Source organism: Pseudomonas sp. RT4P38, assembly GCF_054897765.1.
This window is the reverse complement of record NZ_CM142703.1, coordinates 1,488,334-1,602,278: the sequence shown is the minus strand read 5'-3', so window position 1 is coordinate 1,602,278 and position 113,945 is coordinate 1,488,334. Positions and strand designations below refer to the sequence as shown.

General features: G+C 58.9%; 102 protein-coding genes and 2 pseudogenes (2 of these 104 only partly in view). 60 read left to right on the top strand and 44 right to left on the bottom strand.

Translation table 11 applies throughout. The features are described 5' to 3' along the window. The 5 genes from ACYZT7_RS07340 to ACYZT7_RS07320 all read left to right on the top strand — a co-directional run. Positions 1-1,765, top strand: partial view of an RHS repeat domain-containing protein gene (locus ACYZT7_RS07340; RefSeq protein ID WP_462040508.1) — the 3' portion only. It extends 1,040 nt beyond the left edge of the window; only the last 1,765 of its 2,805 coding nucleotides appear in the window; the start codon falls outside the window, past its left edge; the stop codon is at positions 1,763-1,765. Positions 1,766-1,881: 116 nt separating this feature from the next. Next, positions 1,882-3,648: a sensor histidine kinase gene (locus ACYZT7_RS07335; RefSeq protein ID WP_462041758.1), complete on the top strand. Its 1,767-nt coding sequence runs from the start codon at positions 1,882-1,884 to the stop codon at positions 3,646-3,648. Next, positions 3,642-4,976: a sigma-54-dependent transcriptional regulator gene (locus ACYZT7_RS07330; RefSeq protein WP_462040507.1), complete on the top strand. Its 1,335-nt coding sequence runs from the start codon at positions 3,642-3,644 to the stop codon at positions 4,974-4,976. The genes ACYZT7_RS07335 and ACYZT7_RS07330 overlap by 7 nt, the downstream gene beginning before the upstream one ends. Before the next feature lie 298 nt (positions 4,977-5,274). Beyond that, complete coding sequence (locus ACYZT7_RS07325) at positions 5,275-6,594, top strand: MFS transporter (protein ID WP_462040506.1); 1,320 nt, start codon at positions 5,275-5,277, stop codon at positions 6,592-6,594. Positions 6,595-6,747: 153 nt separating this feature from the next. Next, the gene (locus ACYZT7_RS07320) at positions 6,748-7,377 is read left to right on the top strand and encodes a flavin reductase family protein (RefSeq protein WP_462040505.1); all 630 of its coding nucleotides are present in this window, start codon (positions 6,748-6,750) and stop codon (positions 7,375-7,377) included. Here ACYZT7_RS07320 and ACYZT7_RS07315 read toward each other — a convergent pair whose 3' ends face one another. Beyond that, positions 7,378-7,608: a hypothetical protein gene (locus ACYZT7_RS07315; protein ID WP_449644878.1), complete on the bottom strand. Its 231-nt coding sequence runs from the start codon at positions 7,606-7,608 to the stop codon at positions 7,378-7,380. 41 nt (positions 7,609-7,649) lie between these two features. Further along, positions 7,650-8,003 (bottom strand): antibiotic biosynthesis monooxygenase family protein, encoded by a 354-nt coding sequence (locus ACYZT7_RS07310; protein WP_462040504.1) that lies wholly within the window; start codon positions 8,001-8,003, stop codon positions 7,650-7,652. 335 nt (positions 8,004-8,338) lie between these two features. Between ACYZT7_RS07310 and ACYZT7_RS07305 the strand changes: the two genes are divergently transcribed. Then, positions 8,339-9,268 carry an AraC family transcriptional regulator gene (locus ACYZT7_RS07305; protein WP_462040503.1) on the top strand — a complete coding sequence of 310 codons (930 nt, stop codon included), beginning with the start codon at positions 8,339-8,341 and terminating at the stop codon, positions 9,266-9,268. A gap of 76 nt (positions 9,269-9,344) precedes the next feature. Here ACYZT7_RS07305 and ACYZT7_RS07300 read toward each other — a convergent pair whose 3' ends face one another. From ACYZT7_RS07300 to ACYZT7_RS07275, 6 genes are all read right to left on the bottom strand, one after another. Next, positions 9,345-10,400, bottom strand: coding sequence for an ABC transporter ATP-binding protein (locus ACYZT7_RS07300; RefSeq protein WP_462040502.1), 1,056 nt, complete (start codon positions 10,398-10,400; stop codon positions 9,345-9,347). 15 nt (positions 10,401-10,415) lie between these two features. Beyond that, complete coding sequence (locus ACYZT7_RS07295; RefSeq protein ID WP_462040501.1) at positions 10,416-11,264, bottom strand: ABC transporter permease; 849 nt, start codon at positions 11,262-11,264, stop codon at positions 10,416-10,418. Continuing rightward, positions 11,261-12,169, bottom strand: a complete 909-nt coding sequence (locus tag ACYZT7_RS07290; RefSeq protein WP_462040500.1) for an ABC transporter permease — start codon at positions 12,167-12,169, stop codon at positions 11,261-11,263. The genes ACYZT7_RS07295 and ACYZT7_RS07290 overlap by 4 nt, the downstream gene beginning before the upstream one ends. Positions 12,170-12,362: 193 nt before the next feature. After that, positions 12,363-13,466: an ABC transporter substrate-binding protein gene (locus tag ACYZT7_RS07285; protein ID WP_462040499.1), complete on the bottom strand. Its 1,104-nt coding sequence runs from the start codon at positions 13,464-13,466 to the stop codon at positions 12,363-12,365. 217 nt (positions 13,467-13,683) lie between these two features. After that, on the bottom strand, positions 13,684-15,132 hold the full coding sequence (locus tag ACYZT7_RS07280) for an aldehyde dehydrogenase family protein (RefSeq protein ID WP_462040498.1): 1,449 nt from the start codon (positions 15,130-15,132) through the stop codon (positions 13,684-13,686). Between the two features lie 8 nt (positions 15,133-15,140). Continuing rightward, positions 15,141-16,778 (bottom strand): 5-guanidino-2-oxopentanoate decarboxylase, encoded by a 1,638-nt coding sequence (locus ACYZT7_RS07275; protein WP_462040497.1) that lies wholly within the window; start codon positions 16,776-16,778, stop codon positions 15,141-15,143. A gap of 159 nt (positions 16,779-16,937) precedes the next feature. Between ACYZT7_RS07275 and ACYZT7_RS07270 the strand changes: the two genes are divergently transcribed. Beyond that, a complete protein-coding gene (locus ACYZT7_RS07270; RefSeq protein ID WP_415757681.1) occupies positions 16,938-17,819 on the top strand; it encodes a LysR substrate-binding domain-containing protein in 882 nt (293 codons plus the stop codon). Between the two features lie 201 nt (positions 17,820-18,020). Here the strand turns inward: ACYZT7_RS07270 and ACYZT7_RS07265 are convergent, their stop codons facing one another. Next, a complete protein-coding gene (locus tag ACYZT7_RS07265) occupies positions 18,021-18,635 on the bottom strand; it encodes an NAD(P)-dependent oxidoreductase (protein WP_462040496.1) in 615 nt (204 codons plus the stop codon). Between the two features lie 71 nt (positions 18,636-18,706). After that, a complete protein-coding gene (locus tag ACYZT7_RS07260; protein ID WP_462040495.1) occupies positions 18,707-19,588 on the bottom strand; it encodes an MBL fold metallo-hydrolase in 882 nt (293 codons plus the stop codon). Positions 19,589-19,702: 114 nt separating this feature from the next. Here ACYZT7_RS07260 and ACYZT7_RS07255 point away from each other — a divergent pair, with 114 nt between their 5' ends. Both ACYZT7_RS07255 and ACYZT7_RS07250 read left to right on the top strand, forming a co-directional pair. Further along, positions 19,703-20,608, top strand: a complete 906-nt coding sequence (locus tag ACYZT7_RS07255; RefSeq protein ID WP_462040494.1) for a LysR family transcriptional regulator — start codon at positions 19,703-19,705, stop codon at positions 20,606-20,608. A 127-nt stretch (positions 20,609-20,735) separates the two neighbouring features. Next, on the top strand, positions 20,736-20,912 hold the full coding sequence (locus ACYZT7_RS07250; protein ID WP_283189005.1) for a hypothetical protein: 177 nt from the start codon (positions 20,736-20,738) through the stop codon (positions 20,910-20,912). A gap of 9 nt (positions 20,913-20,921) precedes the next feature. On the opposite strand, the gene ACYZT7_RS07245 is transcribed toward ACYZT7_RS07250, so the two are convergent. Next, complete coding sequence (locus ACYZT7_RS07245) at positions 20,922-21,818, bottom strand: helix-turn-helix domain-containing protein (RefSeq protein ID WP_462040493.1); 897 nt, start codon at positions 21,816-21,818, stop codon at positions 20,922-20,924. A gap of 188 nt (positions 21,819-22,006) precedes the next feature. On the opposite strand from ACYZT7_RS07245, the gene pobA reads away from it, so the two are divergent. Together pobA and ACYZT7_RS07235 are read left to right on the top strand one after the other, a co-directional pair. After that, positions 22,007-23,191 (top strand): 4-hydroxybenzoate 3-monooxygenase, encoded by a 1,185-nt coding sequence (pobA, locus tag ACYZT7_RS07240; RefSeq protein WP_462041757.1) that lies wholly within the window; start codon positions 22,007-22,009, stop codon positions 23,189-23,191. Between the two features lie 79 nt (positions 23,192-23,270). After that, positions 23,271-24,788 (top strand): MDR family MFS transporter, encoded by a 1,518-nt coding sequence (locus ACYZT7_RS07235; RefSeq protein ID WP_462040492.1) that lies wholly within the window; start codon positions 23,271-23,273, stop codon positions 24,786-24,788. A gap of 145 nt (positions 24,789-24,933) precedes the next feature. Here the strand turns inward: ACYZT7_RS07235 and ACYZT7_RS07230 are convergent, their stop codons facing one another. The 3 genes from ACYZT7_RS07230 to ACYZT7_RS07220 form a co-directional block, all read right to left on the bottom strand. Next, complete coding sequence (locus ACYZT7_RS07230; RefSeq protein ID WP_462040491.1) at positions 24,934-25,809, bottom strand: ATPase; 876 nt, start codon at positions 25,807-25,809, stop codon at positions 24,934-24,936. A gap of 118 nt (positions 25,810-25,927) precedes the next feature. Continuing rightward, a complete protein-coding gene (locus ACYZT7_RS07225; RefSeq protein ID WP_462040490.1) occupies positions 25,928-26,920 on the bottom strand; it encodes an NAD-dependent epimerase/dehydratase family protein in 993 nt (330 codons plus the stop codon). A gap of 54 nt (positions 26,921-26,974) precedes the next feature. After that, complete coding sequence (locus ACYZT7_RS07220; RefSeq protein ID WP_462040489.1) at positions 26,975-27,868, bottom strand: LysR family transcriptional regulator ArgP; 894 nt, start codon at positions 27,866-27,868, stop codon at positions 26,975-26,977. Positions 27,869-27,964: 96 nt separating this feature from the next. Between ACYZT7_RS07220 and ACYZT7_RS07215 the strand changes: the two genes are divergently transcribed. The 3 genes from ACYZT7_RS07215 (at position 27,965) to ACYZT7_RS07205 (ending at position 29,745) form a co-directional block, all read left to right on the top strand. Next, entirely contained in the window at positions 27,965-28,366 is a 402-nt protein-coding gene (locus ACYZT7_RS07215) for an ACT domain-containing protein (protein WP_462040488.1), read from the top strand. Between the two features lie 7 nt (positions 28,367-28,373). Then, on the top strand, positions 28,374-28,973 hold the full coding sequence (locus ACYZT7_RS07210; RefSeq protein ID WP_461969062.1) for a LysE/ArgO family amino acid transporter: 600 nt from the start codon (positions 28,374-28,376) through the stop codon (positions 28,971-28,973). Between the two features lie 175 nt (positions 28,974-29,148). Further along, positions 29,149-29,745, top strand: coding sequence for a superoxide dismutase (locus tag ACYZT7_RS07205; RefSeq protein WP_462036200.1), 597 nt, complete (start codon positions 29,149-29,151; stop codon positions 29,743-29,745). 90 nt (positions 29,746-29,835) lie between these two features. On the opposite strand, the gene ACYZT7_RS07200 is transcribed toward ACYZT7_RS07205, so the two are convergent. Then, positions 29,836-30,102, bottom strand: coding sequence for a DUF6124 family protein (locus tag ACYZT7_RS07200; RefSeq protein ID WP_449646041.1), 267 nt, complete (start codon positions 30,100-30,102; stop codon positions 29,836-29,838). Between the two features lie 1,095 nt (positions 30,103-31,197). Between ACYZT7_RS07200 and ACYZT7_RS07195 the strand changes: the two genes are divergently transcribed. The 7 genes from ACYZT7_RS07195 to ACYZT7_RS07165 all read left to right on the top strand — a co-directional run bounded on the left by ACYZT7_RS07195 (position 31,198) and on the right by ACYZT7_RS07165 (position 42,979). Then, a complete protein-coding gene (locus tag ACYZT7_RS07195) occupies positions 31,198-33,249 on the top strand; it encodes a putative bifunctional diguanylate cyclase/phosphodiesterase (protein WP_462040487.1) in 2,052 nt (683 codons plus the stop codon). A 162-nt stretch (positions 33,250-33,411) separates the two neighbouring features. Beyond that, on the top strand, positions 33,412-34,758 hold the full coding sequence (locus ACYZT7_RS07190) for an imelysin family protein (RefSeq protein ID WP_462040486.1): 1,347 nt from the start codon (positions 33,412-33,414) through the stop codon (positions 34,756-34,758). 282 nt (positions 34,759-35,040) lie between these two features. Continuing rightward, positions 35,041-36,468 (top strand): di-heme oxidoreductase family protein, encoded by a 1,428-nt coding sequence (locus tag ACYZT7_RS07185; protein ID WP_462040485.1) that lies wholly within the window; start codon positions 35,041-35,043, stop codon positions 36,466-36,468. 26 nt (positions 36,469-36,494) lie between these two features. Continuing rightward, entirely contained in the window at positions 36,495-37,559 is a 1,065-nt protein-coding gene (locus ACYZT7_RS07180; protein ID WP_462040484.1) for an imelysin family protein, read from the top strand. Positions 37,560-37,573: 14 nt separating this feature from the next. Beyond that, positions 37,574-38,671 carry a DUF1513 domain-containing protein gene (locus tag ACYZT7_RS07175; protein WP_462040483.1) on the top strand — a complete coding sequence of 366 codons (1,098 nt, stop codon included), beginning with the start codon at positions 37,574-37,576 and terminating at the stop codon, positions 38,669-38,671. A gap of 119 nt (positions 38,672-38,790) precedes the next feature. Beyond that, positions 38,791-39,939: an efflux RND transporter periplasmic adaptor subunit gene (locus ACYZT7_RS07170; protein ID WP_462040482.1), complete on the top strand. Its 1,149-nt coding sequence runs from the start codon at positions 38,791-38,793 to the stop codon at positions 39,937-39,939. Between the two features lie 13 nt (positions 39,940-39,952). Beyond that, the gene (locus ACYZT7_RS07165) at positions 39,953-42,979 is read left to right on the top strand and encodes a multidrug efflux RND transporter permease subunit (RefSeq protein ID WP_462040481.1); all 3,027 of its coding nucleotides are present in this window, start codon (positions 39,953-39,955) and stop codon (positions 42,977-42,979) included. 89 nt (positions 42,980-43,068) lie between these two features. Here ACYZT7_RS07165 and ACYZT7_RS07160 read toward each other — a convergent pair whose 3' ends face one another. The 5 genes from ACYZT7_RS07160 to colR form a co-directional block, all read right to left on the bottom strand. Further along, positions 43,069-43,296 (bottom strand): hypothetical protein, encoded by a 228-nt coding sequence (locus ACYZT7_RS07160; RefSeq protein ID WP_282375393.1) that lies wholly within the window; start codon positions 43,294-43,296, stop codon positions 43,069-43,071. Between the two features lie 2 nt (positions 43,297-43,298). Next, positions 43,299-44,012, bottom strand: a complete 714-nt coding sequence (locus ACYZT7_RS07155) for a lipopolysaccharide kinase InaA family protein (protein ID WP_462040480.1) — start codon at positions 44,010-44,012, stop codon at positions 43,299-43,301. A gap of 4 nt (positions 44,013-44,016) precedes the next feature. Then, positions 44,017-44,685 carry a class I SAM-dependent methyltransferase gene (locus tag ACYZT7_RS07150; RefSeq protein ID WP_462040479.1) on the bottom strand — a complete coding sequence of 223 codons (669 nt, stop codon included), beginning with the start codon at positions 44,683-44,685 and terminating at the stop codon, positions 44,017-44,019. A gap of 161 nt (positions 44,686-44,846) precedes the next feature. Further along, positions 44,847-46,130 (bottom strand): sensor histidine kinase, encoded by a 1,284-nt coding sequence (locus tag ACYZT7_RS07145; RefSeq protein WP_462040478.1) that lies wholly within the window; start codon positions 46,128-46,130, stop codon positions 44,847-44,849. After that, on the bottom strand, positions 46,120-46,803 hold the full coding sequence (gene colR, locus ACYZT7_RS07140; protein ID WP_461969038.1) for a two-component system response regulator ColR: 684 nt from the start codon (positions 46,801-46,803) through the stop codon (positions 46,120-46,122). The genes ACYZT7_RS07145 and colR overlap by 11 nt, the downstream gene beginning before the upstream one ends. A 219-nt stretch (positions 46,804-47,022) precedes the next feature. On the opposite strand from colR, the gene ACYZT7_RS07135 reads away from it, so the two are divergent. Beyond that, complete coding sequence (locus ACYZT7_RS07135; protein ID WP_462040477.1) at positions 47,023-47,766, top strand: phosphatase PAP2 family protein; 744 nt, start codon at positions 47,023-47,025, stop codon at positions 47,764-47,766. Positions 47,767-47,859: 93 nt separating this feature from the next. Here ACYZT7_RS07135 and groL read toward each other — a convergent pair whose 3' ends face one another. The 4 genes from groL to ACYZT7_RS07115 form a co-directional block, all read right to left on the bottom strand. After that, positions 47,860-49,503, bottom strand: coding sequence for a chaperonin GroEL (gene groL / locus ACYZT7_RS07130; RefSeq protein WP_129438004.1), 1,644 nt, complete (start codon positions 49,501-49,503; stop codon positions 47,860-47,862). A gap of 49 nt (positions 49,504-49,552) precedes the next feature. Next, positions 49,553-49,846, bottom strand: a complete 294-nt coding sequence (locus tag ACYZT7_RS07125) for a co-chaperone GroES (protein WP_007948593.1) — start codon at positions 49,844-49,846, stop codon at positions 49,553-49,555. 248 nt (positions 49,847-50,094) lie between these two features. Then, positions 50,095-50,571 (bottom strand): FxsA family protein, encoded by a 477-nt coding sequence (locus ACYZT7_RS07120; protein WP_282375384.1) that lies wholly within the window; start codon positions 50,569-50,571, stop codon positions 50,095-50,097. Positions 50,572-50,637: 66 nt separating this feature from the next. Further along, positions 50,638-51,369, bottom strand: a complete 732-nt coding sequence (locus tag ACYZT7_RS07115) for a HugZ family pyridoxamine 5'-phosphate oxidase (RefSeq protein WP_462040476.1) — start codon at positions 51,367-51,369, stop codon at positions 50,638-50,640. A 167-nt stretch (positions 51,370-51,536) separates the two neighbouring features. Here ACYZT7_RS07115 and ACYZT7_RS07110 point away from each other — a divergent pair, with 167 nt between their 5' ends. Next, on the top strand, positions 51,537-52,295 hold the full coding sequence (locus ACYZT7_RS07110; protein ID WP_462040475.1) for an SDR family oxidoreductase: 759 nt from the start codon (positions 51,537-51,539) through the stop codon (positions 52,293-52,295). 157 nt (positions 52,296-52,452) lie between these two features. Here ACYZT7_RS07110 and apbC read toward each other — a convergent pair whose 3' ends face one another. After that, positions 52,453-53,547 carry an iron-sulfur cluster carrier protein ApbC gene (apbC, locus tag ACYZT7_RS07105; RefSeq protein WP_046047101.1) on the bottom strand — a complete coding sequence of 365 codons (1,095 nt, stop codon included), beginning with the start codon at positions 53,545-53,547 and terminating at the stop codon, positions 52,453-52,455. A 181-nt stretch (positions 53,548-53,728) separates the two neighbouring features. Between apbC and metG the strand changes: the two genes are divergently transcribed. From metG to ACYZT7_RS07065, 8 genes are all read left to right on the top strand, one after another. Next, positions 53,729-55,780: a methionine--tRNA ligase gene (metG, locus tag ACYZT7_RS07100; RefSeq protein WP_462040474.1), complete on the top strand. Its 2,052-nt coding sequence runs from the start codon at positions 53,729-53,731 to the stop codon at positions 55,778-55,780. 143 nt (positions 55,781-55,923) lie between these two features. Continuing rightward, entirely contained in the window at positions 55,924-56,493 is a 570-nt protein-coding gene (locus ACYZT7_RS07095; RefSeq protein WP_462040473.1) for an electron transport complex protein RnfA, read from the top strand. After that, on the top strand, positions 56,490-57,500 hold the full coding sequence (gene rsxB, locus ACYZT7_RS07090; RefSeq protein ID WP_462040472.1) for an electron transport complex subunit RsxB: 1,011 nt from the start codon (positions 56,490-56,492) through the stop codon (positions 57,498-57,500). The genes ACYZT7_RS07095 and rsxB overlap by 4 nt, the downstream gene beginning before the upstream one ends. Continuing rightward, the gene (locus ACYZT7_RS07085) at positions 57,487-58,479 is read left to right on the top strand and encodes an RnfABCDGE type electron transport complex subunit D (RefSeq protein ID WP_462040471.1); all 993 of its coding nucleotides are present in this window, start codon (positions 57,487-57,489) and stop codon (positions 58,477-58,479) included. The genes rsxB and ACYZT7_RS07085 overlap by 14 nt, the downstream gene beginning before the upstream one ends. Continuing rightward, positions 58,476-59,087, top strand: a complete 612-nt coding sequence (locus ACYZT7_RS07080; RefSeq protein ID WP_462040470.1) for an RnfABCDGE type electron transport complex subunit G — start codon at positions 58,476-58,478, stop codon at positions 59,085-59,087. Before ACYZT7_RS07085 ends, ACYZT7_RS07080 begins: the two co-directional genes overlap by 4 nt. After that, a complete protein-coding gene (locus ACYZT7_RS07075; RefSeq protein WP_462040469.1) occupies positions 59,080-59,667 on the top strand; it encodes an Rnf-Nqr domain containing protein in 588 nt (195 codons plus the stop codon). Before ACYZT7_RS07080 ends, ACYZT7_RS07075 begins: the two co-directional genes overlap by 8 nt. Positions 59,668-59,692: 25 nt before the next feature. Further along, the gene (gene nth, locus ACYZT7_RS07070) at positions 59,693-60,331 is read left to right on the top strand and encodes an endonuclease III (RefSeq protein WP_462040468.1); all 639 of its coding nucleotides are present in this window, start codon (positions 59,693-59,695) and stop codon (positions 60,329-60,331) included. 106 nt (positions 60,332-60,437) lie between these two features. Further along, positions 60,438-60,617 (top strand): PA3496 family putative envelope integrity protein, encoded by a 180-nt coding sequence (locus ACYZT7_RS07065; RefSeq protein ID WP_449646064.1) that lies wholly within the window; start codon positions 60,438-60,440, stop codon positions 60,615-60,617. A gap of 89 nt (positions 60,618-60,706) precedes the next feature. Here the strand turns inward: ACYZT7_RS07065 and ACYZT7_RS07060 are convergent, their stop codons facing one another. Further along, the gene (locus ACYZT7_RS07060; protein WP_008155570.1) at positions 60,707-61,333 is read right to left on the bottom strand and encodes a response regulator transcription factor; all 627 of its coding nucleotides are present in this window, start codon (positions 61,331-61,333) and stop codon (positions 60,707-60,709) included. 575 nt (positions 61,334-61,908) lie between these two features. Between ACYZT7_RS07060 and ACYZT7_RS07055 the strand changes: the two genes are divergently transcribed. Further along, a complete protein-coding gene (locus tag ACYZT7_RS07055; protein WP_462040467.1) occupies positions 61,909-62,541 on the top strand; it encodes a hypothetical protein in 633 nt (210 codons plus the stop codon). Positions 62,542-62,722: 181 nt separating this feature from the next. On the opposite strand, the gene ACYZT7_RS07050 is transcribed toward ACYZT7_RS07055, so the two are convergent. Next, a complete protein-coding gene (locus ACYZT7_RS07050) occupies positions 62,723-63,940 on the bottom strand; it encodes an argininosuccinate synthase (RefSeq protein ID WP_088422930.1) in 1,218 nt (405 codons plus the stop codon). A 129-nt stretch (positions 63,941-64,069) separates the two neighbouring features. Next, a complete protein-coding gene (locus tag ACYZT7_RS07045; protein ID WP_462040466.1) occupies positions 64,070-64,978 on the bottom strand; it encodes a flagellar protein MotY in 909 nt (302 codons plus the stop codon). 159 nt (positions 64,979-65,137) lie between these two features. Here ACYZT7_RS07045 and pyrC point away from each other — a divergent pair, with 159 nt between their 5' ends. Continuing rightward, the gene (gene pyrC / locus ACYZT7_RS07040) at positions 65,138-66,184 is read left to right on the top strand and encodes a dihydroorotase (protein ID WP_462040465.1); all 1,047 of its coding nucleotides are present in this window, start codon (positions 65,138-65,140) and stop codon (positions 66,182-66,184) included. Further along, positions 66,181-66,858 (top strand): ribonuclease T, encoded by a 678-nt coding sequence (gene rnt, locus ACYZT7_RS07035; protein WP_462040464.1) that lies wholly within the window; start codon positions 66,181-66,183, stop codon positions 66,856-66,858. The genes pyrC and rnt overlap by 4 nt, the downstream gene beginning before the upstream one ends. A gap of 73 nt (positions 66,859-66,931) precedes the next feature. Here the strand turns inward: rnt and ACYZT7_RS07030 are convergent, their stop codons facing one another. Then, entirely contained in the window at positions 66,932-67,534 is a 603-nt protein-coding gene (locus ACYZT7_RS07030; protein WP_008155583.1) for a peroxiredoxin, read from the bottom strand. 302 nt (positions 67,535-67,836) lie between these two features. Here ACYZT7_RS07030 and ACYZT7_RS07025 point away from each other — a divergent pair, with 302 nt between their 5' ends. Both ACYZT7_RS07025 and bfr read left to right on the top strand, forming a co-directional pair. After that, positions 67,837-68,055 (top strand): bacterioferritin-associated ferredoxin, encoded by a 219-nt coding sequence (locus tag ACYZT7_RS07025; protein WP_008155585.1) that lies wholly within the window; start codon positions 67,837-67,839, stop codon positions 68,053-68,055. Positions 68,056-68,254: 199 nt separating this feature from the next. Next, positions 68,255-68,728, top strand: coding sequence for a bacterioferritin (bfr, locus tag ACYZT7_RS07020; RefSeq protein ID WP_017340571.1), 474 nt, complete (start codon positions 68,255-68,257; stop codon positions 68,726-68,728). Positions 68,729-68,905: 177 nt separating this feature from the next. On the opposite strand, the gene grxD is transcribed toward bfr, so the two are convergent. From grxD to ACYZT7_RS07005, 3 genes are all read right to left on the bottom strand, one after another. Further along, positions 68,906-69,247, bottom strand: coding sequence for a Grx4 family monothiol glutaredoxin (gene grxD, locus ACYZT7_RS07015; RefSeq protein ID WP_149631462.1), 342 nt, complete (start codon positions 69,245-69,247; stop codon positions 68,906-68,908). Between the two features lie 97 nt (positions 69,248-69,344). Beyond that, positions 69,345-71,450: a molybdopterin oxidoreductase family protein gene (locus ACYZT7_RS07010; protein ID WP_462040463.1), complete on the bottom strand. Its 2,106-nt coding sequence runs from the start codon at positions 71,448-71,450 to the stop codon at positions 69,345-69,347. A 135-nt stretch (positions 71,451-71,585) separates the two neighbouring features. After that, positions 71,586-71,876 carry a hypothetical protein gene (locus tag ACYZT7_RS07005; protein ID WP_462040462.1) on the bottom strand — a complete coding sequence of 97 codons (291 nt, stop codon included), beginning with the start codon at positions 71,874-71,876 and terminating at the stop codon, positions 71,586-71,588. Positions 71,877-72,293: 417 nt separating this feature from the next. On the opposite strand from ACYZT7_RS07005, the gene argF reads away from it, so the two are divergent. Both argF and ACYZT7_RS06995 read left to right on the top strand, forming a co-directional pair. Then, the gene (argF, locus tag ACYZT7_RS07000) at positions 72,294-73,214 is read left to right on the top strand and encodes an ornithine carbamoyltransferase (protein WP_449644274.1); all 921 of its coding nucleotides are present in this window, start codon (positions 72,294-72,296) and stop codon (positions 73,212-73,214) included. After that, positions 73,211-74,320 (top strand): ABC transporter ATP-binding protein, encoded by a 1,110-nt coding sequence (locus tag ACYZT7_RS06995; protein WP_462040461.1) that lies wholly within the window; start codon positions 73,211-73,213, stop codon positions 74,318-74,320. The genes argF and ACYZT7_RS06995 overlap by 4 nt, the downstream gene beginning before the upstream one ends. Positions 74,321-74,434: 114 nt before the next feature. On the opposite strand, the gene ACYZT7_RS06990 is transcribed toward ACYZT7_RS06995, so the two are convergent. Both ACYZT7_RS06990 and ybaK read right to left on the bottom strand, forming a co-directional pair. After that, positions 74,435-75,217, bottom strand: a complete 783-nt coding sequence (locus tag ACYZT7_RS06990) for a PhzF family phenazine biosynthesis protein (protein WP_462040460.1) — start codon at positions 75,215-75,217, stop codon at positions 74,435-74,437. Between the two features lie 106 nt (positions 75,218-75,323). After that, positions 75,324-75,794, bottom strand: a complete 471-nt coding sequence (gene ybaK / locus ACYZT7_RS06985) for a Cys-tRNA(Pro) deacylase (protein WP_007971306.1) — start codon at positions 75,792-75,794, stop codon at positions 75,324-75,326. Between the two features lie 370 nt (positions 75,795-76,164). Here ybaK and ACYZT7_RS06980 point away from each other — a divergent pair, with 370 nt between their 5' ends. From ACYZT7_RS06980 to glpD, 4 genes are all read left to right on the top strand, one after another. Further along, positions 76,165-77,016 carry an MIP/aquaporin family protein gene (locus ACYZT7_RS06980; protein ID WP_462041756.1) on the top strand — a complete coding sequence of 284 codons (852 nt, stop codon included), beginning with the start codon at positions 76,165-76,167 and terminating at the stop codon, positions 77,014-77,016. A 75-nt stretch (positions 77,017-77,091) separates the two neighbouring features. Then, on the top strand, positions 77,092-78,597 hold the full coding sequence (glpK, locus tag ACYZT7_RS06975; protein WP_462040459.1) for a glycerol kinase GlpK: 1,506 nt from the start codon (positions 77,092-77,094) through the stop codon (positions 78,595-78,597). Positions 78,598-78,692: 95 nt separating this feature from the next. After that, on the top strand, positions 78,693-79,448 hold the full coding sequence (locus tag ACYZT7_RS06970) for a DeoR/GlpR family transcriptional regulator (RefSeq protein WP_007916700.1): 756 nt from the start codon (positions 78,693-78,695) through the stop codon (positions 79,446-79,448). Positions 79,449-79,770: 322 nt separating this feature from the next. Next, a complete protein-coding gene (glpD, locus tag ACYZT7_RS06965) occupies positions 79,771-81,309 on the top strand; it encodes a glycerol-3-phosphate dehydrogenase (RefSeq protein WP_462040458.1) in 1,539 nt (512 codons plus the stop codon). Between the two features lie 64 nt (positions 81,310-81,373). On the opposite strand, the gene ACYZT7_RS06960 is transcribed toward glpD, so the two are convergent. Continuing rightward, the gene (locus ACYZT7_RS06960; protein WP_462041755.1) at positions 81,374-82,261 is read right to left on the bottom strand and encodes a LysR family transcriptional regulator; all 888 of its coding nucleotides are present in this window, start codon (positions 82,259-82,261) and stop codon (positions 81,374-81,376) included. 105 nt (positions 82,262-82,366) lie between these two features. On the opposite strand from ACYZT7_RS06960, the gene ACYZT7_RS06955 reads away from it, so the two are divergent. The 14 genes and pseudogenes from ACYZT7_RS06955 (at position 82,367) to ACYZT7_RS06890 (ending at position 98,329) form a co-directional block, all read left to right on the top strand. Next, positions 82,367-83,734 carry an MFS transporter gene (locus tag ACYZT7_RS06955; protein ID WP_462040457.1) on the top strand — a complete coding sequence of 456 codons (1,368 nt, stop codon included), beginning with the start codon at positions 82,367-82,369 and terminating at the stop codon, positions 83,732-83,734. After that, positions 83,715-84,125 carry a DUF4440 domain-containing protein gene (locus ACYZT7_RS06950; RefSeq protein WP_462040456.1) on the top strand — a complete coding sequence of 137 codons (411 nt, stop codon included), beginning with the start codon at positions 83,715-83,717 and terminating at the stop codon, positions 84,123-84,125. The genes ACYZT7_RS06955 and ACYZT7_RS06950 overlap by 20 nt, the downstream gene beginning before the upstream one ends. Positions 84,126-84,444: 319 nt before the next feature. Further along, on the top strand, positions 84,445-85,359 hold the full coding sequence (locus ACYZT7_RS06945) for a glutamate/aspartate ABC transporter substrate-binding protein (protein ID WP_462040455.1): 915 nt from the start codon (positions 84,445-84,447) through the stop codon (positions 85,357-85,359). A gap of 191 nt (positions 85,360-85,550) precedes the next feature. Then, positions 85,551-86,297, top strand: a complete 747-nt coding sequence (locus tag ACYZT7_RS06940) for an amino acid ABC transporter permease (protein ID WP_462040454.1) — start codon at positions 85,551-85,553, stop codon at positions 86,295-86,297. Further along, positions 86,297-86,968 (top strand): amino acid ABC transporter permease, encoded by a 672-nt coding sequence (locus ACYZT7_RS06935; protein ID WP_347804494.1) that lies wholly within the window; start codon positions 86,297-86,299, stop codon positions 86,966-86,968. Before ACYZT7_RS06940 ends, ACYZT7_RS06935 begins: the two co-directional genes overlap by 1 nt. Further along, positions 86,965-87,699 (top strand): amino acid ABC transporter ATP-binding protein, encoded by a 735-nt coding sequence (locus ACYZT7_RS06930; RefSeq protein ID WP_462040453.1) that lies wholly within the window; start codon positions 86,965-86,967, stop codon positions 87,697-87,699. Before ACYZT7_RS06935 ends, ACYZT7_RS06930 begins: the two co-directional genes overlap by 4 nt. Positions 87,700-87,866: 167 nt before the next feature. Further along, complete coding sequence (aauS, locus tag ACYZT7_RS06925; RefSeq protein WP_462040452.1) at positions 87,867-89,768, top strand: two-component sensor histidine kinase AauS; 1,902 nt, start codon at positions 87,867-87,869, stop codon at positions 89,766-89,768. Next, positions 89,765-91,093, top strand: a complete 1,329-nt coding sequence (gene aauR, locus ACYZT7_RS06920) for a two-component response regulator AauR (RefSeq protein ID WP_462040451.1) — start codon at positions 89,765-89,767, stop codon at positions 91,091-91,093. The genes aauS and aauR overlap by 4 nt, the downstream gene beginning before the upstream one ends. A gap of 51 nt (positions 91,094-91,144) precedes the next feature. Further along, a pseudogene (locus ACYZT7_RS06915) lies at positions 91,145-91,228 on the top strand (GlpM family protein); the annotation flags it as partial. A 16-nt stretch (positions 91,229-91,244) separates the two neighbouring features. Beyond that, positions 91,245-92,200: pseudogene (locus ACYZT7_RS06910) on the top strand (sigma-54 interaction domain-containing protein); the annotation flags it as partial. 239 nt (positions 92,201-92,439) lie between these two features. After that, positions 92,440-94,512, top strand: coding sequence for a type VI secretion system Vgr family protein (locus tag ACYZT7_RS06905; protein WP_462040450.1), 2,073 nt, complete (start codon positions 92,440-92,442; stop codon positions 94,510-94,512). Beyond that, positions 94,509-95,363, top strand: coding sequence for a DUF4123 domain-containing protein (locus ACYZT7_RS06900; protein ID WP_462040449.1), 855 nt, complete (start codon positions 94,509-94,511; stop codon positions 95,361-95,363). The genes ACYZT7_RS06905 and ACYZT7_RS06900 overlap by 4 nt, the downstream gene beginning before the upstream one ends. After that, on the top strand, positions 95,360-96,133 hold the full coding sequence (locus ACYZT7_RS06895) for a hypothetical protein (RefSeq protein WP_462040448.1): 774 nt from the start codon (positions 95,360-95,362) through the stop codon (positions 96,131-96,133). The genes ACYZT7_RS06900 and ACYZT7_RS06895 overlap by 4 nt, the downstream gene beginning before the upstream one ends. A 12-nt stretch (positions 96,134-96,145) precedes the next feature. Further along, on the top strand, positions 96,146-98,329 hold the full coding sequence (locus ACYZT7_RS06890) for a lipase family protein (RefSeq protein ID WP_462040447.1): 2,184 nt from the start codon (positions 96,146-96,148) through the stop codon (positions 98,327-98,329). Positions 98,330-98,366: 37 nt separating this feature from the next. Here the strand turns inward: ACYZT7_RS06890 and ACYZT7_RS06885 are convergent, their stop codons facing one another. From ACYZT7_RS06885 to ACYZT7_RS06870, 4 genes are all read right to left on the bottom strand, one after another. Next, a complete protein-coding gene (locus ACYZT7_RS06885) occupies positions 98,367-99,272 on the bottom strand; it encodes a hypothetical protein (protein WP_462040446.1) in 906 nt (301 codons plus the stop codon). Then, on the bottom strand, positions 99,269-99,964 hold the full coding sequence (locus ACYZT7_RS06880) for a hypothetical protein (protein ID WP_282375343.1): 696 nt from the start codon (positions 99,962-99,964) through the stop codon (positions 99,269-99,271). The genes ACYZT7_RS06885 and ACYZT7_RS06880 overlap by 4 nt, the downstream gene beginning before the upstream one ends. A gap of 99 nt (positions 99,965-100,063) precedes the next feature. After that, positions 100,064-100,729: a DsbA family oxidoreductase gene (locus ACYZT7_RS06875; RefSeq protein WP_462040445.1), complete on the bottom strand. Its 666-nt coding sequence runs from the start codon at positions 100,727-100,729 to the stop codon at positions 100,064-100,066. An 88-nt stretch (positions 100,730-100,817) separates the two neighbouring features. Then, the gene (locus tag ACYZT7_RS06870) at positions 100,818-101,852 is read right to left on the bottom strand and encodes an alpha/beta fold hydrolase (RefSeq protein ID WP_462040444.1); all 1,035 of its coding nucleotides are present in this window, start codon (positions 101,850-101,852) and stop codon (positions 100,818-100,820) included. A 276-nt stretch (positions 101,853-102,128) separates the two neighbouring features. Between ACYZT7_RS06870 and ACYZT7_RS06865 the strand changes: the two genes are divergently transcribed. Continuing rightward, positions 102,129-104,438: an Ig-like domain-containing protein gene (locus ACYZT7_RS06865; protein WP_462040443.1), complete on the top strand. Its 2,310-nt coding sequence runs from the start codon at positions 102,129-102,131 to the stop codon at positions 104,436-104,438. A 127-nt stretch (positions 104,439-104,565) separates the two neighbouring features. Here the strand turns inward: ACYZT7_RS06865 and metE are convergent, their stop codons facing one another. Beyond that, complete coding sequence (gene metE / locus ACYZT7_RS06860; protein ID WP_462040442.1) at positions 104,566-106,878, bottom strand: 5-methyltetrahydropteroyltriglutamate--homocysteine S-methyltransferase; 2,313 nt, start codon at positions 106,876-106,878, stop codon at positions 104,566-104,568. 119 nt (positions 106,879-106,997) lie between these two features. Between metE and metR the strand changes: the two genes are divergently transcribed. Next, a complete protein-coding gene (metR, locus tag ACYZT7_RS06855) occupies positions 106,998-107,915 on the top strand; it encodes a transcriptional regulator MetR (RefSeq protein WP_462040441.1) in 918 nt (305 codons plus the stop codon). 121 nt (positions 107,916-108,036) lie between these two features. On the opposite strand, the gene ACYZT7_RS06850 is transcribed toward metR, so the two are convergent. The 4 genes from ACYZT7_RS06850 to ACYZT7_RS06835 form a co-directional block, all read right to left on the bottom strand. Beyond that, positions 108,037-108,534, bottom strand: a complete 498-nt coding sequence (locus tag ACYZT7_RS06850; protein WP_462041754.1) for a GNAT family N-acetyltransferase — start codon at positions 108,532-108,534, stop codon at positions 108,037-108,039. Between the two features lie 2 nt (positions 108,535-108,536). Further along, the gene (locus tag ACYZT7_RS06845) at positions 108,537-109,175 is read right to left on the bottom strand and encodes a LysE family translocator (protein WP_462040440.1); all 639 of its coding nucleotides are present in this window, start codon (positions 109,173-109,175) and stop codon (positions 108,537-108,539) included. Positions 109,176-109,216: 41 nt separating this feature from the next. Next, entirely contained in the window at positions 109,217-109,648 is a 432-nt protein-coding gene (locus tag ACYZT7_RS06840) for an NUDIX hydrolase (protein WP_462040439.1), read from the bottom strand. 113 nt (positions 109,649-109,761) lie between these two features. Then, entirely contained in the window at positions 109,762-111,114 is a 1,353-nt protein-coding gene (locus ACYZT7_RS06835) for an HD domain-containing phosphohydrolase (protein ID WP_462040438.1), read from the bottom strand. A 259-nt stretch (positions 111,115-111,373) separates the two neighbouring features. Here ACYZT7_RS06835 and ACYZT7_RS06830 point away from each other — a divergent pair, with 259 nt between their 5' ends. Beyond that, positions 111,374-113,680: an EAL domain-containing protein gene (locus ACYZT7_RS06830; protein WP_462040437.1), complete on the top strand. Its 2,307-nt coding sequence runs from the start codon at positions 111,374-111,376 to the stop codon at positions 113,678-113,680. Beyond that, on the top strand, positions 113,677-113,945 hold the start of the coding sequence (locus tag ACYZT7_RS06825) for a putative bifunctional diguanylate cyclase/phosphodiesterase (protein ID WP_462040436.1). Its footprint extends 1,606 nt past the window's final position; the window shows 269 of its 1,875 coding nt (coding positions 1-269); its start codon is at positions 113,677-113,679; the stop codon falls past the right edge of the window. Before ACYZT7_RS06830 ends, ACYZT7_RS06825 begins: the two co-directional genes overlap by 4 nt.

Here is a 113,945-nt window from a genome sequence, read left to right as displayed (position 1 = left end):
CGCCAGTGGCCGTGAAGCCATTGGCGCAAGCATTCAGCCAGGCCTACCCGAGCTGATCAGCCCCATCGATCCGAGCCTGCTGCTCAACTACACCCAGGAATACGAATACGACGAGGGTGGCAATCTCACCGTGCTGCGCCACCAGCGCTCAGGCAACCACTACACCCGGACGATGCGCGTCGCCGACGACAGCAACCGCGCGGTGCCCTGGCAGGAAGGCGACCCGGATCCGGACTTCAGGACCCGCTTCGACCGTAACGGTAACCTGCAAACCCTGATGCCCGGCACGCAGCCCATGACCTGGGACGGGCGCAATCAGTTACAGGAACTGATCACCGTCTACCGCGCCAACGCCGCCAACGATGGTGAGTACTACCGCTACGACAGCCAGGGCGCGCGAGTGCGCAAAGTCCACCTCGCGCAGGCCAAAACCGTGGCCCATCGCCGGGAAGCGCGTTACTTGCCCAACGTGGAAATCCGCACCCTGGACAGCAGCGAAGAACTTCACGTCATCAGCGTGCCCCTCGGCTACGGCAACGTACGTTGCCTGCACTGGGTCAAGGGCAAACCCGACCTTATCGAGGCCGATCAACTGCGCTACAGCCTTAACGATCATTTGGGCTCCAGTACCCTGGAACTGGACAAAAATGCCGCCATCATCAGCCACGAAGGTTATTACCCTTACGGCGGGACGGCCTGGTGGGCGGCTCGTTCGACAGTGGAGGCCGACTATAAAACCATTCGTTACTCGGGCAAGGAAATGGATGTCAGTGGGCTTTACTACTACGGGCTGCGCTATTACGCGCCGTGGCTACAACGCTGGATCAGCGCCGATCCGGCGGGGGATGTGGATGGCCTCAATCTGTATGCATTTGTGGGGAATAACCCGCTGTTTTACGTGGACAGCAACGGAACACAAAAAGAAAAACACGAAATCTACAGTTATGCGCTTTTCATTTCGAGCCTCGCCTCAAACGTCATTCCAACCCTTGGGCAAATCGAAAAAATCGCCGATAGAAGCGGTATTCCAAATAGCCTGCTGAAAAATACACTTAGCGAAGGCTTAAGCGCCACGGCTGCGTTCTTTGGTGGGTTCTACGCTAGCGAGGCAATCGGCAGTCTATTATCTGGAGTCGACATCAATCTTGATCCCTTTGTCGTCGGTTTTATCGGAGGAAACGCCGGTGGCGATCTGGTCGGCGAATCAGAAGCAGCGATCAGTGCGCCCTTCAAGCGGGTGCGTCCACTCATACCGCAAACATCAACAATGACCATCGCCGAGATTGATCGCCAGGCGGGGCTCGATGTGAGCAGCAACGACGGCAGTGTCCTCGACCAGGGAATACTCACGTTCCTTGGCAGATTCGTTGGATCGGTGGTCCCTGGTGTCAACGCGCTAATGGCCTTGGGTGCTCGGGCTCAGGAGGCGGAGGACATCAAGAACGGGCTCACTCCTTCAAAAATCGATAAAATCGAAAAAATGCTCGGTAACTGGAAAACGACCACCGAACAACGCTGGGCTGAAGCTAAAGCCAACTTTGAACAGTTGGGCACTGACGTCATTTATCCCGCCGACATAATACCCAACGTGAATAACATGACGCCTAAAAGTATGCTCCAGCCCATTCATCTCGCCGGTCTGGAGAAACTAACCAAGGTCACTCTAGCCAAAATAGGCCGGAGCGAGGAACGTATGCGCCTCTACAAAGAGGCTGGCACCACGGATAACAGGTTTCTGGAAAGGAACCGAAGAAGAGCAACCTAGCCCCGCTACACCTATCGACTGGCGTTTAATCAAGGTGCGGTGGAGGGTCGTGCATCGGCAACAAACCCGGACGGCATGCTATCGTGCGTGCCCGTATTCCCAGTGTTTTCTACAGCATGATTCCAACTGCTCGTGCCGTGCGTTTGTCGTTGTATACCCTGTTGATCCTCGCCGGCGCGGCCCTCGCGGCCGGTTTGGCCATTCGTCACGCCGAGCGTCAGGCCATGGTCGAAGACGCCGCCCGCGCCAATCAGCAATTGGCGCTCTACGCCAATTCCCTGCACACCCTGATCGATCGCTACCGCGCCCTGCCCGCCGTATTGGCGCTGGACCCGGAATTGCGCGCCGCCCTTAATGGTTCGGTATCGGCTGAACAGCAGGACGCACTGAACCGAAAACTGGAAAAAATCAACGGCGCGGCGCAGTCCTCGACCCTGGAACTGCTCGATCACACCGGCCTTGCCGTGGCGGCGAGCAACTGGCGTTTGCCCAGCAGTTATGTCGGCCACAATTATGGCTTTCGCCCCTACTTCAGCCAGACCCGCACTCAGGGCACCGGGCGTTTTTACGCAGTGGGGGTGACGAGCGGGATTCCCGGCTACTTCCTGTCCAGCGCGGTCACCGATGACAACGGCCAGTTCCTCGGCGCGATGGTGGTGAAACTCGAGTTTCCGGAATTGGAGCGCGAGTGGCGTCAGGGCAGCGACACCCTGCTGGTCAGTGATGCGCGCGGGATTATCTTCATCGCCAACCAGCCGGGCTGGCGCTATCGCTTGTTGAAACCGCTGAGTGACAGCGATCAAGCCGAGCTCAAGGCTACCCGCCAATACGACAAACAACCGCTAACACCGCTGGAATACCAATCGGTTCGGCGCTTCGACGACAACAGTGATCTGTCGCGGGTCGTGGGGCCTGACGGGACCGCGAATTACCTGTGGGAATCGCTGCCGCTGAGCACTGAAGGCTGGACCTTGCATCTGCTGCGCCGCCCGCAAGTCGCGTTCGAAGACAGTCGCAACGCCGGGCTCGCCGCTGCCGGGCTGTGGCTGGCGGTGGTGTTTCTGTTGCTGTTTCTCAATCAGCGCTGGCGTTTGGCCAAGCTGCGCCAGCGCAGTCGCGAAGAGCTCGAACAACTGGTGGAAGAACGCACTCGCGACCTGCGCACTGCTCAGGACGGTCTGGTGCAATCGGCCAAACTCGCCGCACTCGGCCAGATGTCTGCCGCGCTGGCCCATGAAATCAACCAGCCGTTGACCGCCCAGCGTATGCAGCTTGCTACTCTGAGGCTGCTGCTCGATCACGGTCGGGTCGACGACGCCTACAAGGCGCTCAGGCCGGTGGATGACATGCTGACGCGCATGGCCGCCCTCACCGGCCACCTGAAAACCTTCGCCCGCAAAAGTCCCAGCGGTTTACGCGAACGCCTGGACCTGGCGGCGGTGGTGGACCAATCGTTGCAGCTGCTCGACACAAGGTTGCGCGATGAACAGGTCAGCACGGTGCTGCACCTGACGCGCCCGGCCTGGGTGCGCGGCGATGCGATTCGTCTGGAACAGGTGCTGATCAATTTGCTGCGCAATGCCCTGGACGCCATGCAGGACAAACCCTGCAAACGCCTGGAAATCCGTCTCGAAGCCGACGAACAACTCTGGCGCCTGACGGTTACCGACAACGGTGGCGGCATTGCCGAAGAGCACTTGGCGAACGTGTTTGATCCGTTCTTCACCACCAAACCGGTGGGCGATGGCCTGGGCCTCGGGCTGGCCGTATCCTTTGCCATCGTTCATGAATCGGGCGGACGCCTGAGCGCCGACAATCATGCAAACGGCGCGGTGTTTACCGTGACGTTGCCTATCGACCTGGAGACGCCTGGCTCATGCTGAATTCCGTGATGGTGGTCGACGACGAAAGCAGTATTCGCAGCGCCGTCGAACAATGGCTGAGCCTGTCGGGGTTCGAGGTGCAGTTGTTCAGCCGCGCCGATGAATGCCTGGCGCAGCTGCCCAAGCATTTCCCCGGCGTGATTCTCAGCGACGTGCGCATGCCTGGCATGACCGGCCTGGAACTGCTGGCCGAGGTTCAGCGCCGCGATGCCGACTTGCCGGTGATTCTGCTGACCGGTCACGGCGATGTGCCGATGGCGGTCGACGCCATGCGCGATGGCGCCTACGACTTCCTCGAAAAACCCTTCAGCCCCGAAACCCTGCTTGGCAGTCTGCGCCGCGCGCTGGACAAGCGGCGGCTGGTGCTGGAAAACCGCGCCTTGCACGAGCAGGCGGACAACCGCGCCAAACTCGATGCGACGCTGCTGGGCGTGTCCCGTGGTTTGCAGACGCTGCGCCGGCAAGTGCTGGACCTGGCGACGCTGCCGGTCAATGTGTTGATTCGCGGTGAAACCGGCAGCGGCAAGGAGTTGGTTGCCCGTTGCCTGCATGACTTCGGGCCACGCGCCGACAAACCGTTTGTGGCACTCAATTGCGCGGCAATTCCCGAGCAGCTGTTCGAGGCCGAGTTGTTCGGCCACGAGAGCGGCGCGTTCACCGGCGCGTCGGGCAAACGCATCGGCAAGCTCGAATACGCCGATGGCGGCACGCTGTTTCTCGATGAGATCGAAAGCATGCCGCTGGCCCAGCAGGTGAAATTGCTCCGGGTGTTGCAGGAACAGAAACTGGAGCGGTTGGGCTCGAATCAAAGCATCCGCGTGGATTTGCGAATCATCGCCGCAACCAAACCCGACTTGCTGGACGAAGCCCGGGCCGGACGTTTTCGCGAGGATCTGGCCTATCGGTTGAACGTGGCCGAGTTGCGGCTGCCGCCGTTGCGTGAACGGCGAGAAGACATTCCGTTGTTGTTCGAGTCGTTTGCGCAGAACGCAGCCGAGCGTTTGGGGCGCAGCTTTCCACCGCTGAGTGGTCCGCAGTTGAGCCATCTGCTGAGCCACGACTGGCCTGGAAATGTGCGCGAACTGGCGAACGTGGCCGAACGTCAGGTATTGGGACTTGGCGAGCCGGAACCGGTGGGGATCGATCCCGGGCAGTCGCTGGCGGCGCAGCAGGAAGCGTTTGAAGCGCATTGTCTACGCGCGGCGTTGACCCGGCATAAAGGCGATGTGAAAGCGGTGTTGGAAGAGCTGCAGCTGCCGCGCCGGACCTTTAATGAAAAGATGCAGCGGCATGGACTGACCCGCGAGTTGTTTTTGCGGGACAGCTGATTTTTTGTGGCGCTTGATCTGGCCTCATCGCGAGCAAGCTCGCTCCCACATTTGAATTGTGTACACCTGCCCTGTGGGAGCGAGCTTGCTCGCGATGGGGCCAGTACTGGCGAAACAAATTCATGCCTTAGTAAGCGATTTTTCGCCCACTCATAACTCTTAATAAGCGGATTCCCGCTCACTACATCTCGTCACCCCCTCTAAACCGGTCCTCCTCCCGTTGGCACACCTCCTGCTATAGCCCAAGCAGGCTGCGTTTCAACGCGCTCCACAAAAACAATTAAATGAAGGATCCGTCATGGATAACTCACAAACCCTGCCTCTTGGGTCGACCGCTTCGCCTGCCAAAGAAAGAACCACTGCCAGTCGCATCAAATCGATCTTCAGCGGCTCTGTCGGCAACATGGTCGAGTGGTACGACTGGTACGTCTACGCCGCGTTCTCCCTGTACTTCGCCAAAGCCTTTTTCCCCAAAGGCGACACCACCGCGCAACTGCTGAACACTGCTGCGATCTTCGCCGTGGGCTTCCTGATGCGCCCGATCGGTGGCTGGCTGATGGGCCTCTACGCGGACCGCGCCGGTCGCAAGAAAGCGCTGATGGCTTCGGTGTACCTGATGTGTTTCGGCTCGCTGCTGATCGCCCTGAGCCCGGGTTATGAAACCATTGGCATCGGCGCACCGATCCTGCTGATTTTCGCCCGTTTGCTGCAAGGCCTGTCGGTCGGTGGCGAGTACGGCACCTCGGCGACGTACCTCAGCGAGATGGCGACCAAGGAACGTCGCGGCTTCTACTCCAGCTTCCAGTACGTGACCCTCATCTCCGGTCAGCTCATCGCCCTGGCGGTGCTGATCGTTCTGCAAAACGTGCTGACCACCGAAGAGTTGTATGCCTGGGGCTGGCGCATTCCGTTCGCCATCGGCGCGCTGTGTGCCGTGGTCGCGCTCTACCTGCGTCGTGGCATGGAAGAAACCGAGTCGTTCACCAAAAAAGAGAAGGCCAAGGAAAGCGCGATGCGCACCTTGATGCGTCACCCGAAGGAACTGATGACCGTGGTCGGCCTGACCATGGGCGGCACCCTGGCGTTCTATACCTACACCACCTACATGCAGAAATACCTGGTGAACACCGTCGGCATGAGCATCACCGACTCCACCAGCATCTCTGCGGCTACGCTGTTTCTGTTCATGTGCCTGCAACCGATCATTGGCGGGCTCTCGGATAAAGTCGGTCGCCGGCCAATCCTGATTGCCTTCGGTGTTCTCGGAACGCTGTTCACCGTGCCGATCCTGACCACCCTGCACACCATCCAGACGTGGTGGGGCGCGTTCTTCCTGATCATGGCGGCGCTGATCATCGTCAGCGGCTACACCTCGATCAACGCGGTGGTCAAAGCCGAACTGTTCCCGACCGAGATTCGTGCACTGGGCGTTGGTTTGCCGTATGCGCTGACCGTGTCGATCTTCGGCGGCACCGCCGAATACATCGCGCTGTGGTTCAAGAGCATCGGCATGGAAACCGGGTACTACTGGTATGTGACTGCGTGTATTGCCGTGTCGTTGCTGGTGTACATCACCATGAAAGACACCCGCAAGCATTCGCGGATCGAGACGGACTGAGTCAGTCCGCGCAATAAAAAAAGGGGCAGACCTTAACGGGTCTGCCCCTTTTCATTGCCCCTACACAAAACCTGTGGGAGCGCGTCGACTGGAAATAAAATGTTGGTCCTTGCACTATTGACGCATCCAGAATGCAGCCCAGGAATTCACCTCATGCCCGACGACATCCATTTCTACGAACCCGCCAACGGCCACGGTCTGCCGCATGACCCGTTCAATGCCATCGTCGGCCCGCGTCCCATTGGCTGGATTTCCTCTCAGGATGCCGATGGCCGCCTGAACCTGGCGCCTTACAGTTTCTTCAACGCCTTCAACTACATTCCGCCGATCATTGGTTTTTCCAGTGTCGGGCGCAAAGACAGCCTGAATAACATCGAACAGAACGGCGAGTTCGCGTGGAACCTGGCGACCCGTCCGCTGGCCGAGCAGATGAACCAGTGCTCTGCCATGGCCCCGCCTGAGGTCAACGAGTTCGAGCTGTCCGGGCTAACCCCGGCAGCGTCGAAAATCATTCAGGTGCCGCGCGTCGCCGAAAGCCCGGTGTCCTTCGAGTGCAAGGTCACGCAGATCATTCAGTTGCAGCGGGCCGATGGCGAAGTGGTGCCGAGCTGGCTGATTCTCGGCGAAGTGGTCGCCGTGCATATCGCCAAGTGGCTATTGAAGGATGGCGTGTACGACACCGCCGCGGCAGAACCGATTCTGCGCGGCGGTGGGCCAGCGGATTACTTTCAGCTGGGGCCAGAGGCGTTGTTCAAAATGTATCGCCCGGGGGCGAAAAGGTAATTACCAGATCAGGTCGCCGTCTTCGCCGACGCCTTTGAGGTGTGTCAGCTCCAGCGCGGCGGCTTCATCGGCATCTCGGGCAGTTTTGAAGGTTTGCTCTTCGAGCAGCTTATGAAAGCGCGGCGCACCCGACCCACCGATGGCTTTGGTGGCGATTGCGGCGTAATAACCGCCTTCACGAGGTACTACGGCAGATACGGCTTCGAAGGTTTCAAAGGCTTTGCGTGCCATGTCGCGGATCCTGGCTAATTGAGAGTTGAGCCATTAAACCCTCAACCGGCCAGTTTGTGTACCGGTGCCTGCGGGTGACCGAGCGCCTGCCCCATCGAGACATCCTTGAAGGTATGGAAATCCAGGCTGTTGACCACCAGTTCCTGGACCAGCTCGGCAAAAATATCCATGGCAGGGCTGTTGAAATACGCCGTCATGGCCTGCTGATTGATCCAGAAACCGCACAGCAGCCACAACTCGGGATCGCATTGCGAATGCTGCAGGGCAAAGCTCAAGCAACCCGGTGCGCTGCGAGACGGTTCGATCAAAGCGCTGAGGCGCGTACCGAGCTCCGCTGAACGCCCGGCGCGGGCACGGACAAAGGCCATATGACTGACGGGGATCTGCGTAGACATGTTTAACCCTCCCAGGTACTCGAGTGGCAGCCGTGGGACGGGCTGCAACAGGATCCAAGGTTAAGCGCCCGGACGCCGCGCCGTTAGTCGATTCCTGCCGGCTTGTTGCACAATCCTGCGAGGCTGCATCCCGTACCTGTAACAACGTGCAAAATCCTGTCATAGGACTGAAACACGACTTTCAAGCAAGTTTCCCCGACCATGAGCTGCCATGGCAGCGCAACGCTTCAACCCCGTGCAGAATCAGGCAAGCTTCTGGCAGGATGTGTCTACCGCGTTGTCTTGCACAAACTTAAGCTCGGCTCATTATCAACGCCTCACCGAGGATGCCCAGCATGTCGTCGCTCGATCATTTTCAAGCCCCGCTGGACGCCGACATGGAGAAACAGCGCACGGAGCTGGCCGCCATCATCCGCCGCAACACACTGGAGGATGGCACTTATGCCACTGCGGTCGGCTCGCTGTTCATGTCGCGACATAGCCAATCCCATAACTTCGCTCCCGTACTTGCCCAACCCGCCTTGTGCATCATGGCTCAGGGGCGCAAAGAGGTCAGGCTGGCGGATGAATACTTCAATTACGACCCGCTGAATTACCTGGTGGTGTCGGTCTCGATGCCCCTGAGCGGGCGTGTGGTGAACGTCTCGCCCGAGGAACCGATCCTCGCCGTGCGGCTGGACATCGACCCGGCGGAAATCACCGCGCTGATTGCCGACGCCGGTCCCTTGGGCGTCCCGACCCGCCCCACCGGCCGCGGCCTGTATGTCGAACAAATCGACACCGCAATGCTCGACGCCGTGCTGCGTCTGGCCCGGTTGCTCCAGACCCCGAAAGACATCGCCATGCTCGCGCCGCTGATTCGTCGGGAGATCCTCTATCGGTTGTTGCGCAGCAAACAGGGGCATCGGCTGTATGAAATCGCCATCGCCAACAGCCAGAGCCACCGCATCAGCCAGGCGATCAAATGGCTCAACGGCAACTATGAACAGCCGCTGCGCATCGATGATCTGGCGAAGGAAGTGAACTTGAGCGTGTCGACGCTGCATCACCGGTTCAAGGCGATGACGGCGATGAGTCCGTTGCAGTATCAGAAACAACTGCGCCTGCAAGAAGCGCGGCGGTTGATGCTGGCGGAAGGGTTGGAGGCTTCGGCGGCGGGGTATCGGGTGGGGTATGAAAGTCCGTCGCAATTCAGCAGGGAGTACAGTCGGTTGTTTGGGGCGCCGCCGCTCCGGGATCTGGCGCGGTTGCGGTTGAGCGTCTAGTCGAGATTTGTGTTGGATGGGCCGGCCTCTTCGCGAGCAAGTCGAAGAGGCCAGTCAGTCCAACATCAAATCTGGATCAGGCGCTGAGTACGCGGCACGCCTCAGCCGGCAACGTCACTGACACCGGATTGCCAATGCTCAACCCAATCCCCTGACACGGCGTGCTCAACGCCGTAAACGAAACCCCGGAACACTCAACCGTGGTTTCAATCGTCGCGCCAATATCGCGCACGAACGTCACCTTGCCGAGCAACCGATTCCCCGCCGTCGCCTGCGGAAGCGACAGTTGCAGGTCTTCAGGGCGGATCAGCATTTTCACCTTCTCGCCGACCACAATGCTGCTGCAGATCGGCACTTGCAGCGCATCGCCACCCGGCAACCCAATCTTCCCGTTGCCCAGCGCCGTGGCCGGAAAGATGTTCCCCGAGCCAATGAAGTCCGCGACGAATTCGTTGGCCGGGTGCCGATAGATTTCAATTGGCGTGCCCACTTGCTGCACCCGATGCTCACCCAATACCACGACGATATCCGCCATGGTCATGGCTTCACGCTGATCGTGGGTCACCATGATGGTGGTGATGTTCAAGCGTTGTTGCAGCTGACGGATTTCCACCTGCATCGATTCACGCAGCTTGGCGTCCAGCGCCGACAGCGGTTCGTCGAGCAGGAGGATTTTCGGGTGATTGGCAATCGCACGGGCAATCGCCACGCGCTGACGTTGGCCACCAGAGAGTTTCGACACCGGACGGTCGATCATTTCCTGCAACTGAATCAGTTGCAGCAACTCCACCACTCGCGCCTGCTGATCGGCCTTGCTGACGCCGCGCAGTTTCAGCGGATAGGCGATGTTCTCCCCCACCGTCATGTGCGGAAACAGCGCCAGCGATTGAAACACCATGCCGAAATTGCGTTGATGCGCCGGCGTGTGGCCGATGTCTTCACCGTCCAGGCGAATCTCGCCGCCGCTCAGGGTTTCGAGCCCTGCGATCATACGCAGCAAAGTGGTTTTGCCGCAGCCCGAAGGGCCGAGAAAACACACCAGTTTGCCCTCGGGCAAATGCAGGTTTACATCTCTTACCGCGCAGGCCGAGCCGTAATGTTTCTCGACGTTTTCCAGAATCAGACCAGTCATGTTGCACCTCAAGAATCAGAACGAAACGCCACCTTCACCGACCAGCTTCTCCAACGCCCAAATGAGGACGAAGTCGATCAGCACGATCAGCACGGCAAACGAGAAAACGGTGGGGTCGAGCGAAGACACGGTGCGGCTGTACATCCAGATCGGCACGGTCATGACGTCGATGGTGTAAAGGAAGTAGGTCACAGTGAATTCGTTGAACGAGACGATGAACGCCAGCAGCATGCCCGCCAGAATCCCCGACTTCATCAGCGGCACCACCACATCGATAATCGCCCGGGTCGGCGAAGCACCGAGCATCTGCGCGGCCTCTTCGACTTCACTGCCGATGGAGAGCATCGCCGCCGTGCAGTTTTTCACCACGAACGGTAACGCCAGGATCACGTGAGCAATCACCAGCCGCGAAGTGGTCATCTGGAAGGGCAGGCTGTCGAACACCAGCAGCAACGCCAGCCCCAACACCACCATCGGAAACACCAACGGCAACGACATCAGTTGCAGCGCCACGGCCTTGCCGCGGAACTCGCAACGGGTCAGGGCATAAGCCGCCGGCACCGCAATGATCGTGGCGAACACCATGGTCAGGCACGCCACCATCAGGCTGGTGGTCATGGCTTTGCCGAGGCTCAGCACATCACTTGAGTCCGGCGACACAAAGGCATTCCAGGCAGCCTTGTACCACTGCAAGCTGTAGCTGCTCGGCGGGAAATCGAGGTTCGACGCACCGCTGAACGACATCACGATCATGGTCAGGATCGGCAACACTGCCAACAGCAGGATGAAGCCCGACAGGATGCCGGCAAACTTGCCGGTCTCGCCCGGCAGCAGCCCATAACGTTTCTTGATCACAGAGCTCATTGCGAAGCCTCCAGCATGCGCCGACGACGGCCAGTGATGTATTCGGACAAGGTCATGATCGCGAGCGTGGTGACAATCAACACCACACCGGCAGCGGACGCGGCGGGCCAGTTCATCAGCGGAGCGATCTGGTCGTGGACCATCACCGCCAGCATCGGCACGCGTCGGCCACCGAGCAGCAAAGGCACCACGAAGCTGCTGGCGTTGTAGGCGAACACCAACGTCGCGCCAGTGATGATCCCCGGCATACTCATCGGCAGCACCACCTGGCGGAACACCTGCAAGCGACTCGCGCCCAAGGTGGCGGCAGCTTCTTCGTAGGTACGGGGGACGCCGCGCATGGCGCTGGCAATCGGCAGCACGGCCAACGGGAACGCGGTTTGCACCAGGCCCATCAGTACGCCGTTCTGGTTGTACAGAAACATGATCGGTCGCTTGATCAGGCCCAGGCCCATCAGCGCCTGGTTGAGCATCCCGCCCGGGCCGAGAATTACCAGCCAGCCGTAGCTTTGCAGCAGCAGGTTGACCAGCAATGGCAGCAGCACCGCCGCGAGGAAGATCCGTCGCACGAAGGGTGAGGTCAGCCGCGACATGGTGTAGGCCACCGGGATCGCCAGCACCACCGCGATCACCGCGCTGATCAGCGCCAGGCGCAGAGTCAGTAGCAAGGATTTGAGGTAATACGGTTCCAGCAATTGGGCGTAACTGGCCAGGCTGAACCCGGTCCATTCCGCGCCCTTGGTACCCACGCTCATGCGCAGGACCAAGAGGCTGGCGGCGATCAATACGCCCAGAAACAGCATCGACGGCGAGAGGAAAAACCAGGCACGCGTCGTCGGCGAAACACCCCGATTGGCGCGCGATGGAGCCACGCTTACCGGATGGGTCAGAGGTTGGTGTTCCATAGCAAGGGTCTCGTCAATGGAAAGCAGCTGACAAACACAAGACTTGAAATCACTTCGGCCCCTGTGGGAGCGAGCTTGCTCGCGATAGCGGTGTATCAGTCGACATCAATGTTGAATGACAGTCAGCAATCGCGAGCAAGCTCGCTCCCACAGGGGATCTTCAGTGGCTGAAGGCCCTGTGTTCGTCACTCGATCAGGAAGAAAAGATTTCCGTGTAACGACGAATCCATTGGTCATGCACGGAGGCCAGGAAGGCGTTGTCGTGCATGATCGCCTTCTCGGCAATCTGCTCCGGCGTGAGGATGTACGGGCTCTTGCGCGCTTCGGCGGAGATGATCGCCTTGGCGTTGACCGGACCGTTGTAGATGTCCTCAGCCATCTTGCCCTGCACCAGTGGGTCCAGAGAGTGGTTGATGAAGGCGTAGACCAGGTCGGTGTCACCCGGACGATTCTTCGGCATGACCGAGAGCATCAAGTCGGTGTAGAAACCTTCCTTCATGCCGAAGGTGGCGCCGAGACCGTAGGCCGGATCGCGGATCTGTTTCGGGAAGAACGCCGGTGCGTACAAGCCGCCCATGTCCAGGGAACCGGTGCGGAACAGTTCGGCAATCTGGTTCGGGTTTTCACCCAGGGTCACCACGCGATCTTTCAGCTCGGCGAGTTTCTTGAAGCCTGGCTCGATGTTGTGTTCGTCACCACCGGCCAGTTTGGCGGCGATGATGATCAGGTCCATCGCTTCGGTCCAGTTCGGCGGCGGCAGGAAGATGTTCGGCGACAGGTCGGCGTCCCACAGGGCGGCGTAGCTCTGCGGCGCTTCTTTCACGGTGCGGGTGCTGTAGATCAGGCTGTTGCACCAGAGCAGGTAACCGATGCCGTGGCCATTAGCGCCGGTGCGGTATTTCTCTGGTACATCGACCAGGTTGGGGATGCGGTTGAGGTCGGGTTTTTCCAGCAGGCCGGCAGCAGCCAGCCCTTCGGCGCCAACGCCAGCCAGGGTGATGATGTCGTACTGCGGACGATCACCGGCTGCCTTGAGTTTGGCAACCATCTCAGAGGTGCTACCGGTACGGTCAGCGATGACCTTGCAACCGTACTTGTCTTCGAAGGTTGCCGCGATGTTGCGCAGTGCGGCCAGACCCGTGTCATCGGACCAGGTCAGCAGGCGCAGGGTTTTGCCCTGGAAGCGTGTGTCGCTGGCATTGGCCTTGACGAAGGGCAAACTCAAGGCCGCCGCGGCTACGGACGCCACGCCCACGGTTTTAATGAATTGACGTCTGTTTAAATCATGCTCGCCCATGAAGGACTCCCTTTTTTTTGTAAGTATGAGGTTGGTCGCAACCGTTGCATCCACGCGCCCAGATCAGCACCAAACCCCCGGTTTCAAAGGGCTTGAGTTGAGCCGACCGCTTCATCCTGAGGTCGTGCAAAACACCTGACTATCGATAAAAATTCATTGAAGCCATGACGTCAGTGCATGCCTCATCAAGAGGCATGCACTGACCGTTTTCGAGCCGTCAGACCGCCCGAATCACATGTTTGATTTCCTGGAAAGCCTGCAAACCCCACGGCCCCAACTCGCGGCCGATGCTGCTCTGTTTGTAACCACCCCACGCGGTCTGCGGGAAGATCACCTGCGGCGCGTTGATCCACACAAGCCCCGCCTGCAAAGCGTTGGCGACCCGATCTGCCGCCTCAGCGTCGCGAGTGACGACGCTGGCCACCAGACCGAACTGGCTGTCGTTGGCCAGGGCAATCGCCTCGGTTTCGGAGGCAAAACTGCGCACGCAGATCACTGGCCCGAAGATCTCTTCACACCACAGCGCACTGTCGAGGGGCACGTCGATGAAAATCGTCGGCTGCAAAAAATAGCCGCGCGGCAGGTCTGCCGGACGATTGCCGCCGCACATCAGCTTGGCGCCAGCACTCAAACCGCGATCGATGTGGCCGAGCACACGCTGGTATTGCGCCTGATTGACCAGTGCGCCCATTTCCACGTTCGGGTCGAACGGGTCGGCCACGCGAATGGCTTCGGCGCGGGTCTTCAAACGAACAAGAAATTCGTCCGCCAGTTCATCAGCGACCAGCACACGGCTGGTGGCCGAACACATCTGCCCGGCGTTGAAGAAACCACCGCCACAGGCCACTTCCACGGCCAGCTCAATGTCGGCGTCTTTGAGCACCAGCAGCGAGGATTTGCCGCCCAGTTCCAGGCTCACGCCTTTGACGGTTTCCGCCGCGCGTTGCATGACCTGCACGCCGACGGCGTTGCTGCCAGTGAAGGAAATCTTGGCGATACGCGGGTCGGCCGACAACGGCGCGCCGACGGCCAGGCCGGTGCCGCAAACCAGGTTGAACACGCCCTTGGGCAGACCGGCCTCGGCGATGATCGCTGCCAGTTCCAGTTCCGGCAGCGGTGTCACTTCGGAAGGCTTGAGCACCACGCAGCAACCCGCGGCCAGGGCCGGGGCGAGTTTCCAGGCGGTGGTGACCATCGGGAAGTTCCACGGCACGATCAGGGCCACTACGCCGCAAGGTTCGCGACGCACACGTGCGCTGAAATCGTCGGTTGGCAGCTCGACATTGCTGTCCTGCCTGGCGTCCAGACCTTCGGCCAGACCTGCGTAATAGTCGAACGTGGCGACCACGTCATCGACGTCGATGGCTGCTTCGAACAGCGGTTTGCCGTTGTTGCTCGACTGCAAGTGCATCAACTGTTCGCGACCGGCCTGCACACCCGCAGCGATTCGGCGCAGGATCGCGCCGCGCTCGGCGCCGGTGGTTTTCGACCAATCCTTGAAGGCGTCGGTCGCCGCAGTGACGGCTTGATCGACAGCACGTTCATCGCCGCCATTCACGGTGGTCAACAGGGCTTCGGTCGCCGGGTTGATCACGCGCAAATGTTCGTTGCCGGCCGACCATTGGCCATCGATGAACAGACCGTCGAGCGCCGTTGGGAAAGTCATGCGGAAAGTCATTTCGACACCGCCTTCATCCACGAAGTCTGATCGACTTCAATTAGAGTCGGACCCTGGCGATCGGCGGCGGCACGCAGTGCGCTGCGCAGTTGTTCGACACCGTTGATGGCTTCGGCTGCACAGCCCAGCGCCTTGGCGACACCGATGAAGTCCGGGGTGTAGATGTCCACGCCAACCGGCTCGATGGCACGGTTGACCATGTATTTCTTGATCTCTTCGTAGCCCTGGTTGTTCCACAGCAGGACGATCACCGGGGTGCGTGCTTCAACGGCGCTGGCCAGTTCCGGCAGGGTAAATTGCAAGCCGCCGTCGCCGATCAGGCACACCACTGGAGGCCGCGCCCCCCCTTCGACGCTACCGCCGAGCCAGGCGCCGATCGCTGCCGGCAAGGCATAACCGAGGGTGCCGTAACCGGTGGACGAGTTGAACCAGCGACGCGGACGTTCCGGGTTGAACGTCAAGTTGCCGGTGTACACCGGTTGGGTCGAATCGCCGACGAATACCGCGTCCGGCAATTCGTGCAGAACGGTTTCCAGGAAGCGGGTCTGGGCCAGGGTCGGAGCATCCCAGGTGGCGGCCAGTTCGTCGCGCAAGCGTGCGGCACGGACTTGGCCCCAATCGTTACGGCGCTCGGCCAGCGAGTGATGGGACAGTTCGCTCAGCAAGGCTTGAGCCGCGTTGCGCGAGTCGGCCACCAACGCGACCTTCGGCGGGTAACTACGCACGGTCTGGTCGGGGTCGATATCGACACGTAGCAGCACGCCGGGAATCTCGAAACCGCCGGCGAAGGTGACGTCGTAATCGGTCTCGGCCAGCTCGGTGCCGATCGCCAATACCACGTCGGCCTCGGCCACCAGAGCGCGAGTGGCGACCAGGCTCTGGGTCGAGCCGATCAGCAACGGATGGTTGGACTCGAGCATACCTTTGGCGTTGATGGTCAGGGCCACCGGGGCGTCCAGCAGTTCGGCCAGCTCAGTCAACTCGGCGGCGGCATCGATGGCGCCGCCACCGGCGAGAATCAACGGGCGCTTGGCACCGGCCAGCAGCGCGGTCATGCGGCTGATTGCGCTCGGAGAGGCACCGGCGCGGTCGATGTTCACCGGGACGCTGGCGAGCAGGTCATCAGCCTCTTCGACCAGCACGTCCAACGGAATTTCGATATGCACAGGACGCGGACGGCCGGCCTGGAACAGTGCAAAAGCGCGAGCCAGGACGCCCGGCAATTCAGCCGCCGACATCAAGGTGTGGGAGAACGCCGCAACGCCACCGACCAATGCGCTCTGGTTTGGCAGCTCGTGCAGCTTGCCGCGACCGCCGCCCAACTGGCTGCGCGATTGCACGCTGGAGATCACCAGCATCGGGATCGAGTCGGCGTAAGCCTGGCCCATGGCGGTGGTGATGTTGGTCATGCCCGGGCCGGTGATGATGAAGCACACACCCGGCTTGCCACTGGTGCGAGCGTAGCCGTCGGCCATGAAACCGGCGCCCTGTTCGTGACGCGGAGTGACGTGGTTGATGCTCGAACGGGCCAGCCCGCGGTACAGCTCCACGGTGTGAACCCCGGGAATGCCGAACACCTGCTCGACCCCGTAATCTTCGAGTAACTTGACCAATACTTCGCCGCACGTCGCCATGTCTTTGCCCTTCTTGTTCGTTTGAGACGCCGGGCCTGCGCAGTGTTTATGATGCGTGGGCAGGTCCAGGGATGGCCTCATTGGAACGGGCGACACGTAGCCGCAACAATGGATAAAAAGTCATACTAGCCATGTCCTCACGTCATACCTTGGATCCCAATGAAACGACTGCCTCCCCTGCCGGCGCTGCACACTTTTCTGATCACCGCGCAGTGCTGCAACTTCACCCGGGCTGCCGAACAGCTGTACATCACCCAAGGTGCGGTGAGTCGGCAGATCGCCGGGCTGGAAGAACATCTGGGTTATGAACTGTTCATCCGCCAGGCTCGCGGCCTCGACTTGACCGCCGAAGGACGGGAGTGGCTGCCACGGGTGCAACAGATTTTCGGCTTGATCGACGAGGCGGTGGAGCAGATCGGCGAGAAGCGCGAAACCCTGCAACTCAAGGCCCCGACGTGTGTCATGCGCTGGCTGTTGCCGCGGCTGTTGCAGTGGCAAAGGGAGCGCCCGGATGTGCCGGTGGAATTGACCACCACGGTCAAACACGGCGTGGACTTTCATCGCGAGCAGTTCGATGCAGCGGTGGTGTATGGCGTGCCACCGGACACCTCACTGGCGTCCCATCGGCTGTTTGACGAACAACTGACGCCGGTCTGTTCCAAACCCCTGCTCGAAGGTCCGGTGCCGCTGCTGACGCCGGAAGATCTGGAGCAGCACATGCTGCTGCACCCGACCCGGGATGAACGAGACTGGAAGGCCTGGCTGGCAACGGCTGATATTCGCCTGAGCAATGTCGGCAAGGGTCAGCATTTCGAAACACTGGATCTGGCGATGTCGATGGCGTCCCAAGGGACCGGCGTGGCGATCGGGGACTGGTCGTTGATTGGTGATGATTTGAGTGCCGGGCGGCTGGTCATGCCGTTTGAATTGAAGGTGAAGACAGGGCTGGCATATTACCTGGTTTTCCCCGAGAAACCCGGACCTTCGCCGAAGTTAAGGGAATTGATGGGGTGGTTGGTGGAGCAGGCTCAGGCGCGGTGAAAGTGGTGTGTCAGTTAGACCCACCCCTCACCCCAGCCCTCCCGAAACGTCGGACCGCCCCAGAGGGGAGAGGGGGCCGATCTGCATGCTTTTCAGAACCTGAACTCGACTCGGAATTTCAGGTCGATGTAACTCGAAAGAACACCTCGGTCAGTCCCCTCTCCCTCCGGGAGAGGGTTAGGGTGAGGGGTGGTTTTCAGCTCAATAACCGACGGTGAACCGCTGCCGTGAATGCTTCGGCGCTTCCACTTCATCCAACATCGCAATCGCATAATCAGCAAAGGTGATCCAGCTCCGCCCTTCGCTACTCACCAGCAAATCATCTTTGCCGATCTGAAACGTCCCCGTACGCTCACCCTCAACAAACTCCGCCGACGGCGACAGGAAGGTCCAGTCCAGCTCCTTTTCCTGACGCAGGTTTTCAAGAAACAAAGCGCCTGCACCCGCCTCAGCCTTGTACGCCTGCGGAAATCCTTCGCTGTCGATGACGCGGGTTCCGTCCGGCAGCAACAGCGAACCGGCACCGCCCACCACCAGCAGACGTTTCACGCCGGCCTTTTTCACCGGACCGACAACGGCGCTGGCAGGAAGCGTCGTGAAGTGCGCAGCGCTGATCACCACGTCATGGCCAGCGACTGCCGCTTGCAAGGCTTCGGCGTCGAGCGCATCGACATTTTTGCTGACCACACCGGCACGCTGGCCGATCTTCGAGGTGTCGCGGGCGATGGCCGTAACGTTGTGACCACGACGCAGGGCTTCTTCCAGCAGTTGGCTGCCGGCACGACCGGTGGCACCAATGATTGCGATCTTGCTCATGACGTTCTCCAGTTGGCTTGGGTGTATTGATCGTTCCCACGCTCTGCGTGGGAACGATCAGTTACAGCGGGTTACCACTTCATCTCGCCCTTGGCGACTTTGGCGCTCAGTTCAAGCGAGCTTTCTTCACCCACCTTCGGGTAGCGTTTTTTCATCGCGGCGATCAGCGCGGCGGCGTCTTTGGCCTTGGCGGTTTCTTCGTCGAAAGCCTTGATGTAATCGGCGGTGAACTGCACAGTGGCCACCGAACGGGCACTCTCACCCAGGTAATGACCCGGCACGATGGTTGTCGGCTTCAAGGTTTCGATGGCGTGCAGCGTCGTCAGCCAATCGGCATGGGACTGCGGCGTCTGGGTGTCGGCCATCCACACGTGAATGTTTTCTGCGACGACGACGCCACCGACCACGGCCTTGATCGACGGAATCCAGACAAAGGTGCGATCCGGTTGCTTGCCGTCAAGACCCATCACCTGCAGCTTCTGCCCTTCGAGCATCAGGCTGTCGCCCTTGAGTACATCCGGCACGATGGTTTTGGCCGGTACGTCGGTGCCCATTTTCGGGCCCCAGAACGCCAGTTTGCCGTCGACGGTTTTTTTGATGTGATCGACGGTCGGCTGCGAGGCGAGCACTTTGGCTTTGGGGAATGCGGCGGTCAGGGTGTCGAGGCCGAAGTAGTAATCCGGGTCGCCGTGGCTGATGTAGATGGTGGTCAGTTGCTTGCCGCTGGCGCGGATTTTTTCGACCACGTGCTCGGCCTGGGATTTGCCGAATTGTGCATCCACCAAAATCGCGTCTTTCTCGCCGCTGACCAACACCGAGGTCACCGGGAAGATCGCCTTGTCGCCCGGATTGTAGACATCCAGGGTCAGGGTCGATGCAGCCGCTACGTGGGCGGCGAAACCGAGGGTGGCGGTGGCCAGCAAAATACGTTTAAGCGAGGTGAAGCCGATCATCTGTTGCTCCGTTGTCCGAATGCCATGCTTGGCGATGGGACAGAGCTTAGTTGCATGACTCAGTACAAAAAATGCGATGCTGGAACATAGTTTGTTTCTGAAAGTGGGCAAATGATGGATCGTCTACAAGCAATGCGGGTGTTCGTCACGGTGGTTGACCTCGGCAGCCAGTCGGCCGCCGCCGATCATCTGGACCTGTCACGGCCAGTGGTTTCGCGCTATCTGGCGGAGCTGGAGGATTGGGTCGGCGCACGCCTGATGCACCGCACTACGCGCAAGTTGAGCCTGACCGCCGCTGGCAGTGAAATCCTGCCCCGCTGTCGGCAGATGCTCGACCTGTCCACGGACATGCAAGCCGCCGTCAGCGAGCCGGACGATGCGCCGCGCGGCCTGCTGCGGATCAGCGTCAGCACGTCGTTCGGTCAGGCACAACTGGCGGATGCCATGACCGCTTACGTCAAACGTTACCCCGGCGTCAGCATCGACCTGCAGATGCTCGACCGCACGGTGAACCTGGTGGATGAGCGCATTGATCTGGCGATTCGCACCAGCAACGACCTGGACCCGAACCTGATTGCGCGGCGGCTGACGGTCTGCCGCTCGGTGATCTGCGCCTCCCCCGCTTATCTGCTCGAGCACCCGACGCCACTGCGGGTCGAGGACTTGAGCCAGCACAATTGCCTGACCCACTCCTACTTCGGCAAAAGCCTCTGGCATTTCGAGGAGGACGGTGAGCCGGTGTCAGTGCCGGTGCAGGGCAACATCAGCGCCAACGAAGCCAGCACACTATTGCGCGCGGCGATGGCCGGCGCCGGGGTGGCGATGCTCCCCAGTTATCAGGCCGGCGTGCATATCCACAGCGGCGAACTGATCCGCCTGCTACCCCACGCCGAACCTCGGCAAATGAATGTCTACGCGGTGTATGCCTCACGCAAACACATGCCGGCGACGCTGCGCAGCATGCTGGATTTTCTGGTGCTCAGATTTCCGGAAGAGCCGGCGTGGGATGTGGGGCTTTAAGGGGATCACAGGAGATATCAGTGTTCTGAATACCGGGTTACATGCGAAAGCCGCTTCACTGGCAACTCACTGGCGCTGACCTATGCTGAGAGGAGTACCGAAGGGTATTCGTTCAGAGGTCAACGCCATGAACATCAAAACAAGAAGATATCTCGCCATTTTCATCACCTGCGCGGCCACGCTCGCGCTGTATGGCACCGCAGCCTGGCGCGTCGAGCAGTTGCGGCAAATGCCCCGTGAATACGCGAGCTGCAACTTCGAGCGCTGCATTCCCCACAACGCGACCCTCAACGCCCTCAAGTGACGAAGGGGATCAGGCCTCGTTATCCTGATCGGCCTTCAAACGGTCACGAAATGCCTTGGGCGAGATCCCCACTCGACGTCGGAACAGGCGTGTGAAGTTGGTCGGATCAGAGAACCCCAACACGTCGGACATCTCATAAATGGTCATGCTGGTGTAGGTCAGCAAGCGCTTGGCCTCCAGCAACTGACGCTCGTGCATGATCTGCAACGCCGGTTGTCCCGCCAGCTCACGGCAGGTGCCGTTGAGGTGGGACACCGAAATCCCCAGCCGATGCGCCAGGTCTTCGACCTTGACGTGCTGGCGATAGGTCTCTTCCACCAGTTGGATAAAACCGTTGAGGTATTCCCGGGCACGATGCGGACGCTGGCTGGCGTTGCGACGGGAAATCACCTGGCGGCTGACCCACACCATGATCACGCTGACCAGCGAATGCATGAGCATTTCGCGAGCCGGTTGGTGACCGGTGTATTCGTCTTGCAGCGCTGAAAACAGGCTGTTGAGGTAGTCGCCTTCCTTGCCCGCCGGATAACTTTCGGCCTGGGCCAGGGCGTTCACCGTGTTGCCCAGTTGTGCCTGAAGATGGGCGACCAGCGGCGCAGCGAGGGTCACGACAAAGCCTTCGACGTCCTCGGAAAACCGGAAGCCGTGAACGGACAGCGGTGGCAGGATCTGGATCGCCGGCTCGGTCAGCTGCGTACGTTTGCCTTCGATTTCAAGCTCTGCCTGACCTTTGAATACGAAGAGCAACTGGCACAAATCGGCGTGGCGATGGGGTTTGATTTCCCATTGGTGTTCGCGGCTGCGTTTGGAAATGGTTTCACAGTGCAGCAAGTCCGGGGTCGGCCAATCCAGGCTTTCACCGTAGAGCTTGAACACTGGAATCGAAGGTAGGTCAGGCTTGTTCATCACTTCAATCCAGGCCTCGGGGGTAAGCGGGCGATAATCGCACCGATTGGCAGAATGTACAGGTATCGGCTCAGTTTTCCCCTTCAATTGACAGACTCGCGAGAGAAAAATGCAAGCACTCGATCCATAAAAATTACTCACCGGCCTTGGTCGCGTGAAGCTTGCGAGTCATAAAAACAATGAAAACGCTGAAAACCCAAATCGCCATCATCGGCGCCGGTCCGTCCGGTTTACTGCTCGGCCAATTGCTGCACAACGCCGGCATCGACACCCTCATTCTCGAACGCCAGACCCCGGACTATGTGCTCGGGCGAATCCGTGCCGGCGTCCTCGAACAAGGCATGGTAGAGCTGTTGCGCCAGGCCGGGGTGGGTCAGCGGATGGACGCCGAAGGGCTGGTCCATGGAGGCTTCGAACTGGCCCTCGACGCACGCCGCGTACACATTGATCTGCAAGCCCTGACCGGTGGCAAAACGGTGATGATTTATGGTCAGACCGAGGTCACCCGCGACCTCATGGCCGCTCGTCGGGAGGCCGGTGCGCAGACGATTTACGAGGCAAGCAACGTCATTCCTCACGGGATGAAAACCGAAGAGCCGTTCGTGACTTTTGAGAAGGACGGCGAGCTGTATCGACTCGATTGCGACTACATCGCCGGGTGCGACGGTTTCCATGGCGTGGCTCGGCAGTCGATTCCTGCCGAGTGCCTGAAAGTGTTTGAGCGGGTCTATCCGTTTGGCTGGCTCGGCATCCTCGCTGACACACCGCCTGTTCACGAAGAGCTGGTCTACGCCCGGCATGAGCGCGGTTTTGCCCTGTGCAGCATGCGTTCGGCCACCCGCACTCGCTATTACCTTCAGGTACCGGCCGACGAGCACGTCGAGAACTGGTCTGATCAGCGCTTCTGGGATGAACTCAAATCCCGTCTGCCTTGCGCGTTGGCAGCGTCGTTGGTCACTGGACCTTCCATCGAAAAAAGCATCGCGCCGTTACGCAGTTTTGTCGTCGAACCGATGCAGTACGGGCGGATGTTTTTGGTAGGCGACGCCGCGCACATCGTCCCGCCCACTGGCGCCAAGGGCCTGAACCTGGCGGCGAGCGACGTCAGTACGCTGTTCACTATTCTGCTGAAGGTTTACCGAGAGGGTCGGTTGGATTTGCTGGAGAAATACTCCGAGGTCTGTTTGCGCCGGGTGTGGAAAGCCGAACGGTTTTCCTGGTGGATGACCTCGATGCTGCACCGCTTCGATGATCACGACGCCTTCAGCCAGCGCATCGCCGAGTCAGAACTGGCGTACTTCGTCGACTCCGAGGCCGGCAGAAAAACCATTGCAGAAAATTACGTCGGTCTTCCTTACGAGGCTATCGAATAGCCTGCTACCGACCTACACTGGCGAGCATCCCCGCTCGCCTTGCGCTTGCGGGTCAATCATTGCCCGCAGGTTTTAAGTCGTGACCAATCTCAACCAGCCTGAAGCGACCAAACCGGCCATTCGCAGCGTGTTGATCGCCCTGATGCTGGCGATCTTTCTGGGCGCGCTGGACCAGACCATCGTCGCCGTGTCGATGCCGGCCATTTCCGCACAATTCAAGGACGTCAGCCTGCTGGCCTGGGTGATTTCCGGCTACATGGTGGCGATGACGGTGGCCGTGCCGATCTACGGCAAACTGGGCGATCTGTACGGTCGTCGCACGTTGATGCTGTTTGGCATGGGGTTGTTCACGGTCGCTTCGTTTTTCTGCGGCATGGCCCAGAGCATGGAGCAACTGGTGCTGGCGCGGATTCTTCAAGGCATTGGTGCTGGCGGAATGATTTCGGTCAGCCAGGCGATCATCGGCGACATCGTGCCGCCCCGGGAACGCGGCCGCTATCAAGGCTATTTCAGCAGCATGTATGCAGTGGCCAGCGTGGCCGGCCCGGTACTCGGCGGTTACATGACTGAGTACCTGTCGTGGCGTTGGGTGTTCTTGATCAATCTTCCGTTGGGCCTCGGTGCCTGGCTGGTGGCCAATCGCACGTTGGTGGGTTTGCCAGTGCCACAACGCAAACCGATCATCGATTACCTCGGCACGTTGCTGATGATCATCGGCTTGACCGCCTTGTTGCTGGGCATCACCCAGGTCGGCCAGGGCCATTCGTGGCGCAGCGTCGAAGTGCTGGGCCTGCTCGGTTGTGCAGTGTTGGTATTGGCGCTGTTCGTCTGGCATGAACGCCGGGCGCGGGAGCCGCTGCTACCGATGCATCTGTTCGCCAATCGCAATGCAATCCTGTGCTGGTGCACGATTTTCTTCACCAGTTTCCAGGCGATCTCGCTGATTGTGCTGATGCCGCTGCGCTTCCAGAGCGTTACCGGCGCCGGGGCCGACAGCGCCGCGTTGCACCTGTTGCCGCTGGCGATAGGTTTGCCGATCGGCGCCTATTTCGCCGGCCGCCGTACCTCAGTGACCGGGCGCTACAAACCAATGATCCTGACCGGCGCGCTGCTTATGCCGATCGCGATTCTTGGTATGGCGTTCAGTCCTCCCCAGGCAATTGTGCTCAGTAGTCTGTTTATGTTGCTCAGCGGGATCGCCAGCGGCATGCAATTCCCGACTTCCCTGGTCGGAACGCAGAACTCGGTGGAACAGCGGGATATCGGCGTCGCCACCAGCACCACCAACCTGTTCCGTTCCTTGGGCGGCGCGGTGGGTGTGGCGTTGATGTCAGCACTGCTGTTGGCGTTGTTGCAGGACTCAAGTTTCGCCCACCTGGCAGGCTCTTCGATGATTGCCGAGGGCAGCTCGGGGAATGTGCTGCTCGACGGCTTGAACGCCGCGCCGGGGGATGCGCAGAACGCCTTGCGCGCCGAACTGCTGCTGACCTTTCAACATTTGCTGATGGTTAGCGCGGCGGTGTCGCTGCTGGGGCTGGCGGCGGCGATTGCCATGCCGAATAGGGTGTTGCGTGGGCGGGAAGACAAAGTCCAATAACCCCTCCGCCCGATCGTTCCCACGCTCTGCGTGGGAATGCAGCCCGGGACGCTCCGCGTCCCTGCCGAAGCGGACGCAGAGCGTCCATTGAGGCATTCCCACGCAGAGCGTGGGAACGATCATGAATCCGGCAATGATTCATGGCTCAAGGCCGGGCGCGGAGCTGCTGCTGCAAATTCTGGATCTGCGCCTGAAGGGTGTTGATGTTGCGGGTGACCTGGCCACGGAAGGCGTCGAATTCGGCGGTGTTGGTCGCCCCTTGGGCAGGGGGCGGGCGATTGTCCTGTTCGCTTTTGAGCACAATGACTTCCTGCTCCAGACGCTCGATGGCAGCGCTCGGGTTGCCTTGCTTCTTCAGCGCGACGATGTCGGCGCCGAGGCTTTTCAGCTGTGCGTCGAATTTGTCTGTGTCCGCCGGCGCGCTTTTCAGCACGGCCACATCGCTGTTCAAGACTTTGACCTGAGCCTGCAATTGAATGGTGGCGGTCTGTTGCTCAGTGGTCTGAGCGGTCATCTGCGCCAAGCGTTTGTCCAGCTCGGTGGTCTGAGCGGTCATCTGCGCCAGGCGCTTGTCCAGCTCCGAAGTCTGGCCGGCAACGCCTTGCTGTTGTTTGCTCTGATCCTGGAGTTTGCTTTCCAGCTGCTTGATTTGCAGCTTCAAGGCTTCGCTGTCGCTGCTGACGTTGGTCTGGCTGGCTACAACCTTGCCGGAAATGTCCTGCAAGCGCCCCGCCGCATCCTCACTGATACGCGCGAAACTTTCCTGGGTCGCCACCAATTGCTGTTCCATCAGCGAGAGCTGCTGAAAGCTCCACCAGGCAAGACCTGCAAAAGCAAAGAACAAGGCCCCCACCAATGCCCACAGCGGGCCGGTGCTCGCGCTTTTGACTTTGACTACTGGCGCGGTCCGCGAATGTACGGAGGTGCGAGCGGTGGTCGGAAAATCATCGTCGTCGAGGCTTTTGGCACGCAGGCTCGGTACATCGTCGAAGTCGTCGTTGGCATCGTTACGCATGGACATTGAGTCAACCTTTGTGGAACGCGGTGATGGCTTGATGCGGCGCAGTATAACCCCCACTGCCGCATCGATTGACCGTCATCTGCGAACTCGGTTCAGTGTTGCGGTGGGTGCTTGAGTGTCAGCGGATGTCCTGAGCCTTCCACCAGCCGCAGAATTCATCAAGGGCGGTCCAGAGACTGACTTTGGGATCGTAGTCCAGATAATGCTGGGCGCGGCTGATGTCCAGGGTGAAATTTTTGTTCATCACCTGCATGCCCAGGCGCGACAGGGTCGGTTCGGGACGACCCGGCCACACCTTGCACACCCCCTCGTTGAGCGCCGCTACGGTGTAGGCCAAGCCGTAGGAACGGTAGCGCGTGACCTGTGGGACATCCATCTTGCGCATCACGTAATTGACCACGTCCCACAACGGCACCGGCGTGCCGTTGCTGATGTTGTAGGCCTTGCCCAAGGCCGAACCACTGGCCAGCAAACTGCTGAGCAACGCTTCATTGAGGTTTTGCACGCTGGTGAAATCAACCTTGTTCAGACCGTTGCCGATAATGGCAAGCCGTCCCTTGCGCTGCATTTTCAGCAATCTCGGGAAGATGCTCATGTCGCCGGCCCCCGTCACAAAACGCGGGCGCAGGGCCAGGGTTTCGAGGCCGAACTCCTGAGCGCCGAAAACTTTTTGCTCGGCCAGGTATTTGGTCGCGGCATAGGGATGCTTGAAGCGCTTGGGCACCTGTTCTTCGGTCAGTCCCAGGTGATCGCGGCCATCAAAGTAGATCGACGGCGACGACAAGTGCACCAGTCGCCGAACCCGCTGTTTCAGACAGGCCTCGACCACGTTTTCGGTGACCTGCACGTTGCCTTGATGGAAGTCCTGATAACGCCCCCACAAACCGACCGCACCGGCGCAATGCACCACGGCTTCGACGTCTGAGCAGAGGTCGCGCGCCAGTTCCGGGTCGCTCAAGTCTCCCTGGATGAACTCGGCGCCGCGGCGTACCAGATGCTCCACACTTTCGGCCCGGCGGCCGTTGACCCGCACGTCCAGGCCTTGCTCCAGGGCGAAACGCGCAAAGCGCCCGCCAATGAAGCCGCTTGCGCCGGTAACCAGAATCTTCATGAATTGCTCCGAATATTTCGTTTTGCGTATTGCGGGAGGTCTTGACGCTGCCCGTCAGTCCAACGGCACCAGCCATTGCTTCGACGAACGCACCAACTGATCGGTGAGTAACCCGAGCAACTGACCGCCATTGCGCCAATGATGCCAGTACAGCGGCACATCGATCGGCTTATCTGGCAGAAGCTCCACCAATACGCCGCGCTCCAGTTGCTCGCGCACTTGCAGTTCAGGTACCAGGCCCCAACCGAGTCCCGCTTCCGTGAGGCGGATGAAGCCTTCGGACGAGGGGCATAGATGGTGTTCGAATCCTCCCTCTACGCCGAGGGACGCGAGGTAGCGATGCTGTAGGAAATCGTCCGGGCCAAACACCAGTGCGGGCGTTTTCGACAACAGATCGGCACGTACACCTTCAGGAAAATGCCGGGCGATAAATGCCGGGCTGGCCAACGCACGGTAGCGCATGGCCCCCAGCAAAACGCTTCGCGCGCCGGCCACCGGTCGCTCACTGGCGCAGACACACGCCGCGACTTCACCGGCGCGCATGCGTTTGAGGCCGACGGTCTGGTCTTCGACCACCAGATCAAGCAGCAGATGCTGTTGCGCGCAAAAATCCCCGACCGCCACGGCCCACCACGTGGCGAGGCTGTCGGCATTCAAAGCGATGCGCAGGCGTTCGGGCAGGCCTTCTTCGTCGAGTGCCGGCACCAGTGTTTGCAAGTCCCGCTCAAGTAAACGCACCTGCTGCACATGGTTGAGCAGTCGTCGGCCGATTTCGGTGGGCGCCGGCGGTGTAACCCGCACCAGCACCGGTTGACCGACCCGCGCCTCGAGCAATTTGATGCGTTGAGAGATCGCCGACTGGGACAAACCCAACACCTGCGCAGCACGTTCGAAACCGGCCTGCTCAACCACCGCAGCCAAGGCAGAAAGCAATTTATAGTCGAACATCAGTTTTCCTAATGAGCGATCAGCATGATTGGTTTTTCTTATACAGCTTTGCACCGGAGAATGGCCAGCAAGAACTCTTCAACAAGGATCATCGACATGGCTGGCGAAACTTCATTGGCAACCCTGCTGCGCAGCATGAGCCCGCACCTTAACGTCGGCGAATACGTGTTCTGCACACTGCGCGACGGCAATTTGCCAGCGGGCCTTGAAATTGTCGGCAGCTTTCGCGAGCAGGAAGGTCTGACCGTGATTCTGGAACGTTCCCACGCCGAGAAGGCCGGCTTCAGTTTCGACTACGTCGCGGCCTGGATCACCTTGAACGTGCACTCGGCCCTCGAAGCCGTCGGCCTGACCGCCGCGTTCGCCACGGCATTAGGCCAGGCCGGCATCAGTTGCAACGTGATTGCCGGCTATTACCACGACCACCTATTCGTCGGCCAGGCCGATGCCGAACACGCCCTGCACGTGCTGCGGGACCTGGCGGCCAACGCGGAGTAAACATCTTATGTGGCAAAGTTATGTGAACGGCCTGTTGGTGGCCGCGGGGCTGATCATGGCGATCGGCACTCAGAATGCGTTTGTGTTGGCTCAGAGCCTTAGGCGCGAACATCACCTGCCCGTGGCGGCACTCTGCGTGACCTGCGATGCCTTGCTGGTGGCCGCCGGGGTATTCGGCCTGGCGACGGTGCTGGCGCAGAACCCGACGTTGCTGGCATTCGCCCGTTGGGGTGGCGCGGCGTTTCTGATTTGGTATGGCAGCCTGGCGTTGCGTCGGGCCTGCTCGAAACAGAGCCTGCAACAAGGTGAAAACCAGACCGTGCGTTCGCTGCGAGCGGTAATGCTCAGCGCGCTGGCCGTGACCTTGCTCAACCCGCACGTTTATTTGGATACGGTGCTGCTGATCGGCTCCCTCGGCGCACAACAGACAGAGCCCGGCGCTTATGTCGTTGGGGCGGCCAGTGCGTCGTTGTTGTGGTTTTTCACCCTGGCGCTGGGCGCGGCGTGGCTGGCGCCATGGTTGGCCCGGCCAAGCACCTGGCGGATTCTCGATCTGTTGGTAGCGGTGATGATGTTTGCAGTGGCCTTTCAATTAATCGCTGGCTGATTATTCCAAAAGGCTCTGGAACCTCTATTCCACACAGTTGTTGCGTGGTTATGCCGCACCCCCGGTGCTATGATCCGATCCCTGCGCCGCAAAGAGTACAAACTCCCCGGCGCATGTCTGGCCGCCCGTGATCGGCCTTGCGCTCACCGCAACTGACCTGATTAGGAGAATCATCATGGCTTTCGAATTGCCGCCGCTGCCTTACGCACACGATGCCCTGCAGCCGCACATTTCCAAGGAAACTCTGGAATTTCACCACGACAAGCACCACAACACCTATGTCGTGAACCTGAACAACCTGGTGCCAGGCACCGAGTTCGAAGGCAAGACCCTGGAAGAAATCGTTAAATCTTCTTCGGGCGGTATCTTCAACAACGCCGCTCAGGTCTGGAACCACACTTTCTACTGGAACTGCCTGGCGCCAAACGCCGGCGGTCAACCAACCGGCGCGCTTGGCGACGCCATCAACGCAGCCTTCGGTTCGTTCGACAAGTTCAAGGAAGAATTCAGCAAGACTTCCATCGGCACCTTCGGTTCCGGTTGGGGCTGGCTGGTGAAAAAGGCTGACGGTTCCCTGGCCCTGGCCAGCACCATCGGCGCCGGCAACCCGCTGACCAGCGGCGACACCCCGCTGCTGACCTGCGACGTCTGGGAACACGCCTACTACATCGACTACCGCAACCTTCGTCCAAAATACGTCGAAGCGTTCTGGAACCTGGTCAACTGGAAATTCGTGGCTGAGCAGTTCGAAGGCAAAACCTTCACCGCTTAAGATCGACGCCCGTTAAGAAACCCGGCTTTTGCCGGGTTTTTTTTGGGCGCTGGAAATGTGTGGCCTGTCAGGCCGTCTTCATCGGAACGCCTATTGCTGCGGGTCGACGATATCCAACGCCCGATTCACGGCCAAGTCCGCCAACATGACGATCTGCGCGATGGCCAGCGCCGTACTGCGCTGGGAGCCGGTCAGGTAGGTGGCGAGATCACTGGCCATGACACTCGCCGAGGCCAATGACTCACAGGCGTGGGCCAGGAGGGATTCGGTATCCATGTCCGGGACGATCATGAACATAGTGTTGGGACTGTAGGGTTTGGTGGTGTTGAAGGGGGGATCGGGGATTAACTTATCCACTTACATTTCCTTTTGAGTTTGGAGCCATCGATTCCCGATCTCACTCGAAGAAGAGGTGGCAGCTATGTGCAGGGTGAGATCACCGGCAAAAGGAACCCGGCCGGACTGAAGTCCGCCCGCACACAGCCGCCATAAAACAATTGCGGACAGCCTGGAGCTGGCGGCAATTATGGAGGGCCTAGCGCTGGTTTCCAATTGCTTAGTCGGGGATCTCACTCCCGATCGCTGATTTTCAGCGACAGCCAAAAGGTTATTGACCCCGCGTCCAACAGGCAACCTGAAAACTGTGTGGGAAAGGTCTGGCGTTTTTACAGTTCAATAAACACAAAAGCGGAACCTGTGGGAGCGAGCTTGCTCGCGATAGCGGTTTGTCAGTCACAAAGATGTTGAATGTGCTGCCGTCATCGCGAGCAAGCTCGCTCCCACAGGGGATGGATGTTTGGCAGAAAGAGATTGGTCGGCTGTCAGCGCTTCTCACCACTCGACAGGCCGAGCGTTAGCTCGCCTGCAGCTCTTGATCGTGATCCACCCGCCCCTTCGGGAGGCTGAGTGGAGGTGTTCGCAGCGCCGTTCGACGCCGTCGAACACGCTGCATGTAGGTCGTCGCGAAGCAGACCGGAGGGCAGTGTCCCCGGATGAATACCGGAGCGAGGGAACGCCGAGCCCTAGCGAGGGGCCGGACGCTCGGGGCGAGACCTTTGCTTCCTTTGGGCTGGGCCGGCACTCCGGCGTTTGCCAAAGGGAGTTGCCGTAAGGGCGAAACCATTAGTGGCCGTTACCGCAGGAATGGATATGTACACCGGGTGCATCCGCAGAAACCAGGGCAATTTCCCACGATGAAACCAGCCTTCAGCCCCTTGCCCCAACGCCACAGCCGTCTAACATCAACCAAACGGAAAATATGTCCACATCCCCCTCAAGTTGAAGGACTCAACAACCGACACAGTACAAATAGCGCAAATACTCCAAACGACAGCATTTCGGCCAAGCTACAGGCAAAACCCTAAGTGATTGATTGTCCCTTTGACTGCCATCACCGGATTGCCAATACTCATGGCAACTTGACGCTACCCGCACGGAACAAGGAATGACTCTTTGAAGCTGGAACTCAAGAACAGCTTGTCGGTGAAGTTGCTCCGGGTCGTGCTCCTGTCGGCATTGATCGTCGGCGTGGTCTTGAGCTGCGCGCAGATCGTTTTCGATGCCTATAAAACACGCCAGGCCGTGGCCAGTGATGCTCAACGCATCCTCGACATGTTCCGCGACCCCTCGACACAGGCCGTCTACAGCCTGGACCGCGAAATGGGCATGCAGGTGATCGAAGGCCTGTTTCAAGACGACGCTGTCCGCAAGGCTTCCATTGGCCATCCCAACGAAACCATGCTCGCGCAAAAGTCTCGCGAGTTGCAGCATTCCGGCAGTCGCTGGCTGACCGACCTGATCCTCGGCAAGGAACGCACCTTCACCACCCAACTGGTGGGTCGCGGCCCTTACAGCGAGTATTACGGAGACCTGAGCATCACGCTCGACACCGCCACCTATGGCCAGGGTTTCATCGTCAGTTCGGTGATCATCTTCATCTCCGGCGTGTTGCGTGCCATGGCCATGGGGCTGGTGCTGTACCTGGTCTATCACTGGCTGTTGACCAAGCCGCTGTCGCGGATCATCGAACATCTCACGGAAATCAATCCGGATCGCCCCAGCGCACACAAAATCCCGCTGCTCAAGGGGCATGAAAAGAACGAACTGGGGATCTGGATCAACACCGCCAACCAGTTGCTCGAGTCCATCGAGCGCAACACCCATTTGCGCCACGAAGCGGAAAACAGCCTGCTACGCATGGCCCAGTACGACTTCCTCACCGGTCTGCCGAACCGCCAGCAATTGCAACAGCAACTGGACAAAATCCTGGTAGACGCCGGCAAGTTGCAACGTCGGGTCGCGGTATTGGTGGTCGGCCTGGACGACTTCAAGGGCATCAACGAACAATTCAGCTACCAGACCGGTGACCAACTGCTGCTGGCCCTCGCTGATCGCCTGCGAGCTCACAGCGGACGCCTCGGCACCCTCGCCCGCCTTGGCGGCGACCAGTTCGCCCTGGTTCAGGCCGATATCGAACAACCCTACGAAGCGGCCGAACTGGCCCAAAGCATTCTCGATGACCTGGAAGCGACGTTCGCCCTCGATCATCAAGAGATTCGCCTGCGCGCCACCATCGGCATCACCCTGTTCCCCGAGGACGGTGACAGCACCGAAAAACTGCTGCAAAAAGCCGAGCAGACCATGACCCTGGCCAAGACTCGCTCACGCAACCGTTATCAGTTCTATATCGCCAGCGTCGACACCGAAATGCGTCGCCGTCGCGAGCTGGAAAAAGACCTGCGCGACGCCTTGGCCCGTGACCAGTTCTACCTCGTCTACCAGCCGCAGATCAGCTATCGCGATCACCGTGTGGTGGGTGTCGAGGCGCTGATTCGCTGGCAACATCCCGAGCACGGGCTGGTTCCGCCAGACTTGTTCATCCCCCTGGCCGAGCAGAACGGCACCATCATCGCCATCGGTGAGTGGGTGCTGGATCAGGCGTGCAAGCAATTGCGCGACTGGCATGACCAGGGTTTCGTCGACCTGCGCATGGCGGTGAACCTGTCTACGGTGCAACTGCACCACGCGGAGTTGCCACGGGTGGTCAACAATCTGCTGCAGATGTACCGCCTGCCGCCCCGCAGCCTGGAGCTTGAAGTCACCGAAACCGGGCTGATGGAAGACATCAGCACGGCCGCCCAGCACCTGCTGAGCCTGCGCCGCTCCGGTGCGCTGATCGCGATCGACGACTTCGGCACCGGTTACTCGTCTTTGAGCTATCTGAAAAGCCTGCCGCTGGACAAGATCAAGATCGACAAGAGCTTCGTTCAGGACCTGCTCGATGACGACGACGATGCGACCATCGTTCGGGCCATCATCCAATTGGGCAAGAGCCTGGGCATGCAGGTGATTGCCGAAGGCGTGGAAACCGCCGAGCAAGAGGCCTACATCATCTCCGAAGGCTGTCACGAAGGTCAGGGCTATTTCTACAGCAAGCCGCTGCAAGCGCGGGAATTGAGCGCGTATCTGAAACAGGCTCAGCGCAGTAACGCGGCCATCCTCTGAAAGATCGGTTGCGTGTGGACCGTTGATCCAGCGCAACCGTTTCGTGAATAAGAAATATTTCCAGGCACAACCCTTTACACATAATGCGAAAGATTTGCATTATGTCGCAGCTTTGCGCGCTTGCTGCGCCATTCCACCCCCTCTCGAAGCAGGATGTTCGCCATGATTCGTATGCCTCTGGCTACCGCCAGTCTGTTGGCCATCGCTATTTCCCTCGCCGGTTGTGGCGAAGGCAAAGACAAAGCTGTCGCTGCGCAGGCACCGACTCCGGCCGCCAGCACCACGGCCCCGGCTGCTGCACCTGCCGCTGCCAGTAAAGTCGACGAAGCCGCTGCCAAAGCCGTTGTCGCGCATTACGCCGACATCGTCTTCGCCGTTTACAGCGATGCCGAATCTACCGCGAAGACCCTGCAAACCGCCGTCGACGCCTTCCTCGCCAAGCCGAACGCCGACACCCTGAAAGCTGCCAAGGCTGCCTGGATCGCTGCCCGCGTTCCTTACCTGCAGAGCGAAGTGTTCCGCTTCGGCAACACCATCATCGACGACTGGGAAGGTCAGGTGAATGCCTGGCCACTGGACGAAGGCCTGATCGACTACGTCGACAAATCCTACGAGCACGCACTGGGTAACCCGGGCGCCACGGCCAACATCATCGCCAACACCCAGGTTCAGGTCGGCGAAGACAAGATCGACGTGAAAGACATCACCCCGGCCAAACTCGCCAGCCTGAACGAGCTGGGTGGTTCCGAGGCCAACGTTGCCACCGGCTACCACGCCATCGAATTCCTGCTCTGGGGCCAGGACCTGAACGGCACCGGGCCTGGCGCCGGCAACCGTCCAGCTTCCGACTACCTGGAAGGCAAAGGCGCAACCGGCGGTCATAACGATCGTCGTCGCGCTTACCTGAAGTCCGTGACCCAACTGTTGGTCAGCGACCTGGAAGAAATGGTCGGTAACTGGAAGCCGAATGTGGCCGACAACTACCGCGCCACTCTGGAAGCCGAGCCTGCCGAAAGCGGCCTGCGCAAAATGCTGTTCGGCATGGGCAGCCTGTCCCTGGGCGAACTGGCGGGCGAGCGCATGAAGGTTTCCCTGGAAGCCAACTCCCCGGAAGACGAACACGACTGCTTCAGCGACAACACCCACAACTCGCAGTTCTACGATGCCAAAGGCATTCGTAATGTGTACCTGGGCGAGTACACCCGCGTCGACGGCACCAAAATGACCGGCGCCAGCCTGTCGTCCCTGGTAGCCAAGGCCGACCCGGCTGCCGACGCTGCGCTGAAAGCCGACCTGGCGGCGACCGAAGCGAAGATGCAGGTTATCGTCGATCACGCCAACAAGGGTGAGCACTACGACCAGCTGATCGCTGCCGGCAACACTGCTGGCAACCAGATCGTGCGCGACGCTATCGCTTCCCTGGTCAAGCAGACCGGTTCGATCGAAGCCGCCGCTGGCAAACTGGGCATCAGCGACCTGAACCCGGACAACGCTGATCACGAATTCTGATCAACACTGGCTGAGTGACTAAGAGGCGACCTTCGGGTCGCCTTTTTCATATCTGCCAAACACAGCCCCCTGTGGGAGCGAGCTTGCTCGCGATGAGGCCGTGTCAGTCAACTTAAATGCTGAATGTAAAACCGCAATCGCGAGCAAGCTCGCTCCCACAGGGAATTGAGGTTTCCTGATAAACCCTGCCCCACATCAACCAAACGATAATTCCTCTTATTCAATCTCCCCTGCCCTGTTAGACTTTGCGCCCCTTGTTTTGCTCGTCTTGCAGGATGTCTGATGCCCTCACTGCCTCTTCGCTTGTCCGCACTGTTGCTGGCCCTGGGCCTGAGTGCCTGCGATGACGCCCCGCGTTTTACCCAAGCCGAACCCGGTGAAGCCCGGTCCGGTGGCAGCGCGACCGTGCGCAAGACCGATCAGAACTCGTTTTCCCTGCCGTCCGCCAATCTGCCACCGTCACGGCGCGTGGACTTCAGCGTCGGCAACAGCTTCTTCCGCAATCCCTGGGTGATCGCCCCGTCGACCACCACCGCCAGGGATGGCCTCGGCCCGTTGTTCAACACCAACGCCTGCCAGAACTGCCACATCAAGGACGGCCGCGGTCACCCGCCCACGCCTGATGCGCAAAATGCCGTGTCGATGCTGGTGCGCCTGTCGATTCCCGATACGCCGGCGTATGCCAACGTCATCAAGCAACTCGGTGTCGTCCCGGAGCCGGTCTACGGCGGACAATTCCAGGACATGGCCGTGCCCGGTGTCGTCCCGGAAGGCAAAGTGCGTGTCGATTACACGCCCGTTCCGATTCGTTTCAAGGACGGCACCGAAGTCGAGTTGCGCAAGCCGACGTTGCAGATCACCCAGCTCGGCTACGGCCCGATGCACCCTGACACGCGTTTCTCGGCCAGGGTTGCACCGCCAATGATTGGCCTGGGTCTGCTCGAAGCGATTCCCGACGAGGCGATCCTGGCCAATGCCGAGGCTCAGGCAAAAGACAAAAACGGCATCGCCGGGCGTCCGAACCGGGTCTGGGATGACGCGCAGCAAAAAACCGTTCTCGGGCGATTTGGCTGGAAGGCCGGCCAACCAAACCTCAATCAGCAAAATGTTCATGCGTTTTCCGGTGACATGGGCCTCACCACAAGCCTGAGACCCGTTGATGATTGCACCGACACGCAAGCCGCTTGCAAGCAGGCGCGCAATGGCAATGGCTCGGATGGCGAGCCGGAAGTCAGCGATAACATCCTGCGTCTGGTGTTGTTCTACAGCCGTAATCTCGCCGTACCAGCACGTCGGGATGTCAGCGCGCCCGATGTGCTGGCCGGCAAGAATCTGTTTTTCCAGGCCGGGTGCCACTCCTGTCATACCCCGAAATACACCACTGCCGCCAACGCCGCCGAACCTGAACTGGCCGATCAAGTGATTCGCCCTTACAGCGATCTGCTGCTGCACGACATGGGCGACGGTCTGGCCGACAACCGTACCGAATTCCAGGCCAGCGGCCGCGACTGGCGCACCCCGCCGTTGTGGGGCATCGGCTTGACGCAGGCGGTCAGTGGCCACACCCAGTTTTTGCACGATGGCCGCGCCCGCAATCTGCTCGAAGCCGTGCTCTGGCATGGCGGCGAAGCCAAAGCGGCGCAGCAACAGGTTTTGTCTTTCAATGCCGAGCAGCGCGCTGCGTTGCTGGCGTTTTTGAATTCCCTTTAATACGTATTCCATAGCGGGAGCCCGACATGTTCCGTCCCAAATTGTTGTTCACCAGCCTTGCCGCGCTAGCCTTGGGCGCCTGTTCGCCTCAGGATCCGCAGGCCGTTACCTCGGCGGCCATCGCCAAGCAAGTGATCCTGCCGACCTACAGCCGCTGGGTAGAAGCCGACCGTCAACTGGCGGTCAGCGCCCTGGCCTTCTGCGAAGGCAAGGAAAACCTCGACACCGCCCGTGCCGACTTCCTGCATGCGCAGAAAGCCTGGGCCGAGCTGCAACCGCTGCTGATCGGCCCGCTGGCCGAGGGCAACCGTTCGTGGCAGGTGCAGTTCTGGCCGGACAAGAAAAACCTCGTGGGCCGTCAGGTCGAGCAACTGGTCACCGCGCAGCCGCAGATCGATGCCGCCTCCCTGACCAAATCGAGCGTGGTGGTTCAGGGCCTCTCCGCCTATGAATACATCCTGTTCGACAGCAAGATCGACATGGCCGACAGCGCCCAGAAAGCCAAGTACTGCCCGCTGCTAAGCGCCATTGGCGAGCGTCAGAAGCAATTGGCCGAAGAGATCCTGTCGCGCTGGAACACCAACGACGGCATGCTCGCGCAGATGAGCAAATTCCCCAACCAGCGCTACGCCGACTCCCACGAAGCGATCGCGGACCTGCTGCGCGTGCAAGTCACCGCGCTGGACTCCCTGAAGAAAAAACTCGGCACGCCGATGGGCCGTCAGAGCAAGGGCATTCCTCAGCCGTTCCAGGCCGACGCCTGGCGCAGCAAGTCCTCGCTGCAAGGTCTGGAAGCCAGCCTGGCTGCAGCGCAAACCGTTTGGGTTGGTGTCGACAACAAAGGCCTGCGCGGTCTGTTGCCAAACGAGCAAAAACCCTTGGCCGACAAGATCGACGCCGCTTACGCGTCGTCCCTGAAACTGTTCGCCAGCAACCAGCGCTCGCTGACCGAAATGCTCGGCGATGACGCCGGTCGCCAGCAACTCAACGACATCTACGACAGCCTCAACGTCGTCCACCGCCTGCACGAAGGCGAACTGGCCAAGGCGCTGGGCATCCAACTGGGCTTCAACGCCAACGACGGTGACTGATGAGGGCAAGTTCCATGCTGCGACGCCAGGCTCTGACGTTAGGTAGTTTGCTGCTGGGTGCGGTGACGCTGGGCGGCTGGACGCTGTTCAAGCAGAAGGACAAAAGCCCGCTGCTGCTCTCGGCGCGGGACGATACCGACGGCAAACATTACGCTGTCGGATACCGGCTGGACGGCACCCGGGTGTTTGCCAGCCAGGTCGGCCAGCGTTGCCATGACATCATCAACCACCCGACGCTGCCGATTGCGCTGTTCGTCGCCCGTCGTCCTGGCACCGAGAGTTACCTGATCGACCTGCGCGACGGCACGCTGCTGCAAACCGTGGTCTCACGGCCGAACCGGCACTTCTACGGTCACGCGGTGATTCACAAGAGCGGCGACTGGCTGTACGCCACCAAGAACGACACCTCCGATCCGGGCCGAGGCTTGCTCGGTGTGTATAAGTTCGAAGATGAGCGACTTATCCACAGCGGCGAGATCCCTACTCACGGTGTCGGTCCGCATCAGGTGTCGTGGATGCCCGATGGTGAAACCCTGGTGGTCGCCAACGGCGGCATTCGCACCGAGGCCGAAAGCCGCGTCGAGATGAACCTCAACGCCATGGAACCGAGCCTGGTCCTGATGCAACGCGACGGCACCCTGCTGAGCAAGGAAACCCTCGCCCAGCAGATGAACAGCGTGCGTCATTTGGGGATTGCCAGCGACGGCACCATCGTCGCCGGTCAGCAGTTCATGGGACCGTCTCACGAGTCTTCGCAGCTGCTGGCGATCAAGCGGCCCGGCCAGCCGTTCATGGCCTTCCCGGTGCCTGAGCATCAGCTGCAGGCCATGGGGCATTACACCGCCAGCGTCGCGGTACACAGCGAACTGCGCCTGGTCGCGTTGACCGCGCCACGGGGCAATCGCTTTTTCATCTGGGACCTGGACAGCGGTGAAGTGCGCCTGGACGCACCGCTTCCCGATTGCGCCGGGGTCGGCGCGGTAGCCGATGGCTTTGTCGTGACTTCGGGTCAGGGGCGATGCCGCTACTACGATTGCAGCCAGACAAGCCTTGTTGCAAAACCCCTTGATCTACCCGCAGGGCTCTGGGACAACCACCTGCTCCTCATCTAAGCACGCTCTGCCTTTGTAGGAGCCGAGCTTGCCTGTAAAAAGTGGCAGTTGGAATCCCCGGCACACTCGGAGTAATGTGCCCGACTGTCTCACCTGATTTTCTCCAAGGAAGTGGAAATATGCTGCGCCGCCGCATGCTGATCATGTTGGGTGTTGTTTTGCTGATCGTGCTGGTCCTGGCCGGTTACAAAGCCTTCTCCATCTATACGATGATTCAAGGCTTTGCTGTGCCGAAACCAGCGATCAGTGTCGCCGTGGCCACTGCCACCGAACGGCCGTGGCAAGCCCGCCTGCCCACCGTCGGCACCCTGAAGGCGCTGCAAGGCGTGGACCTGAGCCTGGAGACCGACGGCACCGTCATCGATTTGCAGTTCGAGTCAGGTCAGAAGGTCAAGGTCGGCCAACCGCTGCTCCTGCTTGATAGCGTGGTAGAAACCGCCCTGCTCGAAACCGCTCAGGCCGACTTGGGTCTGGCACAGCTCGATTACGGTCGCGGCAGCCAATTGGTGGGCAGCCAGGCCATTTCCAAAGGCGAATTCGACCGGCTCTCGGCGGTGTTGAAAAAGAGCCGGGCCACGGTCAATCAGCTCAAGGCGGCGCTGGCCAAAAAACGCTTGCTCGCACCGTTCAGCGGGACCATCGGCATTCGTCAGGTGGACATCGGTGACTATCTCGCCAGCGGCACCATGATTGCCACCCTGCAAGACCTCAGCAGTCTCTACGTCGACTTCTTCGTGCCCGAGCAGTCGGTGCCGAAGATCGCCATCGGCCAACCGGTGCAGATCATTGTCTCGGCCTACCCGGCACAGAACTTCCCCGGGACCATCAGTGCAATCAACCCGAAAGTCGAAAACAGCACTCGCAACGTCCAGGTCCGCGCGACCCTGGCCAACCCCGACAGCAAACTGTTGCCGGGGATGTTCGCCAGCCTGCAAGTGTTGTTGCCCGACCCGCAGCCGCGCATCGTCGTGCCGGAAAGTGCGATCACCTACACGCTTTACGGCAATTCGCTCTATGTCGTCGCGCAGAAAAAAGCCGAAGACGGCAGCGTCGAAAAGGACGATAAGGGCGAGCCCATTCTGATCGCCGAACGGCGTTTCATTGAAACCGGCGAGCGCCGCGATGGCCTGGTGATGATCACCAAAGGTGTGCAGAACGGCGAAAAAGTGGTCACAGCCGGCCAGATCAAACTGGACAACGGCGCACATATCGCGATCAGCGACGACAAGACACTAGCCGAGAAGAGCAGTCAGCCTCGCGTTGACTGATCAAGGAATCCCCATGGCTTTTACCGACCCGTTCATCCGCCGCCCGGTGCTCGCCACCGTGGTCAGCCTGTTGATTGTGCTGCTGGGCTTCCAGGCCTGGAGCAAGTTGCCGCTGCGCCAATATCCGCAAATGGAAAACGCCCTGATCACGGTCACCACCGCTTACCCCGGGGCCAATGCCGAGACCATCCAGGGCTACATCACCCAACCGATGCAGCAGAGTCTGGCCAGCGCCGAGGGTATCGACTACATGACGTCGGTCAGTCGCCAGAACTTCTCGGTAATCTCGATCTACGCGCGCATTGGCGCCAACAGCGACCGCTTGTTCACCGAATTGCTGGCCAAGGCCAACGAGGTGAAAAACCAGCTGCCCCAGGACGCCGAAGACCCGGTACTGAGCAAGGAAGCCGCCGACGCCTCGGCACTGATGTACATCAGCTTCTTCAGCAAGGAGCTGAGCAACCCGCAGATTACCGACTACCTGTCGCGGGTCATCCAGCCGAAACTGGCGACCCTGCCGGGCATGGCCGAAGCCGAGATTCTCGGCAACCAGGTGTTCGCCATGCGCCTGTGGCTGGACCCGGTCAAGCTGGCCGGTTTCGGCCTGAGTGCCAGCGACGTGACCGATGCAGTGCGCAAATACAACTTCCTCTCCGCCGCCGGCGAAGTGAAAGGCGAGTACGTCGTCACCAGCATCAACGCCAACACCGAGCTCAAATCCGCTGAAGCCTTCGCCGCGATTCCGCTCAAGGTCGAGGGCGACAGTCGCGTGCTGCTCAGCGATGTTGCGCGCGTTGAAATGGGCGCGGAGAACTACGACTCGATCAGTTCTTTCGGCGGCACGCCTTCGGTGTACATCGGCATCAAGGCCACGCCTGGCGCCAACCCGCTGGACGTGATCAAGGAAGTGCGCAAGATCATGCCGGACCTGGAAGCCCAACTGCCGCCGAATCTCAAAGGTGAAATCGCCTACGACGCCACGCTGTTCATCCAGGCCTCAATCGACGAAGTGGTGAAAACCCTGTTTGAAGCGGTGCTGATCGTCATCGTGGTGGTGTTCCTGTTCCTCGGCGCGCTGCGTTCGGTGGTGATCCCGGTGGTCACCATCCCGCTGTCGATGATCGGCGTGATGTTCTTCATGCAGATGATGGGCTACTCAATCAACCTGCTGACTTTGCTGGCGATGGTATTGGCCATCGGCCTGGTGGTGGACGACGCTATCGTCGTGGTGGAGAACATTCACCGGCACATCGAAGAAGGCAAGACGCCGTTGGATGCGGCCATCGAAGGCGCCCGGGAAATCGCCATGCCGGTGGTCTCGATGACCATCACCCTGGCGGCGGTCTATGCGCCGATCGGCTTCCTGACGGGGCTGACGGGGGCGCTGTTCAAGGAGTTCGCCCTGACCCTGGCCGGCGCGGTGGTCATCTCTGGCATCGTCGCCCTGACCCTGTCGCCGATGATGTGCGCCTTCTTGCTGCGTCACGACGAAAATCCCAGCGGCCTGGCCCACCGCCTGGACCTGATATTCGAAGGCCTCAAGCGCCGTTACCAAAGCATGCTGCACGCAACCCTGAACACCCGGCCGGTGGTGCTGGTGTTCGCGGTGATCGTGCTGTGCCTGATTCCGGTGCTGCTCATGTTCACCAAGTCGGAACTGGCGCCCGACGAGGACCAGGGCATCATTTTCATGATGGCCAACGCCCCGCAACCGGCCAACCTCGACTACCTGAGCACCTACACCGACGAGTTCGTCACGATCTTCAAAACGTTTCCCGAGTACTACTCGTCGTTCCAGATCAATGGCTTTAACGGCGTGCAATCGGGCATCGGCGGCTTCCTGCTCAAACCGTGGAACGAACGCAGCCGCACCCAGATGGAAATCCTGCCCGAGGTCCAGAGCAAACTGGAGAGCATTTCCGGGCTGCAGATCTTCGGCTTCAACCTGCCCTCCCTGCCCGGCACCGGCGAGGGGCTGCCGTTTCAGTTCGTCATCAATTCCGCCAACGATTACGAGTCACTGCTGCAAGTGGCCGACCGGGTGAAAAAGCGGGCAATGGAATCCGGCAAGTTCGCCTTCGTCGACCTCGACTTGGCATTCGACAAGCCCGAAGTGGTGGTGGATATCGATCGTGCCAAGGCCGCACAGATGGGTGTTTCCATGCAGGATCTTGGCGGGACACTCGCGACGTTGCTGGGTGAGGCGGAGATCAACCGTTTCACCATTGAAGGTCGCAGCTACAAAGTCATCGCTCAGGTCGAACGGCCTTTCCGGGATAACCCCGACTGGCTGAACAATTATTACGTCAAGAACACCCAAGGCGAATTGCTGGCCCTGTCGACCCTGATCACGGTGACCGACCGGGCGCGTCCACGACAGTTGAACCAGTTCCAGCAACTTAATTCGGGCATCCTGTCCGGGGTGCCGCTGGTCAGCATGGGTGAAGCCATCGACACCGTGCGCCAGATCGCTAGGGAAGAGGCACCGGTGGGTTATGCCTTCGACTATGCTGGCGCATCACGGCAATACGTCCAGGAAGGCAGTGCGCTGTGGGTCACCTTCGCTCTGGCACTGGCGATCATTTTCCTGGTACTGGCCGCCCAGTTCGAAAGCTTTCGCGATCCGCTGGTGATTCTGGTGACCGTGCCGTTATCGATCTGTGGCGCGTTGATCCCGCTGTTCCTGGGCTGGTCGAGCATGAACATCTACACCCAGGTCGGCCTGGTGACGTTGATCGGGCTGATCAGCAAGCACGGCATCCTGATCGTCGAATTCGCCAACCAGTTACGCAAGGACAAAGGCCTGACGCCGCGCGAAGCCGTGGAGGAAGCGGCGGCGATTCGTCTGCGTCCGGTGTTGATGACCACTGCTGCGATGGTGTTCGGTATGGTGCCGTTGATCATCGCCACGGGGGCGGGTGCCGTCAGTCGGTTCGACATCGGCACGGTGATCGCCACGGGGATGTCGATCGGGACGTTGTTTACGTTGTTTGTGCTGCCGTGTGTTTACACGCTTTTGGCAAAACCCGACAAACCCTAGGGAACCCACATGGATGGTGCAAGGCTCGAAATTTGGGAATAAAAAAGGCCTCGCGATTGGCGAGGCCTTTTATTTTGGCTTCAATCTGTTCAACTTTGTGGCCTCAATCCTTGAGAAAGACCGAACATGAACAGCAATAAATCATGATCGGGTTGGGATGCCACGGATGCCTTGGCAACGCGTGGCAACGGACAGTGCGCGTCGCCATTCACTGAACTGAGGACTTGCGTGCGGGGCTGCTCCCATGCCGCCACCGCCAGTGAAGCAACTGCCAAGGCTCCTATCAAAAACCCAACTCGTGCAATTTCGAGTTTCATTGCTATAAACCTTTGATAGCGCTGCCAAACGCCGTCTCATAAAAATAGACGAGTTTCTGCCAGTCCGTCGTGCTGAATGACGAGTGGCGACGCAGTTGTTTCATGTCATTGGACGCCGCGCGACGGGCGGTCAAACGGTGCCGGCATTTCTCCAGATCGATCAACGCCACTTCGACTTTGGCCGTCTCGCCTTCGCCGGTGACGCGCACGAATACGTGCTTGATGTAGAGGCAGCTGTGCTGCCAGCGACCCTTGTGCATCCGAACCAGATTCTCGGCCAGATCCTTCAACACTCGATCATGCACGGCCTCACCGTGACGCTCGCGACCGCCGCCAGCGTACCAATGCTCGACTTCCTCAAAGCCGTCCAGCGACTTGGTCACCAGCAATGCGCGCCATTTGTGTACAGGATCGCGCTGAGCACCGCAGAAAACGATCTCAGGAACGCGAACGTCGAGCAGGTGCATGCGAGTGAGTGCATCGCGCTCGCGCAACACCGTCGGCCGACCGAACGGGTGCAGCCAGCTGCGATAGATATGCCCGGTCTGACGTTTAACGTAAAGCAGCTGTCCATTGGTGCTCACGACGCGCTGCACGCCGCTTTCTCCTCCGCGACGGACGTTGGGTTCTTCTACCCATTCACCGCGCTGATTCCAGAAATAGTCGAAGCGGACTTGAGGAGCGACGTCCGTTTCTGCTGCACATTGCACTGCCATTCTGTTACCTCTTGCGTAATACGTAGACCCGCCACATGGCATAGAGCGGTAAAAAGTCCAGTTGTTCCTCGATACGGAAACCCACCTGCTCGAATTCCTTTTCAACCGTAGCCGCCGGTAACACAAATCGATTTTGGTAACCTTCCTGCCCACGGGTTTTCTCGGCGCGCTTGCGTTTCCACGCTTTGAAATTGCCGTCCACCCACAAAGAAAGGATCACGCTGTCGCGGGTGACGCGCTCGAACTCACGCAAAATAGCCAGTCGATGCTCGGCTTCACCGATGTGATGGAGCAAACGCATGCAGAAAATGCTGTCGACGGCGTTATCAGGTAAGGCAATGTCGAATGCAGAAGTGTGCAAGGGCTGTACCCGTTTCACTACATCGGCAGGTTGCGCCTGCATGGCAATCTTCAGCATGGACTCGGAGTTGTCAGCCCCGATAATGGCTCGATTGGTTTTTTCCGCCAGCAATGGCCAGAAACGTCCCGCACCACAGGGCAAATCGAGGACCAGACCCGGCTCGCCGACCAGTGTCAGCGCCCTGCGCGCCATTTGCTCGTCACGCCAGTGAGACAGGCGGCGGCCAAGCCCATCCTTATGCTTGCGCAGGTATCGTTGAGCGTGCTGATCGTCGTATTTTTCGGAAAAATCAAGTTTGATCGGGCCATCCATCGTCAAGGTCTCCTGAGCGTCGATGGCACCCACGATAAGGAGCGCCGTGTCAGCGTCAGGTCATACCTTTGTGAAAAAAATGTTATGTAAAACTTCAAATTATTTCGAGGTTTTACAGAGCGATAACGATCGCTCCAGGCTACTGCGTTTCAAGAGGTTGATCAGTCCACATCCGACGGATACAACTCCACCTGAAAACGACAACCATTGGGTTCCATGTTCGTCAGGCTGACGTTCCAACCCTGGTTTTCACAGATCCGCTGCACCAGCGACAGTCCCAACCCCAGGCCCTCGCCGCGTTTCTCATTGCCCCGCACGAAGGGCTCGAACATCGCCTCGCGTTTTTCTTCTGGAATGCCCACGCCGCTGTCCTCGACGAAGAAACCCGTGGCCGTCAGGGTCAGGCGGATGAACCCGTGTTCGGTGTAATGCAGCGCGTTACGCAGCAGGTTGCCCATGACCGCGTGCAGCAGGGTTGCGTTGTAGCAGGTGTTTGCCGGAGTGCCCGGCTCAAAGATCAGCGCCAGCCCCTTGGCCTCGATCGGCTCGCGCCACAAATTGAGCAGTCCATCGGCTACCTGGCTCAGGGTCTGGTGGGGCGACATGCCGGCGTCTTCACGCTGTGCGCGGGCCAACATCAGGAAGGTTTGCACCAGCTCGCGCATCTCTTCACAGGCGCGGGCGATTCGCTCGACCTGAGCACGTCCACGCTGATCGATGCCGGGGTTTTCCAGCAGCAGCTCGCAGGAGCTGGCCAGCACCATCAATGGCGTGCGCAGTTCGTGACTGACGTCACTGGTGAACATCCGTTCGCGGGTCAACGCCTGGCGCAAACGCCCGAGGGTGGCATCGAAGGCCACGGCCAACTCGCCCACTTCATCAGCGGCATAATCCGGCGCCAGCGGTGGCGCCAGACCTAATAATTGATCACGGTGACGGACCTGACGTGCCAGTCGCACCACGGGCGCCATCACTTTGCGCGCCAGTACCCAGCCGAGAAACACCGCCAACGCCAGACTCAGGACGAAACCCACCAGCACCACGGCAAACAGCACCCGTTCACGCTCTTCGAAATCACTCTGATCCTGCAACAGCACGTAGTGCCGGCCGTCGACGACTTCGACCATCGCGTGATACGACAGCTGCTCGCGAAACACTTCGTGAAAGCCCGGGTCCAGGTGCCGCAGGTCCCTGGGGAGTTCGAAGTCGCCCGGCCCGCCGCTGAAATAGAACATTTGGTCCGGCTCGGGACGGTGACTCCAGTCCGACACGCTGTCCATCAGCAACAGACGTTGTAAATCGCCACCCAGCCCTGCCGATATCAGTTTTTCTTCCACCAGGTGCACGGTCGCCACAATGCCCATGGCAAAGGCTCCCGCAACCAGTGCGCTCATCAACGCAAAGGCGATGATGATCCGTTGAGCAAGGCTCTGTTTAAACTCCATCTCGGCCCTCGGCCAAGCGATAACCCACACCGTGCACGGTTTGCAGCAACGGTTTGGTGAACGGCTTGTCGATCACCTGGCGTAATTGATGGACGTGGCTGCGCAGGCTGTCGCTGTCCGGGCAGTCATCACCCCACAGAGCCTCTTCGAGAATTTCGCGGCGCAGTACGTGAGGACTTTTCTGCATCAATACGGCCAGCAACTTCAGGCCCACCGGGTTGAGTTTCAGCAGACGTCCTTCGCGGGTCACTTCCAGGGTATCGAGGTCGTAGATCAGATCGCCGACCTGCAAGGTGCGGCGGCCGCCACCCTGGGCGCGACGCATGACCGCCTCGATGCGCGCCGCCAATTCAGACAGGGCAAAGGGTTTGATCAGGTAGTCATCGGCCCCGGACTTGAAGCCTTGCAGCCGATCGTCCAGTTGATCGCGCGCGGTAAGCATGATCACCGGCGTGTCGCGGCGCGCGTCTTCGCGCAGGCGTTTGCACAGGGTGTAGCCGTCGATACCCGGCAACATGATGTCGAGCACGATCAAGTCGTAATGCTCGGTGGCCGCCAGGTGCAAGCCTGACAAACCGTCCTGCGCGCAATCCACGGTATAGCCTTTGAGCCCCAAGTAATCGGCCAGATTGGCCAGGATATCGCGGTTGTCTTCAACCAATAGAATTCGCATGGGTATCTCCTCCGTACACAGTAACGGCCGTCTTGGCCCGCGCAGCTTAAGGCCAAGTGTGGCTGAGGGCTAGGGCTGCGTGCAGCTGTAAATCCACCCCATAAACCCGGGGCGCCTTTAACGACTTTTTCACTATCGATTCACACGCTGACGACAGGATCAGGCTCAAACTCCGCGCGGCTGCGCTTTTCAGAACATTTCACCGACCAAGGAACTGCCATGGTTTCGACTGCTGTCCACCCCGCCTCCCGCCCGCTGAATTTCTGGGTGTGCCTGGGCGTTCCCGCCATCGCGGCGATCGTTCTGGTGCTGCTCGAACTGACGTCCCTGGACATGGACCTTGCCAAGCTGTTCTATGACCCGGTCGCGGGGGATTTCATCGGACGGCACAGTTACTTCCTGGAAGACATCCTGCATGACCGCGCCAAGCAGGTGGTCATCGCCTTCTCGGTGTTGGCCATCTTCGGTTTCATCGCCTCCTTTTTCATGGACAGGCTCAAACCGGTCAAACGGGAACTGGGCTGCCTGGTGTTGTCTCTCGCTCTGGCAACCTCGTTTGTCACGCCAGTCAAAGCGGTGACGGCCGTTCAATGCCCATGGAGCCTTGAGCAGTTCGGCGGTCACGAAACCTATAGCGAACTGCTCAGCCCTCGCCCGCACACCGATAAACCTGGCCGTTGCTGGCCCGGCGGTCATGCGGCGACCGGTTTCACACTGTTTGCACTGTTCTTTGTCCTGCGTGACCGTCGTCCGCGTCTGGCACGCAAGGCGTTTTTGTTCGCTTTCGCGTTGGGCACGGTGTTTTCCATCAGCCGGATGATGCAGGGAGCGCACTTCTTTTCGCACAATGTGTGGACGGCGATTTTCTGCTGGCTGATTTGTCTGGGGTCGTATTACTACATCCTTTATCGCCCGGTTTCCAAGGCTGATCGAGTGACCCAGGCAGAAACGGTCAGCGCCTGATCCTTGACTTGAATGACCGGCAATAAAAAACCCCGCCTGCTTTCGCAGGCGGGGCTTTTTTATAGGGGTAAGCTCGTACAGGGTAAGGCTGGCTTACATCATGCCGCCCATGCCGCCCATACCGCCCATGTCTGGCATGCCGCCGCCAGCTGGTTTGTCGTCCGGAGCATCAGCGATCATGGCTTCGGTGGTCAGCATCAAGCCACCAATGGACGCCGCAGCCTGCAGAGCAGAGCGAGTCACTTTGGTAGGGTCGAGGATGCCCATTTCGATCATGTCGCCGTATTCGCCGGTAGCAGCGTTGTAACCGAAGTTACCCGAACCTTGCTTGACCTTGTCGACGACTACGCTTGGCTCGTCGCCGGAGTTGGCAACGATCTGACGCAGTGGCGATTCGATAGCGCGACGCAGTACAGCAATACCGACGTTCTGATCAGCGTTGTCGCCTTTCAGTTCGCTGATGGCTTGCAGAGCGCGAATCAGCGCTACGCCACCGCCAGGTACCACGCCTTCTTCAACGGCTGCACGAGTAGCGTGCAGGGCGTCTTCAACGCGGGCTTTCTTCTCTTTCATTTCAACTTCGGAACCAGCGCCAACCTTGATCACTGCAACGCCGCCGGACAGCTTGGCCAGACGCTCTTGCAGTTTTTCACGGTCGTAGTCGGACGAAGTATCAGCCACTTGCTGACGGATCTGCAGAACGCGAGCCTGGATATCAGCTTCAACGCCGGCGCCGTCGATGACGGTGGTGTTTTCCTTGGTTACGGCTACGCGCTTGGCATTACCCAGGTGTTCCAGGGTAGCGCTTTCCAGGCTCAGACCGATCTCTTCAGAGATAACGGTACCGCCGGTCAGGACAGCGATGTCCTGCAGCATGGCCTTGCGACGGTCACCAAAGCCTGGAGCCTTGACGGCAACCACTTTGACGATACCGCGCATGTTGTTCACAACCAGAGTCGCCAAGGCTTCGCCTTCAACGTCTTCGCTCACGATCAACAGTGGACGACCTGCTTTGGCAACGGCTTCCAGTACTGGCAGCAGTTCACGGATGTTCGAGATTTTCTTGTCGACCAGCAGGATCAGCGGACCGTCGAGCTCGGCAGTCATTGTCTCTGGCTTGTTGACGAAGTACGGGGACAGGTAACCACGGTCGAACTGCATGCCTTCAACAACCGACAGTTCGTTTTCCAGGCCCGAGCCTTCTTCAACGGTGATCACGCCTTCTTTACCGACTTTTTCCATGGCTTCGGCAATGATGTCGCCGATGGAGTTGTCGGAGTTGGCCGAGATGGTGCCGACCTGAGCGATGGCCTTGGTGTCAGCGCAAGGCTTGGACAGGGCTTTCAGCTCCTTGACGATGGCGATGGTCGCTTTGTCGATACCGCGCTTCAGGTCCATCGGGTTCATGCCGGCAGCGACGGCTTTCAGGCCTTCGTTGACGATCGATTGAGCCAGAACGGTAGCGGTGGTGGTGCCGTCGCCTGCATCATCGTTGGCACGGGAGGCAACGTCTTTGACCAGCTGCGCGCCCATGTTTTCGAAGCGATCTTTCAGCTCGATTTCTTTGGCAACGGACACGCCGTCCTTGGTGATGGTCGGAGCGCCGAAGCTCTTCTCGATGATCACGTTACGGCCTTTAGGGCCCAGGGTCGCTTTTACTGCGTCAGCCAGGACGTTGACACCGGCGAGCATTTTCTTGCGGGCGGAATCGCCGAATTTAACTTCTTTAGCAGCCATGATCGATATTCCTTAAATACTTTGTAGTAACGGGAAAATGAGCGGGGAATCAGCCTTCGACAACAGCGAGGATTTCGCTTTCGCCAATTACCAGCAGGTCTTCGCCGTCGACTTTCACAGTGTTGCTGCCGGAGTACGGGCCGAACACAACCTTGTCACCCACTTTCACGGACAGCGCACGCACTTCACCGTTGTCCAGTACTTTGCCTGGGCCTACAGCGAGGACTTCACCCTGGTTTGGCTTTTCAGCAGCCGAACCTGGCAGGACGATACCGCCAGCGGTTTTCTTTTCTTCTTCGCTGCGACGGACGACGACGCGGTCATGCAGAGGACGAAGCTTCATTGTCGATCTCTCCTAATTGTGGTTTTCATCGGCCGGTGTATTCCCGGCGGGTTTAACAAATCCGGCGGTGCCGGGTGCGATTCGACGAGCGAACCGCGGAAGTCTGTCTGGCGTAATCGCCAGAAACCTTGCGGTGACCGTTACATAAGGGCGCATAAGCTTATTACAAGGGCGAGTGAGCAAATTTTTTCATGTTGCTGCCCCACAAACGAACACGGCACCCGAAGGTGCCGTGCCGGTGTAGCGTATTACTTGTTATCGCGGTGCTCGAACTCGCCTTCAATCACGTTAGGCTCACGGCCCAGCGGCTCGCGCGGAACAGGACCGCCACGTGGCTGAAGGTCATCGGCGAATGCACGCTGACGGATCGCCTGCTCTTCGGCACGCTGGCGCATTTTATTGGCCAACAGCCGACGAGAGATCGGCAGCAACATGATCAGACCCAGCACGTCCGTGACGAAGCCCGGCAGGATCAACAGACCACCCGCCAGCGCCAGCATCAAACCTTCAAGCATGGTCTGGGCCGGCAGCTCGCCGCGGTTCAGGCTTTCACGGGCACGCAGCGCAGTGGCCAGACCGGCGATACGCAGCACGAACACGCCGAGCATCGAGCCGAGAATCACCAGCAGCAGGGCCGGGAAAAACCCGATTGCCCCGCTCACCTTGACGAATACGAACAGCTCCAACACCGGAAACAGTACAAAGAGCAATAAAAAAGGGCGCATCAAATGGTTCCTCAACGCAAGAATGCCTTGCCAGTCTTCCCTAGATGACGTCGCCGTTTCGTGAATTCAAGCGTCGGCCACTTCATTTTTTGGCCAATGTTCGGCGTGAGCCAGGAAAACCAAGGCTTCGCGCACTTGTGTCGGCGTATTACACGGCGCTTGAAACGGCAGCCAGTAAAGTCCCTGACCGATGCGCAGGTGCATGCCTTCGGTGTCGATACCCGCCAAATGCGCCGGCTCGGTTTTCGGCAGGCCTGCCAGTTCGACGTAGTGGGCGATGGCTTTGGCGTGATCGGCATTCATGTGCTCGACCATGCTCGCTTCGGCCTTTGCGGCGAACGGGTTGGCCAGGGTCAACTGATCGACCCAGTGAATCGCGCCGAAGCCGCCGATGTAACGGTGACGTACCGGTTTGAGCACCCAGAAATCGAAATCATGGGCCTTGTGGTAGCTCTGCGAATCAGGGAAATAGCGGTAGTAGCGCTCGGCTGCTGCATCGATGGCAGACTCATCCTCGAGCTTTTCTGCTTCGGCCAGGTACGTCAGGCGACCAACGGCTTGCACGTCTTCGGCACCGCGCTCACCAACGAACAATGAGCATTTTGGATCTTTCTGCAGGTTATGCGTGTGCTGGGCGATACGACTGATGAGGATCAGCGGCCAGCCCTGCTCGTCCAGGCAGTACGGAACCACGGAGCCAAACGGGAAACCGGGCATCGCCTTGGAGTGCGTCGAGAGCACTCCACGGTATTCCTTGAGAAGCAATTCTCGGGCATTCTTGGCCGCTTCAACGCTCAATTTATGACTCCTTAAATAGAATCCGTCGAAAAAACGGACAGGCGCCTGGGGATAAGTTCCAGTACGCCATCGGGGCAGTTCTCGTGTGCAACCAAGCCACATCTGGTGCAGATCGAGAGGCTCACTAAAAGGAACCCACTCCTCTGACCTGCTATTGGGGCATGCAAATGCAACTCACTGACAAAGTAATCATTATCACGGGCGGTTGCCAGGGTTTAGGCCGTTCCATGGCCGAGTATTTCGCAAGCAAAGGCGCGAAACTGGCACTGGTGGACCTGAACCAGGAAAAACTCGATGACACCGTCGCCGCCTGCCAGGCCAAGGGTGTCGAGGCCCGCGCCTACCTGTGCAATGTCGCCAATGAAGAGCAAGTGACCCACATGGTCGCCCAGGTGGCCGAAGACTTCGGCTCGATCCATGGCCTGATCAACAACGCCGGGATTCTGCGCGATGGCTTGTTGATCAAGGTCAAGGACGGCGAGATGACCAAGATGAGCCTGGCCCAGTGGCAGACGGTCATCGACGTCAATCTGACCGGCGTATTCCTGTGCACCCGTGAAGTCGCGGCCAAAATGGTCGAGCTGAAAAACAGCGGCACGATCATTAATATCTCGTCGATCTCCCGCGCTGGCAACGTCGGCCAGACCAACTACTCCGCCGCCAAGGCGGGTGTCGCTGCGGCGACCGTGACCTGGGCCAAGGAACTGGCACGCTACGGTATTCGTGTGGCGGGCATTGCGCCGGGTTTTATCGAAACCGAGATGACGCTGGGCATGAAGCCTGAGGCGCTGGAGAAGATCACGTCCGGGATTCCGCTCAAGCGCATGGGCAAGCCTGAAGAGATCGCCCATTCGGCGGCCTACATTTTCGAGAACGACTACTACACCGGTCGGATTCTGGAGATGGATGGCGGGTTGCGTATTTAAAGCCAGCCTGAAACCACTGTGGGAGCGGCTGTGGCGAGGGGATTTATCCCCGTTGGGTGGCGCAGCCGCCCCCAAAAAAATGGGCCTGCTTCGCAGTCCAACGGGGATAAATCCCCTCGCCACAGCTCGCTCCCACAGGAGATCGTATTTCAGGTCATTAATCGTCGCTGATCGTGATGTTCGGCATGGCCGGTGTCGCCGCTTCCTGCAACACGATCCGCGCGCCGACATGGCGGGCCAGTTCCTGGTAAACCATCGCAATCGGGCTGTCAGGCTCGGCGATTACCGTTGGCTTGCCGCCATCGGCCTGTTCGCGGATGGCCATCGCCAGCGGCAACGAAGCCAGCAGTTCGACGCCGTACTGGTTGGCCAGCTTCACACCACCGCCCTCACCGAAAAGATGTTCGGCATGTCCGCAATTGGAGCAGATGTGCACGGCCATGTTTTCCACCACGCCCAGCACCGGAATGTTGACCTTGCGGAACATCTCAACGCCTTTGCGCGCGTCCAGCAATGCCAGGTCCTGCGGGGTAGTGACGATCACCGCGCCGGCCACCGGGACTTTCTGCGCCAGGGTCAGCTGGATGTCGCCGGTGCCTGGAGGCATGTCGATGACCAGGTAATCGAGGTCGCCCCAGGCGGTTTGAGTGACGAGTTGCAATAAGGCACCGGAAACCATCGGCCCGCGCCAGACCATCGGTGTGTTGTCGTCGGTCAGGAACGCCATGGACATGACTTCGACGCCGTGGGACTCGATCGGAATAAACCACTTCTGATCCTTGACCTTGGGTCGGGTGCCTTCGGGGATGCCGAACATGATGCCCTGGCTCGGTCCGTAAATGTCCGCGTCGAGAATCCCGACCTTGGCGCCTTCACGGGCCAAGGCCAGGGCCAGGTTGGCGGCGGTGGTTGATTTGCCCACACCGCCCTTGCCGGACGCCACGGCCACCACGTTCTTGACGTTGGCCAGCCCCGGGATCTGCGCTTGAGCCTTGTGCGCGGCAATGACACTGGTGATCTCGACGCGGGCGATGGTCACGCCGTCCAGCCCTTCAATGGCCATTTGCAGCAATTGCGCCCAGCCACTCTTGAACAGACCGGCGGCGTAACCCAGCTCCAGCTGGACGCTGACGCGATCACCCTGAATGTCGATGCCGCGCACGCACCCGGCGCTGACCGGGTCCTGGTTCAGGTAAGGGTCGGTGTATTGGCGAAGGACGGCTTCCACCGCTGCGCGATTGACGGCGCTCATGGGCAACTCCGATAGCAAGACTGGAAAATCAGGCGGGTATCCTACGCCGGACACACATTTGTGGCGAGGGAGCCCGACACCGGTTGGCGGTTGTCGCAGCCCGAAACAGGCTCACGGGGTGAAAAATATGCGCCGGCGCTTTATAGTGGCCGACCTCCGTTTCATCAAGTAGCCGAGCCCCATGTCCGAGCCACGCAAGATCCTCGTCACCAGCGCCCTGCCCTATGCCAATGGTTCGATCCATCTTGGCCACATGCTGGAATACATCCAGACCGATATGTGGGTGCGCTTTCAGAAGCACCGCGGCAATCAATGCATTTATGTCTGCGCCGACGACGCCCACGGTTCGGCCATCATGCTGCGCGCGGAAAAGGAAGGCATCACCCCGGAACAACTGATCGCCAACGTCCAGGCTGAACACAGCGCCGACTTTGCCGAGTTCCTGGTGGACTTCGATAACTTCCACTCCACTCACGCCGAAGAAAACCGTGAGCTGTCGAGCCAGATCTACCTGAAGCTGCGCGACGCCGGGCACATCGCCCAGCGTTCGATCACTCAGTACTTCGACCCGGAAAAGAAAATGTTCCTGGCCGACCGCTTCATCAAGGGCACCTGCCCGAAATGCGGCACCGAAGACCAGTACGGCGACAACTGCGAAAAATGCGGTGCGACCTACGCGCCGACCGACCTGAAGGATCCGAAGTCGGCGATCTCCGGCGCCACCCCGGTGCTCAAGGATTCCCAGCACTTCTTCTTCAAGCTGCCGGACTTCCAGGAAATGCTGCAAGCCTGGACCCGCAGCGGCACCCTGCAAGAGGCCGTGGCGAACAAGATCGCCGAATGGCTGGATGCCGGCCTGCAACAGTGGGACATCTCCCGCGATGCGCCGTACTTCGGTTTCGAAATCCCCGACGAGCCAGGCAAATACTTCTACGTCTGGCTGGACGCGCCAATCGGCTACATGGCCAGCTTCAAGAACCTCTGCGCCCGTCGTCCGGACCTGGACTTCGACGCGTTCTGGGGCAAGGATTCCACCGCCGAGCTGTACCACTTCATCGGCAAGGACATCGTCAACTTCCACGCGCTGTTCTGGCCAGCCATGCTCGAAGGCGCCGGTTTCCGTAAACCGACCGGCATCAACGTGCACGGCTACCTGACCGTCAACGGTCAGAAAATGTCCAAATCCCGCGGCACCTTCATCAAGGCCCGAACCTATCTCGACCACCTGTCGCCGGAATACCTGCGCTACTACTACGCGGCGAAGCTGAGCCGTGGCGTCGATGACCTGGACCTGAACCTCGAAGACTTCGTGCAGAAGGTCAACTCCGACCTGGTCGGCAAAGTCGTCAACATCGCCAGCCGTTGCGCCGGCTTCATCCATAAAGGCAACGCCGGTGTACTGGTGGCGGGTAATGCCGCGCCGGAACTGACCGAAGCGTTCCTGGCCGCAGCGCCGAGCATCTGCGACGCCTACGAGGCTCGCGACTTCGCCCGCGCCATGCGTGAAATCATGGGTCTGGCCGACCGCGCCAACGCCTGGATCGCCGACAAGGCCCCGTGGTCGCTGAACAAACAGGAAGGCAAGCACGACGAAGTCCAGGCCATCTGCGCCTTGGGCATCAACCTGTTCCGCCAGTTGGTGATTTTCCTCAAGCCTGTACTTCCGTTGCTGGCCGCCGATGCCGAGGCGTTCCTCAACGTCGCGCCGCTGACCTGGAACGACCACGCTACCTTGCTCAGCAACCATCAGTTGAACGAGTTCAAACCGTTGATGACCCGTATCGACCCGGTAAAAGTGCAAGCCATGAGCGACGCCTCGAAAGAAGACCTGACCGCCAGCGCTACCGACACCGGCGACGCTGCACCTGCCGGCAATGGCGAACTGGCCAAGGATCCACTGTCGCCAGAGATCGAGTTTGATGCCTTTGCCGCGGTCGACCTGCGCGTCGCCCTGATCCTCAAGGCCGAACACGTGGAAGGTGCTGACAAACTGCTGCGCCTGACTCTGGACATCGGTGACGAGCAACGCAACGTGTTCTCCGGGATCAAGAGTGCCTACCCGGATCCGTCCAAGCTCAATGGTCGTCTGACCATGATGATCGCCAACCTCAAGCCACGGAAAATGAAGTTCGGCATCTCCGAAGGCATGGTGATGGCTGCCGGTCCTGGTGGTGAAGAAATCTACCTGCTCAGCCCTGACAGCGGCGCCAAGCCAGGTCAGCGCATCAAGTAAGGTTGTGCAGTAAATCGATCCCACAGTCGTGCCTGGCGCGACTGTGGGATTTTTCATGTCTGGCCCACCCTCCGTCCTTGCCGGATAATGCCTAAGCTTTTTAGACCGCTCTGTTAAAAAGCCCCGTTCTTGCCGGCACGATCATGACCGAAATTGTTCTTACGCTTATCAGTGCAGCCCTGATCAACAACCTCGTGTTGCACTGGCCGCTGGGCGTCGATCCGCTGTTGGGCAACGAGCATCGGCAGGTCCACGCGCTGGGTCTTGCGACGGCTTGCTTGATGCTGATCGTCGGCACGCTGGGCTACTTGGCCTACCGTTGGCTGCTGATCCCGCTGGAGCTGACGTCGCTGCGCCTTTTCGTATTCCTGCCTTTAAGCGTTTTGCTGATTGGCCCGCTGCTGAAAGTGCTTTCCCGGTTACTTCCAAAGCTTGCGTTCGATGGCCTCTGGCCCCTACTGCTGGGCAATGCTGGCGTACTCGGGCTGACACTGCTCAACGCTCAGGACGACAAAGGACTCTTCCACGCCATGGCCCTGAGCCTGGGTGCCGGGCTGGGTTTCTGGCTGGTACTGAGCCTGTTCAGCGACTTGCGCCAACGCACACTCGATAATGATATCCCCCTGCCTTTTCGTGGCCTGCCGATCGAGTTGATCGGCGCCGGGCTGATCGCAGTGGCTTTTCTCGGATTCAGTGGACTGATCAAAACATGAGTCTGATTCAACGCATCGACGCCCTCTTGCCGCAGACCCAATGCGGCAAGTGCGGCCATCCTGGATGCAAACCGTACGCCGAAGGCATTGCCAGCGGCGAGCCGATCAACAAATGCCCGCCGGGCGGCAGCGAAACCATCGCAGCCTTGGCCGAGCTGTTGAAAGTGCCGGTGCTGGAACTGGACGTCAGTCGCGGTTCGGCCCCGGCGCAGATCGCCTATATTCGTGAAGCGGAGTGTATTGGTTGCACCAAGTGCATCCAGGCCTGCCCGGTGGATGCCATTGTCGGCGCGGCGAAATTGATGCACACGGTGATCGTCGATGAATGCACCGGGTGCGACCTCTGCGTAGCGCCCTGCCCGGTGGATTGCATCGAGATGCGGCCGTTGCCGCTGGACACGGTGCTGCCGATTGTCGGCGGCCTGGCATTCAGCCTTGAGGAACAACGCGCCCGGACGGCCAAGCGCGATCACGCACGGCGTCGATTCGAACAACGCAACGCTCGCCTGCGTCGTGAAGAAGAACTGAAAATCGCCGAACGTCTGGCCCGAGCCCAGCGCGCCGTCCTGCACCGTGAGGTAGCGACACTCGACCCGATCCAGGCCGCTCTTGAGCGAGTCCGCGCACAGAAGGCAGCCAATGCAGATGCGGCGTTGAAAAAGGCCAAGATCGATCTGGCGATGAGTCGGGCGCAACTGAACAAGTCTCTCAAGGCGTTCGGGCATCCGCCGACCTTCGAACAGCAGTCGCAACTGATCGTCCTGCAACAGCAATTCGAGGTTGCCGAACAGGCGTTGGCGAAACTGGAAAGCACTGCACCGCCAGCCGCGCCCCCTGTCGTTCCGGCAAAAAATGCGCAGCTGAATCGGGCAAAGATCCAGTTGGCCATGCGCCGCGCCGAACTCAAGAAAGCCCAAGCCAGCGAAGCGCCAGCTGAGCAGATCCAAGCCCTGGAACTCGCGGTGAATGAAGCCGAGCGTCAGGTGGATGCCTATGCCGCCCCTTGAATCGGTCGACGAACGCCTTCAGCAAGCCATGAAGCTGGTATTGCTGGCCACCGTGCCGGGGATACTGGTGTTTTTCTGGCTGTATGGCTGGGGCGTGTTGATCAACCTGATTCTGACGGGTGTTACCGCACTGGCCGTTGAAGCGACCGTGTTGCGCTTGCGCAAGCTTGCGCTCAAGCCGACCTTGAGCGACGGCAGTGCGCTGGTCAGCGCAACGCTGTTGGCTCTGGCCTTGCCGCCTTATTGCCCGTGGTGGCTGACGGTCTGTGCCGCGGCGTTCGCGATGGTGTTCGGCAAACACCTGTATGGCGGCGTAGGAAATAACCCATTCAACCCGGCAATGCTCGGTTTCGCCCTCGTGATGGTGAGCTTTCCCCAACAGATGACCCACTGGCCGTCGTCCCATGGACTGGACCTGCTCGGCGGCTTGCAGCAGGTGTTTGGGTTCAACCTCAGCCAGACGCCGGATGCCTGGGTTCAGGCGACGGCGCTGGACAGCTTGCGTATCAACAAAAGCCTGACCATGGACGAACTGTTTGCCGCTAACCCGGCGTTCGGTCACTTCGGCGGCCGAGGCATGGAATGGGTCAACCTGGCCTTTCTGGCGGGCGGCGCATTTCTGCTGCAACGGCGGGTGTTCAGCTGGCATGCGCCAGTCGGCATGCTCGCCAGCCTGTTCGTCATCAGCCTGCTGTGCTGGAACGGCTCAGGCTCCGACTCCCATGGCTCGCCGCTGTTTCATCTGCTCACGGGCGCGAGCATGCTGGGTGCATTCTTCATCGTCACGGAACCGGTGTCTGGCGCGAAAAGCCCCGGCGCGCGACTGCTTTTCGGCGTGGGCGTCGGGCTGCTGACGTACCTGATTCGTACCTGGGGTGGTTATCCGGACGGCGTAGCCTTTGCCGTGCTGTTGATGAACCTCTGTGTGCCGGCGCTGGAGCGGTGCGTCGCCTCCAGACGGGAACGGGGTGCGCCATGAGCCAAGGATCGACCGCTGTGGTCCTGGTTTTACTGGCAGGACTGGGGATTGGCGTGACGTACCTGGTCCAGCACATCAGCGCACCGCGAATTGCGGCCGAACAGCGCCTGATCGACAGCCGTAACCTGCTGGATCTGCTGCCCGCCGAGCGCTACGACAATCAGCCGTTGGAACAGCCGCTCGCCCTCGAAAACACTGAATTGGCCAACAGCACGCTGCTGGGTGGCTATCTGGCGACCAAGACTGGCCAACCCAGCGCCGTGTTGCTGCGCAGCCAGACCTTAGGCTATGAGGGCGCCATCGAATTGCTGATCGCCATCGACGCAAACGGCAAGTTGCTTGGCGTCAAAACGCTCAAGCAATCAGAAACCCCGGGGCTGGGTGGCAAGATTGCCAACTGGCCTAATGCCTGGTTTCAGGTGTTTGTCGGTAAATCTCGAACCGAACCCGCCGATGCTGGCTGGGCCTTGAAAAAGGATCAGGGGCAATTCGATCAATTGGCGGGTGCGACCATTACTTCAAGAGCAGTGATCAACGCCATCCATGACGCGTTGCGCTACTTCGATGAACGCCGGCAACAGTTGATCGGGAGCAGCCCCCATGAATAAGTCGTCGTCTCTGCAGAACTCGCTGATGCTCGCGCCGCTGATCGGCGCCACGGATTCACTGGTGTCCGCTTTGGGCTTGTGGCTGATGTTCATCGTAGTGATCAATGCCTTTGGTGTGTGCATGGGCGCCTTGCGATCCCGACTTCTCCCGGTGACACACCTGCTTGCCGGCGTCCTGCTGGCGGCCACGCTGACCAGCTGCGCGGAACTCGCCGCGCAACTCTGGTCGCTGCAATGGCACCACCATGTGGGGTTGTATGCAGGATTGATCGCCTTGCAATGCGTCGTGCTGGAAAACACCGGTTTTTTCCAGAGCGCCAGGCGTGATCGCCTGCGTCTGTGTGGCCTGTTCGGCGCGTTGATGGCAGGCCTTGGCCTGCTGCGCGAACTCATCGGCAACGGGACACTCGGCAGCCATCTGCCATGGCTGGCTGGCACTGCGCAAGCGGATTGGCAAGGTTGGGTACTGACCGCCGACGGTGGCTTGCGCCTGGCCACCCTGGCCCCCGGCGGATTCATTCTGCTGGGACTGCTGATCGCCGCACGTCAGGCCTGGACCCGCTCGACACCCTCACACTGACCGCCTTCGAGGAAACGCACTGCCCATGAATGCCGCAAAACGTCTGGAAATTTTCCGCAGGTTTCACGAAGACAACCCGGAACCAAAGACCGAACTGGCTTACTCCTCGCCGTTCGAATTGCTGATCTCTGTGATTCTCTCGGCCCAGTCGACCGATGTCGGCGTGAACAAGGCCACTGCCAAACTCTATCCGGTGGCCAATACGCCGACGGCGATTTATGCCTTGGGTGTCGAGGGACTGTCGGAATACATAAAGACTATCGGCCTGTTCAACAGCAAAGCGAAAAACGTGATCGAGACCTGTCGCTTGCTGGTGGAACGTCATGGAGGCGAAGTGCCGCAAACCCGTGAAGAGCTGGAAGCGTTACCCGGCGTCGGCCGCAAGACCGCCAACGTGGTGCTCAATACCGCATTCCGTCAGCTGACCATGGCCGTGGACACGCATATTTTCCGGGTCAGCAACCGTACCGGCATTGCTCCCGGTAAAAATGTGGTCGAGGTTGAGAAAAAACTGATGAAGTTCGTGCCCAAGGAATATCTGCTCGACTCCCATCACTGGCTGATCCTCCACGGACGCTACGTTTGCCTGGCCCGCAAGCCTCGCTGTGGCAGTTGCCGGATCGAAGACTTGTGCGAATACAAGCAAAAGACTTCGGACGATTGAGGCGCTATTAGGCTTTTTGATTTATCGATTGAAAAAATCTTTTTTACCCGCCGAGAGATTATCGATATAAGGAGCGCCAAAGGCAGTCTTAGCCTGGAGTAACACTATGAGCACTGGCAAAGAGCAATTGGACGTAGAAGACGACTTCACCCCCGTTGAGGCTGATGACGCTGAGCCGGTGGTTGAAGTGGCGAAGACCAACCTGAGCAAACGCCGTACCATCGACAATCTGTTGGAGGAGCGCCGACTGCAAAAGCAATTGGCCGATTACGATTTTGATCCATGACACCTGAAAGCCTCCCGCAACGGAGGCTTTTTACCAAGTGCCGACCCCTGATGCCCCCGCTCAGCGCGCCTCGTCAAACGTTGAGGCAGTCACACCAAACCATTGCGTTGAGCCAATTCGATCAGGTCGACCAGGGAGCGAGCATTGAGTTTCAACAACAGGCGAGTCTTGTAAGTACTGACAGTCTTATTACTGAGAAACATTCCATCGGCAATCTCCTTGTTGGTCTTGCCTCGGGCCAACTGTTGCAAGACCATCATTTCCCGTCCCGACAGACGATCCACCATATCGGCCTCACTGGCGTTCCCCAAACTGGAACGTACGGTATGCAAGGCTTGATTCGGAAAGTAACTGTAGCCTGACAATACTGCCTTTATCGCACTGAGTAATTCGGTGAGATCCTGTTGTTTGCAGACATACCCGGCGGCACCCGATTGCATGCAACGCATGGAAAAATGCCCAGGTGCCTGGGAAGTCAATATCAGTACTTTCATGGGCATTGCTGTCGACGTTAACCGCGCGATGACTTCCAGCCCATCAAGTTTCGGTATTCCAATATCCAGGATGACAATATCCGGCATATGTTCACGGGCAAGTTGCAACGCATCCACGCCGTTATCTGTCTCTGCAATGACTTCGTAGCCATGACGCTCCATTAGCATTCGTACCGCAAGACGAATGACGGGGTGATCATCCACGATCAGCACTTTATTCATGGGCAAGTCCAATTTTCGCTGTTCGAATTTTTAGAGCCCGCACAATAGCCTAGTCGTTTCACCCATGGCATGCCGCCCCCCTCGGCCACCTACACCGAGAGACATTCCCTACAGACATTAGGGATTCGTCTTACAAAATATCCCCAAATATCGGAACCTGAAATTTTATTAACCTGAAAGAATTTATATTTTCCGCAGTTTTTGTGTTTCGATTTACAACCAGAAAACCTAATTACAGCGTCCGTCGCAAGCGATCCAACGAACACCAACTATTGAGCTACGCTTAAAAGTAACTGATGTTTTCCATCTAAAAACCCATACCACAAACACTGCACATCAAGGATTAAGAAAAAATCACACCATGCAACACTTCAAAAATAAATTCATTCCCACGCAACCAAAACATTAAAAAAACAGATATACCCACCCTCACTCATTGCCGTTACTATCCCCCCATTGAAATCCAACTTTTAAAAGGAGCACCCACCCACAAAAAACAATCATCTAGTTATTAAAACTCAAAACCAAAAATATTAACCATTCGAGAAAAGACAATACTTCCATGAGCAGAAAACATGAACATACTAAAGAAAAAAATCGTCAACCCTCTGACAGTTATTGCCATATTTGCCGCTATTTCTGAAACATCGGCCGCCGTCTCACTGCCCTTTCTCGACAACAAGGAGAAAGAGCTCTATGTCTGGTTCTTGATCAGTTTTCCCTTTTATTTGCTTTTTCTTTTCTTCGCCACACTCAACTTCAACTACCGGTCGCTGTACGCGCCCTCGGATTTTGGGAAAGGAAAGCATTTTTTAGAAGTGATGGACAACGCTAATCGCGGTCAGCGGCCCGATAACCTGAAGGACCCTCCCGCCCGGATCGGTATTCAGACGGGCCTCTCGGTTCTACAGCACGTGTGCCTGACCGAGCCGCTAAAAAACCTGCACATCGTCGATGCGCGGTGGTTGAACAAAAAAAAGGAGTTTGGCGCCTGGATTGAAAAAAATCTGCACCCACAGGGAAGCCCTGCGCAAGTGATTGTGTTTCTCACCTGTACCGATTCGGAGGCATTACTGAAGGAAAGCGCCCTCACGCATTCAAAACAGACAAAGAACCGCAACGGCCCAACGCTCTGCATTGCTTACAATTTGAATTCACGTGGCCTGACGATTCTTGATCACTCTTTTTACCTGGCACGCAGCAGGTAACGCTTGAAGAGCTTTCAGAGAGAAGAAACTGAAGGAAGGTATTACAGAAACAAAAAGAACGCTGTTAAAACGATGTCCAGCAGGAAATCCCCCTATTCAGATGTGTGGCCTTGTCATCGACAAGGCCACAACTCTATTACCGTCATTCCACTACGGTCATTCCATTACGGCTTCAAAAATCTCAGAAAAGCTTCCGGCCTTTGTTCGCCGCAATACGCATGCGCAAGGCGTTGAGCTTGATGAAGCCTGCTGCGTCGGCCTGGTTGTAGGCGCCGCCATCTTCTTCGAAGGTCGCGATGTTGGCGTCGAACAACGATTCGTCGGACTTGCGACCGGTGACGATCACGTTGCCCTTGTACAGCTTCAGGCGCACAACGCCGTTCACGTGGGCCTGGGACGCGTCGATCATCTGTTGCAGCATCAGACGCTCAGGGCTCCACCAGTAACCGGTGTAGATCAGGCTGGCGTATTTAGGCATCAGCTCGTCTTTGAGGTGAGCCACTTCGCGGTCCAGGGTGATCGATTCGATCGCACGGTGGGCGCGCAGCATGATGGTGCCGCCAGGGGTTTCGTAGCAGCCACGGGACTTCATGCCAACGTAGCGGTTCTCGACGATGTCGAGACGGCCAATACCGTGTTCGCCACCGATACGGTTCAGGGTCGCCAGCACGGTGGCCGGGGTCATTTCGACGCCGTCCAGTGCGACGATGTCGCCGTTGCGGTAGGTCAGCTCCAGGTATTGGGCTTTGTCAGGAGCGTTCTCCGGGGAGACGGTCCATTTCCACATGTCTTCTTCGTGCTCGGTCCAGGTGTCTTCCAGCACGCCGCCTTCATAGGAGATGTGCAGCAAGTTGGCATCCATCGAGTACGGGGATTTCTTCTTGCCATGACGCTCGATCGGGATGTTGTGCTTTTCAGCATAATCCATCAGCTTTTCACGCGAGAGCAGGTCCCATTCGCGCCACGGAGCGATCACTTTCACGCCTGGCTTCAAGGCGTAGGCGCCCAGTTCGAAACGAACCTGGTCGTTGCCCTTGCCGGTTGCGCCGTGGGAAATGGCATCTGCGCCGGTTTCGTTGGCGATTTCGATCAGGCGCTTGGCGATCAACGGACGAGCGATGGAAGTACCCAGCAGGTACTCGCCTTCGTAAACGGTGTTGGCGCGGAACATCGGAAAAACGAAATCGCGCACGAATTCTTCGCGCAAGTCGTCGATGTAGATCTCTTTCACGCCCATGGCTTGTGCCTTGGCGCGTGCAGGTTCGACCTCTTCGCCCTGACCCAGATCAGCGGTGAAGGTCACGACTTCACAGTTATAAGTATCCTGCAGCCACTTGAGGATCACCGAAGTGTCCAGGCCGCCGGAATACGCCAGAACGACCTTGTTTACGTCCGCCATGCCATCACTCCACGGGGTTCTACGGAAAGCCGTCAAGTCTACCGGTCATGCAGGATAATTTACAGAGGCGCGACAGCTTATGACGACGAAGCGACAGATTATGTCGAGTGGGCGACGATAACCGCGGGGTCAGGAGGTCGACGCGGGGCTTGCCAATGCAGTGGCCTCAGGGGCTGGCTTTTCGATGGGCGCAACCCGCGCGAGGTGCACATTGACCCGACGGTTCTTCGCCCGGTTGGCGGTGTTGGTATTGGGCGCCAACGGATAACGCTCGCCGTGGAAGCGCAGGGTGATTTGCGATTCCTGAATACCGTTGGCCTTGAAGAAGTCCATGACAGCCAGAGCCCGGCGGCGCGACAGGTCACGGTTGGTCAGGCGATTGCCGCTGTTGTCGGAGTGGCCATCGAGTTCGATGTGGTTGACTGTCGGATCGACCTTCATGAAATCCAGCATCACCTGCAACTGAGCCTTGGCCCGAGCGTCAAGATCGATGCCTTCGCCGGGGAAGCCAATTTCGGACTGTTTGACCTGCTCGAAATTCTTCGGCAGCAGTTTTGCCACGCAACCCTGATAGTCGTTGAAGGCCTTGCTGAACTTGACCGGCAACAGACGCACTTCCGATACCCGGCCATCGCCCGAGTAATGTCGAACGACCGGACTGCGACCATCCATCAGGCCACTGATCAAGCGGCCGGCCTGTACTTGCGAACTGTTGAACAACACATTGCCGCTGCCAATACGCACAGAACCGAGGTTGATGTCGCCACGCCCCGGCTGCCAGGGCGCTGCGGCCGCCAGCAAGGTCGCCGAACCGCCGCCGATCATCGAGTTATAGGCCTTCAGACGAAACGTCGCTTGCTCGCCGGCGCGGCGTACGAACTCGCCGGAACCAAAATCGGTGATCGGCTGAGTCAGGCGGCACTCGAACTTGTCTCCTTCGACCGTCCACTCGATGCTCTCCAGACGGGTCTGGAAAGTGAGCGCCATCGCAGGAAGGCTGGCAAATACGCTGAGCAAGGCTAAATAACGCTGGCGCACGGGAGGCTCCACTGGCTTCTACAACAAAAAGACCGACACACACATGTTTACGGCATACCTGTTGGATATCGGAAGCTTCCTGCAAAACTTGATAGCGAGTGCCTGAGAGAGTCTTTTCCGGTAGCATTCGCCTCAGTTTGACCCGCCTGGAATCCCCTCATGTCCGACCGCCTGACCCTGCTGCGTCCCGACGACTGGCATATTCATCTTCGCGATGGTGCCGTGTTGACCAATACAGTCGCGGATGTCGCGCGTACCTTTGGTCGCGCCATCATCATGCCCAACCTGGTACCTCCGGTGCGTAACACCGCTGAAGTCGACGGCTATCGCCAGCGGATTCTCGCTGCACGCCCGGCCGGCAGTCGCTTCGAACCGTTGATGGTGCTGTACCTGACCGACCGCACACAGCCCGAAGAAATTCGCGAGGCCAAGGCTAGCGGTTTCATTCACGCCGCCAAGCTGTACCCGGCCGGCGCGACCACCAACTCGGACTCCGGTGTCACCAGCATCGACAAGATTTTCCCTGCACTTGAGGCCATGGCCGAAGTCGGGATGCCCTTGCTGGTTCACGGCGAAGTCACCCGTGGCGATGTCGACGTGTTCGATCGCGAAAAATTCTTTATCGATGAGCACATGCGTCGTGTGGTCGAGCGCTTCCCGAGCCTCAAAGTGGTGTTCGAACACATCACTACCGCTGACGCCGTGCAGTTCGTCAACGAGGCTTCGGCCAATGTTGGCGCGACCATCACCGCGCATCACCTGCTGTACAACCGCAACCACATGCTGGTGGGCGGGATTCGGCCGCACTTCTATTGCCTGCCGATCCTCAAGCGCAACACCCATCAGGAAGCCCTGCTCGACGCCGCCACCAGCGGCAGCGACAAGTTCTTCCTCGGCACCGACTCGGCGCCCCATGCCCAGCATGCCAAAGAAGCCGCTTGCGGCTGTGCCGGTTGCTACACCGCTTATGCAGCGATCGAGATGTATGCCGAAGCCTTCGAACAGCGCAACGCGCTGGACAAGCTCGAAGCCTTCGCCAGCCTGAACGGCCCGCGTTTCTACGGCCTGCCGGTGAACACCGATCGCATCACCCTGGTCCGCGAAGAGTGGACCGCCCCAACCAGCCTGCCATTTGGCGAGCTGACCGTAATCCCGCTGCGCGCCGGTGAAAAACTGCGCTGGCGCCTGCTGGAGGAACACGCGTGAGTGAAGACCATTTCGACGACGAACAGGAAGGTCAAGGCGGCGGAGGTGGTTCGCGCCACCCGATGGCTGAACGCTTCCGTGGGTACCTGCCAGTCGTTGTCGACGTTGAAACCGGTGGTTTCAACTCTGCCACTGACGCCTTGCTGGAAATTGCCGCAACCACCATCGCCATGGATGAAAAAGGATTTGTGTACCCCGACCACACCTACTTCTTTCGCGTAGAGCCTTTTGAAGGCGCGAACATCGAAGCGGCCGCCCTGGAATTTACCGGGATCAAACTCGATCACCCGCTGCGCATGGCGGTGAGTGAGGAAGCAGCGCTGACCGATATCTTCCGCGGCATCCGCAAGGCGCTTAAAGCCAATGGTTGCAAACGGGCGATTCTGGTCGGGCACAACAGCAGCTTCGATCTGGGCTTCCTCAACGCCGCCGTTGCGCGCCTGGACATGAAGCGCAACCCATTTCATCCGTTCTCGAGCTTCGATACTGCAACCCTGGCCGGTTTGGCTTACGGCCAAACCGTACTGGCCAAGGCCTGCCAGGCAGCCGATATCGACTTCGACGGTCGTGAGGCCCACTCGGCTCGCTACGACACCGAGAAGACGGCAGAGCTGTTCTGCGGCATCGTCAATCGCTGGAAACAAATGGGCGGCTGGGAAGACTACAACGACTGATCCGTCGTCAGGTTTATCCCGCCCATAAAAAAACCGGCCTCAACGGCCGGTTTTTTATGCCTGACGCTTGGGCTTACAGGGCCGCAGCGTGCTCGGTCAGGTAAGCCGCAACACCTTCGGTGGAAGCGGTCATGCCTTTGTCGCCTTTTTTCCAGTTGGCAGGGCAAACTTCGCCATGCTCTTCGTGGAATTGCAGAGCGTCGACCAGACGAACCAGCTCTTCGATGTTACGGCCCAGCGGCAGGTCGTTGATGATCTGCGAGCGGACAACGCCTTTGTCGTCGATCAGGAACGCACCACGGAAAGCTACGCCGTCAGCGGACTGAACGTCGTAGGCCTTCATGATTTCCTGCTTGATGTCGGCAGCCATGGTGTAACGGACCTGGCCGATACCGCCATTGTTGACCGGGGTGTTGCGCCAGGCGTTGTGGGTGAAGTGCGAGTCGATCGAAACGGCGATCACTTCAACGTTGCGTGCCTTGAAGTCAGACATGCGGTTGTCCAGAGCGATCAGCTCGGACGGGCAAACGAAGGTGAAGTCCAGTGGGTAGAAGAACACCAGGCCGTATTTGCCTTTGATGGCCGACGACAGGGTGAAGCTGTCTACGATTTCGCCATTGCCGAGTACGGCCGGTACGGTGAAGTCTGGGGCTTGTTTGCCTACGAGTACGCTCATTGGATATCTCCTGGTGTAAAAACGTGAAGTTCCGGGTTTGCGCCAGCCTGCCACCTTCAGGCGACAGCCCTGTGACACGAACCCGCTTCATAAGGACCGGCCATCATACACTGCGTTTTTGCCCTGTCCTTAACGGTTTTTTTGTCAGGGGAAATGCAGTCGACGGGTTTTCCTCATGATCGATGCCGAGAGGAAACCGTTCGTCAGCCTTGATCAAAGCTTTCAGAAACCACTTTGACAATCATTCTCGTTAACATTAAGATCCATCGCAATTGAGTCACAACCAGCGACGGTTTTCACTTATGTATGTTTGCCTCTGCACTGGCGTCACCGACGGTCAAATCCGCGAAGCGATCTATGAAGGTTGCTGCAGCTATAAGGAAGTCCGTCAGGCCACCGGCGTAGCCAGCCAATGCGGCAAATGTGCCTGCCTTGCCAAGGAAGTGGTCCGCGAAACCCTGACCAAATTGCAATCGGCCCAGGCCGCGATTCCCTACCCTGTAGAATTTACTGCCGCGTAAGTAACGTATTTCAAAGAACCGGACTTGATGTCCGGTTTTTTTATGTCTGAAAATCAATCGCTTACGCTCTAGACGCGGAACACAAACATTCTTATTCCGATTAATTTTCATTTAAGTTTCAATAACTTAGGTTTGACACTCTTAATTATGCGGCTCAAACTCTGCCTTATAGACAGCTAATACAGGGCAGGACCCCATCATGAAAGGCGACATTACAGTCATCCAGCATCTCAACAAGATCCTTGCCAATGAGCTGGTCGCGATCAATCAATACTTCCTGCATGCACGCATGTACGAAGATTGGGGTTTGAACAAGCTCGGCAAGCACGAGTACCACGAATCCATCGACGAGATGAAGCACGCGGACAAGCTGATCAAGCGCATCCTGTTCCTTGAAGGCCTGCCGAATGTTCAGGACCTGGGCAAGCTGCAGATCGGCGAACACACCCAGGAAATGCTTGAGTGCGACCTGCGTATCGAACGCACCGGTCACGCGGATCTCAAAGTAGCCATCGCTCATTGCGAAACCGTTGGCGACTTCGGCAGCCGTGAACTGCTTGAAGATATTCTTGAATCCGAAGAAGAACATATCGACTGGCTGGAAACCCAACTGGGCCTGATCGATAAAGTCGGTCTTGAGAACTATCTGCAATCGCAGATGGGCGAAGAGTAAGTTAGCGCCCGCTAAACTCAGACAATAAAAAGCCCCGCGCTCTTTTAAAGAGGCGGGGCTTTTTTATGCCTTCGCTCTTGTAGGAGCGAAGCTTGCTCGCGAAGAACGTAAACGCGGTATTACTGATAAACCGCGTTATCGTCCTTCGCGAGCAAGCATCGCTCCTACAGATACCAATCAGGCTTCGGTCTTGTTGGCAGCAGCAGCTTCGACAGCAGCCTTGATGGTGGTTTGCAGAGAACCGTCTGCAGACATTTCAGTCATGATGTCGCTACCGCCGACCAGCTCACCACCGACCCACAGTTGCGGGAAGGTTGGCCAGTTGGCGTACTTTGGCAGGTTGGCGCGGATCTCCGGGTTCTGCAGGATGTCCACGTAAGCAAATTTTTCACCACACGCCATCACGGCTTGCGCGGCTTTCGCGGAGAAGCCACACTGCGGGGCATTCGGCGAGCCTTTCATGTAAAGCAGAATGGTGTTGTTAGCAATCTGCTCTTTAATCGTTTCGATGATATCCATGGAGCACCTCGGCTGAACTTTCCGACTCAGGGGTCGGCACGGTGGCGCATTGTAACGGAAACCCGAGCACCCTGCTCGGTCTCCCCGACAGACTTGATCAAGCCGCCGCCACGGTCACTGGCACACCGTTCAACGCCGCATTGCCCGACAACTCATCGAGCTGACACTCGTCGGTCAAGTCATTGGCGCTGGAACCCGGCTGACCACTGGCAATGGTCATCTGCACACCCGGCCGCGCATGACCCCAACCGTGGGGAAGGCTGACCACGCCTTTCATCATATCCAGACTGCCGAGCACTTCAACTTCGATCTCACCGACCCGCGAACTGACCCGCACGCGCTGCCCGTCGTTGAGCCCACGACTGGCCAGGTCATCCGGGTGCATCAGCAATTGATGGCGCGGTTTGCCCTTCACCAGGCGGTGATAGTTATGCATCCACGAGTTGTTGCTGCGCACATGACGGCGGCCAATCATCAGCAACTGATCGACGGCCGGTGCTTGCAACGCCGAAAAGCGGGCGAGGTCGGCCAGGATCGCGTCAGGCGCGGCCTGGACTCGCTGATTAGGTGTTTTCAGACGGGGAGCCAGATTGGATTTCAATGCCCCAAGATCGACACCATGAGGATGATCAAACAGCGTCGCCAGCGATAGCTTGTGCTCCGAAGCGTCGCCATACAGCCCCATCCGCAAGCCATGATCGATCATCTGCGCCGGCGCGACAGTTGGTTTCAATGCTTTGCCAGTCTTCGCAGCAAAGGCCTTGGCCAGCCCCACGAAAATATCCCAGTCATGCAACGCACCGTCGGGCTTGGCCAGGATCGCGCGGTTGAACCGACTGACGTTACGCACCGCAAACATATTGAAAGTCGTGTCGTAATGATCGTTTTCCAGAGCCGATGTGGACGGCAGAATCAGGTCGGCATAACGCGTGGTTTCATTGATGTACAGGTCGATGCTGACCATGAACTCCAAACCATCCAGAGCCTGTTCCAGTTGTCGGCCATTGGGCGTCGACAGCACCGGATTACCCGCCACGGTAATCAGCGCGCGGACCTGCCCTTCCCCTTCGGTGAGCATCTCTTCGGCAAGCGCCGACACCGGCAGTTCACCCGCATATTCAGGACGCCCGGAGACCCGGCTCTGCCACAGATTGAAATGCCCGCCCGAGGTGGACGCCACCAAATCCACCGCCGGTTCGGTGCACAACGCACCTCCCACGCGATCGAGATTACCGGTGACCAGGTTGATCAGTTGCACAACCCAATGACACAAGGTGCCGAACGCCTGGGTCGAGACGCCCATTCGGCCGTAGCAGACCGCCGTCGGCGCCGCCGCAAAGTCCCGCGCCAGTTGGCGGATCTGTTCGGCGGGCACTGCGCACAGCGGGCTCATGGCCTCGGCGGTGAAATTCGCGACCGCCTCCCGCACCTCATCCAGACCGTCCACCGGCAAATGACTGTCGCGGGTCAGGCCTTCAGCGAACAAGGTGTTGAGCAGCCCGAACAACAACGCCGCATCGCCACCGGGGCGCACGAATAGATGCTGGTCGGCAATCGCCGCGGTTTCGCTGCGACGCGGATCGACCACCACCACTTTGCCTCCGCGGGCCTGAATAGCCTTCAAGCGCTTCTCCACATCCGGCACGGTCATGATGCTGCCGTTGGAGGCCAGCGGATTGCCGCCGAGGATCAGCATGAAATCGGTGTGATCGATGTCCGGGATCGGCAACAGCAAACCGTGGCCGTACATCAAATGGCTGGTCAGGTGATGGGGCAACTGATCGACCGAGGTCGCGGAAAACCGGTTGCGGGTTTTCAACAGGCCGAGAAAGTAATTGCTGTGGGTCATCAGCCCATAATTGTGCACGCTGGGATTGCCTTGATAGACCGCCACCGCGTTCTGTCCGTGACGCTCCTGAATCGCCGCAAGACGTTCGGCGACAAGGCTGAAGGCATCTTCCCACTCGATGGGTTGCCATTCGCTGCCGACTCGCAGCATCGGCTGACGCAAACGATCCGGATCGTTCTGAATATCTTGCAGGGCGACAGCCTTGGGACAGATGTGTCCGCGGCTGAATGTATCCTGAGGGTCACCCTTGATCGAAGTGATCTGCACAGCGCCTTCGACCTCAGTGGTTTCGATGGTCAGGCCGCAGATGGCTTCACACAAGTGGCACGCACGGTGATGGAGAGTCTTGGTCATGGCCAGCCTCTGTCTTGTTCTGGGCGGGCAGTATCGGCCGCGGGAACAAAACTATGGCGCCTGTCCCACTACTGCGCCAGCGACGTTCGTCTTGTGAATCGGCGGCCATCAGGCCAGCCGATGACCGCAGGGGGATCAGTTCGGCGGCAGCCTCGGCGGCGCCTGCAACTGGATCTCCTGGATGGTTTCGATCTGCTCCTGAGCGAGATGAACACCGGTGAGTTCACCGATCAGCCGCCAGTGCTCGTCGAGCCCGGCGCTGATGGTTGCCATGCGGTCGATCATCCGCCGGCCGGCCGCCTTGGTCACTTGGTCTTCACTGCGCATCAACTCGAAGGACATCGAGGTCATGGACGCGGTGAGGTGGGTCAGCGAGCGAGCCGTGAGGCCGAGTAGTTCCATTAACTGTCGTTCTTTCGATTCCATTCCGAAGGCTTCCTGCGTCGTTCGTGCGTTAGTTATAACCCGCCACTTTGCATTAGCAAATGTTTCAGACCAGACACATCTTTCAATCCTGAGTACAAATGTTTCGAATGACAGGTCAGAAACCGACCGTTGCTACGCCGTCCCCGCCCCGTTTGATTGCAAAGCCCCGTGACCCCAGTGTACAAATGACGGGCTGCTGTCAGGAAACAGGCTTCAAAAGCGCTACTGCGGTCATCCCGTAGCCCCTCTGAAATCCCCTAAAAACCGTAGCCCTATTGGTAAGACGCGACATTTAATTATAAGATCGCGCCTTCCCCTATTTCGTCGCCCCGTGCGGCTTACGCCGCAGGTCTCGCCCGTTTTTCAGTTAAACAAGGCTTTGAGTATCTGCGGTCTGTTGCAAAAAGGTAGTCAATGATGAGCGCAAGGCACTTTCTCTCCCTGATGGATTGCACGCCCGAAGAGCTGGTCAGCGTGATCCGTCGAGGCATTGAGCTCAAAGACCTGCGTAACCGCGGCGTACTGTTCGAGCCTCTGAAAAACCGCGTGCTCGGGATGATTTTCGAGAAATCGTCGACCCGCACCCGTATTTCGTTCGAAGCCGGCATGATCCAGCTCGGTGGCCAGGCGATCTTTCTGTCGCCGCGCGACACCCAGCTGGGCCGTGGCGAGCCGATCGGCGACTGCGCAATCGTGATGTCGAGCATGCTCGACGCCGTGATGATCCGTACCTTTGCCCATAGCACCCTGACCGAATTCGCCGCCAACTCCCGCGTGCCCGTCATCAACGGCCTGTCCGATGACCTGCACCCATGCCAGTTGCTGGCCGACATGCAGACGTTCCTCGAACACCGCGGTTCGATCCAGGGCAAAACCGTGGCCTGGATCGGCGACGGCAACAACATGTGCAACAGCTATATAGAAGCGGCGATCCAGTTCGACTTCCAGTTGCGCATCGCTTGCCCGGAAGGCTTTGAACCCAACCCTGAGTTCGTGACCAAGGCGGGTGATCGGGTCACCATCGTCCGCGATCCGAAGGATGCCGTACGCGGCGCCCATCTGGTCAGCACCGACGTCTGGACCTCCATGGGCCAGGAAGAGGAAACCGCCAAGCGCCTGAAGCTGTTCGCGCCGTTCCAGGTCAACCGCGCCCTGCTCGACCTGGCCGCTGAAGACGTGCTGTTCATGCACTGCCTGCCGGCACACCGTGGCGAGGAAATCAGTGTCGACTTGCTCGATGACAAGCGCTCCGTTGCTTGGGATCAAGCCGAAAACCGTCTTCACGCACAAAAGGCCCTGCTCGAGTTTCTCGTCCCGCCTTCGTACCACCACGCATGAGCCATCCATTACTGCTTAACCTGCGCAACCTCGCCTGCGGCTATCAGGACCAGCGGGTCGTGCAGAACCTCAACCTGCATTTGAATGCCGGCGACATCGGCTGCTTGCTGGGCTCTTCGGGTTGCGGCAAAACCACCACCCTGCGGGCCATAGCCGGTTTCGAACCGGTACACGAAGGTGAAATCCAGTTGGCGGGCGAGACAATCTCCCGCGCGGGTTTCACCCTCGCGCCGGAGAAACGCCGGATCGGCATGGTGTTCCAGGACTACGCACTGTTTCCGCATTTGAGCGTGGCCGAGAACATCGCCTTCGGGATCCGTAAACATCCGCAGAAGGATCGCGTCACCGAAGAGTTGCTGGAGCTGGTCAACCTGAAAAACCTCGGCAAACGCTTCCCGCATGAACTATCCGGTGGTCAACAGCAGCGCGTCGCACTGGCGCGCGCCCTGGCACCGGAACCGCAACTGCTGCTGCTCGACGAACCCTTCTCCAACCTTGATGGCGAGCTGCGACGCAAGCTCAGCCATGAGGTGCGCGACATCCTCAAAGCCCGTGGCACCAGCGCGATTCTGGTGACCCATGACCAGGAAGAAGCCTTCGCGGTGAGCGACCATGTGGGGGTTTTCAAGGAAGGTCGTCTGGAGCAGTGGGACACGCCCTACAACCTGTATCACGAACCGCTGACGCCGTTTGTCGCCAGTTTCATCGGCCAGGGTTATTTCATTCGCGGTCAGATGAGCAGCCCCGAGTCGGTGCAGACCGAACTGGGTGAGTTACGCGGTAATCGTGCCTACACCTGGCCGGTTGGCGGTGCGGTGGATGTGTTGCTGCGTCCAGACGATATCGTTTATGCACCGGACAGCACGCTGAAGGCGCGGATTGTCGGCAAGTCTTTCCAGGGTGCGTCCACCTTGTATCGCTTGCAGTTGCCGACCGGCGCGCAGCTGGAATCGATTTTCCCGAGCCATGCTGATCATCAGGTGGGTTCAGAGGTCGGCATTCGTGTCGCGGCTGAACACCTGGTGCTGTTTCAGGCGTCGGGCAGTACGGCGGCGCAGATTCTGGTCGTCGAATCCGGTGTGCGCCGCTACAGCAGCGCCCACTGACAAACACGCCTCCTGTGGGAGCGAGCTTGCTCGCGAAAGCGTTGGATCAGTCACCATTTCTGTTGAATGTGAAACCGCTATCGCGAGCAAGCTCGCTCCCACAATGGTTTCAAGTTAACCCAACATCAACTTGCCGCTTGCAACGAGCGTCGCATTCCCGCCGATTTTCACCCGATCCCCTTCCAGCCGACAGAACAACTCCCCGCCTCGAGCTGAGCGCTGACAAGCCGTCAAGCTCGACTTGCCCAAACGCTTCGACCAGTACGGAATCAGGCTGCAATGGGTCGAACCGGTCACCGGGTCTTCGTTGATGCCGATCGCCGGCGCGAAGTAGCGGGAAACAAAATCATGCTTGCTGCCCTTGGCCGTGACAATTGCCCCTGGCCACGGCAGCTTCGCCAGCGCCGCCATGTCCGGCTGACATTCGAGTACCGCCTGCTCGGATTCCAGCACCACGAACAACTCGTTCGACCCCAGCACATCAACCGCTTCCACACCCAGCGCGCGCTCGACGTCCAGGGTCACGCCCACTTCCGATGGCATGATCGCCGGGAAATCCAGCCACAAGCGCTCACCCTCACGGCTCACACTCAGCAGGCCGGACTTGCAGACGAAGTCCAGGCGCTCGACTGGCTCTTTGTAGATTTCAAACAGAACGTAAGCGCTGGCCAGGGTTGCATGACCGCACAACGGCACTTCAGTGGTCGGGGTAAACCAGCGGATGCGCCAGCCCTGCCCTTCGCGCACCACGAAGGCGGTTTCGGCGAGGTTGTGCTCGGCGGCGATCTTCTGCATCAGCTCATCGGCAAGCCAGGCATCGAGGCGATAGACCATCGCCGGGTTGCCACTGAACGGCCGATCACTGAACGCATCGACCTGATGAAACTCAAGCTGCATAACCTTCTCCCTTTGTCAGGCCGCCGAGCATGAAGCTGCCGACAACGCGGCACCAGTGACAGAGCCCGTCAATTTGCACCATACAGCGCCGGGCTGATAGTCCGCGTCAGGCACGGCCGATATCAGCGAACTTCGCCTGGGTATGCTCGGCCAGCACCGCGGGTGCCAATTCGACTTCCAGCCCTCGTCGCCCCGCACTGACAAAAATGCTGGCGAAGGGCTGCGCCGAATTATCGATAAAGGTGCGCAAGCGCTTTTTCTGTCCCAGCGGGCTAATCCCGCCCAAGAGGTAACCGGTGGATCGTTGCGCAGCGGCAGGGTCGGCCATTTCGACTTTTTTCACGCCCGCAGCATGAGCCAGGCCCTTCAAATCCAGACTTCCGACGACCGGCACCACGGCCACCAACAATTCACCTTTCTCGCTCGCCGCCAGCAAGGTCTTGAACACCTGCGCCGGATCCAGCCCCAGTTTCTCCGCGGCCTCCAGCCCATAGGACGCCGCCTTCGGATCATGTTCGTAACTGTGCACGCGATGTTCGGCCCGAACTTTTTTCAACAAATCCAATGCGGGGGTCATGGCAGCTCCAAGCTGGGCGACAGAAGAAAAATACTGCGCTGAATTCTAGGTCATTGATCAATAAAAGGGGCCATTACGGCGCTATTTCAAAGGTTTGGTCGCGCCTTCTGCCGTTCGTCCACGTTCAGCCTGCCGCGTGAACGATGTGGTCATTCACCTGACTAATAGTTCGATTGTGACTGACAGTTCACTTTCGACCTTTGACAGCAGCGTTTCTTGTCTATATTTTTTCGAATCTGAATACTGTACGAATGTTCCTATCGCAGCACCCAGCAGTAGGCCGAGAACAGGATGGGGATCCTGTCTCGGTGAAAATCGCGCTTTGACCCTGATGCCAAAGCGCCAGACAACAACAAAAACGAGGTTTTCAATGACAACTGCTTTACAACAACCGTCGCTCTCAAGCCAATGCATGGCCGAATTTCTGGGCACTGCGCTGCTGATTTTTTTTGGTACAGGTTGTGTTGCCGCGCTCAAGGTCGCGGGTGCCAGCTTCGGCCTTTGGGAAATCAGTATCATCTGGGGGGTCGGAGTGAGCATGGCGATCTACCTGACAGCCGGCGTTTCCGGGGCTCATCTCAATCCCGCCGTCAGCATTGCCCTGAGCATTTTCGCTGACTTCGAAAAGCGCAAACTGCCTTTTTATATTCTCGCCCAGATCGCTGGTGCCTTCTGTGGAGCGTTGTTGGTTTACACGCTGTACAGCAATTTATTCTTCGATTACGAACAAACTCACCATATGGTTCGTGGCACTCAGGCCAGCCTCGAGTTGGCGTCGGTGTTCTCCACCTTCCCCCACCCGGCCTTGACCACGGCACAAGCCTTCCTGGTTGAAGTGATCATCACAGCCATCCTGATGGGCGTGATCATGTCCCTGACCGACGACAACAATGGCTTGCCAAAGGGTCCGCTCGCTCCGCTGCTGATCGGCCTGCTGATTGCCGTGATTGGCAGTTCGATGGGGCCGCTGACCGGTTTTGCGATGAACCCGGCGCGTGACTTCGGTCCTAAACTGATGACTTTCTTCGCTGGCTGGGGTGAAATTTCCTTCACCGGCGGACGCGATATCCCGTATTTCCTGATTCCGATTTTTGCACCGATTGTCGGTGCCTGCCTCGGTGCTGCAGCGTATCGCGGGCTGATTGCCCGTCATCTGCCCAGCGCCCTACCTGCTACAAAGGACGCAGCACCGGCCATTGACGGCAAACCAAGAACTTCTTGATACCGTTGGCGTGTGATCCTGCCCATCAGATCACGCGCCGGACCTCACTCCCTTTTTTCGTCCAAGGCAATCGACATGACCGACACTCAGAATAAGAACTACATCATTGCCCTCGATCAGGGTACGACCAGCTCCCGCGCGATCATTTTCGACCGCGACGCGAACGTAGTCTGCACCGCCCAGCGCGAATTCGCACAGCATTACCCGCAAGCCGGCTGGGTCGAACATGACCCCATGGAAATCTTCGCCACTCAAAGCGCCGTGATGGTCGAGGCCCTGGCTCAAGCCGGCCTGCATCACGACCAGGTCGCCGCCATCGGCATCACCAACCAGCGCGAAACCACCGTGGTCTGGGACAAGACCACCGGCCGCCCGATCTACAACGCGATCGTCTGGCAGTGCCGCCGCAGCACCGAGATCTGTCAGCAACTCAAGCGCGACGGTCACGAGCAATACATCAGCGACACCACGGGCCTGGTCACCGACCCGTACTTCTCCGGCACCAAGCTCAAATGGATCCTCGACAACGTCGAAGGCAGCCGCGAACGTGCGCGCAAAGGCGAACTGCTGTTCGGCACCATCGACAGCTGGTTGATCTGGAAATTTACCGGCGGCAAGGTGCACGTCACCGACTACACCAACGCCTCCCGCACCATGCTCTTCAACATCCACACGCTGGAGTGGGACGCGAAGATGCTGGAGGTGCTGGATATTCCGCGCGAGATGCTGCCGCAGGTTAAATCCTCGTCCGAAATTTACGGCCACACCAAAAGCGGTATCGCCATCGGCGGTATCGCTGGCGACCAGCAAGCGGCCCTGTTCGGCCAGATGTGCGTCGAGCCAGGCCAGGCGAAAAACACCTACGGCACCGGCTGCTTCCTGCTGATGAACACCGGCGACAAAGCCGTGAAATCCAAGCACGGCATGTTGACCACCATCGCGTGCGGCCCGCGCGGCGAAGTGGCTTACGCGCTGGAAGGTGCTGTGTTCAATGGCGGTTCGACTGTTCAGTGGCTGCGTGACGAACTGAAGATCATCAACGACGCCCACGACACCGAATACTTCGCCAACAAGGTCAAGGACAGCAACGGCGTATACCTGGTACCCGCCTTTACCGGCCTCGGCGCACCGTACTGGGACCCGTATGCCCGTGGTGCATTGTTCGGCCTGACGCGCGGTGTACGCGTGGATCACATCATTCGTGCAGCTCTGGAGTCGATTGCCTACCAGACCCGCGACGTTCTCGACGCCATGCAACAGGACTCCGGTGAACGCCTAAAGTCTCTGCGCGTGGACGGCGGCGCAGTCGCGAACAACTTCCTGATGCAGTTCCAGGCCGACATCCTCGGCACTCAGGTCGAGCGTCCGCAAATGCGCGAAACCACCGCACTCGGTGCGGCTTACCTGGCCGGTCTGGCGTGTGGCTTCTGGAGCAGCCTGGACGACTTGCGCGGCAAGGCTGTGATCGAGCGCGAATTCGAGCCGACCCTGGACGAAACCGCAAAGGAAAAACTCTATGCCGGCTGGAAAAAAGCCGTCAGCCGCACCCGCGATTGGGAACCGCACGAGGGCGCTGAATAAGCCAAGCCCAGGACACGAATAGGGTTGTAACTGGTCGGGAGCAGATTCCTGCGGCATCATGGGCAAATTTTGCACGGCAGCCCAAAGGAAGCCCCATGAATCTGCCTCCCCGTCAGCAGCAAATCCTCGAACTGGTCCGCGAACGCGGCTATGTCAGCATCGAGGAAATGGCTACGCTGTTCGTCGTTACACCGCAAACCATTCGCCGCGATATCAATCAGCTCGCGGAAGCTAATTTGTTGCGTCGCTACCATGGTGGTGCCGCTTACGATTCCAGCGTCGAAAACACCGCCTACGCCATGCGCGCCGACCAGATGCGCGATGAAAAACAGCGTATCGGCGAAGCCATTGCCGCGCAGATCCCCGATCACGCCTCGCTGTTCATCAATATCGGTACCACCACCGAATCGATTGCCCGGGCGTTGCTCAATCACAATCACCTGAAAATCATCACCAACAACCTCCACGTGGCCTCGATGCTCAGCGCCAAGGACGACTTCGACGTTCTGCTGACCGGTGGCAATGTGCGGCGTGACGGTGGCGTGGTCGGTCAGGCCAGTGTCGACTTCATTAACCAGTTCAAGGTTGATTTCGCCCTGGTCGGCATCAGCGGTATCGATGAAGACGGCAGTCTGCTGGACTTCGACTATCAGGAAGTTCGGGTGTCCCAGGCGATCATCGCCAATGCCCGACAGGTCATCCTCGCGGCTGACTCCAGCAAATTCGGGCGCAACGCCATGATTCGTCTGGGGCCGATCAGCTTGATTGATTGCCTGGTGACCGATCAGCAGCCTGTGCCGGCGTTGGCGCAGTTGTTGAGCCAGCACAAGATTCGACTCGAAGTCGTTTAACCCCTCACATCTTCGTCGGCTGTACCGACGCCATCGTCGGAACGCCGCCCGGAGCAAGCTCGCTCCCACAGGTTCACCGTAACCCTTGTGGGAGCGAGCTTGCTCCGGGCGGCGTTCCGACGATAGCGATCTCTCATGCACCTCCTCTTTCGCGTCGTTATACGCATCTAAATGTTCGAAAATTTTCCTTTAACGGCCCTTCGATCAGTATTTTCAATCGAAGTTAACTGGCTGTGGGCGACTTTATGGGCTACCATTTTCGCAAATGAACATTAATGTTCGAATTCCAATACAGAAAATCATAAAAGCCCGAGGCTAGCCGATGCCCACTTCTACCTTGCCTACGCCCCCTCTCGCTGAGATCTACGATATCGCCGTCATCGGTGGCGGGATCAATGGCGTGGGGATCGCAGCGGATGCCGCCGGTCGCGGTCTTTCGGTGTTTCTTTGCGAAAAGGACGACCTGGCCAGCCACACCTCTTCAGCCAGCAGCAAGCTGATCCACGGTGGCCTGCGCTACCTTGAACATTACGAATTCCGTCTGGTGCGCGAAGCCCTGGCCGAACGCGAAGTGCTGCTGGCCAAGGCGCCGCACATCGTCAAGCAGATGCGCTTCGTGCTGCCGCACCGCCCGCACCTGCGTCCGGCGTGGATGATCCGCGCCGGCCTGTTCCTTTATGACAACCTCGGCAAGCGGGAAAAACTCGAAGGCTCGAAAAGCCTGAAGTTCGGCCCGGACAGCCCGCTGAAAAGCGAAATCACCAAAGGCTTCGAATACTCCGATTGCTGGGTCGACGATGCTCGTCTGGTGGTGCTGAACGCCATGGCCGCCCGCGAAAAAGGCGCCCACGTTCACACCCAGACCCGTTGCGTCAGCGCTCGTCGCACCAAGGGTCTGTGGCACCTGCACCTGGAGCGAGCCGATGGCAGCCTGTTTTCGATCCGTGCCAAGGCACTGGTAAACGCCGCTGGCCCATGGGTCGCCAAGTTCATTCGGGATGACCTGAAGATGGAATCGCCGTACGGCATCCGCTTGATTCAGGGCAGCCATCTGATCGTTCCGAAACTGTACGAAGGCGAACACGCGCACATTCTGCAAAACGAAGATCAGCGCATCGTCTTCACCATTCCGTACCTTAACCACTTCACCCTGATCGGCACCACCGACCGCGAGTACACCGGCGATCCGGCTGCAGTTGCGATCACCGAAGGCGAAACCGATTACCTGTTGAAAGTGGTCAACTCCCATTTCAAGAAACGCATCAGCCGCGACGATATCCTGCACAGCTATTCCGGTGTTCGTCCGCTGTGCAACGACGAATCCGACAACCCTTCGGCCGTCACCCGCGACTACACCCTGGCGCTGTCAGGCAGTGGTGAAGAAGCGCCGCTGCTGTCGGTGTTCGGCGGCAAGCTGACCACCTACCGCAAACTGGCCGAGTCGGCGCTGGCGCAACTGACTCCGTACTTCAAAGACATCAAGCCAAGCTGGACCGCCAGCGCAACCCTGCCGGGCGGCGAAGACATGACCACCCCGCAAGCCTTGTGCGCCTTGATCCGTGACAAGTTCGACTGGGTGCCGACCGAAATCGCCCGCCGCTGGGCCACCACCTACGGCAGCCGCACCTGGCGCATGCTCGAAGGCGTGCAGAATCTCAGTGATATGGGCGAACACATCGGCGGCGGTCTCTACACCCGCGAAGTCGATTACCTGTGCAGCGAAGAGTGGGCGACCACCGCGCACGACATTCTGTGGCGCCGCAGCAAGCTGGGGTTGTTCACCACCCCGGAGGAACAGGACAAGCTCAAGGATTACCTGAACAAGGTCGAGCAGAACCGCAGCAAGATCGAAGCGGCCTGATCGGAAATCCGGTTAAAAACGAAAGCCCTTGAATCTCACGATTCAGGGGCTTTTTTGTGGGGACCTACTGCGCCAGATGCAGCAACAGGAAATCGATGAACGCCCTCGATTTGTGGGGCAAATGCGGGCTGTTGGGAAACACCACGTTGACGGACTGCGAGGGCAGCGAATAGTCGGGCAACAACCGGATCAGCCGCCCGCAGGCGATGTCGTCCTTGACCACCCAGGCGGGCAGCACCGAGACGCCTAGCGACGACAACGTCATGGAGCGGATGGCCGTGGAAGAATTGGATTCAAATTGATTGATCCCGTTGATCTCGACAGCCCCCAATTGCGGATGGCGCAACGCCCACTGGGTCGGCGCCTGCAGGTTGCTGTTGGCGATCCACGGCACCGAATTCAGGTCCTGAGGATTCTGCACCGGGTGACGAGCAAGAAACATCTCGGTAGCCACCAGGAAAATTTCATAATCCGCCAGTTTACGGCTCTTGAAAGCCGAGTCCGCCAAGTTACCTAGACGGATGACCAGGTCTAACTTTTCCGCCACCAGATCATTGAGTGACGAGTTGAAGTTATAACAGAGTTTTATTTCCGGATAGCGCTCTATAAATTCCGGAATCAACGGCAGAATATACGCCTCACCGTATTCACTGGTGGAACTGAAGCGCAGTTTACCGGAAACCCGATTATGCCCTTTTAATACATTATCAAAGGCAGTATCAATATCCGCGACAATACCTTTGAACTCTTCATAAAAGTCTTGACCGATTTCGGTGAGGGATATATTTCGGGTATTACGAATCAACAACGTCGCTGACAGCACGTCCTCCAGCGCCTTGACATGCAGGCTGGCCATGGCTTTGCTGATGCTCAGATAATTGGCAGCCTTGGTGTAAGAACCAAAATCGACCACGGCCAGAAATGTCTGGACCCGATTAAGATGAGTGTGCATAGCAATACGGCTCACTGTTAAATCCTGTCAAACATTATTTCAAGGATAGTCGTATCGACAGTTCAAGTCCACCGCCCCTATGCTTTGCAACAAAGGGGAAACAACATGACCTATCGCTACAAAGTTGCACTGATATTTCTGATTGGCTTTTTTATAGACTGCATTAACATCTTTATGTCGGCGGTCGCATTACCGAGTATATCGGCGGCGTTGCACGTTAGTACTTCAGACGTTGCCTGGGTGGCTAACGCTTACATTCTGGGGCTGACACTGATCATCCCGGTCAGCACCTGGCTGGCCGGTCGTTTTGGTAGTCGGGAAATCCTCACCGCCTCGATGATCGTGTTCACAGGCTCCGTATGGATGTGCGGGCTGGCCAACAGTTTCAACGAACTGGTGATCTGGCGCTTTATCCAGGGGATTGGCGGCGGCCTGTTGATTCCAGTCGGCCAGGCGCTGACGTTCAACCTGTTCAAGGGTGAGCAGCGGGCGAAAATATCCACATTGGTCATGGCCGTTGCCCTGATAGCGCCCGCCATTTCACCGACCATCGGCGGCATCATCGTCGACAGCAGCTCCTGGCGCTGGGTGTTCTACAGCAACATCCCGTTCTCGCTGATCGCGGCATTGTTGTCCTGGTTCTGGATCAACGAAGCGCGGCCGACGAGTTTGCCCAGACCCGACATCAAGGGCTTGCTGTTGGTCAGCGCGGCACTCGGCAGCCTGCTGATGGGCATGTCGTTGTATGGCGGCGACGCTACGGCATGGTTGGCCGCCCTCTTCGTCATGGCCGGTGTTGCTTTCGTCGTGCTGTACGGGCTGCACTACCGCACGTGCAAAAACCCGATCATTGAACTGAGCCTGCTCAAAAGCAAAAAACTCAGCACCTCCATCTTTATCTATTACGCGATTCCCGGTGTGTTCACGGGCGTCAACTTGATGAGCATTTTCTTTCTGCAAAACACCCTGCAATTCAGCGCCCGACTGACAGGGATGTTCATGATCCTGTACGCCATCGGTGCGTTCATCGCGATGTTGATCTGTGGCCGGGTCTATAACCGGATGGGCGCAAAGCGGCTGTTTGCCCTGGGCATGCTGTTGCACAGCGCCGGCATTGCCACCCTGTTACTGGTGAACAATCCCTCAGACCTTTGGGTGATTGTCATCGCCTACAGCTTGATGGGGATCGGCGGCGGCATCGGTGCCAACACAGCACAAACCACGTCGTTGATGGACTTTGAGGGTAATGACACCCACAAGGCCAGTGTCATCTGGAACATCAACCGACAGATATCATTCAGCATCGGTGCTGCCCTCTTCCTGATGGTTTTCAACCTGCTCTTGAAGCATTTCGATACCACCCAGGCCTACCACGTGACCTTCGCCATCGCCGCGCTGGTGGGCCTGTTCCCACTCTTTCAACTGCGTCAGTTGAACACTCAAAAGGACTGTCATGCACAACAAAATAGTTGAACAGGCGCACCACAGCATTCATCACGTGCACGAGCTGATCCACACCCTGTTCACCGACGCAAACGGTAAGGGGCAGGCCGCGCTCGAGCCGCTGATGTCGGCATTCGCCGAGCACTTCACCATGGTCGCCACTTCAGCCGCCATCGTCAGCCGGGCGACGGTCGAACAGATGTTCAAGGGGGCGGTCGGCGCCAAGCCAGGCCTAGAGATCGTCATCAGCGACCTACAGACGGTCTGGCAAGAAGGCGACAGCGTGGCGATCCGCTACAAGGAAACCCATCGCCTCAACCAGCGCGAAAGCTCACGGGCTTCGGTGGCGATCATTGCCATCCATCACCACAACGCCCAATGGATCTACCTGCATGAAACGCCGCTAAGCCAGGAACGCTGATTTGGTATGAACGGCAGGATCACTGGCTCTTGTTTCGCCGATGAGACGTTAGCGGCCCCAAACACCATTCGGTTTTCCGAACGCGACCTGTCGGTCGATTCGGTTAACCGGATTCGCTAACGTCAAAATCTGCGCCATAAATATTTAATACCCTTATAAATCAATGATTTGATCTGTTAGGCCTGGCCTGGCACGAGTCATGCTCTACACTCTTGGACGAATGTCCGCTGTGCCAACCCTTCGGGAGCCGGCAAGCATTCGAAGCACAAAAAGGGCCGATGAACTGGCTCCATATAAAAACAATGTCGAGGAAAATTTGATGCGCATCGTTCCCCATATCCTGGGCGCAGCCATTGCTGCCGCTCTGATCAGCACTCCAGTTTTCGCCGCCGAACTCACCGGCACCCTGAAGAAGATCAAAGAGTCCGGCGTTATCACCCTCGGGCATCGTGACGCTTCCATTCCGTTTTCCTATATCGCGGACGCTTCCGGCAAACCGGTTGGCTACTCCCACGATATCCAGCTGAAAATCGTTGAAGCCATCAAAAAAGACCTCGACCTGCCGAACCTCCAGGTCAAATACAACCTGGTCACCTCGCAAACCCGTATCCCGCTGGTGCAGAACGGCACCGTGGACGTCGAGTGCGGCTCCACCACCAACAACGTCGAGCGTCAGCAGCAAGTTGACTTCTCCGTCGGCATCTTCGAGATCGGCACCAAGCTGCTGGCCAAGAAAGATTCGCCCTACAAAGACTTCGCCGATCTGAAAGGCAAAAACGTCGTGACCACCGCCGGCACCACGTCCGAGCGCATCCTCAAGTCGATGAACGCCGACAAGCAGATGGGCATGAACGTCATCTCCGCCAAAGACCACGGCGAGTCCTTCAACATGCTGGAATCGGGCCGTGCCGTTGCTTTCATGATGGACGACGCCCTGCTGGCCGGTGAAATGGCCAAGGCCAAGAAGCCGACCGACTGGTCCGTGACCGGTACTCCACAGTCCTACGAAATCTACGGCTGCATGGTCCGCAAGGGCGACGCGCCGTTCAAGAAGGCTGTGGATGATGCGATCGTCGCCACCTACAAGTCCGGCGAGATCAACAAGATCTACGAAAAATGGTTCATGCAGCCAATCCCGCCAAAAAACCTGAACCTGATGTTCCCGATGAGCGACGAGCTCAAGGCCCTGATCGCCAATCCGACCGATAAAGCGGCTGACGACAAGAAGTCCTGATTTCTGACTAACCTTATCTCCTGAGAGGGCCACTGCCCTTTCAGGGATAGTCACTCCCTGCTGGCATATTTGGAAACACTCGAACCGGTGGCTGTCGAGCCGCTCGTGTGTGCCTGACCGTCAAGGTCGGGCGGGAACGGAGCTTCCCCAGGCGGGCATTTGTATATCGAACGATCTGAGGGGAGACCCTAATGAATTACAACTGGGACTGGGGCGTGTTCTTCAAGTCCACCGGCGTGGGCAGCGAGACGTATCTCGACTGGTACATCTCCGGTTTGGGCTGGACCATCGCCATTGCCATCGTGGCCTGGATTATTGCCCTGACGCTGGGCTCGATTCTTGGCGTCATGCGCACCGTGCCGAATCGCATCGTGTCGGGCATCGCGACCTGCTACGTCGAGCTTTTTCGTAACGTGCCGCTGCTGGTTCAGCTGTTCATCTGGTACTTCCTGGTACCCGATTTGCTGCCGCAAAACCTGCAGGACTGGTACAAGCAGGACCTGAACCCGACCACTTCGGCCTACCTGAGCGTCGTTGTCTGCCTGGGCCTGTTCACCGCTGCGCGCGTTTGCGAACAAGTGCGTACCGGCATCCAGGCGTTGCCTCGCGGCCAGGAAGCCGCCGCTCGCGCCATGGGTTTCAAGCTGCCGCAAGTTTACTGGAACGTGCTGCTGCCCCAGGCTTACCGGATCATCATTCCGCCGCTCACCTCGGAATTCCTGAACGTGTTCAAGAACTCGTCCGTGGCCTCGCTGATCGGTCTGATGGAGTTGCTTGCGCAGACCAAACAGACCGCCGAGTTCTCCGCCAACCTGTTCGAAGCCTTCACCCTGGCGACCCTGATCTACTTCACGCTGAACATGGGCCTGATGCTGCTGATGCGCATGGTCGAGAAGAAAGTTGCCGTACCGGGCCTGATCTCCGTAGGGGGTAAATGATGGAATTCGACTTCTCGGGCATCATCCCGTCCTTGCCGGGCCTGTGGAACGGCATGGTCATGACCCTGCAACTGATGGCGCTGGGCGTGGTCGGCGGGATCATCCTCGGTACGATCCTGGCACTGATGCGCCTGTCCCACAGCAAATGGCTGTCGAACATTGCCGGCGCCTACGTTAACTACTTCCGCTCGATCCCGCTGCTGCTGGTCATCACCTGGTTCTACCTGGCGGTGCCGTTCGTGCTGCGCTGGATCACCGGCGAAGACACCCCGATCGGCGCGTTCGCATCCTGCATCGTGGCGTTCATGATGTTCGAAGCGGCGTACTTCTGCGAAATCGTCCGGGCTGGCGTGCAGTCGATCTCCAAGGGCCAGATGGGTGCTGCCCAGGCCTTGGGCATGACGTATGGCCAGATGATGCGTTTGATCATCCTGCCGCAAGCGTTCCGCAAGATGACCCCGCTGCTGCTGCAACAGAGCATCATCCTGTTTCAGGACACCTCGCTGGTCTACGCGGTCGGCCTGGTGGACTTCCTCAATGCCTCGCGTGCCAGTGGCGACATCATCGGCCGCTCCAATGAGTTCCTGATCTTCGCAGGGCTCACGTACTTCACAATCAGCTTTGCCGCCTCGCTGCTGGTCAAGCGTCTGCAAAAAAGGTTCGCCGTATGATCTCTATCAAGAACGTCAACAAGTGGTATGGGGACTTCCAGGTACTGACTGACTGCAGCACCGAGGTCAAAAAAGGCGAAGTGATCGTGGTGTGCGGGCCGTCCGGTTCTGGCAAATCCACGCTGATCAAATGCGTCAATGCCCTGGAACCGTTCCAGAAAGGCGACGTTGTGGTCGATGGCACGTCCATCGCCGACCCGAAGACCGACCTGCCGAAACTGCGTTCGCGCGTCGGCATGGTGTTCCAGCATTTCGAACTGTTCCCGCACCTGACCATCACCGAAAACCTGACCATCGCGCAGATCAAGGTGTTGGGTCGCAGCAAGGAAGAAGCCACGAAGAAAGGCCTGCAACTGCTTGAGCGCGTCGGGCTGTCTGCCCATGCGCATAAGCATCCGGGCCAACTCTCCGGCGGTCAGCAACAGCGTGTGGCAATTGCCCGTGCGCTGGCGATGGACCCGATCGTCATGCTGTTCGACGAACCGACCTCGGCGCTGGACCCTGAAATGGTCAACGAAGTACTCGACGTGATGGTGCAATTGGCCCACGAAGGCATGACCATGATGTGCGTAACCCACGAAATGGGCTTCGCCCGTAAAGTGGCGGACCGGGTGATTTTCATGGACCAGGGCAAGATCATCGAAGACTGCCAGAAAGAGGATTTCTTCGGCGACATCAGCCACCGCGCCGAGCGTACACAGCACTTCCTCAACAAGATTCTGCAGCACTAAGAAAGGCACCGCTCCCCAAATGTGGGAGCGGGCTTGCTCGCGAAGAGGCCATAACATTCAGCATTATTAATGTTGACTGACACACCGCTTTCGCGAGCAAGTCCGCTCCCACACTGGGCCTGTGGTGGTCTCAAGATTTGTGTTGTGGTTGACCCAAGGCATCTGTGATGAAATGCGACCCCACTCTCTATCGCGCCGCGCCGCCATCACTCGCCGTGAAACCCCGTCTGATTCGCCATCTGTTCCTGCCGCCGCTGGTCATCGCCCTGATGATCGGATTGGGTTACATCGGCTTCTGGGTCAGTGAACACTACGGAATTCGCAGCCTCAGCGAGAACGGCCAGCGTCAGCTTGAACTGCACGCCCGCGCCGTCGAGAGCGAGATCAGCAAGTACACCTACCTGCCCAGCCTGCTGGAACTCGAATCCAGTGTTTCGAAGCTGTTGGCCGACCCGTCACCGGAACACCGGCAGACGGTCAATGAATACCTCGAAGGCCTGAACCGGCGCAGCCGCAGTCGGGCCATCTATGTGATGGACACCACCGGCCGTGTCATGGCCACCAGTAACTGGCGCGATGTCGACAGTTACCTGGGCGAAGACCTGTCCTTTCGCGCCTATTTCCAGAATGCCGTGCGCGGTCAGCCGGGGCGCTTCTACGGCATCGGCAGCACCAACGGCGAGCCCGGTTATTACTTGGCTCATGGCCTGGAAGAACACGGCAAGATCATCGGCGTCGCGGTGGTCAAGGTCCGCCTCGAAGCCATGGAAGAACGCTGGCAGCGCGCGAGGCTGGAAGCTTTCGTCAGCGATGAAAACGGCATCATCATTCTTTCCAGCGATCCGGCACGGCGCCTGAAATCGGTTGTGCCGCTGAGCGATGAGACCAAGGAAAAACTGGCCCGCAGCCTTCAGTACTACTGGTTTCCACTGAACGAACTGCAGCCGCTGGCCCGGGAAAAACTGGCGGAAGGCGAGGAGAAACTGACGTTCCCCGCCAACAGCGAACTCGTGTCCGATGAAGAGGACATCAGCTACCTCTCGCAAACCCGCCCACTGAGCGATACCCCATGGAATTTCACTTTGCTCACGCCGCTGCAGGATTTGCGACGTGAAGCGATCAATCAAGGGATTCTAGTGGCGGTGGCGTTTGCCCTGGTGGCGTTCCTGCTGATCGCCTGGAACGAGCGACGCAAGGTGATCGCCACACGCCTCGCCGCCCGGGAAGCCTTGCAGGAAGCCAACAATCAACTGGAGCGTCGGATTGCCGAACGCACCACCGATCTGCGCGCCAGCAACGAACGGCTCAAGGGCCAGATCCGCGAACGGCGTCTGGCCGAAGAGACGCTACGCCGCGCCCAGGATGAACTGGTGCAGGCCGGTAAACTCGCGGCCATCGGCCAGATGTCCACCAGCATCGCCCACGAATTGAACCAGCCACTGGCAGCGCTGCGCACATTGTCCGGCAACACCGTGCGTTTTCTTGAGCGTGGCCAGTTGGACGTTGCCAGCACCAACCTCAAGACCATCAACGAACTGATCGACCGCATGGGCCGGATCACCGCCAGCCTGCGTTCCTTCGCCCGTCGGGGTGACGACAAAGGTCAGGCCAGTCTTGGCAAAGCAGTGGATGCCGCCTTGCAGCTGCTGGGCGGTCGAGTGGAAAGCGCTCATCTGCAACTGCACCGAGGCTTCGCCGATCTCCAGGTGCAGATCGACCAGACCCGCCTCGAGCAGATTCTGGTCAACCTGATCGGCAACGCCCTCGACGCCATGCAGGTACAGCCGCTGCCGGAGTTGTGGCTGGAAGGCGAAATCTTCGATGGCAAATATCGCCTTCGTGTACGCGACAACGGCCACGGCATCGACGTCGAAGCACGTAAACATCTGTTCGAACCGTTCTTCACCACCAAACCCGGCGAACAGGGTCTGGGCCTCGGCCTGACCCTTTCCGCCAGCCTGGCCGCTGCCACCGGCGGGCATCTGGGTGTCGAACACCCGGCCAGCGGTGGTACCACCTTCGTTCTCAGTTTACCGTTGGTAAGCCCCACTCACGCCGAGCCAATATGAACAACGACCTTAGTGTGCTGATCGTCGAAGACGACCCCCATGTGCTGCTCGGCTGCCAACAGGCGCTGACCCTGGAAGACATTCCCTGCGTGGGCGTCGGCAGCGCCGAAGAAGCGCTGGAGCGGGTCGGCGACAACTTTGCAGGCATCGTCATCAGCGACATCCGTCTGCCGGGCATCGACGGCCTGGAATTGCTGACCCGACTCAAGGCCCGCGATCGCAGCCTGCCGGTGGTGCTGATCACCGGCCACGGCGACATCTCGATGGCTGTCGGTGCGATGCAGAAAGGCGCCTATGACTTCATGGAGAAACCTTTCTCCCCCGAACGTCTGGTCGATGTGGCGCGCCGTGCGCTGGAGCAACGCAGCCTCGCGCGGGAAGTCTTTTCGTTGCGTCGGCAACTGGCGGAACGGGATTCCCTCGAAGGCCGGATCATCGGCCGCTCGCCAGCCATGCAGAACCTGCGGGAATTGATCGCCAACGTTGCCGATACGTCGGCCAACGTGCTGATCGAAGGCGAGACCGGCACAGGTAAAGAGCTGGTTGCGCGTTGCCTGCACGACTTCAGTCGGCGGCACACCAAGCAGTTCGTCGCGCTGAATTGCGGTGGACTTCCGGAAAACCTGTTCGAAAGCGAAATCTTCGGTCATGAAGCCAACGCCTTCACTGGCGCCGGAAAACGGCGGATCGGCAAGATCGAACACGCCGACGGCGGCACGCTGTTCCTCGACGAAGTGGAAAGCATGCCGCTGCCGCTGCAAATCAAACTGCTGCGGGTATTACAGGAACGCACCCTGGAACGCCTTGGCTCGAACCAGAGCGTGGCGGTGGATTGCCGGGTGATCGCGGCAACCAAGTCCGACCTGGATGTGTCGAGCAAGGCTGGCGAGTTTCGCAGCGACCTGTATTACCGCTTGAACGTGGTGACTCTCGAGTTACCGCCGCTGCGTGAGCGCCGCGAAGACATCCTGCAATTGTTCGAGCACTTCCTGCAGCAGTCGTCCCTGCGCTTCGACCGTGCCGTGCCGGACCTGGACAACCAGACCCTGTCGAATCTGATGAGCCACGACTGGCCGGGCAACGTGCGCGAACTGCGTAACGTCGCCGAGCGTTTTGCCCTCGGCCTGCCGGCCTTCAAGAAATCCGGCGCCAGCGGCAGCAATCAGGGCCTGGCCTTCGCCGAAGCGGTAGAAGCTTTTGAACGCAACCTGCTGAGCGACGCCCTGCAGCGCAGCGGCGGCAACCTGACCCAGGCGAGTCTGGAACTCGGGATGGCCAAGACCACGTTGTTCGACAAAGTGAAGAAGTACGGACTGAGCCACTGATGGACCTGATTCTCAAGGCAACCCTGGGCGCGGCCGTGGTGGTGATCCGGGTTGGAGGCTTCGTTGGCGGTGGCGGCGGCTTGGTTGATGGCGGCGACTGTGCTTGTCAGTGTTCGGGTTCGCCTCCACGCCTGACCACATGCCCCTGTAACTGATCGGTGACAGCCCGAGTTTTCCTCGGGTGCTGCACGCGATCGACTCGGTGCGCGAAAGCAATGCGACGATTCTGCTGACCGGCGAAAGCGGCACCGGCAAGGAAATGGTCGCCCAGGCGATCCACAAACACGGCAATCGCGCCGACAAGCCTTTCGTCGCGGTCAACTGCGCGGCGATCCCCGAAGGGCTGCTTGAAAGTGAAATGTTCGGCCATCGCAAAGGCGCGTTCACTGGCGCCGTGGCGGATCGGGTCGGGCGTTTCCTGCAGGCCGACAAGGGCACGCTGTTTCTCGATGAAATCGGCGAGATGCCGTTGGCCTTGCAGGCGAAAATCCTGCGGGCGTTGCAGGAGCGGGTGAACGAGCCAGTATGCGATCCGCGTGAGCGTAAGGTTGATGTGCGAGTGATCGCCGCGACCAACAAGAATCTGCTGGAAGCGGTGGCCAACAAGGAGTTTCGCGAGGACCTCTATTACCGCCTCAACGTGTTCCCGATCCCCCTGCCCGCCCTGCGCGAACGGGTCGAAGACATCGCCCCGCTGGCCCGGCATTTTGCTCACTCGCTCGGGGCCACGGCGGGCAAGCGTTTTACCGGGTTCAGCGCGGAAGCCTTGCAGGTCATGGCCAGTTATTCGTGGCCGGGGAATATTCGTGAACTGCAAAACTGCGTGGAGCGGGCGACTATTGTTGCTTCGGGGGCGGTGATTGAAGAGGAGGATCTTCCGGCTTATCTGTTCGCCTCAAGTCCCGCCGCCAACGGCACACAGAGGGCAGCGTGCCAGCGGACCTGGAAGCGGCATTGGCGGAGGTTGAGAAGGCTTACATTCTGGCGGCGCTTGCGCAGAGTAATGGCGTGCAGGCTGCAGCGGCGCAGTTGATCGGGATCTCGGAGCGCAGCTTCTGGTATCGGCTGAAGAAACTGGGGATTCACGTGGACAAGATTGTGCGTTGAGCCCGCTCCGATGTCTTGTTTAACGGCGCTCTGAGTAACTTCATGAGAGCTCGCGCAACGTCCATGAATGGTAACTGCATTTTGGGAAGCGTCTGACATCAATTCGTTTGCGCCCTTGTTAGCGTTGCACTGAACCCGGCTCCAGGACGTTCTGTTGTGATCTGGCCATGGAAGGTCTTTCACACGTATTGCATCAACGTCCCCGAGCCTGTGCTACGTCACCAGACAAGGAACACTGGATGTTTGACGCTACCCCACACGCCCGCTTCAGCCTCACAATCAACGACTTTAAACATGACCTTCAGGTGCTCAGGTTCACCGGCAAGGAACTCATCAGCCAGCCTTACGCCATTGATGTCGAACTGGTCAGCGAAAGACCGGACCTGGACCAGGAAAGCCTGCTGAATAGACAAGCCTTCCTCGCCTTCAACGACGCTGGCAACGGCATTCACGGGCAAATTCATCGCGCTGGCAAAGGCAGTTTCGGAAAAGGCCTGACCCGCTACAGCCTGACGCTGGTGCCCGGATTGGCGTATCTGGAACACCGCATCAACCAACGCATTTTTCAGCAATTGACCGTCCCGCAGATCATTGCGCAGGTACTGGAAGACCACGGCATCCATCGTGATCTTTACCTGTTTCAGTTGGGCAGCGCTTGTCCGGATCGTGAGTACTGCGTGCAGTACGACGAGTCGGATCTGGTTTTCATCCAACGCCTCTGTCAAGAGGAAGGTTTGCACTACCACTTCAGGCACAGCCGGGAAAAACATGTGATGGTGTTTGGCGACGACCAGACCGTGTTTCCCAGGCTCGACAGCCTAACGCCCTACAAACAAGACAGCGGCATGGTGGCCGAAGGGCCGGTGATCAACCACTTTGACGTGGAAGTGAAAGCAGGTACCAGCCGCACCACTCGCCGCGCTTACGACTTCAACAAGGCTCGCATTCTGCTGGAGTCCGAGTGCAGGCCTGATACCCCTCTGACTCAGCCGGATCTGGAGGATTACCACTACCCGGGTCGTTTTTTCCATCGCGATCGCGGCAAGCTCCTGAGTCGACGCGCGCTGGAGCGTCATCGCGCCGACTACCGTCAGGCGGAGGGTAAAAGCGATCAGCCGGCACTGGTCTGCGGGCACTTTCTGCCACTGTCCGAACATCCGCAGGAGGAATGGAACGACCTTTGGTTGCTGACCGAAATCCAGCACGAAGGTGCGCAGCCTCAGGTCCTCCAACAGTACGCGGCCAGCATCAGCACCGGTCATGCAGAGGGCTTCCAGGGTTATCGGAACCAATTCCTCGCCACGCCTTGGGAGGTGTTCTTCCGTACGCCACTCACCCACAAAAAACCGCGAATCTCCGGTACCCAGACCGCCGTGGTCACCGCCCCGAAAGGCGAAGAAATCCACCGCGACGCGTACGGACGGGTCAAGGTGCAGTTTTTCTGGGATCGCGAGGGTCGCCACGACGATAAAAGCAGTTGCTGGTTACGGGTGTCCTCCCCTTCGGCGGGCAACGCCCACGGCAGCGTGACCCTGCCAAGAGTGGGCATGGAGGTACAGGTCAGCTTTCAGGAAGGCGACCCGGATTGTCCCGAGATCAGCGGATGTTTCCCCAACAGCGCCAACCCGGTGCCCTACGAATTACCCACCCATAAAACCCGCAGCGTATTCCGCTCCCGCAGTTCTCCAGCCAGCACGGGGTTCAACGAACTGCACCTGGAAGATCGCGCCGGTCAGGAGTTGATTTACCTGCGCGCCCAGCGCGATATGGAACAGAAGATCAAACACGACAGCCGTCTGGAGATCGGCAATGAGCTGCGCAAAACCGTCAAGGGCGACAGCTTCACCGTACTGGAATCCAAAGAACATCGAACCACTGCCGGTGACCGACAAATACAGCTTAAGGCCAGCGATTACCTGCAGGTTGCCGGCAACAGCCATACCCGAGTCGATCAAACGCTGACGTTGCAAGCCGGCCGGAAAATTACTGTCGATGCGGGCGATCATTTGGTTCTGAAGGCCGGGGCAAGCATCACCTTTGACGTTGGCGGTCAACACTTCGTGATGGTCCACGGGGGAATTTTCAGCAGCAGTGAAACCCAGATCGGCGGTGCTCCCATGCGGGCGGCAGTCGCCTCGCTATTAATGCCTGGGTCAGTTGATGACTTGTCTGCGCCACCTGAACTGCCACCTATGCTCGCGTCTTCCCAGCCCGGGTTGATGACGGCGAGCAACGCGTTGGGGGCAGATTTCTGCCCGATCTGCGAAGCATGCCGTGATGGCGCCTGCCTGACGCGAGGAGCTGCCGCATGATCGATGCACTCCCCAATCAGTGGATGAACGAACAGCGCCGCTCGGGCCATGAACTGTGCCTGGTGCTGGACTCGCAGAATGAGCGAGAAACCCGTCAGTTGTTATTGAAGTCCAGCGGATATGAGCAGTACTTGGGTGTCTACAACGCCACTACCATCGCTGATCTGGCCGATGCCGGTCCGTTCCTCTTCACGTTGGACCAGTCCGGCGACAGGCGCCTCGACGACCTGCTGGATCATCCTGAACGCAACTGGGGCTGGCTCGCGAGCGTGGAAAAAGGTGCCCTGCGCCAACTGGTCAATCACTGGCATGAGCGGTTGATCGTCGGGACGCGTCCCTATCAAGCGATATATCGCTTTCACGACAATCGAGTGTTGACTCGCGCGCTTGAACATTTGCCGGTCGAGGAGTATCCAGCTTACCTCGGGCCGGCGATCAGCGTGTGCTACTGGAACGGCACCGCTTGGAAAACCGCCCATAGCCCTTCCCCCGGTACGTATCCCGTGCCGGATAAACCTCTCTGGTTGCGCACTCCCCTTCCTCATCCGCAGGCATCGGAAATTCGTAGGCTCAACGCCCATCGTTACTTGTTGGACGAGCATGTGAGGGCCTACGCAAGGCTCGCCGAACTGCATGACCCAGACATCTGGTTGCGCGACCGACTGGCCTTGGCGGATGCATGGGGCTGGCTTGAGCCGGAGCAACTGGAGTTTCTACTGACCCAGAGTTTGCAGGCGCCCGCCTATACGCTGGCGCCGCACTGGCAAGTACGTCCGGATGAAAGGCCAACTGAACACTTTGAGCGGGTGCATCGGGCGATGGAGTTTTGGCAGAGAGACGACCCGTTATGAAAAGCGTATTACGCAACGCAGCGCTGGGCTGTTGCCTCGCGCTAACCGCAGGCTGCGCCGCCGAGTCGCCGAACACGTTCACCTTCACCGCTGATTTGCCGCCCAACTTTGCCTACGTTGCAGCGGTTTACTACGTGCCCGCGAAGGGTGAAACCTGCACCGTTGAAACAAGGGACAACTTGGCGCCTGTTTTCAATAACGAATGGCGAAAGGAATACAAACCCGATTCTGAAATCACTATTCGCAGAACTCAGAAAGGCTGCCCATTGGTGGTCAGTCGTATCAAGTTGGACATCAACTCGGCTTATGGAGAAACCTGGAGAGATGCAAGTGGGGATGCCGCCAGCGTGGTAATTCGCGATGAACTCGAGGATCAGTACAAGGGGACCTTCAACGAAGCGGGCGAAAGCACCTTTTACGGCCAATGCCAGTGGTTGTTTCGCACATCAGGCAAGCCCCGCATCCTCAGAAAAATCCTCGACTGCAAATCTACCGATGCACGGGGGGAACTGGAGCGTGGCCGCCCGTTCTCGACGTACACCCTCGATCAGTTGCCGGGCAAGACCGTGAAAATGAAGGTCACGTTGGCGCAGGAGGAAAGGCCGGGCTGGGGAGATACGTGGGTCAAAGTGCCCGGCGGCTGGAAGCGTTGCATGGGCAAAAGCTTTGAGGATCAAGACGCGTATTGCTTCGGTAATCACATCGATTTCAGCACCTTCAAAATGGTGGATGGGCGCACCTGCACTATTTACCCCGGCTGCACGGAATAAGGAGATTTTGACATGACGTCATTGGAAAAGGATTTGGCATCCAGCTTGAGCAGTCGCGTGCTCGCCTGCCCTGTACAAGGTAAATGGAGCAGTTTTCAGCTGGTCGACGAGTTCGGCTCTGGCGAACCGTACGCCGGATTGGCCTATACAGCGATTGACTCGGAAGGCCAGGGTTATAGCGGCCATCTCGATGCTGCGGGTACCAGTAAAATCACCAACCACTTTGCGGGGCCGGTTACGTTAGTTCTTGACCAGAAATACGAAGGACAGGAAGCGGTTTATGTGCGAGCTAAAGAACGACCGCACTACCCCCTCAAAATTACCGAACTCCAGGTACGCGCCGAGCGAACCCGTTATCGGAACCAAAACTCAACACGCACCAAAGACAATCCCGCACAAGCCTGCGCTGACGAGTACTTCCAGGTGGAAGTGCGCCATCTGGTCGAGCATGTCACGCATTTGCCCCCCGATGTTTATCGCCATTACCCCCACAGCACGGGGACGGCGAAAATCATGGGCAAACATGGCGCACTCGGCGTGGCCCTGACGCCGCAACAACACACGGTGCTGGAAGTGCGCCCTCTGCGGGCCTTACGCCCCATGCTGTCCACCAGCTCCAAATTCTGCGCACTGAATCTCTATCAACTCGCACTGATGGCAACCTTGAGCTACTGCCCCTTTGGCATGAAACCTGAAAAGCGACCCATTAAAGAAGGCCCCGTGAATTTCCCACTGCAACCAAGCGTGGGCAACTGGTTCGGTGATGCATTGGCCAAATCCGATGAACTGTGGCGGGTCGATTCGGGGCAAATAAAAGCTTTCTACCCGCTGTATGAGGATGTGCCGTACTCCAAACGTTTGGAAATCGTGCCATTCGACCCGGGTATCTATGCCGTAAACAAGCCTGACCGGGAAGGCGATCAGGAACACCCCACCAACATTCACTTTCTCGACGATACCGATGAGAAAGGAGCCACCGATACCCAAGCCTTCATCACGCACAACGACGAACTGATCCTGATTGCAGTACGTGGCACCTTCGAACTCGTCGCCGATGGCTTGCGCGATGCCGATGCGTTTCAAGTGCCGTTTGAAGACACCGACAGCAAAGTGCATCGTGGTTTCTACGAAGCCGCGCAGAAAGCAGCCATCTTTGTCGTCAGGTATCTGGATAAGTTCTACGCAGGGCAAAAGCTCATGATTTGCGGCCACAGCCTGGGTGGCGCAGTGGCGTTGTTGCTTTCGGAAATGCTGCGTCGCAGTTCTGAAGGCTACAACATCCAGCTCTACACCTACGGCGCCCCCCGCGCCGGTGACGCCAACTTTGCAAAAGGCGCGGCGCCGCTGGTGCATTACCGCATGGTCAACCACAACGACCCGGTTCCGAGCGTCCCCGGCAGCTGGATGAACACCAAGGCCGGTGTTTTCGGGGCGGGGGCGGCGCTGACCTTTGTCAACGTACCCGCCGGCCTGTCGGTGTTTGTGGCGGGCATTACCAACTGGACGGGCGAACTCTACGAACACCACGGCACGTTGCGCCATGCCATGCCGGTGGAGTTTGGTCGTCAGGAAATGTCCTCGATCCTGTGGGAGCCGGGTTGCGACACCATTACCCAGCATGCGGCCTGCACCGTGGCGCTCCAGCAAAAAAACGGGTTACCGGATCGGCCGTCGTTGCTGACTCAACTCTTCAATGCCGGTCACCACTCGATGGTGGGCGGGTACGTTCCAGCTTGCTGGGCAGCGCTAAGGCGTTGGCAAGAAGCGCAAGAGTCGAAACGGTCTCTGGTCACCGAGCGAGAGTTTGGATGGGTGGAGGGTGCGCTGGAACAAGTCACCGAGCAGTTGCGCAGTAAACGACGTGATCTGCTGGGGCGCCCGGATGCTTATGTGCGCACCCAAGAGCGAACGCTCGATGCGATCAATCATGAGATCGATAAGGTACAAACAACACGCACTCGATTGGCGACCCTTCGGCACCGGAGCGTTAGCGAACAAGATGTTTACGGGCTGCTTTCAGAACAACCTGAATATCTGGCAGAAAACCTGCCGCGCTGGCAGGCACATCCAGAAAATCAGGCCGCTGAGCAGTTGGCCATGGCACCAAAGAGCACGAACGATGACAGACTAATGGCCTCGATCTACGGCCGTAGCATTGGTGCGCCGCATACTCTCGATATCGATTCGATCAGTTAAACGATTGTGGCGAGGGAGCAAGCTCGCCACAGGCTTCCTACTGTGCGTAAACCTGCTGCAACTGCGCCTGCGTCAGCGCATCCTCGAACGGCACCGGCACCGATTTCACCGCGCCATAGAGGTTGCGATAGCGCCAGTAGTTGCCGTTGTTGGCCAGTTGATAACCGCGCTCGACCACGCGCTGGCCATCGAGCACATAACGCAAGGTTTCCTGGGCGGCTTCCGGCGGTGCCGGTTGCATCAGGTCGGTGGCCAGCACGCGCATGGATTCGTCGATGCACTCGTCGAGCACGGCCGTGACCTTCGCCAGATCCAGGCTGCCGTCGTCAATGCATTGCTTGCCGCAACGCCGGATCGGCTGGCTGGCCACTTCGATGCGCATGCGGTACAGCGCTGAACCGGCAATGTCCTGGACCTGCACCTGATTGATAAGCAAAAAACTGCCGCGATCAGCCGTCAGCATCAGCTTGGGTTCAATCACCAGACGCGCGGTGACTTGCCCCTCCCCTTGCTTCAACCCGGCCATTTGCGAAGCCTGTTGATAGCGCTGTTGCAGACGTTCCTGCAAAGGCACGCCAGCGAGCAGATCGGCCATCGGGCGCGAATCCTTGAGTGCAGTCTTCTCCGCATCGCGCTGCAAGCTGCCACTGCCCATTTGGGTGTTGATCAGGCTCGCCACCAGCAAACCCGCCAACCCTGCCGCATTGGAACCCGCCACCAGGTTATGACTCGACGAAGCCGCCTTCTGCGCCGCCTCGGCGTCAATCACCGTGCTGGCACCGACAAACGCCTGCGGCAGCTGCATGTCCACTTTCAGCCCATGAGCCTGGACGTAGGACCCGGCACTCTGCGACTTGAAACCGGCCTCGGGCGCCGGTTTCTGCGCGCAACCGGCGAGCATCAGCAAGGCCAGCGCGCTGGCCCCCATGATCGGGCACTTCATTGCTCGAACGGCGTGATCATTTGCTGACGGCTATTGTCCATGGCCTGGTAGAAGGCATTGGACAGGTTGGTGTAGGTCGGCTCATCCCACTCGCCCTGGGCGGCTTGCACCGCGGCAAAGGGTTTGAACCACAGCAGTTTGTTGTCGACCAGATCGACCACCATGCCCTGCCCGCTCACCTGCGCCATCGGAACGCTGGTCGGCACAAATCCGTAGTAGCTGCGGGTAGCACCGGTAGCGAAGACATTCACCAGCAACAGACGATCGACGCCGTAAGCGCCCTTGATCGGCGTCAGGTCACGGCCCGTATACCCTTCACGGAAGCTGGTTTCCTTATAGACTTTCAGGTCAACCGGCTCGTTGATTCGCTTGACCTTGTAGCCCTTGGCTTGCAGCTTGGCGACGATGATATCCGGCAAAGTGTTCAGGTCGCGCACTTGCCATTTTTCGACGTTGTCACTGAGTTTGCTGTTGACGCCCCGATTGATCGCGTAATCGAGCATCCCCTGTTGACCGGTCAGCGCCAGCACCGGCGCCGGCACCACAGTGATGGCCACGCCGATGGTCGGCTCTTTGGCATCCCAGAATTGTTTATCCAGCGGAACAGGCGGTTGAATGTGGGCGCAGCCAGTGAGGGTCAGGCAGGCGAGCAAGGTCAAGGCTGAAAAAGTGCGTAACGCGTGAAAGGTCATGGATCAAATCCCTATGATTTAAGAACGGTGCTGCCTGTGTCGGCAGCAACGGCATAAACAATAGTGGCATATTGACACTTTTCTGACGACTGAATTTCGTCAGCTCACCGTTCCCCCCTTCACCTCGCTCATGATTTGCCGAATCGCCCCGACAAAGGTGTCCACCGGCTGGCCACCGCTGACTGCGTATTGTCCGTTGAACACCACGGTCGGCACCGAACTGACGCCTCGCGACAGCCACAACTGCTCTTCCTCGCGTACCTCTTTGGCGAACTCGTCCGACGCCAGAATCGCCTCGGCCCGCTGCCGATCCAGCCCAACGCTTTGCGCAATCTGCGCCAACTGACCAGGGTCGGATGGATTACCGCCATCAGTGAAATACGCCTTGAACAGCGCTTCTTTCAAATTGAACTGCAACCCTTCCAGCCCCGCCCAGAACAGCAAGCGATGAGCATCGAAAGTGTTGTAGATGCGGCTGTTGCCGTCCGTGCGAAAGGCAAACCCGACCTCGGCGCCGCGCGCGCGGATCATCTCGCGATTCTTCTGCGATTGCTCAGGTGTCGAGCCGTACTTCTCGGTGATGTGTTCGGTGATGTTCTGCCCTTCAGGTCCCATCTTCGGGTTCAGCTCGAACGGCTGGAAACGGATCTCGGCCTGCACCTCTTCGCCCAGCAAATCCAGCGCTCGGGTCAGGCCATACAGGCCGACAACGCACCAGGGGCAGGACACGTCGCTGACGAAATCGATTTTCAGGGGGGTACTCATCACACACCTCGCAGGCTTGGATTGCGCCGGAAAGTTTGAACGATACACCCGACGAGGCCGAGGTGGCAGCCGTTCCACTCCCGGTGGGTTAGAGAAGATTCGGTGCTGCCACCGGATCAATCTGCGCCCAATGCGAGGTGTCTTCGCGGTGGGCCTGCAAGTACGGCAACACCGCCGCCAGCAGCGGCGCCTTGAACGCCTCCTGAAAACGATGCGCCAGCCCCGGAATCAGCTTCAACTGACTGCCGCGGATATGCGCCGCCAGGTGTACGCCGTGCATCACCGGCAACAGCGGATCGGCGGTGCCATGCACCACCAGCGTCGGTACCCGCAGTTGATTGAGCAGCGCGACACGACTGCGCTCGGCGAGGATCGCCATGATCTGGCGCTTCACGCCGTCGGGGTTGAACGCACGGTCATAAGAGAGCGCTGCCTGATGCAGCAGCCCCTGCCGATCATCGCTCACCGTCGGGCTGCCCAGCGCCGCCAGCAAATCGGCCTGTTGCTCCAGCGCCGCTTCGCGATTCGGCGCACCACGGCGCGCGAGCAACTGCACCAACGCCGCACTCGGCGCCGGCAACCCTTCGGCCCCGGAGCTGGTCATGATCAGGGTCAGGCTCTCGACCCGCTGCGGCGCCATCGCCGCCATATGCTGGGCGATCATCCCGCCCATGCTCGCGCCCAATACGTGAAATTGCTCGACGTGCAACGCATCCATCAATCCAAAGGCATCGTCAGCCATATCGGTCAGGGTGTACGGCGCCGACACCGGCAAACCGAGTTTGTAGCGCAGCACCTCGAACGTCAGGTTGGCGTCGACAGGCGCTTGCCGCCAAGTCGACAGGCCGACATCGCGATTGTCATAGCGAATCACCCGAAAACCCTGCTGACACAGCGCGACCACTACCTCGTCCGGCCAGTGAATCAACTGCCCGCCCAGCCCCATCACCAGCAACAGCGCTGGGTCGGACGCACGGCCAATGCTCTGGTACGCCAGGCTCACCTGCGCCAGATCGACATGCTTGGTCGGAACATTGATATCGCAACGAGACGCCGCCAGCGACGGCAGGCCAAACAACAGCGCGGCCAGGAAAACCGCTGTCGAGAAAAATCGTGCACACATGAAAAAACACCGAAACGCAGAACCCCAGTAGAGCGCGAGTCTGATGAAGTTTGTTCAAGCGCGCTGCCACAGTTACGTGACAGTTTGATGAAGAGTGCTGAACGGTCATTGCCGAGCACATGCATAAAATTTGCTACACCACTCGTCGGAAATAGACGTTTACCTGTTAGTTCTGACAGTAGGCAAAACGCCGCTCACGAGCATTCAATCAGGCATAGGCGTCGAGCTCCTGGCCTGGGAGTTCGGCGATGACTGTCGATGAATGGAGCCCTTGGCATGAATAGTCTTTCTGGAAATAGCAACGCCGCGACGCAGATGCTGGTGTTCTCCACCGATGCAGATCCCCTGCGCGTGCTGGCGGACGTCCCGCCATTCATTCCAGGGTACAAATCTTTAGCCAACAACGTCTCAGGCGTGAACCGCAACATGGTGAACAGCGACCGACGCGGTTTGCTGGGCTATATCTTCCCGTATTCCAATATGGACAGCACCGACGAAGTCCGGCTGTATCTCGGTCCACGCCCGACGCCTGTCGGGGAGTTCTTTCTCGTAGGAAAGTACGTCGACCAACTGGTGCCTTTCTATATTCCGGCCGTCCTCCTCGAGCAGCTGTATGCCTCGCCGGTGCCCATGCCTGATGCGCGGTCGTTTTATTTCAGCGTTAAACGTCCTAGCGAAAACGAGAAAAACTCTCCGCCCCTGCCCCTGCTCTACAAACCTTTCGGCCCCGGTGAATTGGACACCCCACCCGACCTGCCGAATAACCAGGGGCTGTTACCGCCAGATCCTTCGAAAACCGTCATCGATAAACAGGTGATGGAAAAAGGCATGTCCGTCACCGTGCCCCAATACAAGCACCAGGCAATCGGCGATGTGGTTTATCTGGCGGTAGGGCCGCGGGAATTGACTATGACAGTCACCGAGCTGGGTGATCTGTGGTTTGAGTTGACACCGGAGTTTCTCGCCACGCTGCCCAACACCGATAAGGTGGTACTCACCTACGAAATCTGGGACATCGTGGATAACGGCAGTGGCTGGTCGTTAACGGTTTTCCTCACGCTGAAACCAACGGAAAAATTGCTGACTCTTCCCGTGATTGATGAAGCGGAGCCAGGCAACCCTGACAACCTCAAACACGACGCATTGAACGGTGAGACGGCAACGGTATTGCTGAACGAACAGTTCATTGCCGGTGACGAAGTATTGCTCACGATTGCCCTGTCAACCGCAGTCGGTGACCGGGTCGAGCGCGTCCTCCCACTGGAGGTGGAGAACAGCACCCGGTCACTGCGAATCAATCTGGAGAATGAATTCATTCAAAACGGCATCCGCGGTTCCATGATTCTCAGCTATACCCGGCAAAGGGCCGGGACCACCCTTCACTCCGAATCCTACAGCGTGACCATCAGCGGCCTCGCGCTGCCCGCACCACCACCTACAGTGACTGAACAGACCGGAGATGAATTGCCGGCCGACACTGAACTGGCCCACGTTCAGATACCCAAATACTGGCCGCTGGCGGCGGGAGCGACGGTGCAACTGTGCTGGCAAGTCACCGGGTCGGACGGGGTCATCCATCTCTATATTTTCGGGCAGATCATCAACGATGTGAGTCAGGAAATAATCTTTACGGTGGGAAGCGAATACATCGAAAGGTTTGCGGACAGTCCTTTGACCGCTCTCTACAAAATTGAAAACCCCGGCAAGTCTCTGGTGCAATCCGGATCGCTGCAGCTCACGATCGGAAAGGCAGTAACGTTGGCTCCGGTGATTGACGCGGTGAAAGATGCCGACACAAACGCTCTTATCACCAATGGCGGCGGCACCAACGCCACCCGTGTGACGATGACGGGTACTGCGAGCCCAAATGAAACTCTCGTGATTTTCAATGGTGCGACGCCCATCGACACGATCCAGGCAAGCGCCCACGAGCATTGGAGCTACACATTTCCAGTGCTCGCTTCCCAGTCCTACCAGATGACTGTTGAGGCGCAATCGGGGGGTAAACCGACGTCACAGCCCTGGACGTTTACCGTCTGGGCCAAGCTGCAAATCGGTGGCAACCTCTCGATCAACCTCACCGACTATTTCCAGGTTGCAGGACGCCCACCCTCTGTCATTCCTGACGAAGCTACCTGTTTGCAGCAAGCCTCGGGCGGTAGTGGACGTTACACCTACGAGTCTTCCAATCAGAATGTTGCCAGGGTAATCAGCGCAGACGGAAGGGTCGGTGCGTTGGGTAATGGAACGACCACGATTACCGTATCCGACGGGAGTCAAAGCGCCTCCTATCAACTGACCGTTACGGGGATCAGATACGCGAGACTTAGGCAAAGCCACGTCAACTGGACCGACGGGTCATGGCGTCAAAGCTGCCTGACGGTTGCACAATTCCAGCGATTCTGGGGTATCTATTCGCTGAGCGGAAATGTTGCAACCTATCTGGGCTGGCCAAATAGCAGATACTGGACTTCCACCAACAATGACTATGTTGGAAATGTAGCGTGGGCTTTCACCCTCGCTGACGGAAAAGCCTTTGAGCTCAACGGCGGCCAGATTTTTTATCCAACTATTGAGTACGCATAACAAAGAGACGCGACTGATTCATTAATGTTGAAGACCGCATTATCGTCTCGGGGGCTTGGTCGTGAAGACATACGACCAAGCTCCCGCCGTCAGTCCATCATCCGATCGATTTTTGAACTCTGGCTATTTACGCCAACTGGCTTCGCAACTGCCAAGCCGCCGCCACCATGTTCACCAACGCCGCCTCAGTCTCAGGCCACGCCCGGGTCTTCAACCCGCAATCCGGATTAACCCACAACCGCTCCGCCGGAATACGCATCACCGCTTTGCTCATCAACTTGACCATCTCGGCCGTGTCCGGCACCCGTGGCGAGTGGATGTCGTAGACCCCCGGGCCGATGTCGTTCGGGTAGTCGAACGCTTCGAAAGCCTTCAGCAATTCCATGTCCGAACGCGAGGTTTCGATGGTGATCACGTCGGCGTCCATCGCCGCGATGGACTGGATAACGTCGTTGAATTCGCTGTAGCACATGTGGGTGTGGATCTGGGTTTCGTCCCGCACACCCGATGCGCTCAAGCGGAACGCTTCCACCGCCCAGTCCAGGTATTCCTGCCATTGCGCACGGCGCAGAGGCAAGCCTTCGCGGAATGCAGCTTCGTCGATCTGCACGATCTTGATGCCGGCGTTTTCCAAGTCGACCACCTCGTCACGCAAGGCCAGCGCCAACTGCTGCGCCTGGATTTTGCGCGAGACGTCTTCGCGGGGGAACGACCACATCAGCATGGTCACGGGACCGGTGAGCATGCCCTTCATGACCTTGTCGGTCAGGCTCTGCGCATAAGTGATCCAGTCGACGGTCATGGCGTTCGGGCGGCTCAGGTCGCCGTAGATGATCGCCGGTTTCACGCAGCGCGAACCGTAGCTCTGCACCCAACCGAAACGGGTGAACAGGTAGCCGTCCAGTTGCTCGGCGAAGTACTCGACCATGTCGTTGCGCTCGGCTTCACCGTGCACCAACACGTCCAGTCCCAGGCGCTCCTGGACTTGCACGGCATGGCGGATTTCGCTGTGCATGGCGTCGGTGTAATCGTTGGCCGACAGCTTGCCTTGCTTGAACGCTTGCCGCGCCAGACGAATCGAACCGGTCTGCGGGAACGAGCCGATGGTGGTAGTCGGGAATGCCGGCAGTTTCAATCGCGCACGTTGTTGCTCAATGCGTTTGGCAAACGGCGAATGGCGTTGGCTGTCCGCCGCACCGATGGCGTTGATGCGCGCCTGCACTTCGGCTTTATGGATACGCGGTGACTCGGCGCGGCTAGCCTGAATCGCACGGCTCTCGGCCAGGGCGGCTCGCACCTTGGGCGATTGCGGGTCGTTGAGCGCATCGCGCAGCACGGCGATTTCACCGCACTTCTGCACGGCAAACGCCAGCCAGCTTTTCAGCTCCGGGTCGAGTTTGTCTTCGCGATCCAGGTCCACCGGGCTGTGCAGCAGCGAGCAGGAACTGCTGACCCACAGGTTGTCACCAAAACGTTCCTGGGCCGGTTGCAGCTGAGCGAGGACTTGCTCCAGCTCGCAGCGCCAGACGTTGCGGCCGTTGACCAGGCCCACCGACAGAATCTTGTAAGTCGGCAGACGGTCCAGCACCTGGCCGAGCTGATCCGGCGCCCGCACCGCATCGATGTGCAAGCCTTGCACCGGCAGGCTGACCGCCAGGCCGAGGTTGTCTTCCAGACCGCTGAAGTAGGTCGCCACGAGTTTTTTCAGCGGCGAGTATTGAAGGATGTGGTAAGCGCGTTCGAAGGCGTTTTTCCAGGTCTGTGGCAGGTCAAGGGTCAGGATCGGTTCATCGATCTGCACCCACTCCACGCCTTGGGCGGCGAGGCGACCGAGGATTTCGCCATAGATCGGCAGCAGGCGTTCCAGTAGATCGAGCTTGTCGAAGTCGTTTCCCTTCGCCTTGCCCAGCCACAGGTAAGTCAGCGGGCCGATGATCACCGGTTTGACGTTGTGACCCAGGGCTTTGGCTTCGTCGACTTCATCGAACAGCTGTTCCCAGCTCAGTTTGAACCGTTGATCAGCGCTGAATTCCGGGACCAGGTAGTGGTAGTTGGTGTCGAACCACTTGGTCAGTTCCTGGGCGTATTGCGCTTTGCTGTGTTCGCCGCCGCAGCAGGCAGTCGTGGCGCCACGGGCCATGGCGAACAGGGTGTCGAGGGTTGGCAGGCCGCGTGAGTTCTTGGCGCTGTCGAAACGCTCGGGGATCACACCGAAGGTCAAGGAATGGGTCAGGACCTGGTCGTACCAGGCGAAGTCGCCCACGGGCAGCAGGTCGATGCCGGCGTCTTTCTGCAATTGCCAATGGGTGGCGCGCAGTTGGCGGCCGACGCTTTTCAGCGCGTCCTGATCCAGATCGCCCTTCCAGTAGGATTCGAGGGCTTTTTTCAGTTCGCGGTCAGCGCCGATGCGCGGAAAACCAAGTGTGTGGGCCAGAGCCATGGTGAGTTTCTCCCTATAAAAGATGTCGTAAAACATGGCCCTATTGTCGACAGCCAACCCAACATGAGACAAACTCAACCTTTTCGTGTTGATCACAAGTTTTCCTCATGGAGCCCCCGGTGCTTGAAATCCGTCACCTGAAGACCCTGCACGCCTTGCGCGAAGCCGATAGCCTGGTGGATGCGGCTGACCGCTTGCACCTGACGCAGTCGGCCCTGTCCCATCAATTCAAGGAGCTTGAGGAGCGGCTGGGGATGCCGCTGTTCGTGCGCAAGACCAAACCGGTGCGCTTCACCAGCGCCGGTTTGCGCCTGCTGCAACTGGCCGACGCCACTTTGCCGTTGCTGCGGGGTGCCGAGCGCGATATCGCGCGGCTGGCCGGTGGCACCGCCGGGCGTTTGCACATGGCGATCGAGTGCCACAGCTGCTTCCAATGGCTGATGCCGACCATCGACCAGTTCCGCGATGCCTGGCCGGAAGTCGAACTGGACCTGGCCTCGGGGTTCTCCTTCGCCCCGCTGCCTGCGCTGGCCCGTGGCGACCTGGATTTGGTGGTGACCTCCGACCCGCTGGAACTGGCCGGGATCACTTACGTGCCGTTGTTCACCTACGAAGCGATGCTCGCGGTGGCCAACCAGCACCGTTTGGCGAGCAAGGCCTACATCGTTCCGGAAGACTTGCTCAGCGAAACGCTGATCACCTATCCAGTGGAACGTGATCGGCTGGACATCTTCACCCGCTTCCTCGAACCGGCCGATATCGAACCGGCGCAGGTCCGCACGTCGGAACTGACGGTGATGATGATGCAATTGGTGGCCAGCGGCCGCGGCGTGTGCGGCATGCCCCATTGGGCGCTGCATGAATACAGCTCACGGGGTTATGTGAAAGCCAAGCGGCTGGGTGAGAAGGGTTTGTTTGCGACGCTGTATGCGGGGATTCGGGCCGACATGCTGGATGCGCCGTATATGCGCGATTTTTTGCTGACGGCCAAGGACACGTCGTTCTCGACACTCGACGGCGTCAGCGCTGTTCGCTAGCACACCACATACCCCTGTGGGAGCGAGCTTGCTCGCGATGGCGGTCTGACATTCAACATTTGTATGGACTGACACACCGCTATCGCGAGCAAGCTCGCTCCCACAGGGATCTTCGTGGTCCTTAGAGTTCGCGCCACATGTGGATTTTGTCGAAGTAGTCTTCGCCCACCCGCACCGCCAGCGGCTCAAGACCAAACTGAATGAAGCCGCAACGCTGGTACAGGTTGAACGCGGCTTCATTGCCAGCGGTGACGGTCAGCTGGATCAACCGCAGGCCCTGACGGATCTGCGCTTCAGCCAGGGCGGCCTGCACCAGGTGATAACCGAACCCGCGTTGCCGGACCTTGCCGGACACGTACATGCCAAACAATGTCGCCTTGTGCCGGGCCTTTTCCCGAGATTCGAAGGCCAGGCCGACGATGCCCGCCAACTCACCGACTTCGAACGCGCCGAACACCACGTCCAGCTTGCTGGTCAGGCGTGATTCCCACCAACTCAGCGGCATCACCGCGCGTTCGCGCACGCTGGAGGTAAACGCCTGGGGGTGCAGGTCGTAGGCTTCGAGCATCAGCGCCCGATAATCCAGGGCATGACTGGCATCAAGCCGCTCAATCCACATGTTCAAGCCGTCCGTCGTTGTTCAAGCATCAGTCGCACCGCCAGCGCCGACAGTACGAACCCCATGAAATAGCGCTGCACCGACAGCCAGGTCGGGTTGTTTACAAACCAGGAGGCGATGCCCGCGGCGAACAGCGCGATCAGCAGATTGACGCTGAAACTGACGCTGATCTGGGTCAGGCCCAAAATGATGCTCTGGGTGAACACCGCACCGTGCTCAGGGGTGATGAACTGCGGAAACACCGACAAATAAAACACGGCGATCTTCGGGTTCAGGGCGCTGGTCAGAAAGCCCATGGTGATCAGTTTGCGGGACGAGTCCGGCGGCAATTGCTGCGCCTCGAAGGGTGAACGCGCACCCGGTTTGACGGCCTGCCAGGCCAACCACACCAGGTACAGCGCGCCAGCCCACTTCAGCACTTCGTAGGCCATCGGCACCGCCAGAAACACGGCAGTCAAACCGGCAGCGGCCGCGAACAGGTGCACGAAAAAACCCGCGACCACACCGAGCAACGAGGTCACACCGGCCTTGCGCCCCTGGCAGATCGAACGGGAGATCAGGTAAATCATGTTCGGCCCCGGCGTCAGCACCATCAGCAATGCGGCAGCGGCGAAAATCAGCAAGTCTTGAAGCGGTATCATGGGCAGTCCTTGCTCTTATGAAATCAGCGTTCGGGAAATGATCAGGCAATCGTTAACGAGGTTCGATAAAACGGCAGGATCAGGTCCCGTGTCAATGGCGCCAGCGTGACATTGCCGTCGGTGGTCGGGTCGATCCAGCGCACCTCTTCAATCTCCGCCGCAGGCGCTACGTCTGAATCGATGGTCAGCTGAAAGAGTTCGGCCTGGACGACAAAACCCGGCTCGTTGGCGGCCGGTGCCGAGAATTGCCCGAGATAGGTGGCGTGCACCGGATCGATGACCAGGCCCAGTTCTTCTTCCAGTTCACGCGCCAGGGCGTGGACCGGTTGCTCATGGGCTTCGATCTTGCCCCCCGGCTGCATGAACGCCTCGGTGTCGCGCTTGCGGACCAACAGCGTGCGACCGTCCGGGCCAATCAACAGGGCGGCGGCGATGCGGATGAGACGGGGCGAGGCAGCGGATGAAAGGATCATGGATCAGGATTGGCCTTGGGGAAAAGGCGCAAGGATCACATGAGTCTCGGCGCCTCGTCACGCCGAAAAAACTCTGCAGACATCCACAGGGGGTTGTGTAGAGTCTGGAAAAACTAACCCGCCTCGAGAACCGCAACGTCTTCCGGCACCTTTACAAAAATGCTGTATTTCGCGCCTTCCATGGCTTCGAAGGCGATCAACTTCTCCACCAGCGGCCCATTCAACACCTTGCCGGCATTGAGCAGCAGCATGCCGTTGTCGGCATTGAGGTTGCGCGCCAGGATCATGCCTGCCGTCACTTCCCGTGTGGTCAGCACCTTGACCGACGGATCGGCCAACGAGACATCGCTCAGGTACGTGGCGCAGACCTGGATGAAATCTTCCACCAGTTCGGGATCGTAGAGCCGCCCGGCATAGCTGCGGATGTAGACCAGCGCTTCATCGCTGTTCATTTGCCGCTCGAGGATCAGCCCGCGCTGCAACTCGATGAAATCCACCGCCAGTTTCAGCAGGCGCGAACCGAACGGAATCGCCTCGCCCTTGAGGCGGTCGGGGAAACCGCTGCCATCCCAGCGCTCCTGATGATGAAGAATCAGACGGGCGGCGTCCTTCATCGGGTCGAGGGTCATCAACAGCGATTCGCTCTGCTTGGGATAACCGCGATAACGCTCCCGATCATTGTGGTGCAGCAGGTCCGCGGGCGCGGTGATCATGCTGTCGGTCCAGCTCAGCTTGCCGATGTTGTAGAGCGCCGCGGCCATGGCCAGGTCGCGGCTCGTGCCCTCGTCCAGTTCGTGGAGTCTGCAATACACCCGCACCAGTTCGATGATCTGGCGGTTGGTCTGTTTGGCCGGGGGCAGGCGCAAGTTGGCCAGCAGCGAGAACACCTCGGTGCCGGTGACATAGCTGTGCTTGAGCTCTTCGTAGGCCAGGTCGAGCATGTCGGCAGTCTGCTGGAGTTCGGCGGTACGGGCGGCGACGTGTTTTTCCAGGGTGATGTTGAGCGACTTCAACTGGGCGTTCTGCTGCCGGGTCAACTGCTCCAGGCGCTGGCGTTCGCGCTCGGAATGTTGATGCGCCAGGGACTGGCGCAAGGTCAGGAGCATTTCCTCGTCATTCCAGGGTTTGCTGATGTAGCGGTGAATCTTCCCTTCGTTGATGGCTTTGATGATCGTGGGCATGTCCGCGTAGCCGGTGAGCAGAATCCGGGTCGTCGTCGGGTACAGCCGATGGATATGAGCCAGCAGCGTGGCGCCGTCCATGTTGGGCATGCGTGCGTCGGTCATCACCAGGTCGATGGACTGTTGTTCCATGATCTCCAGCGCCTGGGCACCGCTGGTGGCCAGCAGCAGCTCGTAGGGCTGGCCGCGTAACAGGCGACGCAGGCTATTGAGGATAGATTCCTCGTCATCAACCAGCAGCACCTTGGGTTTATCGTACAAAGTCGTGGGGAGTTGCTCTTCCATGGCGTCACCTCAAGTGAAACGGGCACATCGTTGTGGCAGGCCCCGAGGCAAACATCCCCTATTGCCGGAGCCTGACCTACAGGCTAGATGATTTTCAGCCCTCCAACGGAAATGAATCAGCTCATTGAGTTGCGCGAAGTGCTGGACAGCGGACTATGCTCAGGTAACTCGGATCCATAATCTGTACGTTCGGCCAGGTGATCAGGGAAAGGATGCCCCCTATGAATAAACCGCACCACACTGCTGCCGGTACCAGCGTATGACGATAAATACGCTGCTGGCACGGACCAATCGACGGATTCTTATCGTCGACGACACCGCTTCGATTCATGCGGACTTCACCAAGATCCTAAGTCCACCCTCGATTGAGGACGACAGCCTGATCAGCGCCGAAAACGCCCTGTTCGGCACCCCTGCGGCGCTATCGCTGCAGAGCTTCACACTCGACTCGGCGTTTCAGGGCCTCGAAGCCCTGGACAAGGTCGAGACGGCGCTGGCCAACGACATGCCTTACGCAATGGCCTTCATCGACATGCGTATGCCGCCGGGCTGGGACGGGCTGGAAACCATCGAACGGCTGTGGCAGGTCGACCCCAAGCTGCAAGTGGCGCTCTGCACCGCTTATTCCGACTATTCCTGGGAAGACATCGACGAACGCCTGGAACTGGGCGATCGTCTGCTAATTCTCAAAAAGCCCTTCGATGCCATCGAAATCCGCCAGATGGCCAGTGCATTGACCGCCAAGTGGCAAATGACCGAAGACGCGGCGCTGAAAATGTCGCTGCTGGAACAGGCGGTCGAGGAGCGCACACGGGAGCTGTCCGATGCCAACATCATTGTGCAGAACAGCCCGACCATTCTGTATCGGCTGCGGGGCGAGCCGTCGTTTCCGCTGATGTACATCTCGCACAACATCACCAAGTACGGTCACGTCGCCGCGAACCTCGTGGTCTCGGCCAACTGGGCCCAGGAATTGATCCATCCCGATGATCAAACGAAGGTCGACACCGCCATGGCCCGGGTGCTGGACCGTCATGCGGCGGGCGCTTCCATCGAGTTTCGGATGCGCACCGGCAACGGTGACTGGCGCTGGGTCGAAAACCGCTACATCCCGGTGCGCGACGATGAAGGCCGTTTGCTGGAAGTCGAAGGCATCATCATCGACATCACTGAACGTAAACTGGCCGAGGAAAAAATCGCCCTGTTGGCCCGTACCGACGGCCTGACCGGGCTGGCCAACCGTGCGACGCTGATCGAGCGTTTGCACCAGGCATTCGCCGCTGCCCGTCGGGGGGCGGCACCGTTCGCCATGTTTTACCTGGACCTGGATCACTTCAAACGCATCAACGATACCCTCGGCCACCCGGTGGGCGACCTGTTGCTGCAAGAGGTTGCCCGCCGGATCAGGGCCTGTGTGCGCGAAAACGATGTGGTCGCCCGCCTCGGCGGTGACGAGTTCGCGATCTTGCAGCAGGACGTCGGCGACCCGACCGAATCCGCGGCCCTGGCCGCCAAGGTCCGCGATACGCTGGTATTGCCCTACTCCCTCGCCGGCAATGATGTACGGGTCTCGGTCAGTATCGGCATCAGCAGTTACAACCCGGCCAGCACCAGCGCCGACGGCCTGCTGACCCAGGCCGACATGGCGCTGTATCGCTCCAAGGAAAAGGGTCGCAACCAGTACCACTTCCACTCCGAGGAGATCAATCAGGAGGTGGTCGAACGCATGACCATCGCCAGCGACTTGAGAGCGGCCATCGAGCACGACGAACTCGAACTGCATTACTGGCCGGAAGTCGACCTGAGCAGCGGAAAAATCCTCGGCATGGAAGCTCAGGTCAGCTGGAACCACCCTGAGCGCGGTTTACTGGAAGCCCCGGCGTTCCTGCCCGCCGCGGAAAAAACCGGCACCATCGTCGCGCTCGGTCACTGGGTGCTGGATCGCGCCTGCCAGCAAATGCGTCAATGGCGCGATGAAGGCATGGCGCCGCCGGTGATTGCGATCAAGCTGTCCCTGGCCCAACTCAAGAGTGGTCCCGAACTGATCTATGACGTGCTGCGCACCACCGCACGCTGGGAACTCTGCCCCTGGGACCTGCGCTTCGACGTCACTGAAGCGACGCTGGCCCAGACCAAATGGACCCACAACGATGTGCTGCCTCGCCTGCGTGAGCTGGGGGTGAAGATTGCCATCGACGACTTCGGCACCGAGTATTCCTCGTTCGACTACCTCAAGACCTACCAGGTCAATCACCTGAAACTCGCTCAGGCCTTCATCGACACCGCCGCCCGCGATCCGGCCAGCGCGAACACCCTGCGCGCCATCATCAACTTTGCCCGTGAAGTCGGGATCGGCATCATTGCCGAGGGCGTCGAAACCCAGGAGCAACGAAGCTCGCTGATGGCCACCGGTTCACCGATGAACGCTCAGGGTTACTTCTTCAGCAAAGCGGTCAGCAGCCAGCAGGCCGCCGAGCTGCTGAAGGCCGGCAGCATCGTGCCCCCGAACCACGACATCGGGCAGATTCTGGACAACCCGCCACGCTCTTCGGAGGATAAAGGATGAAAACGCCTTTCGTGCGGACCAACCGACGCATCCTGATCATCGACGACACGCCCTCGATTCATGAGGATTTTCGCAAGATTCTTGGCCCAGAGACCGAAGGCAAACAGACCCTGGCTGGTGCTGAAGAAGCCCTGTTCGGCACCGTGCAGCTTGATCGGCTGACGTTCCAGCTCGACTCGGCCTACCAGGGCCAGGAAGCCCTCGAACTGGTCACGCGCGCACTGGCCGAAGGTCGCCCCTATGCCATGGCGTTCACCGACATGCG

What these genes read in the sequence shown, in the direction of transcription:
- ACYZT7_RS07055 (WP_462040467.1), top strand. Translation starts at nt 61,909, where the DNA reads ATGAACATACTAAAGAAAAAAATCGTCAACCCTCTGACAGTTATTGCC.
- ACYZT7_RS06995 (WP_462040461.1), top strand. Translation starts at nt 73,211, where the DNA reads ATGAGCCATCCATTACTGCTTAACCTGCGCAACCTCGCCTGCGGCTAT.
- ACYZT7_RS06900 (WP_462040449.1), top strand. Translation starts at nt 94,509, where the DNA reads ATGATCGATGCACTCCCCAATCAGTGGATGAACGAACAGCGCCGCTCG.
- ACYZT7_RS07060 (WP_008155570.1), bottom strand. Translation starts at nt 61,333, where the DNA reads ATGAATAAAGTGCTGATCGTGGATGATCACCCCGTCATTCGTCTTGCG.
- ACYZT7_RS07030 (WP_008155583.1), bottom strand. Translation starts at nt 67,534, where the DNA reads ATGAGCGTACTCGTAGGCAAACAAGCCCCAGACTTCACCGTACCGGCC.
- metE (WP_462040442.1), bottom strand. Translation starts at nt 106,878, where the DNA reads ATGGCTCTGGCCCACACACTTGGTTTTCCGCGCATCGGCGCTGACCGC.
- ACYZT7_RS07260 (WP_462040495.1), bottom strand. Translation starts at nt 19,588, where the DNA reads ATGATCGGCTTCACCTCGCTTAAACGTATTTTGCTGGCCACCGCCACC.
- pyrC (WP_462040465.1), top strand. Translation starts at nt 65,138, where the DNA reads ATGTCCGACCGCCTGACCCTGCTGCGTCCCGACGACTGGCATATTCAT.
- ACYZT7_RS06905 (WP_462040450.1), top strand. Translation starts at nt 92,440, where the DNA reads ATGTTTGACGCTACCCCACACGCCCGCTTCAGCCTCACAATCAACGAC.
- ACYZT7_RS07245 (WP_462040493.1), bottom strand. Translation starts at nt 21,818, where the DNA reads ATGAACAAGCCTGACCTACCTTCGATTCCAGTGTTCAAGCTCTACGGT.
- ACYZT7_RS06935 (WP_347804494.1), top strand. Translation starts at nt 86,297, where the DNA reads ATGGAATTCGACTTCTCGGGCATCATCCCGTCCTTGCCGGGCCTGTGG.
- ACYZT7_RS07295 (WP_462040501.1), bottom strand. Translation starts at nt 11,264, where the DNA reads ATGAGCTCTGTGATCAAGAAACGTTATGGGCTGCTGCCGGGCGAGACC.
- glpD (WP_462040458.1), top strand. Translation starts at nt 79,771, where the DNA reads ATGCCCACTTCTACCTTGCCTACGCCCCCTCTCGCTGAGATCTACGAT.
- ACYZT7_RS07050 (WP_088422930.1), bottom strand. Translation starts at nt 63,940, where the DNA reads ATGGCGGACGTAAACAAGGTCGTTCTGGCGTATTCCGGCGGCCTGGAC.
- ACYZT7_RS07165 (WP_462040481.1), top strand. Translation starts at nt 39,953, where the DNA reads ATGGCTTTTACCGACCCGTTCATCCGCCGCCCGGTGCTCGCCACCGTG.
- ACYZT7_RS07325 (WP_462040506.1), top strand. Translation starts at nt 5,275, where the DNA reads ATGGATAACTCACAAACCCTGCCTCTTGGGTCGACCGCTTCGCCTGCC.
- ACYZT7_RS07300 (WP_462040502.1), bottom strand. Translation starts at nt 10,400, where the DNA reads ATGACTGGTCTGATTCTGGAAAACGTCGAGAAACATTACGGCTCGGCC.
- apbC (WP_046047101.1), bottom strand. Translation starts at nt 53,547, where the DNA reads ATGAGCGCCGTCAATCGCGCAGCGGTGGAAGCCGTCCTTCGCCAATAC.
- ACYZT7_RS07320 (WP_462040505.1), top strand. Translation starts at nt 6,748, where the DNA reads ATGCCCGACGACATCCATTTCTACGAACCCGCCAACGGCCACGGTCTG.
- ACYZT7_RS07255 (WP_462040494.1), top strand. Translation starts at nt 19,703, where the DNA reads ATGGATCGTCTACAAGCAATGCGGGTGTTCGTCACGGTGGTTGACCTC.
- bfr (WP_017340571.1), top strand. Translation starts at nt 68,255, where the DNA reads ATGAAAGGCGACATTACAGTCATCCAGCATCTCAACAAGATCCTTGCC.
- ACYZT7_RS07120 (WP_282375384.1), bottom strand. Translation starts at nt 50,571, where the DNA reads ATGCGCCCTTTTTTATTGCTCTTTGTACTGTTTCCGGTGTTGGAGCTG.
- ACYZT7_RS07095 (WP_462040473.1), top strand. Translation starts at nt 55,924, where the DNA reads ATGACCGAAATTGTTCTTACGCTTATCAGTGCAGCCCTGATCAACAAC.
- ACYZT7_RS06850 (WP_462041754.1), bottom strand. Translation starts at nt 108,534, where the DNA reads ATGTGGATTGAGCGGCTTGATGCCAGTCATGCCCTGGATTATCGGGCG.
- ACYZT7_RS07010 (WP_462040463.1), bottom strand. Translation starts at nt 71,450, where the DNA reads ATGACCAAGACTCTCCATCACCGTGCGTGCCACTTGTGTGAAGCCATC.
- ACYZT7_RS07175 (WP_462040483.1), top strand. Translation starts at nt 37,574, where the DNA reads ATGCTGCGACGCCAGGCTCTGACGTTAGGTAGTTTGCTGCTGGGTGCG.
- ACYZT7_RS07285 (WP_462040499.1), bottom strand. Translation starts at nt 13,466, where the DNA reads ATGGGCGAGCATGATTTAAACAGACGTCAATTCATTAAAACCGTGGGC.
- ACYZT7_RS06940 (WP_462040454.1), top strand. Translation starts at nt 85,551, where the DNA reads ATGAATTACAACTGGGACTGGGGCGTGTTCTTCAAGTCCACCGGCGTG.
- ACYZT7_RS07075 (WP_462040469.1), top strand. Translation starts at nt 59,080, where the DNA reads ATGAATAAGTCGTCGTCTCTGCAGAACTCGCTGATGCTCGCGCCGCTG.
- ACYZT7_RS07185 (WP_462040485.1), top strand. Translation starts at nt 35,041, where the DNA reads ATGCCCTCACTGCCTCTTCGCTTGTCCGCACTGTTGCTGGCCCTGGGC.
- aauS (WP_462040452.1), top strand. Translation starts at nt 87,867, where the DNA reads ATGAAATGCGACCCCACTCTCTATCGCGCCGCGCCGCCATCACTCGCC.
- ACYZT7_RS07225 (WP_462040490.1), bottom strand. Translation starts at nt 26,920, where the DNA reads ATGAAGATTCTGGTTACCGGCGCAAGCGGCTTCATTGGCGGGCGCTTT.
- ACYZT7_RS06970 (WP_007916700.1), top strand. Translation starts at nt 78,693, where the DNA reads ATGAATCTGCCTCCCCGTCAGCAGCAAATCCTCGAACTGGTCCGCGAA.
- ACYZT7_RS07005 (WP_462040462.1), bottom strand. Translation starts at nt 71,876, where the DNA reads ATGGAATCGAAAGAACGACAGTTAATGGAACTACTCGGCCTCACGGCT.
- ACYZT7_RS07230 (WP_462040491.1), bottom strand. Translation starts at nt 25,809, where the DNA reads ATGTCCATGCGTAACGATGCCAACGACGACTTCGACGATGTACCGAGC.
- ACYZT7_RS06865 (WP_462040443.1), top strand. Translation starts at nt 102,129, where the DNA reads ATGAATAGTCTTTCTGGAAATAGCAACGCCGCGACGCAGATGCTGGTG.
- ACYZT7_RS07150 (WP_462040479.1), bottom strand. Translation starts at nt 44,685, where the DNA reads ATGGATGGCCCGATCAAACTTGATTTTTCCGAAAAATACGACGATCAG.
- rsxB (WP_462040472.1), top strand. Translation starts at nt 56,490, where the DNA reads ATGAGTCTGATTCAACGCATCGACGCCCTCTTGCCGCAGACCCAATGC.
- ACYZT7_RS06885 (WP_462040446.1), bottom strand. Translation starts at nt 99,272, where the DNA reads ATGAAGTGCCCGATCATGGGGGCCAGCGCGCTGGCCTTGCTGATGCTC.
- ACYZT7_RS06845 (WP_462040440.1), bottom strand. Translation starts at nt 109,175, where the DNA reads ATGATACCGCTTCAAGACTTGCTGATTTTCGCCGCTGCCGCATTGCTG.
- colR (WP_461969038.1), bottom strand. Translation starts at nt 46,803, where the DNA reads ATGCGAATTCTATTGGTTGAAGACAACCGCGATATCCTGGCCAATCTG.
- ACYZT7_RS07135 (WP_462040477.1), top strand. Translation starts at nt 47,023, where the DNA reads ATGGTTTCGACTGCTGTCCACCCCGCCTCCCGCCCGCTGAATTTCTGG.
- ACYZT7_RS07125 (WP_007948593.1), bottom strand. Translation starts at nt 49,846, where the DNA reads ATGAAGCTTCGTCCTCTGCATGACCGCGTCGTCGTCCGTCGCAGCGAA.
- ACYZT7_RS06990 (WP_462040460.1), bottom strand. Translation starts at nt 75,217, where the DNA reads ATGCAGCTTGAGTTTCATCAGGTCGATGCGTTCAGTGATCGGCCGTTC.
- argF (WP_449644274.1), top strand. Translation starts at nt 72,294, where the DNA reads ATGAGCGCAAGGCACTTTCTCTCCCTGATGGATTGCACGCCCGAAGAG.
- ACYZT7_RS07315 (WP_449644878.1), bottom strand. Translation starts at nt 7,608, where the DNA reads ATGGCACGCAAAGCCTTTGAAACCTTCGAAGCCGTATCTGCCGTAGTA.
- metG (WP_462040474.1), top strand. Translation starts at nt 53,729, where the DNA reads ATGTCCGAGCCACGCAAGATCCTCGTCACCAGCGCCCTGCCCTATGCC.
- ACYZT7_RS06840 (WP_462040439.1), bottom strand. Translation starts at nt 109,648, where the DNA reads ATGATCCTTTCATCCGCTGCCTCGCCCCGTCTCATCCGCATCGCCGCC.
- ACYZT7_RS06830 (WP_462040437.1), top strand. Translation starts at nt 111,374, where the DNA reads ATGACGATAAATACGCTGCTGGCACGGACCAATCGACGGATTCTTATC.
- ACYZT7_RS06870 (WP_462040444.1), bottom strand. Translation starts at nt 101,852, where the DNA reads ATGTGTGCACGATTTTTCTCGACAGCGGTTTTCCTGGCCGCGCTGTTG.
- ACYZT7_RS07025 (WP_008155585.1), top strand. Translation starts at nt 67,837, where the DNA reads ATGTATGTTTGCCTCTGCACTGGCGTCACCGACGGTCAAATCCGCGAA.
- ACYZT7_RS06960 (WP_462041755.1), bottom strand. Translation starts at nt 82,261, where the DNA reads ATGCACACTCATCTTAATCGGGTCCAGACATTTCTGGCCGTGGTCGAT.
- ACYZT7_RS06945 (WP_462040455.1), top strand. Translation starts at nt 84,445, where the DNA reads ATGCGCATCGTTCCCCATATCCTGGGCGCAGCCATTGCTGCCGCTCTG.
- ACYZT7_RS06895 (WP_462040448.1), top strand. Translation starts at nt 95,360, where the DNA reads ATGAAAAGCGTATTACGCAACGCAGCGCTGGGCTGTTGCCTCGCGCTA.
- ACYZT7_RS07080 (WP_462040470.1), top strand. Translation starts at nt 58,476, where the DNA reads ATGAGCCAAGGATCGACCGCTGTGGTCCTGGTTTTACTGGCAGGACTG.
- ACYZT7_RS06835 (WP_462040438.1), bottom strand. Translation starts at nt 111,114, where the DNA reads ATGGAAGAGCAACTCCCCACGACTTTGTACGATAAACCCAAGGTGCTG.
- ACYZT7_RS07065 (WP_449646064.1), top strand. Translation starts at nt 60,438, where the DNA reads ATGAGCACTGGCAAAGAGCAATTGGACGTAGAAGACGACTTCACCCCC.
- ACYZT7_RS07190 (WP_462040486.1), top strand. Translation starts at nt 33,412, where the DNA reads ATGATTCGTATGCCTCTGGCTACCGCCAGTCTGTTGGCCATCGCTATT.
- ACYZT7_RS07205 (WP_462036200.1), top strand. Translation starts at nt 29,149, where the DNA reads ATGGCTTTCGAATTGCCGCCGCTGCCTTACGCACACGATGCCCTGCAG.
- nth (WP_462040468.1), top strand. Translation starts at nt 59,693, where the DNA reads ATGAATGCCGCAAAACGTCTGGAAATTTTCCGCAGGTTTCACGAAGAC.
- ACYZT7_RS07330 (WP_462040507.1), top strand. Translation starts at nt 3,642, where the DNA reads ATGCTGAATTCCGTGATGGTGGTCGACGACGAAAGCAGTATTCGCAGC.
- ACYZT7_RS07305 (WP_462040503.1), top strand. Translation starts at nt 8,339, where the DNA reads ATGTCGTCGCTCGATCATTTTCAAGCCCCGCTGGACGCCGACATGGAG.
- glpK (WP_462040459.1), top strand. Translation starts at nt 77,092, where the DNA reads ATGACCGACACTCAGAATAAGAACTACATCATTGCCCTCGATCAGGGT.
- ACYZT7_RS06980 (WP_462041756.1), top strand. Translation starts at nt 76,165, where the DNA reads ATGACAACTGCTTTACAACAACCGTCGCTCTCAAGCCAATGCATGGCC.
- ACYZT7_RS07145 (WP_462040478.1), bottom strand. Translation starts at nt 46,130, where the DNA reads ATGGAGTTTAAACAGAGCCTTGCTCAACGGATCATCATCGCCTTTGCG.
- ACYZT7_RS07110 (WP_462040475.1), top strand. Translation starts at nt 51,537, where the DNA reads ATGCAACTCACTGACAAAGTAATCATTATCACGGGCGGTTGCCAGGGT.
- ACYZT7_RS07160 (WP_282375393.1), bottom strand. Translation starts at nt 43,296, where the DNA reads ATGAAACTCGAAATTGCACGAGTTGGGTTTTTGATAGGAGCCTTGGCA.
- ACYZT7_RS07155 (WP_462040480.1), bottom strand. Translation starts at nt 44,012, where the DNA reads ATGGCAGTGCAATGTGCAGCAGAAACGGACGTCGCTCCTCAAGTCCGC.
- ACYZT7_RS06880 (WP_282375343.1), bottom strand. Translation starts at nt 99,964, where the DNA reads ATGACCTTTCACGCGTTACGCACTTTTTCAGCCTTGACCTTGCTCGCC.
- ACYZT7_RS07335 (WP_462041758.1), top strand. Translation starts at nt 1,882, where the DNA reads ATGATTCCAACTGCTCGTGCCGTGCGTTTGTCGTTGTATACCCTGTTG.
- ybaK (WP_007971306.1), bottom strand. Translation starts at nt 75,794, where the DNA reads ATGACCCCCGCATTGGATTTGTTGAAAAAAGTTCGGGCCGAACATCGC.
- ACYZT7_RS07290 (WP_462040500.1), bottom strand. Translation starts at nt 12,169, where the DNA reads ATGGAACACCAACCTCTGACCCATCCGGTAAGCGTGGCTCCATCGCGC.
- ACYZT7_RS06890 (WP_462040447.1), top strand. Translation starts at nt 96,146, where the DNA reads ATGACGTCATTGGAAAAGGATTTGGCATCCAGCTTGAGCAGTCGCGTG.
- groL (WP_129438004.1), bottom strand. Translation starts at nt 49,503, where the DNA reads ATGGCTGCTAAAGAAGTTAAATTCGGCGATTCCGCCCGCAAGAAAATG.
- ACYZT7_RS06930 (WP_462040453.1), top strand. Translation starts at nt 86,965, where the DNA reads ATGATCTCTATCAAGAACGTCAACAAGTGGTATGGGGACTTCCAGGTA.
- ACYZT7_RS06950 (WP_462040456.1), top strand. Translation starts at nt 83,715, where the DNA reads ATGCACAACAAAATAGTTGAACAGGCGCACCACAGCATTCATCACGTG.
- ACYZT7_RS06955 (WP_462040457.1), top strand. Translation starts at nt 82,367, where the DNA reads ATGACCTATCGCTACAAAGTTGCACTGATATTTCTGATTGGCTTTTTT.
- ACYZT7_RS07280 (WP_462040498.1), bottom strand. Translation starts at nt 15,132, where the DNA reads ATGACTTTCCCAACGGCGCTCGACGGTCTGTTCATCGATGGCCAATGG.
- ACYZT7_RS07210 (WP_461969062.1), top strand. Translation starts at nt 28,374, where the DNA reads ATGTGGCAAAGTTATGTGAACGGCCTGTTGGTGGCCGCGGGGCTGATC.
- grxD (WP_149631462.1), bottom strand. Translation starts at nt 69,247, where the DNA reads ATGGATATCATCGAAACGATTAAAGAGCAGATTGCTAACAACACCATT.
- ACYZT7_RS07180 (WP_462040484.1), top strand. Translation starts at nt 36,495, where the DNA reads ATGTTCCGTCCCAAATTGTTGTTCACCAGCCTTGCCGCGCTAGCCTTG.
- ACYZT7_RS07275 (WP_462040497.1), bottom strand. Translation starts at nt 16,778, where the DNA reads ATGGCGACGTGCGGCGAAGTATTGGTCAAGTTACTCGAAGATTACGGG.
- ACYZT7_RS07265 (WP_462040496.1), bottom strand. Translation starts at nt 18,635, where the DNA reads ATGAGCAAGATCGCAATCATTGGTGCCACCGGTCGTGCCGGCAGCCAA.
- ACYZT7_RS07170 (WP_462040482.1), top strand. Translation starts at nt 38,791, where the DNA reads ATGCTGCGCCGCCGCATGCTGATCATGTTGGGTGTTGTTTTGCTGATC.
- aauR (WP_462040451.1), top strand. Translation starts at nt 89,765, where the DNA reads ATGAACAACGACCTTAGTGTGCTGATCGTCGAAGACGACCCCCATGTG.
- ACYZT7_RS07085 (WP_462040471.1), top strand. Translation starts at nt 57,487, where the DNA reads ATGCCGCCCCTTGAATCGGTCGACGAACGCCTTCAGCAAGCCATGAAG.
- ACYZT7_RS07220 (WP_462040489.1), bottom strand. Translation starts at nt 27,868, where the DNA reads ATGTTCGACTATAAATTGCTTTCTGCCTTGGCTGCGGTGGTTGAGCAG.
- ACYZT7_RS07215 (WP_462040488.1), top strand. Translation starts at nt 27,965, where the DNA reads ATGGCTGGCGAAACTTCATTGGCAACCCTGCTGCGCAGCATGAGCCCG.
- ACYZT7_RS07250 (WP_283189005.1), top strand. Translation starts at nt 20,736, where the DNA reads ATGAACATCAAAACAAGAAGATATCTCGCCATTTTCATCACCTGCGCG.
- ACYZT7_RS06875 (WP_462040445.1), bottom strand. Translation starts at nt 100,729, where the DNA reads ATGAGTACCCCCCTGAAAATCGATTTCGTCAGCGACGTGTCCTGCCCC.
- ACYZT7_RS07270 (WP_415757681.1), top strand. Translation starts at nt 16,938, where the DNA reads ATGAAACGACTGCCTCCCCTGCCGGCGCTGCACACTTTTCTGATCACC.
- ACYZT7_RS07310 (WP_462040504.1), bottom strand. Translation starts at nt 8,003, where the DNA reads ATGTCTACGCAGATCCCCGTCAGTCATATGGCCTTTGTCCGTGCCCGC.